Below are 115,343 nucleotides of genomic sequence, written 5' to 3' on the forward strand. Positions count from 1 at the left end.
ACGTGGTGAGGTTGACCGGGACCGGCGCCCTGGCCCTGACCCGAGCCCTGCGGTGCAGCGGCTGCGGCGGCGCGGCGTGCTTCACCGACGCGCGGGTCGAGCACGAACAAGACTTCGATCTGGGTTTCCCAGTATTCCGAGGCGATGGTGGTGATGCGGCTGGCGAACTGGGTCTTGACCCAGTCGAGCTTGAAACGGTTGGGCGCGGCGATGCGCAAGCGGCCATCTTCGTAATCAAGCGGGGCGAGGGGCTTGATCCATGCGCTGTATTGCTGCGGCGTCAACTCTTGCTCCAGCTTTGCGGAGCAAGCTTGCCAGAAATTTTCCATGAATCTTCTTATAAAAACGGGTGGGATGCGTATTGACCGGCTTGGGCTGAAGGAATCCTGGAGCGCCCGATATCAACACAATAAGTGCGCCATTTTACTCTGACCGGGAAAAGTTATCCACAGGCAGGGGCGGTTTTTGACAGAGTAAAAATGTATATCGATAGCTGGCAAAAGCTTCGCCGGAAATATCGAAGGAGTGCGACATAAAGAGGCAGGGGGTCCGGCGGCGAAAACTTGCCGCCCGGATAACTTAGCCGACCACGGCGCCGTCGACGAAGACTTTCAGTTCGCCCTGGGCGAACTGGGTCCAGGTCTCGTTGGTGGTGAGGGGCTGGGTGACGATGACCGCGACGCGGTCATTGGCAGTGGTGACCTCGGAGAAATCCACCGAGACGTCCTGATCGGACAAGTGTGCCGAGGCAAACGGGTGCTGGCGGATGATGTAATACAAATTGGTCGAGCAATGCGAAAACAGCGCCGAGCCGTCCGACAACAGCATGTTGAACGGGCCATGTCCGGCGATATTTGCGGTAAGTTCGCGCAACACCGGCGTTAATTCCGCCAACGTCGGCAATGTGTCGCCAAAGCGCGTGCGCAGTTCCTGCAGCAGGTAGCAAAACGCCATTTCGCTGTCGGTGGTGCCGACCGGGCGATAAGGGCCGTCGAGCGTGGGGGTGAAATTCTTCAGATCGCCGTTGTGGGCGAATACCCAATAACGCCCCCACAGCTCGCGCACGAAGGGATGGCAATTGGCCAGCGAGACGCGGCCTTGCGTGGCTTTGCGGATGTGGGCGATGACGTGCTGCGACTTGATCGGGCAGCTCTTGATCAGTTCGGCCACCGGCGAACTGACCGCCGACTGGTAGTCGACGAAGTGGCGCACGCCGGAACCTTCAAAAAACGCGATGCCCCAGCCGTCGCTGTGGTGATCCGTCAAACCGCCGCGGGTTGCAAAACCGGTGAAACTGAAAACGATGTCGGTGGGCGTGTTGCAATTCATCCCGAGTAACTGGCACATGATGTCGGCGAAGCGGTGAGGCTGGAGTAATAAAGAAGAGAGGAAAACCAGACCCTACGTTATCACGCGGGCATGGCGCGAGAAAGCCGTTGTCGGGTGAAATCGCTCAAAACCCGGTTGATTTCCACAAATGGCAGTCAAATAAGTGAACGCACATAAAAAAAGCCCCACGAATTGGGGCTCGTGGGGCTAATCCTTCCTGAAGAGGGAGGAGGAGACGCGGTACGTACTGCTAATCTTTAAATGAGCGTGACAAATATGCCTTACCAATAAGCTTGAGTCAGGCTTACTCCCTGGCGGCGATCAGTTGTCGCGCGCGGCCAGGTTGCGCAGCTCGGCTGCAAAATTCGGTTGGCTGCCGCTGTAGTCGTTGGCCATGCGGTTGAGCATGCGCACGCCGCTGAAACGGTGGGCGGCGACACGTTGCTCGAACGACTTGCGCGGCACGAAGAAGGCGACGACGGCGCGCATGATGCCGGCCAGCAAGGGCTTGAATACCATCAGCAGGGTCACGAGCGCACCCAGGCCCAGCAGCGGACGCGTCAGCGCGAGACTGGCTCCGATCAGCGATTGCGCGACCGGTACGGCGGCTTCAACTGGAAAGGCGATGGCGAGGACGGACATGATATTGATTTCCCTGATATGAAACTGCTTTTGAGCGTAATTGCTCTGTTGTTGCAATGCAGTATAGGTTTTTCAGCACGGGAGTGCCAATTTAGACTGGGGATATCAGATATAGGGATTGTGAATAAGGCACGGGATGCAGTATGCTCAAGGCTTGTGGAGGGGGCTCTCGAACAATCACCGGACTCCGTAGACAAAAAAATCCCCGCAAAGCCGAAGCTTGCGGGGAAATCCTTCCTAAAGAGGGAGGAGGAGACGCCGGACAGATTCCCATGTCGCGCGATCGCTGCGGGCTTGTTTGCCTGCATACGCGCCAGGACGCGGGCCTGAGAAGCTCAGGACTGAAACCGTTGTTGCCCTACAGAAGCGCTGAAATGCGTCGTTACCGGGTGGTTCCGCGCACTACATCGCCATACTGTAGTGTTGCTGCAAAAGCTTGTTGCCAGATTCTGTCGCCCGATGTTGCCGGCCTGTCGAATCTGAATAAGCTGCTGATTAGCCGCGCGACGCGATGAAGCGCAGTTCAGCTGCCAGGTTAGGCTGGCTGGATTCGAACTTGTTGGCCAGGCGGTTCAGTTGCGAAGCGCCTTCGACCTTGCTGTTGTAGTCAGCGGTCATCAGGGCGGCTTGCGATTCGTGGGCTTGGACGAAGCGGACGAAGATGCTGCGCAGTGCGGCGCCGAGCTTGCTGGAACCGGTTGCAGTGGTCTTCGACGAGTAATTGGCGGTCAATGTAGTCATGATGGACTCCTTGCGAAATGTGTTATGTTGCATTGCAGTGTAATGATGCCCGACTGCCTTTACCAATTTCGTTTTCAGATATCAGTTATACCGTTTGTGAATACTAATTTTTTTACCCGGGATTTTTCTCTTTCCCTTTCTCTGCCTTATGGGGCGCGGCTGACATGAGCTTCCTTACTCTCGACCTGAACCTGTTGCGCGTCTTTGACGCCGTGATGACGGAGCAAAACCTGACGCGCGCGGCCAATCTGCTGGCGATGACCCAGCCGGCCGTGTCCAACGCGCTGCGCCGCCTGCGTGACACACTCAACGATGAACTGGTGATCCGCACCGCTCACGGCGTCAAGCCGACGCCGCGCGCAGAAGAACTGTGGCCGACCGTGCGTCGCGCGCTGTCGGAACTGGAAGCGGTGATCACCCCCGAAACCTTCGACGTGACGCGCGCGCAGAATACCTTCCGCATGGCGATGGTCGATGCGACTGCGGCGCTGTGGCTGCCGTCGCTGGTGCGCACCATCATGCGCGACGCGCCGCGCCTGAAGATCCGCATGATGCCGCTGACTACACGCGATCCGCGCGCCATGCTGCTGCGCGGCGACGTCGATCTGGCGGTGGGATTTTTCCCGGGCGTGACGGCGCAACTGGCCGACGGCCAGGGCACGGTCAAGACCCAGATCAGCCATGAACGTCTTTACACCGGCCAGTACGTCTGCGTGATGCACAAGAACCATCCGCTGGCCGACAAGGAACTGACACTCGACACGTATTGCGCCGCCGACCACTTGCTGGTCAGTCTGTCAGGCAAACCCCACGCCGTGATCGATGATGTCCTCGCGGGAATGGGACGCGAACGTAAGATTTTGCTGACGGTGAACCAGTTCTTCACGGCCGGTCGCATCGTCGCCAGTTCGGAGCTGATCACGGTGCTGCCGCGCCATCTGATTGCCGCCACCGGCATGACGGAAGTCCTTGTGGTGAAAGAGCTCCCGTTCAAAACGCCGGAGGAGCATGTAGACATGTTGTGGCATGAACGGGATGCGCGAAATCCGGCCCATAAATGGCTGCGTGCGCATTTAGTTGCAACAACTCATGACGAATTCGGTCGTATCAACATGAAGCGCTGACGATACCCTGATTTTTTCTTGATTCCGTCGGCGTAAAACAATCACTTTGGGATGGTTTATGTCACGGACATCAAAAATAATCGGGTTCAGTCTCGCCGGCGTGATCGCATTGATCGCGTTGTTGATCATTCTGATCATCACTTTCGACTGGAATCGCGCGCGGCCCTGGATCAACCAGCGCGTCAGCGACGCCACCGGGCGCCACTTCGCCATCCAGGGCGACCTCATCGTCAAATGGCGCAAGCCTGATTCTCCGCAGACCAGCTGGGCCAGATGGATACCATGGCCGCATGTGAGCGCCAACGATATCGTGCTCGGCAATCCGGACTGGGCGCCGGCCAATTCCAACATGGCGACCGTCAGGCAACTCAACGTCACGCTCAATCCCTGGCCGCTGCTGCAGCACAAGATCGTGCTGCCCGATCTCGAAGCCCAGGATCCCTACCTGCAGTTGCTGCGCAAGAAAGACGCCGTCAACAACTGGACCTTCAAGTCCGACGACGGTCCGTCAACCTGGCAATTCCGTCCTGAAAAAATCGTGATCAGCAAAGGCGTGGTCGAGCTCGACGACGCCATTCAAAAAGCCAAGGCGCGTGCTGAAATCGACACGCTCGATCCCGCCAAGGAAAAAATCTACGGCCTTGGCTGGAACGTGAAGGGCACCTTCAACAAGGCCGACATCAATGGCGAAGGCAAGGCCGGCGGCGTGTTGTCGTTGCAGGATGAGAGCAAGCCGTATCCGCTCGAAGCTGACGTGCGCGTCGGCAAGACGCGCATCGCCGTCAAGGGCACGCTGACCAAACCGCAGGAACTGGCCGCGCTCGACCTGCAGCTGAACCTGTCCGGCGACAGCATGGCGCATCTGTTCCCGTTGACCGGTGTGCTGTTGCCGGAAACGCCACCGTTCTCCACCTCGGGCCATCTGATCGGCAAGCTCAATCCGGTCGGCGAAAAGAACGGCAGCACCTGGACCTATGAAAAATTCAAGGGTCAGGTCGGCTCCAGCGACATCGGTGGCACGCTCGAATATCAGTCGAAGGAACCACGTCCCTTGCTCAAGGGCGAAGTGGTGTCCAACCTGCTGCGCTTTGAAGACCTGGGCCCGCTGATCGGCGCTGACTCCAACGCCAGCAAGGAAAAACGCGGCGCCGAAGAACGCCAGCCGACCGATAAGGTGTTGCCGGTCAAGGAATTCCAGACCGAAGCCTGGGGCGCGATCGATGCCGACGTCAAGCTGACCGCGCATCGCGTAGTCAAGGAAAAGGATCTGCCGGTCAACAATATTCAGGCCGACCTGCATCTGAAGGACAAGGTCTTGTCGCTGACGCCGCTCAACTTCGGCATCGCCGGCGGCAACCTGACTTCCACCATGCATCTTGACGGTCGCACGCCGAAGATGAAGTCCGACGTCAAACTGTCGGCGCGCAAGATCAAGATTCAGCAGCTGTTCCCCAACCTCGATGCGGCCCAGACCAGCTTCGGTGAAATCAACGGCGACGCGGCGTTGACGGCCACCGGCAATTCGGTGGCGGCGATGCTGGGTTCATCCAACGGCGAACTGAAAACACTGATCAACCACGGCGCCATCAGCAAGCTGCTGCTGGAAGAGATGGGCCTCAACATCGGCAACGTGGTGGTGTCCAAGCTGTTCGGCGACAAGCAGGTCAAGCTCAATTGCATGGCCGGCGACTTCACCGTGACCAACGGCCTGGCGCAGGCACGCATGTTCACGCTGGATACCGAAGACGCGATCATCAACATCAGCGGCGACGTCAATATGGCGCAGGAAAAACTGAACCTGACCATCAATCCACGCAGCAAGGGCTTGCGCATTATCTCGCTGCGCTCGCCGCTGTACGTGACCGGCCCGTTCAAGGATCCGAATGTCGGCGTCGACAAGGGAGTGCTGGCGTTGAAGGCGGGCGGCGCAGTAGCGTTGGCAGTGCTGGCGCCGGTGGCGGCCATCCTTCCATTGATCAATATCAGCGGTGAACAACAAACCGATTGCGCTAATCTTTTGCAGGAAGTGCAGAAGCAACCGGTCGCACCACCACCCGGCAAAACCAGGCCAGAGGCGGCTAAGCGTTAGGTTGCCAGTTTGCAATAGAGATACTTATCAGAACGTCATCCTGTGGATAACTTTGTGAATAAGGTTTGTGCGGATTGGGGACAGATGGCGAGTTTTACACAGGCGCGATTTCTGTCCCCGAACTGTTCTTTTGTCATACAAGACTTGCCAAGCGGTTATGAATTTTGCAAGTCGATGATTTGATGAAGGTTTACCGAGTTATCCACAGAAAAAGGCCTGTGTTAACTACTACTACTATTTGTATATATAAACTTCTATATAAAAACCTAAAACCCTGAAAACCCGAGAACCTGAAACCCGGTTTCTTTCAAGCCGATTGAAAAACCAAAAATTTCAAAAAACCCGCTTCGCTCGGGATGCCCTCGATTTCATTTCAGGGAAGAGGCATCCGGTGCCTCGATGATCAGGTCCGATTCGGCGACCGCAACGCAGGGCAACAGGTAACCTTCGGCTTTTTCTTCCCTGGTCAAGCCGGGCCAGTCAATCTGGTAGCTGATCTCTCCCCTTTTCAATACACACAGGCAAGTACGGCATGTTCCATTTCGGCAAGAACTGGGCAAACGGATTTGTGCCCGCAAAGCGGCGTTGAGCAGAGAACTTCCCGCCCCAGCTTCAAATTCCAATCCTGAAGGCAGCAAAGAGACCTTGTAGGCATGTTTTGGTAGTGGTTCGTCCGTGGGCATTGGGAAAATTCGTATCGTGCTGGGGGTTGATTGAGGCCATCACCGTCGAAACGGCAAAATCGATGCGCTATCGGTTCATGGTTTTACGTTGATCACCCAAAATACCAAGAAAAACAGCGATTTTCAGACCATCTGTGGATAAGTCTCTGGATAACTTTTGTGCGGATTGGGGACAGCTCGAGAGTTCTTCACAACGCTGATTTCTATCCAACATCTGTTCTTTTCTCATACAAGACTTGCCAAGCGTTTATGAATTTCGCAAGTGGATGATTCAATTCAGGTTTACCGGGTTATCCACAGAAAAGTGCCTGTGTTAACTACTACTACTATTTATATATATAAACTATTAATTTAAAAACCAACTTCACGTCATTTCCGAAAAACTTTAAAAAATTCCTGACAGGAAACGTGACAAATTCAGTTCCAGACGTTCTGCAACAAGGCAAACACGGCACTGATGGCTGGTTCGTTCTTGCGTTTCTCCAGCGCAATGAAAGACAACTCGGTGGAGAGGTCAACCGCATCGGCGATCACCAGCCCGTGCGCATGCGCTTGGTTCAGCGCAATCGACTCGCGCGCCAGCGACAGACCGACGCCGGATTTCACCAGGTCCAGCATGGAGGATTCCTGATCGACCAGCGCGACGGTATTGGGCGTCAGCTTGTATTGCATGAAAACCCGGTTTAGCAGACGGTGATGTGCGGACTCCGGCGGCGTCCAGATCCAGGGAAGTTGCGCCAGCTCCTTCCAGCCCCTGCCGGCGACGCGGTTCTTCCAACCTGCGGGGGCGATGACGTTGTAGGTGAACGGCGTCAGGGTGAGGCTGTGGAAGCCCTTGCCGGGCGTTCCCAGGAAGAAGCCGACGTCGAGCTCGCCGGTTTTCAGCAATTGCAGCACCGAGCCGGACATATGGTGTTGAAGACGTGTGGACAATTGGGGATAACGTTCGACCAGCAGCTTGAGGAAGGCGCCCAGGCGGATGAATTCGGGATCGAGGATGGTGCCCAGCGACAAGGTGCCGCTCAGGGTGCCGGCGCTGGTGTGCAGGGCATCGGCGTGCTGGTGGAATTCCTGCAGGGTGTTGAGGACCCGTTCCGCTACTGGCAGCAACTTGCTGCCCTCGTTGGTCAGCCGCATGCCGGCGCTGGTGCGCACGAACAATTGCAGATTGAGCCGTTCTTGCAGCAACTTGATCTGCAGGCTGACGGCCGGTTGGGTGACATGGAGCCGGTCGGCGGCGCGGGTCAGGTTGCCTTCCTCGGCGACGGCGATAAAAGCGCGTAACTGCGTGAAATCCATGGCCAAATGCGGGGAAAAGAAAAATAGACGGTCGGCAGTCAATTGCGGACCGGATAGGTTTATCAGTTATTTTTATATTGCTGTTGATAATAACTGATTGGATTCCTTTGAATCCACGCGATATTCTCTCAAAACAAGATAAATACGCCATTTTCTACGATCTGACATCACTTCATACCAAAGGGACACTTATGACTGCCGCACCATCCACGATCCAGCATTACATCAACGGTCGCATTGCGCCGTCCGAAAGCGGACGCCAGCAGGACGTTTTCAACCCGGCTACCGGTGAAGTGTCGGGTCAGGTCGTATTGGCCTCGACGGCGGAAGTCAACGCCGCGGTCGCCTCCGCTAGCGCCGCTGCGCCGGGCTGGGCCGAGACCGCGCCGCTGAAGCGCGCCCGCGTGCTGTTTAAGTTCAAGGAGCTGATTGAGCAGCATCACGATGACCTGGCTGCGGCGATCACGCGTGAACACGGCAAGGTGTTTTCCGACGCCAAGGGTGAAGTCACGCGCGGGCTGGAAATTGTCGAGTTTGCCTGTGGCGTGCCGCAATTGCTGAAGACCCAGTTCACCGACAACATCGGCGGCGGCATCGACAACTGGAACCTGCGCCAGCCGCTGGGCGTCACCGCCGGCATCACGCCGTTCAACTTTCCGGTGATGGTGCCGCTGTGGATGGCGCCGATGGCGATCGCCACCGGCAACAGTTTCATCCTCAAGCCGTCCGAGCGCGACCCGACGCCGTCGCTGATGCTGGCCGACCTGTTCAAGCGCGCCGGTTTGCCGGACGGCGTGTTCAACGTGGTGCAGGGCGACAAGGTGGCGGTCGATGCGCTGCTGCAGCATCCGGACGTGCAGGCGATTTCCTTTGTTGGCTCGACGCCGATCGCCGAATACATCTACAGCGAAGCGACCAAGCGCGCCGGCACCTTCCCATTGCGTGCACAAGCGCTGGGCGGCGCCAAGAATCACCTGGTGGTGATGCCGGACGCCAATCTGGAACAGGCGGTCGATGCGCTGATCGGCGCGGCCTACGGTTCGGCCGGCGAGCGCTGCATGGCGATTTCGGTGGCGGTGGCGGTCGGCAGCGTGGCCGACAAGCTGGTGGAAGCGCTGATTCCGCGCGTGAAGGCATTGAAGATCAAGAACGGCATGGAAGCCGACGCTGAAATGGGCCCGCTGGTCACGGCGGCGCACAAGGCCAAGGTGGAAGGCTACATCGACGACGGCGTCAAGGCCGGCGCCAAGCTGCTGGTGGATGGTCGCGGCATCACCGTGCCTGGTCATGAAAACGGCTTCTACGTCGGCGGCACCTTGTTCGACAACGTCACGCCGGACATGAAGATCTACAAGGAGGAAATTTTCGGACCGGTGTTGTGCGTGGTGCGCGTGCCTGATTTCGCCGAAGCGGTGCGCCTGATCAATGCGCATGAATACGGCAACGGCGTCTCGCTGTTCACGGCCGACGGCAACACGGCGCACGAGTTTTCGCGCCGCATCCAGGTCGGCATGGTCGGCATCAACGTGCCGATTCCGGTGCCGATGGCCTGGCATTCCTTCGGCGGCTGGAAGCGTTCGCTGTTCGGCGATACGCATGCCTACGGCGAAGAGGGCATCAAGTTCTACACGCGATATAAGTCCATCATGCAGCGCTGGTCGGCTACTATCGGCAAGGGCGCGGAGTTCACGATGCCGGTGGCGAAGTAATTGCAGCATAAGTTTGCAGTAAGTTCGCCGCACCACAATCGATAAAAATAACGGAGACAGGTATATGGAGTCAGCAGGTAAATACGATTACATCATCGTCGGCGGCGGCACGGCTGGTTGCGTGCTGGCCAATCGCCTGAGCAGGGATCGCGACGTCAAGGTGTTGCTGATCGAGGCGGGCGCCAAGGATGATTACCTGTGGATCCATATTCCTGTCGGTTACCTGTATTGCATCAACAATCCGCGCACCGACTGGCTGTATCGCACGGAAGCCGACGTCGGCCTCAACGGCCGCAGCCTGATCTATCCGCGCGGCAAAGTGTTGGGCGGCTGTTCGTCGATCAACGGCATGATCTACATGCGCGGCCAGGAACGCGACTACAACGAGTGGGCGCAACTGAGCGGCGACGACAGTTGGCGCTGGGACCAGGTGCTGCCGCTGTTCAGGAAGAGCGAAGACCATTACAAGGGCGCCAATGAGTTCCACGGCGCCGGCGGCGAATGGCGCGTCGAGAAGCAGCGGCTGTCGTGGGAAATCCTCGACGCGTTTCGCGATGCGGCGGCGGAAACCGGCATTCCCAAGATCGACGACTTCAACCGCGGCGACAACGAAGGCAGTTCCTATTTCGACGTCAATCAGAAACGCGGCGTTCGCTGGAATGCGTCGAAAGCGTTTTTGAAGCCGGCCATGAAGACCGGCAACCTGCACATCATGACCGGCTCGCACGTCAAGCGGCTGCGCATCGAACAACGCGACACGGGTCCGGTTTGCGTCGGTGTTGAATTCACCGGCGGCGGCAGCGAGTGGTACGCCGAATCGACACATGAAACTATCCTCGCCGCCGGCGCGGTGGGTTCGCCGCATATCCTGCAATTGTCCGGCATCGGTTCGGCCGCGCTGTTGCAGCAGCACCAGATTCCGGTGGTGAAGGAGCTTGCCGGCGTCGGCGAAAACCTGCAGGACCATTTGCAGATCCGCATGGCGTTCAAGGTGAAAGGCGTGAAGACGCTCAACATGATGGCCGGCAACTGGTACGGCAAGATGATGATCGGCGTGCAATACGCCATGTTCCAGAGCGGCCCGATGTCGATGGCGCCGTCGCAGCTCGGCGTATTCGCCAAATCCGATGCGTCGCAGAGCAGCGCTAATCTCGAGTATCACGTACAACCCTTGTCGCTGGAAAAATTCGGCGATCCGCTGCATCCGTTCCCGGCATTCACGGCCAGCGTGTGCAACCTGCGTCCGACCTCGCGCGGGCATATACGGCTGGGTAGCAACGACGGCGCTTTAGCACCAAAAATCACGCTGAATTATCTGAGTACGGAAGCCGATCGCAAGGTCGCCGCCGACTCGCTCAAGCTGACGCGAAAAATTGTCTCGGCGCCGGCGTTGCGAAAGTACCAACCCGACGAATGCAAGCCCGGTGTGGAATACCAGTCTGAGGAAGAGTTATACAAGGCGGCCGGTGAAATCGGCACGACGATTTTCCATCCGGTCGGCACCTGCAAGATGGGTCGCGCCGATGACGCACAAGCCGTTGTGGACAGCCAGTTGCGCGTGCGCGGCGTGGCCGGACTGCGCGTGGTAGACGCTTCTGTGATGCCTACCATCACATCCGGTAATACCAACTCTCCCACCCTGATGATTGCCGAAAAGGCAGCAGAATTGATCCGCGCAGCACGTCGCGGAACGCCTTGAAAGTTGCGCCGAAAATAAAAATTTCGACCTTTCTCCAATACGGTACTTATACGTATTGTAGTAATGGTACGACTCGGCTACTATGCGCCAGATATTAAAAAAATAAGACTCTCGCACGAGAGCCTCACAGGCTCAGATTGCGGCGCCAGAAGCGTAGCGATTTACACAAGGCGGCCCTGCGGACACACGCAGGGTATTCATGGGAAGAATGAGAAGAGACACTATGACAGATGTCATTCTGGAGACAAAAAACCTGACGAAGGAATTCAAGGGTTTTACAGCGGTAAGCAAAGTCAACCTGCAAGTCGAGCGCGGCCACATCCATGCGCTGATCGGCCCGAACGGCGCCGGCAAGACGACGTGCTTCAACCTGCTGACCAAATTCCTGGTGCCGACCTCGGGCCAGATCCTTTTTAATGGTCGCGACATCACGATGGAAGCACCGGCGCAGATTGCGCGCCAGGGCATCATCCGTTCGTTCCAGATTTCGGCGGTGTTTCCACACCTGAGCGTGATGGAGAATGTGCGCATCGGTTTGCAGCGCACGCTCGGCACGTCCTTCCATTTCTGGAAGAGCAGCGACAGCCTGAAGCAACTCAATGACCGCGCCATGGCCTTGCTCGACGAAGTCGACCTGACCAGTTTCGCCGACACGCTGACGGTCGACTTGCCGTACGGCCGCAAGCGCGCGTTGGAAATCGCCACGACGCTGGCGATGGAACCCGAACTGATGCTGCTGGATGAACCGACCCAGGGCATGGGCCACGAAGACGTCGATCGCGTGACTGCGCTGATCAAGAAAGTCTCGGTCGGCCGGACCATCCTGATGGTGGAACACAACATGAACGTCATCGCCGGCATCTGCGACCGCATCAGCGTGCTGCAACGCGGCGCCGTGCTGGCCGAAGGCACGTATGACCAGGTATCGAAGAATCCGCAAGTGATGGAAGCCTACATGGGCACCACCGCCGGCGCGCTGGAAGGAGCACACTGATATGAGCACCGCGACATTGCAACAAGGCGGTACTGTATCCGCAACCGGCGGTACTCCGGCGCTTGAGATTTCCGATCTGCAATCCTGGTACGGCGAATCGCACATCCTGCACAACGTCAACCTGTCGGTGAACAAGGGTGAAGTGGTCACGCTGCTGGGCCGCAACGGCGCCGGCCGCACCACCACCTTGCGTTCCATCATGGGCCTGGTCGGTGCACGCAAGGGCTCGATCAAGATCAACGGCAATGAAACCATTGCGATGCCGACCTACAAGATCGCGCATCAAGGCGTCGGTTACTGTCCGGAAGAACGCGGCATCTTCTCGTCGCTGTCGGCGGAAGAGAACCTGATGCTGCCGCCGTTCGTGTCGAAGACCGACAAGGGCATGTCGATCGACGAGATCTACGACATGTTCCCGAACCTCAAGGAACGCCGCAACAGCCAGGGCACACGTTTGTCCGGCGGTGAACAGCAGATGCTGGCGGTGGCGCGCATCCTGCGCACGGGCGCACGCCTGTTGTTGCTCGACGAGATTTCCGAAGGCCTGGCGCCGGTGATCGTGCAGGCGCTCGCGCGCATGATCCTGATGCTCAAGGCCAAGGGTTACACGATTGTGATGGTGGAACAGAACTTCCGCTTTGCAGCGCCGTTGGCTGATCGTTTCTATGTGATGGAACACGGCCAGATCGTCGAGTCGTTCGCTTCTTCGGAACTCGAGTCGAAGACGCAGAAGCTCAATGAGCTGCTGGGCGTATAAGCGAACAAGCGCATAAGCCAGGTTTCGCTATTCAAGCGGTTCAAGCTGTCGCATCATTATTCTGAATTAATAAAGCAGTCATAAAAAGAATGCACCATGGTTTTCGGATCATGGTGCGACGAGCGGTCGCGTGATCATTCATGCGCGCGTTTGTAAAAATCAGTGTTGGGTATTTGTATTATTTACTACTGAGCGGGCATCACAACGTTACCAGCATCACTGGCGTTATAACAAAAGGAGATGGAAATGAAGTTAAAGGCAATGTCACTCGCCGTGTCGACTGCGGCAGCAGCGTTCGCATTCGCGGCACCGGCTTCGGCGCAGATTTCCGGAGACGTGATCAAGATCGGTTTCATCACCGACATCTCCGGCGTCTATTCGGACATCGACGGCCAGGGCGGTGCGGAAGCGATCAAGTTCGCGATCGCCGACATGGGCGGCTCGATCAACGGCAAGAAGATCGAACTGGTCGTCGCCGATCACCAAAACAAGGCTGACGTCGCCGCCAGCAAGTCGCGCGAATGGTTCGACCAACAGGGCGTTGACGTCCTGATCGGCGGCACCAATTCCGGCACCGCGCTGGCAATGGCCAAAGTCGCCAACGAAAAGAAAAAGGTCTTCATCGAAAACGGCGCCGGCTCGGCCCGCCTGACCAATGAAGAATGCTCGCCGTACACCGTCCACTACGCCTACGACACCGTCGCACTGGCCAAGGGCACCGGTTCGGCAGTCGTCAAGCAAGGCGGCAAGAGCTGGTTCTTCCTGACTGCCGACTACGCGTTCGGCCACTCGCTCGAAGCCGACACCAGCACCGTCGTCAAGGCATCCGGCGGCACGGTCGTGGGTTCGGTCAAGCATCCGCTGGGCGCATCCGACTTCTCGTCCTTCCTGCTGCAGGCACAGACTTCCAAGGCCCAGATCATCGGCCTGGCCAACGCCGGCGGCGACTTCATCAATTCGGTGAAGGCAGCCAACGAGTTCGGTATCACCAAGACCGCCAAGCTGGCCGGCCTGCTGGTGTTCATCAACGACGTGCATTCGCTCACGCCAAAGCTGACCCAGGGCATGTACCTGACCGACAGCTGGTACTGGGACACCAACGACGAGACCCGCAAGTTCGCCAAGCGCTACTTCGAAAAGCAAAAGAAGATGCCGTCGAGCCTGCAAGCCGCCGACTACTCTTCCGCGCTGCAGTACCTGCAAGCCGTGAAGGCCGCCGGTTCGGATGACGCCGACAAGGTCATGGCGCAACTGCGCAAGACCAAGTTCAACGACGTGTTCCAGAAGAACGGCTACCTGCGCGCCGACGGCCGCGTGGTCCACGACATGTATCTGTACCAGGTCAAGACACCGGCCGAGTCCAAGTATCCATGGGACTACTACAAGCTGGTCCAGACCATCCCTGCGGAACAAGCCTGGACTACCAAGGCTGAATCCAAGTGCTCGGCCTGGAAATAATCCGCCGGTAATCGACGGGCAATCAACGCACCAAAAGGATCTGTCATTTCTGATTTCTGTTGAAGAATCGGGGATGACAGATTTTTCTTGTTGTATTTGATCAGCCGGAAACGTGCGGTCCGCCGCACGACATCCGGTCAATCGGAATGAATGAGTTTCTATGGAATTATTCGGCATACCCCTGCAAGCCTTGTTGAGCCAGCTGCTGCTGGGCCTCGTGAACGGCTCGTTCTACGCGATGCTGTCGCTGGGACTGGCGGTCATCTTCGGCCTGCTCAACGTGATCAACTTTGCACACGGCACCCTCTACATGCTCGGCGCTTTTACGGCATGGATCGGGCTGACCTACTTCAATATCAATTACTGGGCGATGCTGATCCTGGCGCCGCTCATCGTCGGCGCGTTCGGCATCGTGATCGAAAAGACCATGCTGCGCTGGCTCTACAAGCTGGACCATCTGTACGGTCTGCTGCTGACCTTCGGCATCACGCTGATGGTGGAAGGCGTGTTCCGCTCGATCTACGGCGTCTCCGGCCAGCCTTATTCCGTGCCTGACGCGCTGCAGGGCGCGACCAACCTGGGCTTCATGGTGTTGCCGAACTACCGCGCGTGGGTTGTGCTGGCATCGGTGGTGGTGTGCTTCTCGACCTGGTTCGTGATCGAAAAGACCCGTCTGGGCGCTTACCTGCGCGCCGGTACCGAGAACCCGAAGCTGGTGGAAGCCTTCGGCATCAACGTGCCGCTGATGGTCACGCTGACCTACGGCTTCGGCGTGGCGCTGGCGGCATTCGCCGGCGTGCTGGCAGCGCCGGTGATCCAGGTGTCGCCGCTGATGGGTTCCAACCTGATCATCGTGGTGTTCGCGGTGGTGGTGATCGGCGGCATGGGTTCCATCCTCGGCTCCATCGTCACCGGCCTCGGCCTGGGTGTGGTCGAAGGCCTGACCCGCGTGTTTTATCCGGAACTGTCGGCAACCGTCGTCTTCATCATCATGGCCATCGTGCTGATGATTCGTCCGGCCGGTCTGTTCGGTAAAGAGAAATAAGGCGCACAAGATGAACAACCCATTGAACAAGAAACTCTTTTACGTTGTGCTGCTGATCCTGGCATTGCTGGCGCCGTTCGGCCTGTATCCGGTGTTCCTGATGAAGATGCTGTGCTTCGCGCTGTTCGCGTGCGCCTTCAATCTGCTGATCGGTTACACCGGCCTGCTGTCGTTCGGCCATGCGGCCTTCTTCGGCGGCGCCGGCTATGTGGCCGGCCAGGCGATCAAGGCCTGGGGTGTGCCGACGGAAATCGGCCTGATCCTGGGCACCCTGACGGGCGCGCTGATCGGCCTGGTCATGGGCCTGCTGGCGATTCGCCGCCAGGGCATCTACTTCACCATGATCACGCTGGCGCTGGCGCAGATGCTGTTCTTCGTTGCGCTGCAAGCACCGTTCACCGGCGGCGAAGACGGCCTGCAAGGCATCCCGCGCGGCAAGCTGCTCGGCTTCATCGATCTGTCCAGCGACATGACCCTGTACTACGTCGTGCTGGCGATCGCGATTGCCGGCTTCGCCCTGATCGTGCGCACCATCCACTCGCCGTTCGGCCAGGTGCTCAAGGCGATCAAGGAAAACGAACCGCGCGCGATCTCGCTGGGCTATGACGTCGACCGCTACAAACTGCTGGCGTTCGTGCTGTCGGCGGCGCTGACCGGCCTGGCCGGTTCGACCAAGGCGCTGGTGCTGGGCTTTGAAACCCTGACCGACGTGCACTGGAGCATGTCAGGCCTGGTGGTGCTGATGACGCTGGTCGGCGGCCTGGGCACGATCATCGGTCCTATCGTCGGCGCGGTGATCATCATCATGCTGGAGAACAAGCTGGGCGACATCGGCAACTGGCTGGCGTCCGTGACGCACATCGAGTGGTTCAATACGCTGGGTGATTCGGTGACGATCGTGACGGGCTTCATCTTCATCGTTTGCGTGCTGGCCTTCCGTCGCGGCATCGTGGGTGAGATCCTGAACCTGTTCAACAAACGTTCGGCAAGCACGTCGCATTGATGCACTGATGCACTGATGCGCTGATTACAGCGAACCTGGCAACTGCCGCCGCACAGCTCAGCTGTCCGGCGGCAGTTTTCATTTGACGCCGGCCGGTTTGCTTGTACAGTGTCGCCACGCGCAATGATGCAGACAAGCGTATCCCGGAGAATTGAATGGCAGTGCCCCAGACCGACGAGCAGATTGAGATTTTGAAGTGTCACGCCCAGATCGTCATGATCGAGGCGGTTGCCGGCTCGGGCAAGACCACGACGCTGGCGATGCTGGTGAAGCAGGCCCTGACGAGGGGAATGGGTGCACATCAGATTCAATGCCTGTGTTTCTCGGAAGGCGCAAACAAGCGCTTCCGTGAAAAGCTGTACGAGGAGGGCGTCGCCAGGCCGGTGCCTTTGAATACGGTAGAAGCGTACGCGCGTGAGTGCCTGGCGCAGCTGGGCGAAGCGCTGACGCTGGAGAAGACGCGCTACTATGCCTCGGATGAAGAGTTGCGCCCGCATCTGGTCGCCGCTGCCAATAGCGTGTTGGCGCGCAATGAGGGAAGAGCAGGGCGAAGCGACAACGGCTTCGATTTTTCCTTCGAGAAAAACAGCGCCAACGCCGAGGAAATGTTCTCGCTGCTGTACCGCTTCAAGGCGAGCTTGGCCTCGCACCGCTTCCATGACGAGGAGCTGGATTATGACGACCTCGATCAACTGTCGACGCAGTTCGGCACGCAGATCGAAGCGGTTGAAATCGGCATCGCCTATGAGAGGCAACGGCAAACTTATCCCGGCGAGTACAAATGGCGCAGCGCCGCGGATCTGGTGCCGGACCTGGTTGAGCTGCTGAGCAATCATCCGTCTGCACTGGACATCCTGCCGGCCAAGGCCTTGTATCTGATCGACGAATGGCACGACATCAATGCGGCGGAATTTCGCTTGTTGCAGTTATTGCTGCGGGGAAATAAATTGGTTGCAGTAGGCGATCGTTATCAAATTATCAACTCCGCACGCGGCGCCGATATTGTCTATTCCACCGCCGGTTTTGAAATGGCCTTCCCCAATGCGCAGTATCTGCCGCTGGGGAAATCCTATCGTTTCGGGTCTTCACTGTCCAAGCTCGCGCAGCGCCTGACGGCGCGCAAATGCGCCTCGCATGAAGATCTGTACACAGAAATCAAGCGCCTGACTTACGACCCGACCTTGCCCGGTGATTGCGCCGCGAAAGTGACGCAGCAGGTGCAAGCGCTGGTGAAGGCACGGGCCGACACGCGTTACTCCGACATCGCGATCATCGTGCGCGAGCCGGACCAGACCATCGAGATCGAAAACCTGCTGCTCGACCAGAACATTCCGTATTACTGCGACGACATCGAGTCTTACCTCCACCGTCCCGAAATCCTGATGCTGCGCGGTCTGCTGCATATGGCCGGCAACACGTTCGCGACACTGCAAGGCGACAAGGAAAGCATCAAGCGCATGGTCATGGGATTTTCCCTGTATTTGCCGGTGGGGGAGTCGTCCGAAGACTGGGAGCGTGGTTACTTTGCCGAAGGTACCTGGTTCGAGGAAGCGCAACGGATGATTGCGGAACAGCCGAACGCGCTCAAGGATTTTTTTGAAGCGGTGCTCTGCAAACCGCGTGATACGGACGACGACATGACGCTGCGCTGGAAGCAGCGCTTCACCGATGTCGTGAAAGAATTACAAAAGCTGAACGAGGAGAGCAGCGCGGCGGAGTTGCTCAACTTCGCCAATCGTCAGCTGTCATTGGTCGACGCCACCAGCCGGGCCTTCATCAATCGCAGCCGTGCGACGTCGGCGGCCAAGTCGATCCAGACCTTCATCGCCTTTGCGGCACGTCACCCCGACATGAATGCGGCGGACTTCCTCGCCGAGTTGCATCTGCGCCAGCAAAAGGTCAGCAAGAATCGGAACGCCATCCAGTCGCGCCGGCAATTGACACTGACAACCATCCAGGCAGCGAAAGGGCGGCAGTGGCCGCATGTGCTGGTGCCTTATCTGCAGCAGCATGAATTCCCTCGCTTGCGGGATATCGCCGAAGAGGTACGCCATTTTTATGTGGCGATGACGCGGGCCATCTCCAGCCTCTCCTTGTTTGAACCCGATGAAGAACATGCAGGGCAGCGCAGCGTCCTGATGGATCGCGTGCGCAAGTAACGTCGTTCGCTTCGCACGGTGTCGGATACCTGTATCTGATAGGAGTGGAGAAGGGCGGGTCGCAGGAGTAAAATGCTTGTCGCTCTGACGTTGCCTCCTGCTTGCTACACGCGCATTTGTCGGTGCCGCGTCGACAAGTTATTTCCCTTCTCCCGTTTTGCGAAAGCCTCCCATGTCGTTGTTTTTCCCGCGCTGTATGTCCACGCAGGCAGATGTCCATGCCTGATCTCTTTTCCAATTATGTGATTCTCTGCATCGGTGCATTCGTCGCCGGCCTGGTGGATGCGGTGGTCGGCGGTGGCGGCCTGGTGCTGATCCCGACCTTGTTCTCGGTCTTTCCCAACGTTGCACCGGCCACGCTGCTCGGCACCAACAAGGTGGCAGGCGTCATGGGTACCAGTGCGGCTGCGATCAATTTCGCCCGCAAGGTCCGCATCCACTGGGCTGCCGCGGCGCCGGCGGCATTGGCGGCATTTGCCTTGTCCTTTTGCGGCGCCTACCTGGTTACCCACGTGCCGACTGAATTGATGCGCAAGGCCTTGCCGTTTATCTTGCTGGCGGTGGCGATTTATACCTTGAAGAAGAAGGACTTCGGCCAGCACCATGCACCGCTATTGTCCGGAGGCAAGGAAAGACTCTACGCCATTTTGGTTGGTGCCGGGGTAGGGTTCTATGACGGGTTGTTCGGACCGGGTACCGGTAGCTTCTTCGTCTTCCTCTTCGTGCGTATCTTTGGCTACGATTTCCTGCGTGCGTCGGCGGTGTCCAAGGTCGTGAACATTGCGACCAATCTGGCGGCGCTGGTGTGGTTCTCGTACAGCGGCCACGTGATCTGGCAGTTGGGTCTGCTGATGGCGGTGTTCAATATCGGCGGTTCTTTGGTCGGTACCCGCCTGGCGATGAAGCATGGCAGCAGCTTTGTCCGCAAACTTTTCCTGTTAGTGGTGAGCGCGCTAATTCTGAAGACCGGCTACGACGCATTTTTAAAATGAAGGACGCATAGTTTTCAGCGATTGTTTCACGTGAAACAATCGCTGGAGGGTATCGGTGTAGTTGAAAAGGGAGTCGAAGTCCTCCCTTTTTGTTTGTCCGTCGCAAGTCGGCCCATACCCAGCGCATACTAATCCAACCTCAAATTGTTTCACGTGAAACAAAAAGCGTGAATAAAAAGCGAATAACAGGGGTAGGCCCTGATACCTGTCCAAAAAGACTTTATAATCTCGCCTCTGTTCACCGTCTCCACGAGGCGCATTATGCTATTCCCCACACACTTTGATGTCATTGTCGTCGGCGGCGGTCACGCCGGAACCGAAGCTGCTTTGGCATCCGCCCGCATGGGTCAAACGACTTTGCTGCTGACCCACAACATCGAGACCCTCGGTCAGATGTCGTGCAATCCTTCCATTGGCGGTATCGGCAAGGGTCACCTGGTCAAGGAGGTTGACGCCATGGGCGGCGCGATGGCGATTGCGACAGATGAGGCGGGCATCCAATTCCGTATCCTGAACTCTTCCAAAGGGCCGGCCGTACGCGCCACGCGCGCCCAGGCCGACCGCATCCTGTACAAGCAGGCGATCCGTTCACGCTTGGAAAACCAACCAAACCTGTGGCTATTCCAGCAGGCGGTGGATGACCTGATCGTCGAAGGCGACCGCGTGATCGGTGCCGTGACCCAGGCCGGGATCCGCTTTGCGGGCAGGGCGGTGGTGCTGACTGCGGGTACTTTCCTCGACGGGAAGATCCACGTCGGCCTCAATAATTACTCCGCCGGCCGTGCCGGGGACCCGCCGGCGATCTCCCTGTCGGCGCGCCTGAAAGAGCTCAAGCTGCCGCAAGGCCGTCTGAAAACCGGCACGCCGCCACGCATTGACGGCCGCAGCATCGATTTTTCGGTGCTGGAAGAGCAGCCCGGCGACCTCGATCCGATCCCGGTATTCTCGGTCATGGGCAATGTCGGCATGCATCCGGCACAGATGCCGTGCTGGATTACCCATACCAACACCCAGACCCACGACATCATTCGCGCCGGTCTCGACCGCAGCCCGATGTACACCGGTGTGATCGAAGGCGTCGGCCCGCGCTACTGTCCGTCGATCGAAGACAAGATTCACCGCTTCGCCGGCAAGGATTCGCACCAGATCTACCTGGAGCCGGAAGGCCTGACGACCAACGAGTTCTACCCCAACGGTATTTCCACCAGCCTGCCGTTCGACGTCCAGCTGGCACTGGTGCGCTCAATGCGCGGCATGGAAAACGCCCACATCCTGCGCCCCGGCTACGCCATCGAGTACGACTACTTCGACCCGCGCGGCCTCAAGTCTTCGCTGGAAACCCGCCAAATCCAGGGTCTCTTCTTCGCCGGCCAGATCAACGGCACTACCGGTTACGAAGAAGCGGCAGCCCAAGGCATGCTGGCCGGTCTCAACGCTGCACTGCAAACACAGGGCCGTGATTCCTGGACCCCGCGTCGCGACGAGGCTTACCTCGGGGTGCTGGTCGACGACCTGATTACCCAGGGCGTGCTGGAGCCTTACCGCATGTTCACCAGCCGCGCCGAGTATCGCCTGAGCCTGCGTGAAGACAATGCCGACCTGCGCCTGACCGAAATCGGCCGCCAGCTTGGTTGCGTCGGCGATGCCCAGTGGGAAATGTTCGAGAAAAAGCGCGAAGCCGTTGCACGTGAAATGGAGCGCCTGAAATCCACCTGGGTCAACCCGCGCATCCTCGCCGACGCCGAAGCCGAGCGCGTGCTGGGCAAAGCCATCGAGCGTGAATACAACCTGGTCGATCTGCTGCGCCGCCCGAACGTTACCTACGACAGCCTGATGACGCTGACCGGCACCGACGGCCAGGCGCTGGCGGGTCCGGGCGTGAGCGACGATCCGGTGCGCGAACAGATCGAGATCCAGATCAAGTACGCCGGCTACATCGACCGCCAGGCCAAGGAAATCGGCCGCCAGGAACACAATGAAAGCCTGAAATTGCCGGCCGACCTCGACTACATGGAAGTCCAGGCGCTGTCGATCGAAGTGCGCCAGAAGCTCAACAAGCACAAGCCCGAAACCCTGGGCCAGGCTTCGCGCATTTCCGGCGTGACGCCGGCGGCCTTGTCCCTGCTGCTGGTCCACCTGAAAAAAGGCGGCCTGAGGCACGCCGCCGTTTCCGATAATCATAACGAAGCGGCCTGAGCATCTTGAATACGACCACCACCACGCCTACCGACCTGCAACTGGGCAGCACCCTCAGCGCCGGCGCCGAAGCGCTCGGCCTGACGCTGAGCGCCGGCCAGCACAAGAAGCTGCTGGCTTACCTGGCCCTGATGGCCAAGTGGAATCGCACTTACAACCTGACCGCACTGCGCGATCCGGCGCAGATGATGACCCATCATTTGCTCGATTCGCTGGCTGCGGTATCGGCCTTCGCGCAAGCCGACAATGTGCTGGACGTCGGCGCCGGCGGCGGTTTGCCCGGTATCGTTCTGGCCATCTGGGCGGCCGAGGCGCGTCCCGGCATGAAGGTGTCGATGATCGACACCGTGCACAAGAAGACCGCGTTCCTCACGCAAGCCAAGGCGGAATTGCAATTAAGCAATATCTCAGTGTATACGGCGCGCGTCGAACAGTTGCAAGTTAAGCAACTATTCGACGTCATCACTTCACGCGCGTTTGCGGAACTCAACGACTTCATCAACTGGTCGAACCATCTGTTGCAACCCGGCGGTCGCTACATCGCCATGAAGGGCGTGATGCCGCAGGACGAAATCGCGCGCCTGCCGGATGGATGGAAGGTGGAAAAGACCCAGGCACTGGAGGTGCCCGGACTCGATGCAGAACGTCATCTGATCTTTATTGAAAGGTCCTGAATGAAGCACTTGCCAGTCACTCGCGCATTATCGGTTTTTGCCTTCGCGGCCGCAGTCTTGTCCACGGCCGCTCCGGTCCTGGCCCAGGAAGTCGTCACCGTACCCTCGGTCGACCTGAAGCGCTACGTCGGCAAATGGTATGAAATCGCCCGCTTCCCGAACAGCTTCCAGAAGAAATGCATTTCCAACGTGACCGCCGAATACCGCGCGCGCACCGACGGCGACATTGATGTCACCAATCGCTGCAAGGTCGAAGGCGGGGTGCTCGACCAGGCCGACGGCCTGGCGCGTGTGATCGAAGGCAGCCACAACGCCAAACTGCAGGTACGCTTCGCACCAGCCTGGCTGGCATGGTTTCCGCTGGTGTGGGGCGACTACTGGGTGATCGACCTGGACGCCGACTACTCGGTCGCGACCGTCGGCACGCCATCGCGCGACTACCTGTGGATCCTGGCGCGCAAGCCGGCGCTGTCGACCGCGGAATATGAAGCCGCCGTCAACAACGCCACCAAGCAGGGTTTCGACACGTCGAAGCTGGTCAAGACGCCGCAAGAATAATTCACGACCGATATTCCAATCAAGGAGACGCCATGCAAGCACTGTTTCACATGATCGGCATTACCGATGTCTGGCAACTGATTGCCGCGACGGTGGTGTTCCTGATGCTGCCCGGTCCCGGCACGTTCTGCGTGCTGACCTGCTCGGCCAAGCACGGCTTGCGCGGCGGCTTCGCAGCGATCGCAGGCCTGATGCTGGGCGACATCGTGCTGATGTTCCTCGCGGCGATCGGCGTGGCGGCGCTGCTGCACGCCAATCCTCTGCTGTTCAAGGGCATGCAGTATGTGGGCGCGGCCTATCTGGCTTATCTCGGCGCACGCTTGCTGTTTGCGAAGGAAGAGGGTGGATCTTCGGTGGTGCCGTTCTCGAACATGGCGGATTTCCGTCGCGGCTTTTTCGTCACGCTGATGAATCCGAAGGCCATCGTGTTCTACATGGCATTTTTCCCGCTGTTCATCGATCCTGCCACGCAAAAAGGTGCAGCGACTTTCCTGACCATGGGCGCCGTGATTTGTACATGCACGCTGATCTATGGCAGTCTGCTGGTCCTGGCCGGCAACGCCGCCGCAAAACGGCTCGCGCGCAATCGCAAAATTGCCACGCTGGCCTCGCGCGCAGCCGGCGTTTTCCTGATCGGCTTCGGCATCAAGCTGAGCACGCACTAAGCTGTATCGACGACAAACTCAACGACAAACGATTCACTGTAATCCCGACGGAACACTAACTAGAAAAACCTATGGCTAAAATCTTTTGCGTTGCGAATCAAAAAGGCGGTGTGGGCAAAACCACCACAGCAGTCAATCTCGCTGCCGGCCTGGCACAGCACAATCAGCGCGTGCTGCTCGTCGACCTCGATCCGCAGGGCAATGCCACCATGGGTTCCGGCATCAACAAGGCCGAGCTTAAGGGCTCGATCTATGAAGTGCTGCTCGGCATGGCCGACATCAAGAGCGTACGCAAGCGTTCCGAAAGCGGCAACTTCGACGTGCTGCCGGCCAACCGCGAACTGGCCGGCGCCGAAGTCGAAATGGTCGAACTCGAGAATCGCGAGAAGCGGCTGAAGGATGCCTTCGCCGCCGTCGCCGACGACTACGATTTCATTCTCATCGATTGTCCGCCGGCGCTGTCGCTGCTGACGCTCAACGGCTTGTGCTCGGCCCATGGCGTGGTGATCCCGATGCAGTGTGAATACTATGCGCTCGAAGGCCTGTCCGACCTCGTCAACACCATCAAGAAAGTGCACGCCAAGCTCAACCCCGATCTCAAGATCATCGGCTTGCTGCGGGTGATGTTCGATCCGCGCATGACGCTGTCGCAGCAAGTGTCCGACCAGTTGGAACAGCATTTCGGCGACAAGGTATTCAAGACCGTGATCCCGCGCAACGTGCGCCTGGCCGAAGCGCCGTCGTACGGCATGCCGGGTGTGAACTTCGACGCAGCGTCCAAGGGCGCGCAGGCGTACATCGCATTCGGCGCCGAGATGGTCGAACGCATCAAGACGCTGTAATCGTATAAACGATATAAACAATTTCAGTAATCAGTATTTCAGAAACAGGCAGGTAAAAGATGGCAACCAAAAAATCAAAAGGCCTCGGCCGCGGTCTCGACGCACTGCTCGGCGGATCTTCCGATATCACCGAAGACGTGCCGGTCGTTGCGGGTTCGCCATCGGTGATGCCGGTCACGGATCTGCAGGCCGGCAAGTACCAGCCGCGCAGCCGCATGGACGAAGGCGCGCTCAATGAACTCGCTGCCTCGATCAAGGAGCAGGGACTGCTGCAGCCGATCCTGATCCGCGCCATCGGCCAGAAGAACGGCAAGGACATCTACGAAATCATCGCCGGCGAACGCCGCTTCCGCGCGGCCAAGATCGCCGGCCTGACCGAAGTTCCGGTGCTGGTGAAGAACGTCGACGACCAGACCACCGCCGCGATGGCGCTGATCGAAAACATGCAGCGCGAGGATCTCAATCCGCTGGAAGAAGCGCAGGGCATCCATCGCCTGATCACCGATTTCAACTTCACGCATGAGCAGGCGGCAGTGGCAGTCGGCCGTTCGCGCAGCGCGGTGTCGAACCTGCTGCGCTTGCTGAACCTGGCCAAGCCGGTGCAAACCATGCTGATGGCCGGCGATATCGACATGGGTCACGCACGCGCCTTGCTGGCGGTGGATTCTGCGACGCAGATCACGCTGGCGAACCAGATCGTCGCCAAGCGCATGTCGGTGCGCGAGGCGGAAAAGCTGGTAGTGCGCACCACCGCCGAGCAAGCGGCATCGAACAAACCACGCGACGGCGGCAAGGAAAAATCACGCGACATCACACGCCTCGAAGAAGAACTGTCCGACATCCTGGCCACGCAAGTGTCGATCAAGACCGGCGCCAAGAATCGCGGCCAGCTGGTCATCAATTTCTCCGACCTCGATGCGCTCGACGGCGTGATCGCACGCCTGCGCGGCGAAGCGGTCGAGCAGTAACGCTGCAAGCTCCGGCGGCAGCACGTGTAGCAGCAGCTGCCGCCGCAATGAAAGGAAAGCGCCATGCCTTACCTGCAACTCGACGTCAACGACAGCTATCCGGCGGAGCAAAAGAAGCAGCTCGCCACGCGCATGGCGCAAACCTATGCCGACATGATGACAGTGGATATCCGCCGCATCAGCATCGTCATCCGCGAGTGCGGCGCAGGCAGTGTGTGGCGTACGGTTGACGGTGGCGAAGTGGAGCCGGTCTCGGTGCTGATGTGCGACATCCGCCGCGGCCGCACGCCGGAGCTGCGCATGGAAGTCGCCAAGGCCTTGTGCCGCGATTGCATCGACGTGCTGGGCTTGCGCGAAGACCGGCTCAACGTCGAGTTCACTCAGCACAGCGGCGATGAAATGTACCACCCGACGCTGGGTGGCTACAGTCCCGAATGGTCCGCCGGCGAAGCCGCGCCGGAGAGTTGATCACAGCGCTGATAACCGTACTGACTACCTTGTATCGGCACTCGTCGAAAAATTATCCCGATACTGCTGCGCACTGATGCCGAGCCGGCGCTGGAACACCACGCGCATGTGGCTGGCATCGCGGAAGCCGCAGCGCCAGGCGACCGTCTTCAACGGCGCCGCCGAACTCTCCAGCATCACGCGCGCCGCATCGACGCGCGCACTCTCGATGAACTCCGCCGGCGTCATGCGCGCATCGCGTGCAAACACGCGCGCAAAGTTGCGCGGACTGCTCGACACCACCTTGGCCAACACGTCGACGCTGAGCTTCTCCTGCAGATGCTCGCGCACGTAATGCTGCACCTGGCCGACCAATGAAGTTTCTTCCGCATACGGCGTAAGGTAAGGACTGAACTGCGATTGTCCGCCGCTGCGCTGCATGAACACCACCAGCCGTTTGGCGACGTTGAGTGCGACTTCCTGGCCGGCGTCTTCCGCCAGCAACGCCAGCGACAGGTCGATGCCGGCAGTCACGCCCGCCGACGTCACCAGCTTGCCATCGCGCAGATAGATGCGATCGGCATCGACTTCGACCTCGGGGAAATCACGCGCCAATACAGCGGCGTCATTCCAATGCGTAGTCACGCGTTTGCCGTTGAGCAGGCCGGCATGCGCCAGCAAAAATGCGCCGTTGCAGATCGAGCCGTGGCGACCGGCGCGTTGCCCGGCATCGGCCAGCCAGTCGCTCAACTCGGCATCGCGCTCCTGCTGAGGCAAGCCGGGACCGCCGGCGGCGAGCAGCAGGTCGTAGTTCTCACGCGCATCGCTGTAGTGCAGGTGCGGCACGATCTGCATGCGGTTGGAACAGACGATGGGCTCGTGCGTGCTGCCGATCACGCTGAGGTGGTAGTGCTGTTGCGGCGGCAAGAAACGGTTGGCCTCGGCGAATACGTCGAGCGGGCCCGAGACATCGAGCGCCTGGACTCCGGGGAACACCAGCAGGGCGACAGTAGGCATGGCAGCAATCGGCAGTGGAAACGATAGCCGCCATCATAGCGCCGTCCTGACAATGTGGTGATGCGGCCTCCCTGATCACAGGCTCGGTGCATTTTTCGAGCACCCGCCGCGCGATGACCGTGACTGCTCCTGATTGCTTTGCGACGCTCGCGTCAACATCTTGCGATATGAGAATTTCTCGCAAGCGATGTGATTATTTTCCGTTTTGTCTGTCGGTCCGCGGTCCGCATAATGGCGTCTTGCCGCAGCAGAGAAGATCGAAGAAAGGAAAAAATGTCGGCGCGCTGCGGCAGATGGGAGGGCCATCCATCATCAAAGGAAACGACATGCCGGTAGCAGAAATCCAGAGTTTTTTGAAAGAGTACTTCGACGTCCTGCAGAGCCAGGATATTGAGCAATTCGATCGCGTCTTCCATCGCGGTTGCGTGCTGTATTCGGCACAGGACGGCGTGGTCGTCGTGCGCCCGTTCGACGAGTATCGCAAGATGGTGCAGGGGCGTGAATCGCCGCAGTCGCGCGGCTTTGGGCGTGCCGATCAGATTCTGATGATTGATGTGCTGTCGCCCGATATGGCGCTGGCCAAAGTGCGCCTGCGCCTGTTCGACAACATCATGGAGGACTACCTGAACCTGCTCAGGGTGGACGGCAAATGGACCATTGCCGCCAAGTTTTTTCACCGCGCTGAAACACTGGCGGGTTGAACGAAAAAAGAAGATGTGCATCCCGGCGTCGCGAAAAATCTGCAGCGCCGGAATGCGATTTGCACGATCAGCCCGTCACGCTTCCTCACCCAGGAAACCACCACTCTGATGCGACCACAGGCGTGCATACAAACCGTTGTGTGCCAGCAGTTCCTGGTGACTGCCTTGTTCGACAATGCGACCCTGGTCGAGCACGATCAGGCGGTCCATCGCCGCGATGGTCGACAGGCGGTGGGCGATGGCGACCACGGTCTTGCCTTCCATGAGGCGATACAGGCTTTCCTGGATTGCTGCTTCCACTTCCGAATCGAGCGCGCTGGTGGCTTCGTCCAGCAGCAGGATCGGTGCATCCTTGAGCATCACGCGCGCAATCGCGATACGCTGGCGTTGACCGCCGGACAGTTTCACGCCGCGCTCGCCGACGTGCGCATCGTAACCACGGCGGCCGTGCGCATCGGCCAGGTTGCCGATGAAGTCGTGCGCTTCGGCGCGGCGTGCGGCGGCGATCATGTCGTCGTCACCGGCGTCGGGGCGGCCGTACAGGATGTTGTCGCGCACCGAGCGATGCAGCAGCGAAGTGTCTTGCGTGACCATGCCGACTTGCGCACGCAGGCTGTCCTGCGTGACGTGGGCGATGTCCTGGCCGTCGATCAGCACGCGGCCCTGCTCGACATCATAGAAACGCAGCAGCAGGTTGACGATGGTTGACTTACCGGCGCCGGAACGGCCGACCAGGCCAATCTTTTCGCCGGGGCGGATGTTCAGGTTGAGCTGGTCGATCACCTGGCGCGCATCCGGACCGGTGGCGCCGTAGGCGAAGCTGACGTTCTCGAAGACCAGTTCACCGCGTTTGACATCAAGCGGTTGCGCGTCCGGCAAATCCTTCACATCATGCGCGCGCGACAGCGTGTTGATGCCGTCTTGCACGGTGCCGACGTGTTCGAACAGCGCCGCCATTTCCCACATCACCCAATGCGCGATGCCGTTCAGGCGCAGCGCCATCGCGGTGGCTGCGGCGACCGCGCCGATGCCGAGCTGGCCCTGCGTCCACAGCCACAGCGCCACGCCCGCCGTCGACAGGATCAGCACCATGTTGAGCGAGTGATTGACGATTTCAAAACCGCTGACCAGGCGCATCTGACGATTCACCGTGAGCAGGAAATCCTGCATCGCGCTGCGCGCATAACCGGCCTCGCGACCCGCGTGCGAGAACAGCTTGACGGTGGCGATGTTGGTGTAGGCATCGGTGATGCGTCCGGTCATCAGCGAGCGCGCATCGGCCTGGTTGCGCGCCACCTTCGACAGGCGCGGCACGAAGTAGCGCAACGCCGCCATGTACAGCACCAGCCAGCCGAAGAAGGGCGCCAGCATCCACAGGTCGAAGCCGCCGACCACCGCCGCCATGGTGACGAAGTAGATCATCACGAACACCAGGATGTCGCCCATGATCATGCACACGTCGCGCACCGCCAGCGCGGTCTGCATCACCTTGGCGGCGACGCGGCCGGCGAATTCGTCCTGATAGAAACTCATGCTCTGGTTGAGCATCAGGCGATGGAATTTCCAGCGCAGCATCATCGGGAACGCGCCCGCCAGCGTCTGGTGCTTGAAGAAGGTCTGCAGTGCGATCAGCAGCGGACTGCCGGCCAGCACCACGGCCAGCCAGATCAGGCTGCCGCGTTCCTGCGTCCACAACTGCGCCGGCGCGATATGGCTGAGCCAGTCGACGATGCGGCCCATCATCGCGAACAGCAGCGCTTCGAAGGCGCCGATGATCGCGGTCAGTGTGGTCATCGCCACGATGTAGCGGCGCAGACCCTTGGTACAGGCCCAGATGAAGGCGGTGAAGCCGCGCGGCGGCGGCTTGATGACGTTGTCGGGGTAGGGGTGAACCAGTTTTTCAAACCATGCGAGCATGCAATCTCCAGAGTGTCGCCGGGTGGACCGGTGCACATTTCTTGTCGTGTGCGAGGATGGCGCAGAAGAAATCGGGCGGCGGTGCGGCGAAGAACAGAGATTCTAACCCGTTCACCAAAACAGGGCGGGTAGCTTGCTGCAGGCTGACGAATACCGCCGGCGCGCCTTGATTGCAGCCTTCGTTGCACTTGGTTGCATTTATTCCGCAGCCGAAAACCGCCGGATTGCTTATCATCGCGGATGATCCTGCACAGAACTCCTTCGGAAAATTCATGACAGCCAACAAGAAAAAAGCCATCGCACAGCCCTTCAACCGTCACGCCGTCTGGCGACTCATCAAACCGTACTGGATTTCGGAAGAACGCTCGAAAGCATGGGGTCTGATGGCGGTGATCATTGCGCTGGTGCTGGTCATGGTCTACATCAATGTGCTTCTCACCGACTGGAATCGCACCATGTACGATTCCCTGCAGAACAAGGATTACGCCGCCTTCAAGGGCCTGCTGTGGCAGTTCAGTTACCTGGCCTTTGCCTATATCGTGGTCGCCACGGCGCGCATTTACCTGACGCAATCGCTGCAGATCCGCTGGCGCACCTGGATGACCGACAAGTACATGGGGAAGTGGCTGGACCATCACGCCTACTACCGCATGGAGCAGGGCCGCATTGCCGACAATCCCGACCAGCGTATCGCGGAGGACTTGCGCTCGCTGACCTCGAACACCATCAGCCTGGTGCTCGGCTTCATCTCCAGCCTGGTGACGCTGGTGTCCTTCGTCGGCATCCTGTGGGCCATCAGCGGGCCGCTCTCGTTCGCCTTCATGCAGCACGACTGGGTCATCCCGGGCTACATGGTGTGGTTCGCCATCGCCTATGCCGGCGTCGGCTCGTGGATCATCTGGTGGATCGGCAAGCCTCTGGTGGTGCAGAGCTACAACCAGGAGCGCTTCGAGGCGAACTATCGTTTCGGCTTGATCCGGATTCGCGAACATGCCGAAGCTATCGCCCTGTATCGCGGCGAGCGACGCGAGCGTGACGAGCTCGACCTGCGTTTCGAAGATATCCGCCGCAACTGGTGGGACATCATGCGCACCACCAAGAGCCTCAACATCGCGAGCAATTTCTATGGCCAGTTCGCAATCATTTTCCCGATGCTGGTGGCGGCGCCGCGCTATTTTTCCGGCGCCATGTCGCTGGGCGTGCTGATGCAGCTCAGCAGCGCCTTCGGCCAGGTGCAGGATGCCTTGTCATGGTTCATCAACGCCTTCACCACGCTGGCCGACTGGAAGGCCAGCATCAATCGTCTGGCTGGTTTCAACCTCGCGGTGGAACAGGCCCAGAAGCAACCCGCCAGCATCTCGGTGGAACGCAACAACGTCGGCGCCATCCTGTTCGACAAGCTCGACCTTGCACTACCCGACGGACGCGCGCTGATTGGCGGCGTCAATGGCGCAATCCATCCCGGCGAGCGCATCCTGGTGAGCGGCCCATCGGGTTGCGGCAAGTCGACGCTGTTCCGCGCCATCGCCGGCATCTGGCCGTACGGCGGCGGCGACATCCAGATCCCGCACAAGGCGAAGCTGATGTTCGTGCCGCAAGCGAGTTACCTGCCGATCGGCACGTTGCGTTCGGCGCTGGCGTATCCGGCCGATGAGAGCGCTTATACCGACCTGGCGATCTGCCACTATCTCGACCTGTGCCGCCTGCCGCATCTCAAGGACCAACTCGATGTCTACAACAACTGGGGCAATCGCCTGTCGCCGGGCGAGCAACAGCGCCTGGCGTTTGCGCGCGTGTTCCTGACGCGACCGGAAGTCGTGTTCCTCGACGAAGCCAGCAGCGCCATGGACGGCGAGACCGAAGAAGCGCTGTACTCCCTGCTGCACGAAGAGCTGCCGCAGTCAGCCATCGTCAGCATCGCTCATCGCGAAACCGTGGCGCGCTACCATCAGCAGCGCTGGCATTTTTCCAACCGCAACAATGCTGCCGGCGACAGCATCAGCCGTCTCAACATCCAGCCGCTTTGATCGTGCTGAACCGGCCGCGCTGAATGCGCACTCTCAGGCGTTATAGCCGCCGTCAATGGTGAGCGCGGCGCCGGTCACGAAGCGGCCTTCGTCGCCGGCCAGGAACGCCACCAGGCCGGCGATATCCTTACCTTCGCCGTAATGCGGCAGTGCCATGAAGGCCAGCGAGCCGGCCGCCTTGGGACCGGCGGCAGGATTCATGTCGGTGTCGGTCGGGCCCGGCTGTACCAGGTTGGCGGTGATGCCGCGCGCGCCGAGGTCGCGCGCCATGCCCTTGGTCAGGCCGACCAGCGCCGACTTGTTCATCGCGTAGAGCGTGATGGAAGGCTTCGGCACGCGGTCGGCCAGGTTGCTGCCGATGGTGATGATGCGTCCGCCTTGCTGCATGTGACGGGCCGCCGCCTGCGAGGCGACGAACACCGCGCGCACGTTGATCGCGTTGCTCAGCTCGAAGTCGTCCAGCGAATAGTCCTCGAATGGTTTGGCGATGAAGATGCCGGCATTGTTGACCAGGATGTCGAGCCGGCCGAACTCGGCCGCCGTGCGTTCCACCGCGCCGGTCACCGCTGCAGGATCGCGGTTGTCGGCGACCAGCGCCAGCGCACGCCGGCCGCCGTTGCGGATGTCTTCGGCCACGGCCTGCGCCTTGTCCGCGGCGCTGGCGTAGGTGAAGGCGACGTCGGCGCCGTCGCGCGCCAGGCGGCGTGCGATTGCTGCGCCGATGCCGCGGCTGCCGCCGGTCACGAGGGCGACTTTTCCTGCAAGATGCGTCATGGGGATTCCTTTTATATAGTGATCGTTACATAATAGTGTGTCAGGCATAATATGCTTGTCAATCAATTTTGTAATGATCGCTATGGAAAGGAAGGGGCATGGCTGAGCGAGGACGTCCGCGCAGCTTCGATCGCACCGACGCCTTAAGGCGCGCGATGATGCTGTTTTGGAAATATGGATACGAAGGAACCTCGCTGGCCGACCTGACGGCGGTGATGGGCATCACCGCGCCCAGCCTGTACGCCGCCTTCGGCTGCAAGGAAGCCTTGTTCCGCGAAGTGGTGGAACACTACCAGGCCAACGAAGGGCGCTTCACCGGCGAAGCGCTGGAAGCCGATACCAGTGCGCGCGAAGCGATCGAGGCAATGCTCAACGGCGCCGCCGTCAACCTTGGCGCCACCGGCGGCTGCCTGGTCGTGACCGCGGCCACCAAATGCGGCGCGGCCAACGAAACCGTCGACCTCTACCTGCAGGAAAATCGTGTGAGCAGGAACGACGCCATCCGCCGCCGCCTCGAACGTGCGGTGCAGGAAGGCGAACTGCCGGCCGATACCGACACGCGCGGACTTGCCACCTTCTACGCCACGCTGCTGCAGGGCATGTCGATCCAGGCGCGCGACGGCACCTCGAAGAAATCGCTCAAGGCGGCGGTCGTCGCCGCAATGTCGGCATGGCCGGTGCAGCCCGTGACCGCTGCCGCAAAGGCGGTGGGCAAACGTACGGCAAAGGCGGCTGCGGCGTCATGAGGCGAGGGCATCGCCCGATGCTTACTTTGCATAGCGGCGCGCGCGCACGTATGCAAGAATGTTCCTGTCGCATTTCCCATAACATTTGAATTCCACCAGAAGACGCAGCCATGAACGACCCCATCGTGTACCTCAACGGCGAAATGACGCCGCTCTCCGAAGCCCGCATTCCCGTGCTGGACCGCGGCTTCATCTTCGGCGACGGCGTGTATGAAGTGATCCCGATGTACGCCCGCAAGCCGTTCCGCGGCACCCATCACATTGCGCGCCTGTTCCGCAGCCTTGCCACCATCGGTATTACCAATCCGCATAACGAAGCCGAATGGCTGGCGCTGATCGAGCGCGTGGTGCAGGCCAATGATCTCAACGATCAGATCGTCTACATCCAGGTTACGCGCGGCGTCGCCAAGCGCGGCCACGCATTCCCCAAGGATCCGGTCACGCCGACGGTGTTCATGATGACCAGCCCGCTGGCAGTGCCGTCGGCCGAGGTGCGCGCCAAGGGTGTGGCCTGCGTCACGCTGGAAGACAAGCGCTGGCTGAATTGCCAGATCAAGTCGACCTCGCTGCTGGGTAACGTGCTGGCGGCGCAATATGCGGCCGAGCACGAAGTCACTGAAGCGATCCAGTTCCGCGACGAGTTCCTCAGCGAAGCCTCGTCGTCCAACGTCTGGATCGTCAAGGACGGCAAGCTGTCGGCGCCGCCCAAGGACAACCTGATCCTCGAAGGCATCCGTTACGGCTTCATCGAAGAGCTGTGCAAGTCGCAGGGCATCGTGTTCGAAGCGCGCCGCATCACGCGCGAGGAAGTCTTCGGCGCCGATGAAGTGCTGCTGTCTTCCGCCACCAAGGAAGTGCTGCCGGTAGTGACCATCGATGACCAGCGCGTCGGCGACGGCAAGCCGGGCCCGGTGTTCGCCAAGTTGTACGCGGCCTACCAGGCGGCCAAGGCGGCGCTCTGAAGATCGTTGTATTTGAATAAACGCATGTCTTGTCACGCGGCAAGACATGCGCAGGCGGGCGGCGAGTGGCGTAAAATACGCAGATCGCCACAGAAGTTTTCAAAACACCGCCATGTCATCACCCAAAGATCCTGTTGATCCCGCCGCTCCTGCTATGCCCGTCATTCCTCCGGAAGAATCGCTGATTGAATATCCCAGCGATTTCCCGATCAAGGTGGTCGGCATCATGCACGACGAATTCACCGACCGCATCGTCAACATGGTGATCGAACACGATCCGTCCTTCCACGCCGGCAAGGTCGAAATGCGGCCTTCGACACAAGGCAAATACCTGTCGCTGACGGTCACCGTCCGCGCCACCAGCCGCGAGCAACTCGACAATCTGTACCGTGCGCTGTCGTCGCACGAGATGGTCAAGTTCGTGCTGTAAGCCAGGGATTGCGTCCGCCATGCGGGCATAAAAAAACCGGTTCGTCCTCGCAGGAGGCGAACCGGTTTTCATTTGCGGCGCAGCGTTTAGCGCAGGGCTGCGGTGTACGTCCGATCCAGCTTGAATACGCTGACCACCTGCGCCAGTCGCCCGGCCTGGTCCTGCAAGGATTGCGCTGCAGCTGCCGCCTGCTCGACCAGCGCGGCGTTCTGCTGAGTCGTTTCATCCATCTGCGTGATGGCCTGGCCGACCTGACTGATGCCGGCGCTCTGTTCCTGGCTGGCCGAACTGATTTCGCCGACGATGTCGGTCACGCGCTTGACGCTGGCGACCACCTCGTTCATGGTTTCGCCGGCCTGCTGCACCAGCTTGCTGCCGATGTCGACCTTGGACACCGAATCGTCGATCAGCGTCTTGATTTCCTTGGCCGCAGCGGAAGAGCGTTGCGCCAGGCTGCGCACTTCGCTCGCCACCACCGCAAAGCCCCGGCCTTGTTCGCCGGCGCGTGCAGCTTCCACCGCGGCGTTGAGCGCCAGGATATTGGTCTGGAAGGCGATGCCGTCGATCACGCTGATGATGTCGACGATCTTGCGCGAAGAGTCGTTGATCGAGCCCATCGTGTCGACCACCTGGCTCACCACCGCGCCGCCCTGTTGCGCGACCTCGGAAGCGGACACCGCGAGTTGATTCGCCTGGCGGGCATTGTCGGCATTCTGTTTCACGGTCGAGGTCAGTTCTTCCATTGCCGACGCGGTTTCTTCCAGCGAGCCGGCCTGCTGTTCGGTGCGGCCCGACAGATCCAGATTGCCGCTGGCGATTTCACTCGAGGCCGTGCTGATGGTGTCGGTGCCGACGCGCACCTGGCTGACGATATTGAGCAGGTTGTCGTTCATGGTCTTGAGCGCGGTGAGCAGCTGGCCGGTTTCGTCCTTGCCGCCGGCGACGATGTCCGAGCTCAGGTCGCCCGCCGCCACCGTTTCGGCGATGCCGACCGCCTGCGTGAGCGGGCGTGTGATGCTGATCGTCAGCAGCCATGCCAGCGCGCCGCCCAGCACCAGCTCGACGATGCCGAGGATGATCAGCATGTTGCGGCTGGACGAATAATAGTCGGCGACCGCTTCGGCCGAGGTGCTGATCTCCTGGCGCTGCATGTCGCGGAACTTGGCGACCGCGCCGGTGTAGGAGGCATACAAGGGCATGAATTTCTCCGCCGTCATCTTCTTGGCTTCGTCGAGATTGCCGGCCTTCTTGAGCTTGAATATGTCGTTGCGCACTGCCTGGTAGGTGTCGCGCACCTTGTTGATCTCGGCCAGTTGCGCGACCTCTTGCGGCGCAGTATTGATCTCTTCGATCTTCTTGCGCATCGGCGCAATGCGCGCCGACTCCGCAGCGATCTGCGCCGTGAAGTATTGCTGCGCATCCGGATCTTCAGTCTTGATCACCGCCAGCGTGCGAATGCCGCTCTCGCGGATCACCGCCAGCCATTCGACCGCGTTGCGTTCATTGGTGATCGAGTCGGTGGTGATCGACACCACGGCGGTATTGATCTGCTGCAGACGCCAGACGCTGATGCCCAGCATGACGACCATGAGCATGAGGATGACGACAAAGCCGATGCCGAGGCGTACGCCGATTTTAAGATTTTTCATAAGAGACTCCGAGCGGAAACAGACAATAGGCAAAGCGAATGCAGATACCGACCGGCAAGGCCGGCGGAAATTTTCAAGCGTGCAGGCAAGATCAGACGTCGCCTGCGCGGGGTGATGCGCACACGTTGCGGGTAGCAACTCCATGCAGCAATTTGGGGGAGGGGGTTTTCATCGGCAGCCGCGGTCGGCGGATACCTGTCGGCAATTGTTTTATATCGTTCGCCGCTCCATACCTGAACGATAGGGCATACAGAGTTTTCCAAGCAGTCGAACAGAGAGGTTTTCGGGCTGTATTTACGCGTTAGCGACCGGGCCAGCGGGGGCTCGATTTGAACAGCGCAATTTCTTCTTGCAGCCAGTTGCGGAAATGTTCCACCTGTGGCTTGCCCAGCGTTTCCGCATGGCACACGAAATAGTAGGCGCGCTCGCTTTTCCAGGCGATGTCGAACAGGCGCACCAGCTCGCCGGCGGCGATTTCCTGGGAAGCAATGGCGTGTCGCGTCAACGCTACGCCGGCGCCGTCGGCGGCCGCCCGCAAGGTCAGCGATGAGTCTTGCGTCACCAGTCCGCCGGCCGGGTCCGGCAGGTCCAGCCCGGCCAGCTTGAACCACGGCAACCAGGATTCCTGCAGGCCGTCCATGCGCAGCAACACGCAGTCGCGCAATTGCTGCGGCGACGAAGGCAGGCGACCTTGGCGATAGTTGGGGCTGGCCACCGGGTAGTAAAAATCTTCCATGATCAACTCGGTTTTCAGGCCTGGATAATTGCCCAGCCCGAAGCGCACGCCGACGTCGATGCCGTCACGCGCAAGGTCGTTGAGATGGCTGCTGGATTGCAGGATGACTTCGATGTCCGGATAGCGGTCGATGAACTTCCATAGCCGCGGCGCCAGCCAGCGCGAGGCGAACGAGGGCGGCGACGACACCACCAGACGTTGCTGACGGCCTTGCTCCTGCAGCGTTTCGGCGGCTGCGGCGATTTCGGTCAGGGCATGGCGGATGGCGGCGGCGAAACGCTGGCCGGCCTCGGTGATGGCGATACGCTTGCCGTTGCGCGTGAACAACGGCAGGCCGAGTTCTTCTTCCAGCGCGCGGATCTGATGACTGATCGCGCCTGGCGTGACGTGGATCTCTTCAGCCGCGCGCGAAAAGCTGTCATGGCGCGCCGCCGCCTCGAAGGCGCGCAAGGCGGCGAGATTGGGCAATTTACGGAAGTCGGCCATGGCATGTGAGTAAAACTAGCAAGAGACGTCAATATATATCGTTTTGGTTTGCCTGTGGCGCTGACTAGAATGTCTTCACGGATCACACAACAGTGCACGCAAGTCGGGATGGCAGAACATATCGGGCATATCGCCCGACCTTTCCCCGGCACAACCGAGAGAGGACATCATGCAAAATATATTCACTAAGAGGAACATCCGGCTGCAAGCCGGCGACGTCATGTCGCTGCAGGTCACGCGCCCGGTTTGCCTGCAAGTCGGCAGCGGCCGTGTGTGGATCACAGTCGAAGGCGGTCGCACCGATTACTGGCTGGCCGGGGGGCAAAGCCTGGATATTCCAGGCCACGGCCTGGTGGTGATCGAGTCGGTCAATACGGCCAGCAAGCTGCAGGTGGGGCTGTGCCGCCGCCATTGGCTGATGCGACTGGCCTCGGGCGTGCATATGCTGGCCCTGCGCCTGCGCGGTCGTCGCGCGGTATCGCCCGCTGCAGCCGGAACCGCAAACAATTGCGGGCAGTCTTGAAGTTTCCTTGAGGTAATTCGTTGGGTGCCGCGTTCGGCGCACCTCGACGCGATCCGGCGATTTTCGTTACACTTGCGGCTATGCATACCGCACCACAAGCAGCCTTGGCGGCATCAGCACCCTTGGCCCCCCCGGCGCCGCAGATCATCCGGCGCGGCGTTGAAGACTATCAGGTCAGTTTCGACGCCATGCGCGCGTACACCGACAGCCGTACCGCAGACTCCCCCGACCAGCTCTGGATCGTCGAACACCCGCCGGTGTTCACGCTCGGCCTCGGCGCCGACATCGCCCACGTGCTCAATCCCCACGCGATTCCCGTGGTCCAGACCGACCGCGGCGGCGAAGTCACCTACCACGGCCCCGGCCAGGTGGTGATTTACCTGCTCATGGACTTGCGCCGCAACCATCCCGGTGCACGACTGTTCGCGCGCGAATTCGTGCAAAAGATCGAACAGGCGGTGATCGACACGCTGGCGGCGTATAATCTCGCTGGCGAGCGCAAGCAGGGCGCGCCCGGCATCTACGTCAGCGCAGGGCCGTGGCAGGGCGCCAAGATTGCCGCGCTGGGCTTGAAAATCCGCGCCAGCGGTTGCACCTATCATGGCGTATCGCTCAACGTGGCGATGGACCTGACGCCGTTTTCCTGGATCAACCCGTGCGGCTACGAAGGACTCGCCACCGTCGACATGCAAACGTTGAACGTCGATGCGCCACTGAGCGACGTGCAGACGCTGCTTGCCGACCAACTCGTTGCGCACTTTGCCTTACCGCCATCGGCTTGATGGCCAAAGAAATCACTCTACTATGACTACCGAAATCACTCCAGCCGCGCCGACGCTGCGCAATGCCACCGACAAGCAAAAGGGCGCCGGCAAGACGGCCTGGATCCCGATCAAGATCATGCCGGCGGAAAAGCTCAAGAAGCCCGACTGGATTCGCGTCAAGGCCGGCTCGCCGACCACCCGCTTCTACGAAATCAAGGACATCCTGCGCGCCAACAACCTGGTGACGGTATGCGAAGAAGCGTCCTGCCCCAACATCGGCGAATGCTTCGGCAAGGGCACCGCGACCTTCATGATCATGGGCGACAAGTGCACCCGTCGCTGCCCGTTCTGCGACGTCGGCCACGGCCGTCCCGATCCGCTCGACCCCAATGAACCGGAAAACCTGGCCAAGACCATCGCCCAGCTCAAGCTGAGCTACGTGGTCATCACCAGCGTCGACCGCGACGACCTGCGCGACGGCGGTGCCGGCCACTTCGCCGCCTGCATCCAGCGCGTGCGCGAACTGTCGCCCGAGACCCGCATCGAAATCCTGACCCCGGACTTCCGCGGCCGCATGGACCGCGCCCTCGAGATCCTCAAGATGGCCCCGCCGGACGTCATGAACCACAACCTCGAAACTGCACCGCGCCTGTACAAGGAAGCGCGTCCCGGTTCCGACTACGAGTATTCGCTGAACCTGTTGAAGCGCTTCAAGGACCTGCATCCGAACACCCCGACCAAGTCCGGCATCATGGTCGGCCTCGGCGAGACCGACGAAGAAGTCCTGCAAGTCATGCGCGACATGCGCGCCCACAACGTCGATATGCTGACCATCGGCCAATACCTGATGCCAAGCGGCGACCACTTGCCGGTGCGCCGCTACGTACATCCCGACACCTTCAAGATGTACGAAGAAGAAGCCTACAAGATGGGCTTCGTGCACGCCGCCGTCGGCGCCATGGTGCGCTCGAGCTACCACGCGGATCAACAGGCGCACGGCCTGATTGGATAAGCAGTTTTCGCCGGTAGCATCGGCGTAAAAAAACGGCCTGGTTCTTCGATGAACCAGGCCGTTTTTTATTGCGCTTCACATCACCATATTCAGTGAGTGCACAGTGTGCTCAGTGAGAATTCCCATCCCACATCCAGGCCCACAATCCCGGCAAATGCAGCGGTTTGGACCGATCCGTGACCGTGCGCGCCATCACCGCGCGCTGCAACGCCGCGCTGTCGTCGTAGAACGGCTTGGCGGCCACTCTCAGGCCGGTTTCCTGTGCACTGTCGAGCAGGATTTGCATGTACTCCAGCATGTGGCGCGAGGTGTAGCGGTTCAGATCGTGGAACGTGACTTCCACCGGGATTACCCCATCCACCGTCGGCAGTTCGCCGTCGGCGATGCGTTCGCGCACTTCCGACAACTGGCGCACGATATTCGAGCGGCGGCGCAGGCTGAAGTTGTAGCCCCAGATCTTGCCGTCGTTCAGGCTGACATCGGTCATCAGCACGTGAAAGCCGTGCTGCTGATAAGCGGTGAAGGTGCGCCGGTCGAAGTTCCAGAACGGCGGACGCAAAAAGACCGGCGCGGCGCCGGTGATGGCGGCAATGTCGGCGCTGCCGTCAGTCAGCGATTTTTCCAGGGCCTGCGGGTTCAGGTCGCGGTGGTTGGTGTGTCCCGGGGTGCTGGTATGGAAGCCCAGGATATGCCCCTCCGCATGCTCGCGCCGCATGATCTCGCGACCGAGATCGCTGCCGCCTGCGCCGGTGGCGCGGGTCTGGACAAAGAACACCGCCTTGACGCCGGGCAGGTGCGGATTGTTGGCGAGATCGTCGAGGATAGCCGTTGTCGGGTTGGCAAATCCGGAAGCGCTCGGACCATCGTCGAAGGTCAGCAGAAAACGAATCGGCGCCTGCACGCTCAGGCGCTGCTCGGTCAGCGGCGTCAGCACGATGGGCGGCGCAATGCAGCCGCTCAGGGAAAGCGCCATGGCGACTGCTGACAAAATGGAAGAGATCGTTTTCAAGCGGCGGACCTGTCATGGTTTTCGGTGTCGACAAATCCAAGGACGAGCCGCACAGAGGCGGGCCGATTATACCTGAGCGTTGTTGCGAAAAATTCAATCAGCGACTGTCGCCGGAAAGCCTCTGCGCCTGGCCAGCCACGCCACCGCCAGCGTCGGCGCCAGCAGCACCAGCAAGGCCCACGGAAACGATTGGACCCCGACGGTATCGAGCAGCACCCCGCCGACTATCCCGCCGCCGGCGATCGCCAGATTCCACACCGTCACGATCATCGCCTGGGCGATGTCGGCGGCTTCCCCTGCATTCTTGGCCGACGCCGTCTGGAACAGGGTCGGCACGCCGCCATATGCCAGTCCCCACGCCGCCACGCCGGCATACACCATCGCCGGGTTGTGGCCCCACACGCCCAGTGTCGCGGCAGCGAAGGCAAACAGCACGATGCTGATCAGCACCAGCGTGCGCAGCCGGCGGTCAATCAGGGCGCCGGTGACCCAGATCGAGACCAGTGCGCTCACGCCGAAGATCAGCAGGATCGCGCCGACCTTGTCCGCCATGCCGGCCGGCGCCAGGAAGGGCGCGATGTAGGTGTACAGGATGTTGTGCGCCAGCACGAACGCCAGCGTCACGAACAACACCGAACGCACTCCGGGCAGCATGAACACGCCGACGATCGACAAGCGATTTTCACTTTTCTGGCCCGGAAAATCCGGCACCTTGGCAATCGCCCAGATGATTAGAATCAGCGTCATCGCGCTCATGATGCCGAAGCTCAGGCGCCAACCCACGCTCGCGCCGAGAAAGGTTGCTGCAGGGATGCCCAGCGACAGCGCAATCGGAATGCCGGCCATCGTGACGGCGATGGCGCGGCCCTGCAGGTGGGTCGGCGCCATGCGTGCCGCATAGCCCGCGATCAACGCCCACACCACGCCTGCGAACACACCGGCGAAGAAGCGCGCCGCCAGCGTCAGCGGATAGCTGGTCGATACCGCGGTGATCGTGTTGACGATCACGAAGCCGACAATGGCCGTCATCAGCAAGGGTTTGCGCCGCCAGCTTTGCGTCGTCGCCGTGAGCGGAATGGCGGTGATCATCGAACCGATCGCATACAGGGTCACGAGTTGGCCGATCAGGGATTCCGACACGCGCAGGTCGGCGCTCATCTGCGGCAGCAAACCGGCCGGCATGGCCTCGGTGAGGACGGTGATGAAGGCCGCCATGGCCAGCGCCAGCAAGCCTGCCAGCGGAAGTTTGTCGACGCCATTGTCGATCATCTTGTTTGTCGGATCAGGCCGCACAGATGCCGGTGCGGCGGTGTTGGAGCTGGTTGAAGAAGTCATATCGGTGGTCCAATTTTTTAAGCAGCGGCAAGCGCCATTGCATGAACGACCAAGATAAGGCTTTCAGCGACTGCGGACAATTGGGCTATAGTTCCAAACACATTGGACTGAAATGTCCGTAATTGAAATCAGCCAGCCTCGCGCGAAGGAGCATTATGGACAGCCTCAACTCGCTCAACGCCTTTGTCCACGTAGCCGAGGCGCGCAGCTTCACTGCCGCCGGCCAGAAGCTCGGCGTGTCGTCGTCGGCCATCGGCAAGTCTATCGCGCGATTGGAGGAGCGGCTCGGCGTGCGCCTGTTCCATCGTTCCACGCGCTCGGTGACGCTGACGCCGGAAGGCGCCGCCTTCCTCGAGCGTTGCCGCCGCATCTTCGGCGAGGTCGAAGCGGCCGAGCAGGAATTCGCGCACAGCCTGGGTGCGCCGCGCGGCAAGCTGCGCGTGAGCATGCCCATCGTCGGCATGCTGATGATGCCGGCGGTGAGCGCCTTCATGCGCGCGCATCCGGAGATCGAACTGGAACTCGACTTCACCGACCGGCTGGTCGACGTCATCGCCGAAGGTTTCGACGCCGTGGTGCGTTCAGGCGACGTGGCCGATTCGCGCCTGGTGGCGCGACCGCTCGGCAAGTTCAGGTTTCGGTTGGCGGCGTCTCCCGCCTACCTCAAGCGCGCAGGCGTACCGCGCACGCCCGACGATCTGTTGCAGCACGCCTGCCTGCATCACCGTTTCGCCACCAACGGCAAGCTGGAACGCTGGCCGTTACGTGCAGGCCGGGGCCGCAAAGACTTCACGCTCGACTTGCCCACCACCGCGGTGGTCAACACCATCGAGCCGCTGATCCACCTGGCCGAGGCCGGCCTGGGCATTGCCTGCCTGCCGGATTTCTCCATCCGCGAGCAGGAACGCAAGGGCACGCTGGTGAGCGTGCTCGACAGCTACATCCATCACTCCGGTACCTTCCGCATGCTGTGGCCATCCAGTCCCTATCTCTCGCCCAAGCTGCGTGCGTTTGTGGACTTCATGGCGGCGCATCTGTTCACGTAGTTTCAGATTTCATCAGCGCGCTCAGCGCTGATCCGCGCCGCAGCAGGAAGTCGCGCAGCGCCGCCTCGTAATCGGATGGCGCCGCAGCGCGCACCGATGGACGCATCCGCAATGCCTCGCGCCAGGCGCACACTTTGGGCGTCGCCGCCATGAAGCCGAAATCGGCAACGGCGTCGAACACGTCGAAGTAGCGGAACACCGGCCCGAACACCGCGTCGACCATGCAGAATTTGTCGCCCGCGAAATACGGACCGTCGCCCAGCACATCTTCCAATTGCAGAAACCTGCCGCGGATGTCTTCAGCACGACGCTGCAAGCCGATGTCATCCGGCGCCGAGTAAAAACCCCCGATGGCGTTCAGCAGCGAGGAGCCGAATTCCATCCAGCCGCGGTGGCGTGCACGCGTCAGCACGTGGGTCGGATGCAGCGGCGGCGCCATGCTGTCGTCGAGGTATTCGCAGATCACGGCTGATTCGAAAATCGCCTCGCCGTCCACCAGCAACACCGGCGTCTTGCCCAACGGCGACACCCGCAGAAACCAGTCAGGTTTGTCGGCCAGGTCGATGTCGATGCGCTCGAAGTGCAGGCCTTTTTCCTGCAGCACGATCGCAACGCGCTGTACGTAGGGACACAGATGATGGCTGATCAACGTGAGAGGTGAAGTCATGACGATCTCCTCATGCCGCCGGCACGAAGCGCCGGCTACGTACCAGGGCATAGGCGCCGTCGCCGGTCAGCCACAACACCACCGACATGGTGATCAGGAAGGCCGGATATTCCCAGCCGCCGCCCTGGCTGGTATGCACCCAGCCGTTGTTCCAATGCACTGCTGTTGCGAGCGCCAGGATCGGCGTCAACGCCAGCGCAACCTGGCGTGCATATACGCCAAGGAGGATAGCGACGCCGCCGATGATTTCCGTCGCGAACACCGGGTATGCCAGGAAGCCGGCAAAGCCGACGCTCTCGAAGTACTGCGCCGTGCCCGGCAGCGTGAACACCAGCAGCTTGAGCAGCGCATGCGAAATCCACATGGCCGCGAGGCTGACGCGCAACAGCAGCGCGCCCCAGGCAGGGGTGGGGGTGGGAATGGCAGCGCTGCGCTCCGCGGCATGGGCGCGCGGGGAAGAAACAGAAGACATGAAATACTCCTGAAGAATGAAAAGACAGGGGTAATATAGGGCGACAGAAATGCAATGAAAATAGGCAAGAGCGCAAACCATGAATGCAAAGCTGCAATACAAACCGGCGTACAGAATCAGCCAAACGGACCTCGAAATCATCCTCGCACTGGTGCGTGCACAGACGTTGGCGATAGCCGGCGAACGGCTGGGCGTGGATGCGTCAACGGTATTTCGCGCCGTGCAGCGTATGGAAAAGGGGCTGGGCATCCGCCTGTTCGAACGCTCGCGCAGCGGCTACCGGCCTTCAGAACTGGCGCAGGAACTGGCGGTGCATGCGGAGCAGATGGAGGCGCAACTGGAGGCCGCGCGTTCAGCGGTGCAGTTGCAGCCGGACCAGGTATCCGGCATCGTGCGCATCAGCACCACCGACACCGTGCTGCACGGCCTGCTCGCGCCGGCGCTGAAATTGCTGCGCGTCAGCCATCCGCTGCTGACCTACGACATCCATGCCGGCAATGAACTGGCAAGCCTGACGCGGCGCGACACCGACATCGCCGTGCGCGCCACGCGGCGGCCGCCGCAGCACCTGATCGGCAAGCACGTGGGGCCGATCCGCGTGGCATTGTATGCGGGCAAGAAAAGTGGAATCAAAGATGTCGACGCCGGCATCGCCGCAGGCAGCTGGATCGCGCCCGACGACGCGTTGCCCGAACACCCCTCGGTGATCTGGCGCAAGAAGCATTTCCCCAAGGCGGTGCCGGCTTTCCGCGTCAACAGCATCCTCACCGTGGCCGAACTGACGGCGCAAGGTCTTGGCATCGGCCTGTTGCCGGTGTTCCTGGCGGAGCGTCGCAACGACCTGGTTCAGCTGACCGAAACGATCAATGAATGCCAGACCGAGCTGTGGCTGCTCACGCATACCGAGTCGCGCCATCTGCGTCGCGTATCGGCGGTGTTCAATCACCTCGCGGAGCAGATCGCGCTGGCATAACAATTATTTGCGCCTGTCGCTCAGGTCACCCAAGGTCTGCGCCACCAGTGAACGGAACCAGCGGTGCGCAGCGTCATTGTGGAAGCGCGCATGCCAGAACTGCTTGACGGTGAGGTCGGGCAGTTTCACCGGCATCTCGAACATGCGGATGTCGGCCAGCTGGGCGAACAATTCAGCCAGTTCGCTCGGTACGCAGGCGATGTAATCGGAGGTTGCCACCAGGCCCGGCACGGTCAGCAGATAAGGCACGCTGACGCCGACTTTCAGGCGCTCGCCCTGGCGCCGCAATTCTTCATCGAGCAACTGGTTGGTCAGCGACAGCGTGCCCGCCAGCACATGTTCGCTGTCGACGAACTGCTCGAACGACATCTTCATCGGCTGGCCTTTCACGCCTTTTCCCTTGAGCTTGCCGGCGCGCACGATACCCACCAGCGAACGGCGGAACAGGGTTTGCTGGTAGAGGTTGTCGCCCATCTTGCCGAGGTAGCCGATGGCCAGATCGATGGCACCGTCCTGCAATGCCGAGGCCAGTTCCAACGACGGCACCTGGATCGGTTTGAGCGTGGCGTGCGGCGCATGCGCGCGCATTGCGCCGAGCAGTTTGGGCAGGAGCACGATCATGCCCATGTCGCTCAGGCAGACCGAAAATGTGCGTGCGGTGGTCCGGGCATCGAACGCCTTCACATCCCAGATCTCGCGCTGGATCAGCTCCAGTGTTGCAATCGCGCCCTGCGCAATGCGTTCTCCGGTGGGCGTGGGCGCCATCACAGAACCGGCCCGCACGAACAGGTCGTCCTGGAAACTCACACGCAGGCGGCTCAGCGCATGGCTCACCGCCGGCTGCGTCAGGCCGAGGCGCTCGGCGGCGCGCGAGACGGACTTCTCTTCGAACAGCGCCTGCACCACGTACAGGAAGTTCAGGTCGGGGGTATTCATATATGAGCCGGATGTATAGTAATTTTGAATTCTTTCCGCGCATTGTCAGCGGTCTCTTGCTTAGTATGCCCCCGATCTCTTCCGGAAAACAAGGCGCTGCAAGGACTTCCGGATGACATGCCGCATCTCCCCGGTGGTACACGGTTTCTGTTCCATGAATGCTGTGCATGCCGTCTATGAGTTTCATTGGATGGTGTTACACCGATCACATCCCTAGAATCAATCGCGTCGATAAGGCGAGGCTGTTCCCGTTTCCGGGACCCCGTCATGGAGATGCATAAAAACCAGAACGATTGCGGAGACAACCCGGGCCGGGACGCCCGGCCGTAGCCATTTCAGCGGGCGTATCACATGAAATCAAATACCGGATTTTTGGTCGTCTTTCTCTATGTCCTGCTGGCGTGGGGGACGATGTTCGGACTGGCCTGCACGACGTCGGGGGCGCAACATCAGCAATGGATGATGGGGATCGCCAGCGCCGCGCTGCTGGGTGTACTGATATGCAATTGGCGCTTGTCGCGCGAAGCCGGCCGGCACAACGCGCGCTTGCTGGCAGACATGCGCGCGCTCGGCACCGGCCGCCTCGCCCCGTCCGCCGGTCGCTACACCGACGGCGAGATCGACAGCGCAGTCTCCACCCTGCGCCAACACATGAGTGAAGTCGTCATCAAGGTGCGCAACGGCACCGTCGGTTTCGCCATGACCTCGGGCCTGCTGTCGACCGACAACAGGGCGCTGCTGGAACGCACCGACAAACAGGGCGCGCTGTTGCAGCAGACCGCGGCATCGACGGAGCAGATCACGTCCAATGTGCGGCAGAACGCCGACAATGCCCACAAGGCCAACGAGCTGATCGCCACTGCCGCGCAGGCAGCGGCACAGGGCGGGGAAGTGGTCGGCAATGTCGAGACCAACATGGCCGATATCCGCGACAGTTCGCACCGCATCGCCGACATCATCAACGTGGTCGACGGCATCGCGTTCCAGACCAACATCCTTGCGCTCAACGCCGCCGTCGAAGCGGCGCGCGCCGGCGAGACCGGACGCGGCTTTGCCGTCGTGGCGACTGAAGTGCGCGTGCTGGCGCAGCGCGTGGCCGCCGCGTCGAAAGAGATACAGGCGCTCATCAGCGACTCGGTCAGCATGGTGGAGAGCTGCGACAAGCAAGTGCTGCTGGCCGGCGCCACCATGCGCAAGATCGTCTCGTCGGTCAGCAGCGCGGCCGCCATCATGCAGGAAATCAGCAGCGCCAGCCGCGAGCAGAGCAGCGGCGTGGCGACCATCAACGACACGATCTCGCAGCTCGACCAGATGACGCAAGAGAACGCCAAACTGGTCGACGAGATCTCCGCTGCCGCCGCCAATCTACACCGGCAGGCCGTGACGCTGACCAACGTGGTCTCGCATTTCGATCTCGGATCGGATGAATTTGGCACGCGCGAGGATGCCGTGGCGCTGGTCGACACCGCCGTCGCCCATGCGCAAGAGGAAGGCTTGCCGAGTCTGATAGAGAAGGTCAACGATCTGGTCGCGCGGGACTTCGCGGATCGCGACCTGTATCTGGTGGTGGTCGCCATCGCCGACGGCCGCATCGTTGCGCACGGCGGCAATCCGCGCCTGGTCGGCGTCGACACGCGCAAGCATCGCGACCCCGGCGGCAAGCCGTTCGGGCAAGAGATCGTCGACATCGCCAGGAATCACGGCACCGGCTGGGTCGATTTCAAGTTCGCTCATCCGGTCACGCAGGAGATCAAGACCAAGTCGGCCTATGTGCGCCGGCTGGGCGACTGCCTGGTGTCCTGCGGGTTTTATACGCGCTGAATTGCGCGTTTGATGTGCACCGAATGCGTGATTGCAACAGTGACGGCAACACATGGTCTTGAGGTTCTTCCCTGGTGCGGCGTGCGACTCTCTCCTCCACGCTGCACCATTTTTTTGCCACCCGGCCAATCTCGGTTTTATGAATCAAATGCATGTGATGTATGAAATTCATTCTATGGATTAATAGTTTTACCGGCACTAACATGAGCCTCAACAAGACATTCAATAAAACAGAATTTTCAGGAGACACAGGTGTTTGATTGCGACGTCCTCATCGTCGGCGGCGGTCCCGCCGGTTTGTTCCTGGCGGCTGAACTCGGCCAGCGCGGCCTCAGCGTGCAGGTGTTCGACGCCAAGCCCGGCACGGCGCGCCATCCGGCCGCCAACGCCAACAGCGCGCGCACGATGGAACATTTCCGCCGCATCGGCATCGCCGACGAAGTGCGCGCCGCCGGCCTGCCGGCCGACTATTCTCCCGACATCGCCTACTTCACCTCGATCGGCCAATACGAACTGGCGCGCCTGTCGCAGCCGAGTTCCGCCGAGGCCGTCGAATGGGCGAAGCAACACGACTTCACCTGGCCCACCGCGGAACCGCCGCATCGCTGTTCGCAACTCTTCGTCGAGCCGATCCTGCTGAAGGCTGCGTTGCAGCATCGCGGTTGCAACGTGCATTTTTCCGCCGTGGTGGAATCCTTCGAGCAAGACGCACACGGCGTCACCGCCGTCGTCAATATGGAACAGACCGCCAGCCGCGAAGCACGCCAACGCAAAGTGCGCGCACGCTATCTGGTCGGCTGCGACGGTCCGCGCAGCGGCGTGCGCAAGGCGCTCGGCATCCGCTACAGCGGCGTGGCCGGCGAGAAGCGCGGCTTCATGGGCGGCCAGATGGAAGCGGTGTATTTCTATGCGCCGTCGCTGTACAGCGCCAGCCGCAAGCGTCCCGCATGGCAGTACTGGACCTTCAGTCCGACCCAGCGCGCGCTGCTGATTGCCGTCGACGGCCGCGGCGACTTCATCATGAACGTGCAACCGCCAGACGACCAGCCGCTCGATCCGGAACTGGTACGCAAGCGCATCGCCGCGGCCATCGGCGCCGACATCCCGTTCGAGATCAAGAGCACTTCGTCATGGACCGCCGGCTTTGCGCTGGTGGCGGAACGGCTGTCGCAGGGCCGCGTGTTCCTGGCCGGCGACTCCGCGCATCTGTTCACGCCGACCGGCGGCCTCGGCTACAACACCGGCATCGACGACGCCGCCAACCTGGCGTGGAAACTTGCGGCGCTGGTTGACGGCAGCGGCGGCCCGGCGCTGGCCGAGAGTTATCACGCCGAACGCCATCCGGCGGCCTTGCGCAACACCGCCTTTGCACGCGAGTTCGCCGATAGCATCGGCCACGTGCAGTTGCCGGCCGCCGCGTTTGAAGACGGCCCGCAAGGAGACGCCGCACGCGACGCCGCCGGGCGCTATCTCGACTTTCACGCGTATCGGGAATTCATGATCCCCGGCGTGCACCTGGGCACGCGCTACGAGCAATCGCCGCTGCTGGTTGCCGAAGCCGGCAGCCCCGGTCTGGACGCGGCCAACCTGTATCTGCCGTGCGCGCGGCCGGGACATCGTGCGCCGCATGCCTGGCTGCGTGACGGGCGTTCACTGTACGCGCTGTTCGGCGCCGGCTTCACGCTGCTCACGCTCAATGCCGACAACGCCACGCAAGCTGATCCGGCCAGGCTTGTCGCCGATTTGCCCGGACTGACCTGCGTGACGGTGGCCGACCGCGCCGTGCGTGAGTTGTATCAAGCCGACTTCGCGCTGATCCGTCCCGACCAGCACGTGGTGTGGCGCGGCAACGTACTGGATGCAAGCTTTGCCACTATCGCGGCGCGTGCGCTCGGGCACATCCGGGACACCGCGCCGGTGCACCTGACCGAACCGGAACGGCTCGCAACGACAGAATAGAAAAGACAACGGTAAAAGAATTGCCACATCGGTTTTCCAACATAACCAACTACAAGATCCGCTGAGCGGACTTCACCTGCAGGAGACAAGGAAAATGCACGCACAAGCAGTGACGTCGGACGCCGTCATGAACGGCAGCAAGACATCGGGATTGCAAATACTGACGCTGGTTCTGTGTTTCATGGTGGTGGCCTGCGACGGCTTCGACCTGGCGGCGGTCGGCTACGTCGCACCGTTGCTGAGGAAGGCGTGGACGCTGACGCCGGCGCAGCTCGGTCCGATCTTCGGCGCCGGCCTGTTCGGCCTGACGGTCGGCAGTTTCGTGTTCGGTCCGCTGGCGGACCGCATCGGCCGCAAGCGCGTGATCGTGATGTCGATGCTGCTGTTCGCACTCGGTACGCTGGCTTGCGCCTACGCCGATTCGGCCAGTTCGCTGGCCTTGCTGCGCTTCCTCACCGGCGTCGGCCTGGGCGGCGCGATGCCGACCGCGATCACGCTGTCGTCGGAGTTTAGCCCCGAGCGCAACCGCGCCTTGCTGGTGACGCTGATGTTCTGCGGCTTCACGCTGGGACTGGCCTGCGGCGGCGCGTTGGCCGCCTTGCTGATTCCGTCTTACGGCTGGCAGGGCGTTTTCATTTTCGGCGGCATCGTGCCGTTGGTGCTGACGCCGATCATCTGGATTTTCCTGCCGGAGTCCTTGCGCTTCATGGCCGGCAAAAAGAAATTCGAAGCCGAGTCACGCAAGGTGCTGGAACGCCTGACCGGCAATCCGAACGCCGCGCTGGCGGAAGCGATTCCCGATGAAGTCCGCAACGACGACAACAAGAAAGCCGGCATCCTGGCGACGCTGTTCAGCCGTCACTATCGCACCGGCACCATGCTGCTGTGGCTGGCTTTCTTCTGCACGCTGTGGGTCTACTACCAGATCAGCAGCTGGCTGCCGACCGTGATCACCGAAGGCGGCATCGCCGTCACGCAGGCCGCCACCATCGGCGCCATGATGCCGGTCGGCGGCACCATCGGTTCGCTGATCAATGCGCGCCTGATGGATCGTCACAACCCGTTCGCGGTGCTGAGCGTGTCTTACCTGATCGCGGCGATTTCCATCGTCTGCATCGGCCCGGCCGTGCATCACGCCGGCTGGCTCTACGTCACGGTGTTCTGCGCCGGCTTCGGCCTGTCCGGCGCGCAGACCGGCGCCAACGTGCTGGTGTCTGGATTCTATTCAACGGTAGCCCGCGCCACCGGCGTGAGCTGGGCGCTGGCAGTGGGCCGCATCGGTTCCATCATCGGCTCGATGACGGGCGGCCTGTTGCTGGCGGCGCTGCCGTCGACGCAGATGGCATTCATCGTGTTCGCGGTGCCGGCGGTGATCGCCGGACTGTCGATGTTCACCGCCGGCCGCCTGTATCACGGCAAGGCCAAAGCCATTTAAAAACAGCCGCCACAGGCTGACCGATTTCCATAAACAACACGAGGCAGGAGACATGAAACTCAACCACTTTTCGATCGCCATGCTGGCTGCGGCGGCCATGGCGGGCGGCGCTCCGGTGCTGGCGCAGCAAGTCACCAATACCACCAACGTCAGCGTCTACGGCATTCTGGACACCGGCGTGGAATACATCACCCACGCCAACGCCGCCGGCAACAGCGTGCTGCGCATGCCGGGCATCACCGGCAGCATGCCGTCGCGCATCGGCTTTCGTGGCACCGAAGATCTCGGCGGCGGCTGGGCCGCGCAGTTCACGCTGGAGAACGGCTTCAACGTCCGCGCCGGCGACATGAACCAGGGCGGCCGGCTGTTCGGTCGCCAGGCCTGGGTCGGCATCAACAGTCCTTACGGTCTGGTGTCGGTCGGCCGCCAATACAACATGATGTTCTGGGCGATTCTCGACGCCGACATCATCGGCCCGGACATCTATGGCGGCGTCGGCTCCTTCGACGCCTACATCCCGAATGCGCGCAGTGACAACACCGTGGCGTACAAGGGCAAGTTCGACAACGTCACCGTCGGCGCGACGTATTCCTTCGGCCGCGACAGCACCGGCACCGGCAATTCGCCGGGCCAGGGCACCTGCGCCGGTGAAGTCGCCGGCGACACGCAAGCCTGCCGCGACTGGTCGGCGATGCTGCGCTACGACGGCGCCAACTTCGGCATCGCCACCGCTTATGACCGCCAGCAAGGCGGCGCCGGTGCGGCTGCCAACTTCTACAACGGCGTCGCGCCGCTGGCGCTGACCTCGTCGGGCGACAAGGATGCGCGCACCCAGCTGAACGGCTATGTCAAGGCCGGTGATTTCAAGATCGGCGGCGGCTGGCTGGGCCGCAAGGTGGCCGCAGCCATCGGCAACCGCGAGGTCAAATCCGATCAGTACTACCTGACCGCGGCCTATCTGTTCACGCCGCAGTTCACGCTGGACGGCGGCTACTACCGCATCATCAACAAGCAGCAGGACGCACGCGGCACCATCAGCGTGGTGCGCGGCACCTATGCGCTGTCCAAGCGCACGTCGGTCTACCTGCAGACGGCCTATTTGTCCAACAGTGCGCAGGCCGCCTACACGCTGAGCCAGGGCGGCGCCGGCGCGAGTCCGGGCAAGGGCATGAATCAGTGGGGCACGATGATCGGCATGCGTCACGCGTTCTGAGTTTGGTAGTGAAATAGTTTTAATGCCGCCGGCATGGTGCCGGCGGTGTGTCTGGAGAGTGAAAATGAGATACGTAAGTTTTGAACAAAACGGCAAGGCCCTGCTCGGCGTGCGCGACGGCAAACAGATCCGCGTGCTCGGCGAAGAAACGCTGGAGCAATTGCTGGCGCGAGGCGTCGACCTGCAAGCCTATGGCCGCGATACGGAGAGCAAGGGAACGGTCGAAGAAGCCGGCCTGAAACTCCTGCCGCCGCTGCGCCGTCCACCGAAGATCATCTGCGTCGGCCTGAATTTTTCCGACCACACCAAGGAAAGCAATTTTGCCCAGCCGGATTATCCGACCATCTTCCTGCGCCTGCACACCAGTTTGATCGCGCACAACCAGCCGATGATCCGTCCGACCGTGTCCGACAGCCTCGACTTTGAGGGCGAGATCGCGGTGGTGCTCGGCAAGGGCGGCAAGAGCATCCGCAAGGAAGACGCGCTGAAACACGTCGCCGGCTATGCACTGTTCAACGACGGCTCGGTGCGCGAATACCAGTTCAAGTCGCCGCAATGGACGGTCGGCAAGAACTTCGACGGCACCGGCGCGTTCGGTCCCGACCTGATTACTGCCGACGAACTGCCGCCGGGCGCCAAGGGTCTGCTGCTGGAGACGCGCCTGAACGGCGAAGTGGTGCAATCCGCCAACACCGACACCATGGTGTTCGACGTCGAATCGCTGATCTCCATCCTGAGTGAAGCCTTCACGCTGGAAGCGGGCGACGTCATTGTTTCCGGCACACCGTCGGGCGTGGGCTGGGCGCGTACGCCGAAGCTGCTGATGAAGCACGGCGACGTCTGTGAAGTCACGGTTGAACGCATGGGCACGCTGACCAACAAGATCGTCGACGAAGCGCCGCGCTGATCGGTAAAACAATAACAAGCGGCGCAGCGACGCCGCTGTTTGCTAGCGTTTTTGTAACAGGCAAGGAGACAGGGATGAGCAGTCAGACACGCCCGGCAGGCGTACATTCGATCGATCACTTCGCACTCAACGTGCCGTCGCTGGCCGAGGCGGATCGCTTCTACCGCAGCTTCGGGCTGGAGGTGAACGGAAGCTCCGATGAACTGGAGTTGCGCGCGCAGGATGGTCATCGTTGGGCCCGCGTGCTGCCGGCGGCGGGCAAGTCGCTGGCTTATCTCTCCTTCAATTGCTATGCCGCCGACCTGGCGCAGATCGAGCGCCAGGCGCGCGCGGCGGGTGCTTCCTTCGACGTCAATCCGCGCGCGCTGCGCGGCGCGGTGAACGAGGGCATCTGGTTCCATGATCCCGACGGCAATCTGCTGCAGGTAAAGCCGGGTGTGAAGACCACGCCCGACAGCAAGCTGCCGCTGGTGCAGCAGCAGGCGCCGGCCAATGCGCGCGGTTCGGTCACGCGCGCCGAAGCGCCGTTCATTCGGCCGCGTCGCATGTCGCATGTGCTGATGTTCTCGCCGAACGTGTTGCGTATCCTCGACTTTTACCATCGCGCCCTGGGACTGCAGCTGTCGGACCGATCGCTCGATGTGATCGCCTTCACGCACGGTCCGCACGGCAGCGACCATCACCTGGTCGCCTTCGCCAAGAGCCACGCGAAAGGCTGGCACCATGTCGCCTGGGATGTGGCGCGCATCGATGACGTCGGCATCGGTGCGTCGCAAATGGCCAAGGCCGGCTACAAGGAAGGCTGGGGCACCGGCCGCCACGTGCTCGGCTCCAACTATTTCCACTATGTGCGCGATCCCTGGGGATCGTTTTCCGAGTACTCGGCCGACATCGACTACGTCCCGGCCGGCGCGCAATGGGATGCGGGCAATTACCAGCCGGAGGATTCATTGTATCTGTGGGGACCGGACGTGCCGGAGTATTTCATCCGCAACACCGACAGCTAAGCCAGTCAAGTCCAAGCCGGTACCGGCCGCCCAAGTGGCGGCTTTTTTTCGTCGGCGCTTGATCTATACTCATCGGGCAAGGTGGTTTCTCGTCCAATCACCGCATCAGAAAGCCTCTATGCCCGTCTCCTATCTGCGCAGCCTCGCCGGCAAGAACCGCACCGTCACCGCCAACCGGCACCTGGCTTTCGTCCTGTCCGCAATTGCGGGCGCGATCAACGCCGGCGGCTTCCTGGTGGTGGGGCAGTTCACCTCGCACATGTCCGGCATCCTGTCGATGATGGCCGAGGACCTGGCCATCGGCGCGATCGGGCTGCTGTTGGCAGGTGTGGCCAGCATGTCGTTCTTCATCGCCGGCGCGGCCTGTTCGGCGGTGATGATCAACTGGGCGCGCAAGCGTCGCCTTGAGGCCGAATACGCCATGCCGCTGATCGCCGAAGCGCTGTTGCTGTTGTGCTTCGGCCTGCTGGGCGGCAATATCGCCGGCATTGAATGGCTGTTCGTGCCGGTCACGGTGCTGCTGTTGTGCTTCATCATGGGCTTGCAGAACGCCGTGATCACCAAGCTCTCGCGCGCTGAAATCCGCACCACCCACGTCACCGGCATGGTCACCGACATCGGCATCGAACTGGGCAAGGCGCTCTACTGGAACAGCGGCCGCCATCCCGACATGCAGGTGCGCGCGGATCTCGTCAAGCTGCGCACGCTGGCGACGCTGGTGTCGCTGTTCTTCATCGGCGGCGCTGTCGGCGCGCTCGGATTCAGGCACATCGGCTTCGTCTTCACCCTGCCGCTCGCGGCGACGCTGGTCTTTGTCGCGCTGGTGCCGGTGCTGGACGACATGCGGCGGGTTCTGCGCGGGCAATAATCGCCGGGTGCAATGTAAAAAGCCCGCCACCGCGCAATGCAGGGACGGGCCTTGCGCCAACCACAGCGCCTCCTCAAGTCAATTACAGATACTGCACTTCAATCGTGGCCGAGCCGTCGAGGTCGATGTTCTGCGTCAGCGGCAGGTTGGCGCCCTTGTCCAGAACAGCGGTGACGCCCAGGTTGCCGGAGATGGTCTTGTACGAACCGGGCACGGTCGAACCGCTGGCGGAGAACGACTGGCGGCCGGTGCCGTCAGCGTTGAAGCGGCCGTAGGTCGACTTGGCCCAGGTGTTGTTGTTGGCGGCGTCGGCGACGACATCAGGGGTAGCGCCATCAGCGGTGAACGAACCGACGATGGAGCGCACGCTGTAGGCGCCGATGTTCTTGCCGCCTGCTGCGCCCAGACCGTAGGCATGCTTGTCGGCCAGATTGGAGTTGATCGCAGTCATCAGGCCGGGAACGACGGTGGAGGCCTTGTTGTCGATGGCGCGCACGGCAACCTTGGTTGCTGCATCGCAAGTGACGGTGAAGGCGATGGTCTTTTCCGCCAGCGCAGTCGGCGCGGTGGCGCTCAGGCTCTTGGCGGCGATGGTGCCGTAGTCGACCACGTTGGTGCCGGTGAAGCTAGGTGTACAGGCCGAAGGGCGGATCACGCCTTTGACCTTCAGTTCAGCCGTGTCGGCGGCTTGCGCAGCGAAGGACACCAGCAGGGACGCAGACAGTGAAGCAGCCAGGGCGGAGAAGAGGGCGATTTGCTTGTTCATGATCGTTTCCTTAAAGAGTCAACATGGGTTCAATTCGGTTTGCATTCGTTGTGCCTGAGCGCCTTGTGTTTGCTTAAGCAGTGAAGCCATTTTGACGATTTAAAGATCGGATTTATATGAGAAAACTCTCAAAAAACGAGTTGCTAAAATTGCAATGACTACGATTTGTTCGTGGGCATACGACGTCGCCGGCGCCGCACCAGCCCGGCGACGACGGCCGCCGCCGCAATCAGCGCCAGTGCCGCAGTGACGACGGCCGCATTGCGATGCGTCGCCACCCAGTGGCGCGTTTTCTTCCACGCCTGCACATACGGAAAGCGTCCCGCCGCCTTGAAATCCGGCTCCGCGCAGTTCTGGCCGAAGTCCGCCGAGAACGGCACGGCGGCGCCTTCCTTCACGTAGCGGCGGTAGGGTACCGGCGCCAGCGCCGCGTCGTAGTAGACGAAGCCGGTACCCTTGCATAGCACCGCAGCGAAAGCCTGAGAGCGCGCGGGCAGTTCGTCGGCCGACTTCATGATGTAGTCGACGGCGATGTTGCGGTAGTGATAGCGCTGGTTGGGTTTGCTCTCGCTGGCGGCGTAGCGCTTGCGCTCGTCGTCGGTGACGAAGGGACCGGGCAGGTCGGCGGCGGCGCGTTGTTCAGGCGTTTTGACGAAGGCTGCCTTGCTGGTGTCGCCGCGCGGATATTCCTGGACTTCCATGCGGCCGATGCCGAAGGCCAGCATGCCGCCGAGCCCGGTGTAGTCGGGCGCTTCTTCGTATCCCATGATGTCCATGCCGCGCCGGCGCGCCAGCGTGGCCGCCTTGTACCAGGCTTCGGCGCGCGTCACCGCGCGCCATGCATGTTTGGCGTCGTCGAGCGCGTCGCCGTATTCCTTCGCCGTGGCGCGATAGCGCCAGGAGGCCAGCGTCCGCTTGCCGTCGGTGTAGTAATTCTCGTCGACATCGACGTAGCGCCAATCCTGGTCGTCGGGGAAGTAGGACAGCGCATCGCTGACGCGTCCCTCGCGCACCAGGCGGCGCGCCAGCAGCCGGCGCAGATAGTCGGACTGTTGCGCCGGATGCGCACTCAGCCATTCGTAATACGGCTGGTCGGGTGTCGTCGGGATGATTGGCGGCGGTGCCGGCACCGGCGTCGCCGGGACTTTCGCGTCGATATAGGTCTTGAGTTCATCGACCGTCAGCACGCGCTCGGCCAGGTACCAGGTGTCGCCGCTGTAGTCGCTGTAGAGGGGATGGCTGAGGTTGCCGTCCTTGCCGCGCGTCTGGCTGGCTTTGGTGACGTTGTACAACTGGTCGAAGGCTTCAACATATTGTCCGCGCGACAGCGACAGCACGCTTTGCTCGGCCTTGATCAGGCCGAGCGAGGCGGGTTCGACGCTGGCGTCATTTTGCGGGAAGGCCTTGGACGCCTCGGCATAGGCTTGCGCCGCCGCCGCGACATCGCCCTTGCGCAAGGCCAGCTTGGCGCGCACCCAGCTGGCCAATGCGCTGCGTTGTTTATCCGCCAGCGTCTGCGCCAGCTCATACAAGCCACTGCGGTAAGCAAGAGCCGCCACACGGTCGGCGTCGGCAATGTTGGCGATGCCGCGTTTCTGCAACGCTGCAACCAGCGATGGCAGCACCGGATTGACCTTGACGTCCTTGCCGCCGCGGCCGGCGTCGGCGTAGCCGTAACCGCCGCCCCAGGTATCGTATTCGGCTGGCCGGCTGGCGTCGGCGCCGCTCATGTCACCCACGCGCGCGAGTGCGTAGCTGACCAGCAGGCGTTGCGCGACCGGATCGTCGATCAGCTTTTGCGCGCGCTCCGGATCGCTCAGCGCCCACCCCGCGAGAATGCGCAGCGACTGCACGCCGCTGTTGGAATTGCGCGCGGCCTGTTCGGCGTACAGGCGAACGGCTTGCTTCAGGTCGGCGGCGGAGACTTCGTCGGCGCAAGGCATGGCGTTGACGAAATCAAGATAGCCGCACATGGTCGTGCCGTTGCTCGCGCCGCTGACCAGAAATACGCGCGCCTGCTCGCCGTAGCTCGCCACCGCCAGTCCCTTGGGATCGGGGGCGCCGGCAATTGCGCGCGAACGCGTCAGTGCATAGGCCTGGATGGCTTTGGCGCGTTCATCGCGGGGCTTGTTGCCGGCGGCTGTCATGGCGCCGGCATGGCTTTGTCCGAGCATGTAGGCCGCCGGTACGGCGCGTTTGTCACCGTCGGCCTTGGGCAGGTCGAGCACGGCCTGGAAGCGTTTCAGCGCGCGCGTCGCGCTGTCGCTGCCGGCCAGATAATCCACCGCGCCGGCCGCATACAGGCGTACCGCCGGCGGCAAGTCCGTGCCTTGCGCGTAAGCGGCGTCGCCATCCTTGAGCGCGCGCACAGCGTTAAGCTGCGCCAGCTGTGCCGGCGTCATGAAGGCCGCATCGGCGGCGTCGGGTTTGCCGGACGGATCGGGCGCGCTGTCGCTTTCGTTGGCCAGCAATTTATCGGCGGGTTTGACCAGATGCGCAGCTTCGTAGGCGAAGGAATTGGCCGGCGTCGCCTTGAGCGTGCCGGCGCGATCGTCGAGCACCTGCAGCGGGAAGTCGGGGCCGCAGGCGATCACCACGGCAGCGCTGAAGGGGATCGCGAGCGCGACTGCGATACGCAGATGCTTGATATGCATGTCAGTGTTCCACATGGAGTTGGATGGGATGTTGTCCGCAATGCGCCCAGCCGATGTTGCGCTGGTAGCCGGCACGCAGCAGACCTTCGTGCGTGCGTCGTAAATATTTTCCTTGCGCGTCGGCTTCCAGCGCATAGCCGTTGATGCCGTCGGCGGCGTCGCAGGCCGATGCCGCATCGATGCGTACGATCAACGGCAGCGCGCTGTCGGCGTTGCCGTTGTTGCGCAGCGTGAGGTCGTGCAGGCCGGCTTGCGTATTTTGGCTACTGGCCTGCGCTTCCACCGTCACGGCGGCTTTGAGCGGCTGGCGCGCCAGCACCGCCTGCCAGGTCGGCAGGCTCCAGTTACGTACGTCGTCTTCGGTCGGCAGGCGGAACCAGACCACACCGATCAGGCCGGGTTCAGGATTCTTGTCCAGCTGCGCAAGGAAGGCGCTCACCACCGCCGGCGAGGCCGTCAGTTCCTGCGCAGTGTTGCCGGATGCCAGCAGCGGACGTTCGCTTTCGACGGTGCTGATGCGGCCATTGTCGTCCCAGCTCACGCGCGTGCCGTACGACGGCAGGGCGACGCGCCAGGGATGCGCGGTCTGTTTTGCATAGGCTTTCAGCCACGCCTGCGCGCGCTCGGCGTCGAACAGGCCCTGGCGCGGATTCATCACGGCATGCACCTGCAACACCGATTCATCGGCGACCGCCAGCAGCTTGCCCAGCTCAGGGCTGTTGAGCCAGGTCGGCAGGGCCGTGATCGACAGCGTGGTGTCGCGGTCCAGGCTTTGCCGAAGCCCGGCAAGAAAATTGCGGTACGCCGGCAACTGCGAGGTCGGACAGTCGTAGTCGATTTCCACGCCCGCTACCGGCACGCCCTGTTGCCGCCAGCGCGCCAGCAGATCGCTGATGCGCGCATGCGTGGCGGCATCGAGCGACTCGGTCTGGCCGTCCAGCCGCACCACCATCACGATGGCGTGCTGCGTGGTTTTCAGCGCCTGCCAGTCAGGGCTGGCGGTCTTCCAATGGCGCTGCGTCGTGAGCTCGGCCGCGAGTACACGCCAGCCGCCGACCAGTTGCTCGCTGGCCTGCATGGCGGCAGCAACGGCCGGACTCCATTGCCGCTGCCAGATGTACGCCTGCTGCGGCAAGACTTGCGGTGCGCGCTGGCAGGCGGCAAGCAGGCCGCAGATCGAGAGAAGCAGCAGAACAGAAATTGAACGCAGACGCCGGTGGCGGGATTGCAAGCCGAATGGGGGGCAGCGCAGCATGTGTGGTGTGGGGAAATACAGGTTGGGAATCGAATCTGACGGAGATCAGGCCGCAGACGCGGCACAGGCAATCATTCTAGTTTATCCGTCTGACGCTGCGCTGAGGCGCGGGGATTTATTCACGCGCATGGTGAGCCGTGAATGGAGGAGGGAACAAGAAGAAGCGCCGCCCGATCAGCCGATCAGGCGACGCAGCACAACCGACCATGGTTGTGGCCGAGCTTTACACCGCGCCGCGCGTATCCACGTAGACCGCATACAGCGAATGGCTGCTGGCCATGAACAGGCGGTTTTTCTTTGCCCCGCCGAACACCAGGTTCGGGCAGCGCTCCGGCAGGTGGATGTGGCCGATGGCCTTGCCTTGCGGCGTGAAGACACGCACGCCATCCAGCTCGGACGGCTTGGCGTCGAGCGCGCCGTTGCTGCCCCAGCCGCACCACAGGTTGCCGTCGACGTCGACCTTGAAGCCGTCGATCGCCCCCGGACCGGCAGCGTCGACCGCCAGCGTGCGCGAACCGAGTCTGGTGCCGTTGTCGGTCAGCTGATAGGCCCAGATCAGGCGGTTCGGCGTGGCGCGCGACTCGACGATGTAGATGACTTTTTCATCGGGCGAGAACGCCAGGCCGTTGGGGCCGGCCAGCGCATCCGTGATCAGGCTCAGCTTGCCGCTCTGGCCGTCGATGCGGTAGACCGCGTGCGGCAGTTCCGAGGTCTGCTTGTCGCCTTCCCATTCGCCGGCGATGCCGAACGGCGGATCGGTGAACCAGATCGAGCCGTCCGATTTGCAGATGATGTCGTTGGGCGAATTGAAACGCTTGCCGTTGTAGTTGTCGGCCAGCACCGTGATGCGACCGTCATATTCGGTGCGCGTGATGCGGCGGGTCAGGTGTTCGCAGGCGATCAGGCGGCCCTGGCGGTCGCGCGCCAGGCCGTTGGTAAAGTTGGCCGGATTGCGGAACACCGAGGTGGTCCCGGTGACTTCATCCCAGCGCATGATGCGGTTGTTGGGGATGTCGCTGAACAGCAGATAGCGGCCGTCGCCGAACCAGACCGGGCCTTCCACCCAGCGGAAACCGGTCGCCAGCTGTTCCACCGTCGAGCTGTACAGGCGGTATTTGAGGAAGCTGTTGTCCAGCACCTGCACGTTGGGATCGGGATAGCGCTGGCTGGCCTTGAAGTCGAAACTCTGCGCCTTGGCGGTCAGGGCGGTGGTGGCCATCGCCAGGCCGCCGAGCAATGTTGTACGACGAGTTGCGTCGAAACCAGGTGTTTTTTTCTTGTCTTCTTGATTCATCGTTGTCTCCATGTGGGAAAAATACCGATCTCGCCGGCTGCCGGAGCAGGTCCGCAGCATGCGAAGAAATCAGGTTTGTTCCATATAGGCGTGGGCTGCGACGGGGAAATGCCGGTACGGCATGTCGCAAAGAAGGGGTGATGCGGTCTCCTGGGTGGCAGGTCGCGGCGGGTAGCCGGCCTGCTCACACTTATATGTTGTCGTACATCATATAAGCGAGACCGGCACTTGGCAATATCAATTTTTCGAAGCGAGGGGCGATGTCATTCTTGGCGATTTTCGAATAGTGATAGCAAATTAAGACTGTTTATCCAATCCGGGCCAAGGTTCACAATAGCTTCAACGGCTGGATCGCATTCACAGCCAGCTCATCCCGACTTCAATCATTCATCAGGAGCACATCATGGAACAAACCAACATCGCTACAGCACGGCAAGTCGCCATCGTTACCGGCGCCTCGCGCGGCATCGGCGCGGAAATCGCCAAAGAACTGGGCAAGCAAGGCTACGCCGTGGTCGTCAACTACGCCGGCAACGCGGCCGAGGCACAAAAGGTGGTCGACGCCATCGCAAGCGGCGAAGGCAAAGCCATCGCCGTCCAGGCCGACGTCGCCGACCCCAAGGCCGTCAACGCCTTGTTTGAACAAGCCATCGCCGCCTTCGGCCGCGTCGACGTGCTGATCAACAACGCCGGCATCATGCCGCCAAACCTGCCGATGCTGGCCGACACCGACGACGCGACCTTCGACCGCCTGACTGCAGTCAACCTCAAGGGCAGCTTCAACACCATGCGCGCCGCCGCCGCCCACCTGCAACAGGGCGGCCGCATCGTCAACTTCTCGACCAGCGTGATCGGCCTGGCGTTGCCCGGCTACGCGGTGTACGCCGCCACCAAGGGCGCCATCGAAGTGATGACCAACATCTTCGCCAAGGAATTGCGCGGCAAGCGGATCACCGTCAACGCCGTCGCGCCGGGACCGACCGCCACCGCGTTGTTCCTGGACGGAAAATCACCGGAAGTCGTCGAGCGCATGTCCAAGGCGGCGCCGCTGGAACGCCTGGGTGCGCCGGAGGATATCGCGGCGACGGTGGCCTTCCTGGCGGCGCCGGGCAACTGGGTCAATGGACAAACGCTGCGCGCCAATGGCGGCCTGGTGTAGCGCCAGCGGCTCTGTTCATGGCAGGATCCTGAAGCCCGACATCAGAACCTGGCATTCAGCCCGAGCGTGATCGTGCGCTCGTCGCCGGGCGCAATCCAGACGCTGCTGTAGGAACTGGCGTAGTAGCGCTTGTTGAACAGGTTGCCGACATCCAGCGACAAGCGCACGACCGGTGTGACTTGCCAGTACGCAAGCGCCTTCGCCGTCACGTAAGCCGGCAGCATGAAAGTGCCTCCGGCGTCGCCGGTGCGCGCACCGACATAGCTGGCGCCGCCGCCCAGGCCATAGGCGCCGCCGCGCGCGTCGACGTCTTCATACACCGTCAGCAGGCTGCCCGAGGTGCGCGGCACGTTGATCAGGCGCGCGCCGACCGCGAGCGTGTTGTCTTTGGTCACGGCCGCGTCGGTATACGCCAGGTTGCCGGTAACGCGCCAGTGGCGCGCGAGCTTGCCGTTGAAGTCGAGCTCGACGCCGCGGCTGCGCACTTCGCCGGCGGCGATGCTGTAGGAGGCGTTGGCCGGATCGACGGTCAGCACGTTGCGCTTGGTGATGTTGAACACCGCCAGCGTGGCGCCGGCCAGCTTGTCGCTGCTCTCGTATTTGAGGCCGGCTTCTGCGGCGCGCGCGGTCTCCGGGCTGAAAGCGTTGCCGCTCGCATCGCTGCCGCTGTTGGGACGGAACGACTTGCCGACGCCGGCGTACAGCGATATCGACGGCGTCGCCAGGTAAGTCAGGCCGAGGCGCGGCGAGCTCGCGCTCTTGTCCTGGCGTGTGCTGGTGCCCGCACGGCGGTTGTCCAGCGTCGAACGGAAGCCATCGAATCGCACGCCGGCCAGCAGGCGCCAGCGTTGCGCCAGACTGATCTGGTCTTGCAGGAAGAGTCCAGTACTGATCTGGCGTTCGGCGGTGTCGGTGTTGGGCCGCGGCGTCGGCTGGAACTGGCCGTAGAGCGGATTGCTGACGTTGATCGCATACGGCGCGCCGGCGCTCGGATTGATGCGCAGCAAGCGCTGGTCCAGCGTCATGCGGTCGGCTTCGACGCCGGTCAGGATCTCGTGGCCGATGCCGCCGGTGTCGAACTTGCCGCCGATCTCTGCCTGCAGCGAGGTATCGTGCCAAGAGAAATCACGGTAACGGCGCTGGCGCCACAGCGTGGCGTTGTCGGCGCGCAGCGACGAGGCTTCGGTCGAGTAGCCGTCCAGCGTGCCTTGCTTGTGGAACACGCCGGTGCGCAGATGCCATTGCTCGTTGATCTGATGTTCCAGTGTCAGCAGATGGTTCTGGTTGTCCATCTTGAGCTTGCCGTCGTTCGGCTCGCCGAGGAAGCGCGACGCCGGCAATGCATCAAGGCGGCCGTTGACCGCCACGATACCGCGATCCATCTGCGCGATCTGGCGCAAGAATTCGGCCTCGTAGTTGAGCGTGGTGTGATTGTCGAGCAGCCAGGTGAATGCCGGTGCGACGAATTCACGCTTGCTGCGCACGTAGTCGCGGCTGCCGCCCTTGCTCTCGGCGGCAGCGTTGAGGCGGTAGGCGACGTTGCCGCTGAGCGTGCCGGTCGAGTCGATGGCGCTGCGGTAAAAGTCATTGCTGCCGATCGACAGGTCGAGGGCGTTGGATGCCTTGAACTGCGGCTTCTTGGTCACGACGTTGAGTGTGCCGCCGGGCTCGCTGCTGCCGTACAGTGCCGCCGAAGGACCCTTGAGGAAATCGATGCGCTCCACATTGGCGACGTCGCGCGGCGGCGAGTAGCCGCGATTGGAAGCGAAGCCGTTCCACAGGATATTCATGCCGCCGTTTTCATTGCCGGAAAAACCGCGCACAGAGTAGTTGTCCCACAGTCCGCCGAAATTGTTCTGGCGCGCCACGCCGCTGACGTACAGCAGCACGTCGTCCAGGCGGGTGGCGTGCAGGTCGTCCATCAGCTGGCGCGACACCACCTGCACCGACTGCGGCAGTTCCTGCAGGGGCGTGTCGGTGCGAGTGGCGCTGGCGCTGCGCGACTGCCGGTACTGTTCTTTTTCGTTGCTTCCGGTGACGGTGATGGCTTGCAGTTCCGTCGGCGCTGTACTGGTCTGTGCGCGCACGTGATTGGTCTGGACGCAGGCGAGCAGACCCAGGACCGCAAAGCGGATGGTGGTGAGATTCATGGAGCGAGGACTTCCCAAAGAAGATGATTGGCGGTTGCCGGCGTCATGCCCACGCGCCTGGCGGCTGCGGCTGGCGCGTTGATATTGCTGCGGGGGTGACGGACACGATGTGTGCGCCGGGATTGTAATGAAGCGCGCCCGCGAATGGCTGTGGCCCGTGCACTATTGTGCTAAAACTCTGATTCCTGCAATTCAACGGGCGAAGATCTTTGAGGGAAGGAGGCTGCATCGCCCGATATCGAATAGGTAACCGCCGTCACCGGGCGACGATGGCGCATTCTGTCCGTCGCTTGTCCGCCGCCAGTCTTGACGTCATCCCGCACCACTCTAAGATGGGCAGCCCGAGGCGTGACGAAACGATAAAATGTCTGCCTCTGAAGGACAGCAGCCGTCGTTTTTTTGCGATGCTCACAAGGTCATGCTCATAAGGTAAAAACATGTTCGCTCAACCCATGCGTCCCGCCCACGTGGCGCTCGTCCTGCTGGTCATCCTGGTCTGGGGCGTCAACTTCGCCATCATCAAGGTTGGCCTGAACGGCGTGCCGCCGCTGTTGCTGGGGGCGCTGCGCTTCTTGCTGGCGGCGTTTCCGGCACTGCTGTTCGTGCGTCCGCCCAAGCTGCCGCTGCGCCTTTACCTGGCGTTCGGACTGACCATGTCGGTCGGACAATTTGCCTTCCTGTTCAGCGCCATCCATGTCGGCATGCCGTCCGGACTGGCCTCACTGGTGCTGCAGTCGCAGTCCTTCTTCACCTTGCTGCTGACGGTGCTGTGGCTGCGCGAAAAATGGCAGGCCAACCAACTGGCCGGACTGGCGCTGGCCGCCGCCGGGCTGGTGCTGATCGGCAGCGCGCACGGCGCCACCATGCCGCTCAACGGTTTCCTGCTGACGATTGCGGCGGCGGCCATGTGGGCATGCGGCAATATCGTCAGCCGTGCGGTCGGCCGCCACGGTCCGATGAACCAGGTGGCGTTCGTGGTGTGGGCCAGCCTGGTGCCGCCGCTGCCGCTGTTGGCGCTGTCGTGGCTGATCGAAGGACCGGCCGCCATCGGCTCGGCGCTGCAGCATTTCAGCCTGCAATCTTTTGTCGCAGTGGCTTACATCGCGTGGGCTTCGACCTTGTTTGGTTATGCTGTGTGGAATTTCCTGATGTCGCGCTACGCCGTCAACCGCATCGCGCCGTTCACGCTGCTGGTGCCGCTGGTCGGTCTGACCACCGGCTGGCTGGCCTTCGGCGAAGAGCTGCAGGCGGTGCACCTGATCGGCGGCGCCTTGCTGATGGTGGGGCTGATCGTGAATTTGTTCGGGGCGCCGTTGCTGGCGAAGTTCAGATTGAAGACTTGAATTTCCGGCAAGAAGATCGCCGGCGAACACGAAAAATTTCGCCGCGATGTCACAATCGGCAGTAGCTGCCTCGTCTTATCAACGGGAATCTTCCCTGACGATAAAGGACTGACAATGCACACCCGAATGAACCCCTACGCTACCGAGATGAAACTGGTCCGACCGCTGATCAGTTTCGCCCAGACCGTTGAAAGCATGGGCCTGGAACCGGACCTGATGGAACTGGTGAAAATCCGCGCCTCGCAAATCAACGGCTGCGCCGTCTGCCTGCACATGCACACGGCCGCCGCCCGCAAGAACGGTGAAACCGAAGAGCGCATCTACATGCTCGACGCCTGGCGCGAATCCTCGCTCTACACCGAACGTGAACGCGCCGCGTTGGCCTGGACCGATGCGCTGACCTTGTTGAAGGAAAGCCGCGCGCCGGACGACGTCTATCAGCAGGTCGAGCGCCAGTTCACCCCGGCCGAACAGGTCATGCTCACGCTGATGATCAGCGTGATCAACACCTTCAACCGTTTCGGCGTGGGCTTCCGCCTCGGCGACGCTGAACTGAAGCAGGCCGCCTAGTGGACCGCATGGACGCCACGCCGGAACAGCAGGCAGTGGATTCCTTCGATCCGCTGCGCCCGCGCCTGATCCGGCTGGCGTATCGCATGCTCGGCTCGGTGGCCGACGCCGAAGACATCGTGCAGGACGCCTTCCTGCGCTGGCTGGCCACCGACCGCACGCAAGTGCAATCCGCGGAAGCGTATCTGCGGCGTGTCGTTACGCGGCTATGCCTCGACCAGATCAAATCGGCGCGCCACCAGCGCGAAACCTACATCGGGCCATGGTTGCCGGAGCCGGTGGTGCAAAGCGCCGAGGATGAGCTCGAAGACGTCACGCTGCCGCTGATGATGGCGCTGGAACGGCTGTCGCCGCTGGAGCGCGCAGCCTTCCTGTTGCACGACGTATTCGACGTCGGCTTCGACGACATCGCCGACATCATCGGCCGCGAACCGGCCGCCTGCCGCCAGCTCGCCAGCCGGGCCCGCACCAACGTCCGGGCGCAACGTCCGCGCTTCGACCTGCCGCCCGAGCGCGGCCTCGAAATCGCCACCGCCTTCTTTACCGCCTCACGCAGCGGCGACCTCACCGGACTGCGCAGTTTGCTGGCCGACGACGTCACCCTGCACGCGGACGGCGGCGGCAAACGCCCGGCCTCCGCCTTCCCGATCCACGGCATCGCCGACGTGCTGCAACTGCACGAGGACCTGGCGCACATTTTCGCGCTGAACCGCTCGCACGTGGTCATGTATGGGCTGATCAACGGCCTGCCGGGATTCATCACGCGCGAAGCGGATGACATCTTGCAGAGCACGGCGTTGCGGATTGAGGAGGGAAAGATCGCGGAGGTGTATGTGGTGCGGAATCCGGACAAGCTCAGGCATCTGCAGGCGGATGGGGCGATGCACTGAGCAGGCGATTCCTCAACCGGGATCGCGCTGAACGGCAGCCTCCCCTTGAGCCGCCTGCGCCACCACCTCCTGCGCACTGCGATTCTGCCGATGAAAGGCCATGAACGCCTCCGCCGGCATCGGCATCGCATACAGCCAGCCTTGCGCGTAGTCGACTTTTTGCCGGCGCAGGTACTCGGCCTGTTCTTCCGTCTCCACGCCTTCGGCGACGATCTTGAGGAACAGCGTGCGCGCCATGCCGATGATGTGGGGCGTCACGCTGCTGATGGCGGAGTCGGTGCCGATGGTGTCGATGAAGGATTTGTCGATCTTGAGTGCGTCCAGCGGCAGGCTTTGCAGGTGCGACAAGCTGGAGTAGCCGGTGCCAAAATCGTCGATCACCACGGCGTGGCCGAGGGCGCGCGCGTTGCCCAGCGTGAGGCGCGCCGGCAGCACGTTGATGAAGCCGCGCTCGGTGGCTTCCAGCCAGATCTGCTGAGCTTCGACGCCGCTGCGGGCGAGCGCGTGCTGCAACACATCGATGACGCGGCCGGTGCGGATGTCGTCGGCGCCGAGGTTGATGGCGATGTGCACGCTGCGGTCGTTGATCAGCAGTTCGCGCAGGTCTTCCATCACGTGGTCGATGACCTGGTCGGTGATGGCCATGATCAGGCCGCTGTCTTCGGCCAGCGGGATGAACAGGTCGGGTTGCACCAGGCTGCCGTCGGGACGCAGCCAGCGCACCAGCGCTTCGGCGCCGACGCAGCTTCCGCTGGCCAGTTCGATGATGGGCTGGTAGTGGACGATGAATTCGCGTTTCTTCACGGCGATCTCCAGTTCGCCCAGCGGCGACAGCCGGCGCCGCAGGCTCCACATCACCAGGCCGACCATCAGCACGCTGAGCACCACGCCGATGGGCACCAACCGCAGTTCTTCCTCGCGCATGCGTTCAAACAGGAAACTGCGCGGCTCCATCGCCACCGCGACCAGGCTGTCGCCGCGCGCCACTGCAATCAGGCGCTCGTCGTCGATGCCGTTGACCGGATTGGCGACCACGCGGCGCACCACCTCGGGGTCTGGCGCATTGAGGTCGCCCAGGATGAGGCCGCTGCCGGTGGCGACCGCCAGGCGCATGCCGGGGTCGACGATCACGTCGGAGAACCGCGACGGCACGGTCAGCACATTGTGCGAGCGGTACTGCAGCGCCATCATGGCGTTGCCCTGGGTGATCAGCGGCTGCATGCGCAGCGTGACTTCAAGGCCGTCTTCGGTAACGAAGTCGGCTGGCGTCTGCTGGACGCGCTCGTTCACCAGGCCCCAGGAAGTGCATTTGAGCAGGCCGTTTTCGAAGTAGCCGATTTCATCGACCGAGCGGGTGTTGATGGTCAGGCGGCGCATGCGGGCGATGTGGTCGGGCGAGCAGGGCAGCAGGTTGAGCGGCTCGACCGCGTAGAGCGCCGAGCGGATCTCGCGCAGGGAGATGGTGGCGCGCTGGATGGCGCGCCGGGCGAACAATTCGAGGCGGGCCTGCTCCTCGTTGACGGCGCGGGTCCAGGCCAGGTACATCACGCTGCCCAGCGGCGCGGCGATGGAAACGATGACCAGCACGGTGGCGATGACGATGGCGCGGGAACGGTCCAAGATGAGCTCCTTCCATGGACATGGCAGGGGCAAATGTCCCTGCTGTCTCCCAGTGTAGGCACAAATCCCGGGTGTTGTCTTGTTGGCAACATCGATGTGTTGCTAAACCACCGACGAACCGCGCATGCCAGGCCGGTCAGGGCCGCGCCAGGCCGTCGTCCTCGTCGTCCACGACTTCCGGCGCCTGGGCGCGGTTGAGCCGGTAATAGGCGATGAAATCCGCTGCCGGCATCGCCTTGGCGTACAGCCAGCCTTGCACGTATTCGACCCGGTGCTTGCGCAGGTAGTCGGCCTGTTCCCGTGTCTCGACGCCCTCGGCGACGATCTTCAGGCCGAGCGTCTTGGCCATGCCGATGATGTGCGGCGTGACGCTGCTGGTGGCGGAGTCGGTGCCGATGGTGTCGACGAAGGACTTGTCGATCTTGAGCGTGTCCAGCGGCAGGCTTTGCAGATACGACAGGCTGGAATAGCCGGTGCCGAAATCGTCGATGGCGACCGCGTAGCCGGTGTTGCGCGCATTGGTCAGCGTGACGCGCGCCGAATTGACGTCCATGAAGCCGCGTTCGGTGGCTTCCAGCCAGATCTGCCGTGGCTCGATGCCGGTGTGCTTGAGTACCGCCGCGACCGAGTTCAAGGCTCGTCCGCTCTTGATGTCGTCAGCGCTCAGGTTGACTGCGATGTGCAGGCCGCGATCCGCCACCAGCAGCGCATTGAGTTCGCTCACCACGCTGCGGATCACCTGGTCGGTGATCGGCAGGATCAGGCCGCTTTCTTCCGCCAGCGGGATGAACAGGTCGGGCCGCACCATGGTGCCGTCCGGACGGCGCCAGCGCACCAGCGCTTCGGCACCGACGCAGCGGCCGCTGGCGAGTTCGATGATGGGCTGGTAATGCACCACGAACTCGGCGCGCTTGACCGCGAGGCTCAGTTCGCCCAGTGGCGACAGGCGCCGGCGCACCCCCCAGATCAGCGCACCGACCAGCAGCGCCGCCACCAGGATGCCGACCGGCACCAGCAGCAATTGCTCCTGGCGCAGGCGCTTGAACAGGAAATTGCGCGGCTCGATGGCGATGGCGATCAGCCCGGCGGAATGGGCGGTCGCAACGAGATAGCTGTCGTCAACGCTGTTGACCGGGTTGGCGATGATGTCGCGCACCAGCATCGGATCGGGCGAATTCTGCTCGCCCAGCACGAAGCCCTGGTCGGTCGCGGTCGCCAGCTGGATGCCCGGATCGACGATGACGTCGGCGAAGCGCGACGGCACCGTCAGCACATTGTGCGAGCCGTACTGCACCGACATCATCGCGCTGCTCTGGGTGACCACGGGCAGCATGCGCAATGTCACCTGCAGGCCGTCCAGGGTGACGAAGTCGGGCGGCGTTACCGTCACGCGCACATTGGTGCGGCCCCATGAGGTGCATTGCAGCAAACCGTTGCGGAAGTAGCCGATCTCTTCCACCGAGCGCGTGTTGACGGTCAGCTGGCGCATGCGCGCGATGTGCGCGTCGGAGCAGGGCGGCAGGTTGAGCGGCTCGATCGCATGCAGCGCCGAGCGAATTTCAGTGAAGGAAATGTTGGCGCGCGCAATGGCGCGCTCGGCATATTGGGTCAGGCGGGTCTGTTCTTCGCTGACCGCGCGCGTCCACGACAGGTACAGCATGCAGGCCAGCGGCAGCACGGCGCACAGGATGGTCAGCACCATGGTGATAAGGATGACGCGCGATCGTTTCAAGGCCGCTCTCCCCGCTGTTGTTGTCTGGAGCTGCTCCGCTTTGAGATGAGTGTAGGGCAAATTCCCGCGCGCGTGGCGACGTCCGTGGCGGCCGGAACACGCGTTTGCCTATTCTTGCATTTAACTCATGGATGAAATGACATTGATGCTGTTTTAATGCGGGCACCGAAGCGCCACAATCCACTCCGTCAATCAATTCATCAACGGATCAACGGAGAACACCATGTACGCAATTACCGGAATCACAGGCCAGGTCGGCGGCGTCGTCGCGCGCCAATTGTTGGCGCAGCACAAGGGCGTGCGCGCGGTCGTGCGCGATGCCGCCAAGGGCGCGCAATGGGCGGCGCAGGGCTGCGGCCTGGCGCTGGCCGATATGAACGATGCAGCCGCGCTGGAACGCGCCTTCCACGGTGCGCAGGGCGTCTTCATCCTGCTCCCGCCGACCTTCGATCCGACGCCGGGCTTCCCGGAAGCGCGCGGCTGTATCGCCGCCATTCGCCAGGCCTTGCTGGCCGCGCAGCCGAAAAAGGTAGTCTGCCTCTCGACCGTCGGCGCCCAGGCCAGCCAGGAAAACCTGCTCAACCAGCTCGGCCTGCTGGAAGAAGCGCTGAGCGACTTGCCGATGCCGGTGGCCTTTCTGCGCGCCGGCTGGTTCATCGAGAATGCCTTGTGGGATGTGGCCGCCGCGCGCGCAGGCGCCATGCCGAGTTACCTGCAGCCGCTCGACAAGCCGGTGCCGATGGTCGCCACCGCCGATGTCGGTCGCGTCGCGGCGGAGTTGCTGCTGGAAGACTGGGCGGGCAAACGCGTGATCGAACTGGAAGGACCGAAGCGCATCACACCGCTGCAACTCGCAGCAGGCTTCGGCAAGTTGCTCGGCCGCGAGGTCGAAGCGCAGATCGTGCCGCGCTTCACCTGGGCCGACCTCTTCCGCGCGCAGGGCATGGGCAATCCCTTGCCGCGCATGCAGATGCTGGACGGTTTCAACGAAGGCTGGATCGAGTTCGAAGGCGGCCGCGCCGGTTCGCGCAAAGGTGAAGTCGAACTGGATACCGTGCTGCGTGAACTGATTGCCCGCGCAGCTTAAGAGCGGCTAACAAAACGCCGCTGGCGGCGTTGCTTCTCCCGGTTCAACTTAACTGAGGTACTTTCGTACTGTCTTCGTCGGCGCGCCTTGCCATCGAAGTTTGGTAGCCGCACCAGGTCGCCTCAGCGCGCGCTGCGCTGGCCCCAGATCACTCCGGCCAGCACCAGCGCACCGGCCAGCGCATGATAGGCGTGCAGCTGTTCGCCCAGCAGCGCCCATGCCGCCAGCGCCACCAGCAAGGGCAACAGGTTGGCGAACAAGGCGCTGCGCGGCGCGCCCAGGTGCTTGATGGCGTTCATCCACAGGAACGGCGCACCGATCGACGCCAGCAGGCCGGCGTACATCACCATCGGCAGGTTCTGCGCCGTCAGCGGCGAGGCCGGCGCCGCCAGCCAGAACGGCAACAGGATCAGGCTGCCGAAGATGGCCTGCACGTACAGCTGCGTCCACGTCGTCAACGGCAGCGACCAGCGCTTCAGCAATACGCCATACAAGGCATTGGACGCCACCGCGATCAGCATGAGCGCGTCGCCGGTATGCAGGCCGCCGCTGAACAGTTTGGCCGGCGCACCGTGCGTGCTCAGCACGACCAGGCCCAGCAGCGACACTAGGCCGCCCGCGATACGCGCCGTCGACAGCCGTTCGCCGGACAGCATGCTGCTCAGGCATGCAGAGATCAGCGGCATCAGCGCCACCGTCACGCCCATGTTGACGGCCGAGGTGCTGTGTGCCGCTTCATACGCCAGTCCCTGATACATCGCCATGCCCAGCGCGCCGAGCAGCATCAAGCGCGCCCAGTTCCAGTCGGCGGCAATAGCAGCGCGCTGCCGCCATGCGACGCGGCCGAGGAAGGGCGTCATCACCAGCACCGCCAGCACCCAGCGATAGAAGGCGATGGCGGCCGGCTCGATCGCCGTCGAGGCAGCTTTGGTGACGATGGTATTGCCGGACCAGATGCAGACGGCCAGCAGGGGCAGCAGGTAGAACTTGCCGCCGGCGTTCGCGGATGGAGCGGAAGCGGCGGAGGTGTTTTGCGCAGGCGCAGCCAGCGTGGAAGTGCGATTCGACATGATGGCTCCTTGGAAGTGTTGCACCATCGTGCGCGTTTTCCATGCATGCATAAAGTGATATTGTTGCAGTTCATCAGTGCAATTGATGCAGCATTTCATTCAGCATCATTACCGCGGCAGCATTCACTTTTTGCAGGAGCATCTCTCATGCGCGATCTCGACTTCAACATGGTGCTCGACCTCGAAGCATTGCTGCGCGAAGGCAGCGTGGTCGGCGCCGCGCGTCGCCTTCATCTGTCGGCGCCGGCCATGAGCCGGCGCCTGGCCAACCTGCGCACTGCGGTCGGCGATCCCCTGTTCGTCCCGGCCGGGCGCGGCCTGGTGCCGACCCAGCGTGCGCTGGAACTGCGCGAGAAAGTGGACGCCCTGGCGCAGGAAATGCGCAAGGTCTTCATGACCGATCAGGTCGACCTGTCGACGGTGGAACGCACCATGGTGTTGCGCACCAATGACGGCTTTGCCGGCGCCTGGGCGGCCAAGCTGGCGCAGCGCGTGGCGCAGGAGGCGCCGGGTATTTCATTGCGCTTTTCGCCGCGCACCGACAAGCACGTGGCCGGCCTGCGCGACGGTCTCATCGATCTGGAAGTGGGGGCCCTGCATGAGGGCGACGACACCTCGGAAGAGCTGCATCGCCAGGTGCTGTTCCGCACGCCCTTCGTCGGCGTGGTGCGCGCGGATCATCCGCTGGCAGGCAAGAAAATCAGCCTCGCCAACTTCATCGCCTGGCCGCACATTTCGGCCTCGCGCCACGGCCACGACAGCGGTCCGATCGACGATGCGCTGGAAGCGCGCGGCCTGCAACGCAAGGTCAGGCTGGTGGCGCCGGGATTCCAGTCGGCGATGATGATGGCAGCCTCGTCCGACATGGTCGCCGCCGCGCCCGAACTGTTCGCTCGCTGGGCCATGCAGCATTTGCGCCTGCATACGTTCCGCTTGCCGCTGGCGACGCCGGAAGTGGAGGTCTCGCAGAGCTGGCATCCGCGCCGCCACGCCGACCCGGTGCATAAATGGCTGCGCGGGCTGGTGCGGGAATTGTGCAGCGATGTTGAAGGTGCCGGCTAATCAGGCCCGCAGCAGCAGGAAAATCAGGCGGACGGTGTTTCCCACGCAGACGGGAGACTTGCGCCGGCCGCGTGGTCAATCATATACAGCCATGATCCGTCGGCTTGACGCCGCACCACTTCGACAGAGCTGGCTGCGAAGGTTATTTCGCCCTCATGCCGTCCAATGCAATCGCCGCGCACCACGGCGATGTCGCCGTTGACCGCGCAAAAATTGATCCTGGTTTCAATCTTGCCGGGCATCTCCACCAATGGGGTCAGCGCCTTGCGAATCGCCTCATGGCCGACCACCGGGTCCGGACCGCCGAAGTAAAGAATCGCATCAGGCTCGTACAGGGAAATCCAGGCGTCCAGGTCGCGGCCGTTGTTGAATATCTCCGCAAAAGCCATGCTCATCTGACTGGGATCGGTCACTTTTTTATATCGGGTATCGAACATCTGAACTCCTTGGGGGATGAGAAATTTTTCTTTTGCGCAGCTTTGCAAAGCCAAAGAAAAACATCGCTTTGCCAAGCGTTGCGGATTCTAATGTCGCATCTGAGATCAGGCTAGTACGCACATTTTTGTACGTGTGGCCATGGTCGGAAGAAACAGTCGCATCTGGATAAAATTCAGTCTGCATGCACGGCCAATGCGGCCAACGCGATGGAGTTTTATCCGGGATTCGGTGGATTTTTATCGAGGCGAGCCGCCGGCATCGGAATGCCAGCGGCTGTGGGATGGAGGTTCTTGCTTCAATACGACGGTCGCTACAGGAGCGGTATCAGGCCAGCGTGGTGGTGACTTCCGTCTTGACGCTGGTCATCAGTTTTTGCACCGGGCATTTCTCCGCCACGGCCAGCAATTCCTGGCGCTGCGCTTCGGTGAGGTCGCCGCCCAGGCTGATCGATGCCGCCAGGCGGTAGACGCCCTGGCGCTCTTCGCTATTGTCGCGGTCGATGCTGATCTGGATGTCTTCCACCGGGATGTTCTTGCGCTTGGCGTACCACACCATCGTCAGCGCCTTGCAGGCGCCAAGGGCGGCGTCGTACAGGTCATGCGGATTGGGACCGGCGTCGACGCCGCCTTCGTCCACCGCGCCGTCGACCGAAATCACGTGGTTGCGCACGTGGACGATGTGGCGCATGGCGAGCGACTGGTCGCGCTTGATCTGGATGGACATAAACGTTCCTTGCAATGAATTGGGGGAACGCCAAATGTAGCGCAGTTTTTAACGCTGCGGCATTCCTTCCTCAGGCGCGATAGCGGAACGGCGCCTTCAGCAGATCCTCGATCTTCACCGGCAAATCGCGCACGCGCACGCCGGTGGCGTGATACACCGCTGCCGTCACCGCCGGCGCCAACCCGGCGATGCCGATCTCGCCGATGCCGCGCGCGCCGAGTTCGTCCAGCGCCTTGTCCGGATAGTCGAGGAACACCACGTCCATGTCCGGCGAGTCGGCATTGGTCACCATCACGTAATCGGCGAGGTTGTTGTTGACCGGCTTGCCGTTGCGCTGGTCGTAGTGGGTCTCTTCAAACAGCGCCATGCCCAAGCCCATCACCACCGCGCCCTCGATCTGGTTGCGCCCGGTGCGCGGATTGATGATGCGGCCGGCGTCGATTACGGTCACCACGCGGCTCACGCGCAGGCGCGCGATGTCGGGTTGCCAGCGGACCTCGACGAAATGCGCGCCGTAGGAGTGGATGGAAATCTTGTCGGCGCCCGGATCGCTGCTGCTGGCGCCGGACTTGCCCTTGCCTTCGACGCCGCTCAGCTGCGCCGCGCGCAGCACGTCGGCGAACGCCACGCCGCTTTGCGGCGACTGGCCGCGCCGGTGGATGCGGCCGCCGGAGAAGGTCAGTTCTTCCGCACGGGTCCCGCGCAAGGGCGAAGACGGATCTTCCGCCGCCAGCGCCACTGCTTGCTGCATGGCGGCGCGTGCGGCTTGCGCCACGGCCGGCACCATCGACGCGGTGGCCATCGAGCCGCCCGACATCGGTCCCGGCGGCAGCCTGGTGTCGCCGATGGCGACGATGATGTTGGACATGGGGATGCCGGTGGTTTCCGCCACCATCTGCGACACCACGGTATAGGTGCCGGTGCCGATGTCCTGCACCGCCGACGACACGCGCGCGTTGCCGTCGCTGCCCAGCGTCACCGATACTTCCGCGCCAAGCCGTTTGGCCATCCACGAACACGCCGCCACGCCCCAGCCGATGATTTCGCCGTCCTGCTGCATGCTGCCCACGGCAGGATTGCGGCGCTCCCAGCCGAAGCGTTCGGCGCCGGTCTGCAAAGCTTCGCGCAGATGACGTGATGAAAACGGCGCGTTGATGCTCTGGTCGGTGGCCGGTTCATTGAGCAGGCGCAACTGCACCGGATCAATGTTGAGTGCAATGGCCAGCTCATCCATCGCCGATTCGGTGGCGAACAGACCCGGCACCGCGCCCGGGCCGCGCATCGAGGTGTTCGGCGCGATGTGGCGCTTGACCGGCGCACCGGTGACGCGCAGGTTGTCCGTGCCGTACAGATAGGCGGTGGCTTCGCCGCAGTGTTCGACGCTGGCTTCGACCTGCGCCACGTGGAACAGGTAATCCTGCTGCACCGAGGTCAGCTTGCCGCCCGCTGTGGCTGACAGGCGCACGCGTTGCTGGGTGTTGGTGCGATGGCCGACGTTGTGGAACATCATGTCGCGCGACACCACCAGCTTGACTGGCCGGCGCAGGTTGCGCGCCGCCTGCGCCGCCAGGAGGCTATGCCCCCACGGCCACAACTTGCCGCCGAAACCGGAGCCGAGGTATTCGGTGATGATGCGCATGTTTTCCGGCGGTACGCCCAGCATCTGGCTCATCACGCCGCGATGGTTGACGATGGCCTGCGAGGTCTCGTACAGCGTGAACGATTGCGACAGGCTGTCGTACAGCACCACCGAGGCGTGCAGCTCGATCGGATTGTGCGTCTCCACCGGCGTGGTGTAGACCTGGTCGATGCGCACCGCCGCATTGGCAAAGGCCGCATCGGGACTGCCGCGTTCGCTGTCGACCTTGGGTTTGCCGTCGGCCGTCAACTCCTTGCGCACATCGTGTGCTTCCTTGCGGTAGTCGACGCGCACCGCGGCGGCGGCGGCGGTCGCCTGCTCAAAGGTATCGGCCAGCACCAGCGCCACGTATTGCCCGTAATAGCGCACCGTCGCGTCTTCCAGCGGCGGGCGCTTTTCGTCGGTCTTGACGCCCGAGGACGGATTGGTGTGAAAAAAGCGGCCGATGTTGTCATGCGTGTAGATCATGCGCACGCCTGGCATCTTCGCGGCCGTCGCGGTATCGATGGCGCGGATGTCGCCGTGGGCGATGGTGGCGCACACCGGCACCGCGATCAGCATGTCGGGATAGCGATGGTCCGAGGTGTAGCGCGCTTGGCCGGTGACCTTGAGCGGGCCATCGATGCGCGGCAGCGCCGCGCCGACGCCGGTCTGGAGAGAAGGATTCTGGGACTGGACGGGTGAGGGCATCATGCGCTCCTTCGATTGGCGTCGGGGGTGGCGGCAGTGCAGGTACGGAGAGCCTGCACCAGGCAGCGTTGGATCAGGTCTACCTTGAACACGTTGTCGCGCAGCGGACGCGCATCGCGCACCGCGGCGGCGGCTGCGCGGGCGAACACGTCCACCGTCGGCGCCGCATCCTGCAGCACGGCTTCAGCTTCGAGAGAACGCCAGGGTTTGGTGCCCACGCCACCGAGCGCCACACGCGCCCGCGAAATGCGACCGCCATCGATGCTCAGCTGCACCGCCGCCGAAGACAGCGCAAATTCATACGAAGCGCGATCGCGCAGCTTGAGATAAGTCGATCCGGCGTTGGCCGGCGGCGGCCGCAGCGTGACATGCGTCACCAGTTCGCCCGGCGCCAGCACGGTCTCGCGCTGCGGCGTGCTGCCCGGCAGCAGATGGAATTCATTGATCGGCACGATGCGCGCGCCGTTCGCACCCTGCACGTGGACGATGGCTTCCAATGCGGCCAGCGCGACGTTCATGTCGGACGGATTGGAGGCGATGCACTGCGCGCTGGTGCCGAGGATCGCCAGGTTGCGGTGGAATCCTTCCTGCGCCGCGCAACCGCTGCCGGGCTGGCGCTTGTTGCAGGCCGTGGCGGTATCGCGGAAGTAAACGCAACGGGTGCGCTGCAACAGGTTGCCGCCGGTGGTAGCCATGTTGCGCAGCTGCGCCGACGCGCCCGAGAGCAGCGCCATGCTCAGCATCGGATAACGCTGCACGATCAGCGGATGATTGGCGAGGTCGCTGTTGCGTACCAGCGCGCCGACTTTGAGACCGCCGTCGGCGGTCTGCTCGATCTGGTTGAGCGGCAGGCGATTGATGTCGATGACTTGTTGCGGCTGCTCGACGTCGAGCTTCATGAGGTCGACCAGCGTGGTGCCGCCGGCAAGGAAACGCACCGGCTGCGGCGCTGTATCCATCGATGATGAAGCGAGGCGCACGGCCTCGTCGGGACTTTGTGCGCGCAGCATCTGGAAGGTGTGCATGGCGGCTCCTGAATGAGGTGGTGAGAAGGGTGTGGCGAGAATCAGCCGGCGTCGCGCACCTGGCGGATGGCGGCGACGATGTTGGAGTACGCGCCGCAGCGGCAGATGTTGCCGCTCATGGCTTCCTTGACGTCGGCATCGGCGCGCCCGCACGGTTCGGTCAATAGCGCCGCCGCCGACATGATCTGGCCCGAGGTGCAATAGCCGCATTGCAACCCGTCGTGGGCGACGAAGGCCGCTTGCAGCGGATGCAGGCGATCAGGCGTGCCGAGGCCTTCGATGGTGGTAACGCTGTCGCCCTCGTGCATCGCCACCAGGCTCAGGCAGGAGTTCACGCGACGGCCGTTGACGTGCACCGTACAGGCGCCGCACTGGCCGTGATCGCAGCCCTTCTTGGTGCCGGTGAGCTGGAGGTTTTCGCGCAGGTAGTCGAGCAGGCTGGTGCGCACGTCGACCTTGGCTTCCTGCGCGATGTCGTTGACGGTCAGGCGCACCGTGACCAGTGAGTCGTCCACTGCACCGACCGGCGCCGAGGCCGCGACCGGGGCCGCCAGCGCCGCCGCCGGCAAGGCTCCCAGCGCGCCGCTGGAGCCGACCCACATCAGGAAGGAGCGGCGCGTGAGTTGCGGTGCGCCGTTTTCATCCCGGTGCGCGCTTGTGGATTCGACAAGTACGGAAGGGGAATTGCCTTGAGGGGAGGAAGAGGGGGAAGGGCGGCGATCGGACTCGCCGCGGGCTTCTTCTTGCTGGTTTTCATTCATGATGGACTCATCGAAAATTGGCTGGAAGCAGACCAGTTTGGCCGCATGCTTACAACGAAAGTTCAACCAGGCCGTGTAAAAAACAATGCTGCGCGATAGGGCATTGCGCTGACGTCAAGATGCTGTTTTGTCTGACTGCGCACCGCTGCCGGAGGGCGCGTAATGGCACGTTAACGGCATCGCTATATTTTTATAAATATCACGCGATGCGAACGTAATCTCCTCCGCCGACAATCCCGTACGCTTACGCCGCCAGAGCCTGCTGGTGGAACGGATAGTCGGTGTAGCCGACTTCGGTGCCGCCAAAGAACGACGGACGGTCGTAGGCGTTGAGCGGCCAGCCGTTGCGCAGGCGTTCCGGCAGATCGGGATTGGCGATGAAGTCGCGGCCGAAGGCGACCAGGTCGGCGTCGCCGGCTTGCAGGATCGCTTCGGCGCTGTCCCGCTTGAAGCCGCCGGCGGCGATGATGAGGCCTGGATAGTGACGGCGCATCAGTTGCGCGGCCACCGGCGCCGGATCTTTGCTGTCGTCGTCGACGTTGCCCAGCACGCGCGGCTCGATCAGATGCAGGTAGGCGAGGTCGAGCGGCGCCAGTTGGCGGGCGACATAGGAAAACAGTTCCTGCGGATTGCTGTCGGACATGTCGCCCCAGGTGCCGCTCGGCCCGAGTCGCACCGCCACGCGCTTGTTGCCCCACACCCCGATCAGGGCACGCGTGACCTCAAGCAGGAAGCGGCTGCGATTTTCGTAGGAGCCGCCGTATTGGTCGGTGCGCCTGTTGCTGCCGTCCTGCAGGAACTGGTCGAACAGGTAGCCGTTGGCGGCGTGGATTTCAACGCCGTCGAAACCGGCGGCGACGCCGCGCACGGCTGCGTTGCGGAAGTCTTCCACCAGGCCGGCGATTTCTTCCGTGCGCAATGCGCGCGGCGGCGTGTTCGGCACCCATCCCGATTCGGTGTAGGCGACGCCGCCGTGTTCGATTGCAGATGGCGCGACCGGTTGTCCGCCGCCTGGCTGCAACTGGCTGTTGGACTGGCGTCCGGCATGGTAGAGCTGCAGGAAGATGCGGCCGCCCTTGGCGTGCACGGCGTCGGTGACCAGTTTCCAGCCGGCGATCTGATTGTCGTCATACAGGCCGGGTGCGCCGAGGTAGCCGTTGCCGTTGGCGGCGGCGATGGTGGCTTCGCCGATGATCAGGCCGCCGGCCGAGGCGCGTTGCGCATAGTAGTCGGCCATCAGCGGACCGGGTATGGCGCCGGCTTCGGCGCGCATGCGGGTCAGCGGCGCCATGACGACGCGATGGGACAGGTGGAGCGGACCGATGACGAGCGGGGTGTGCAGGGTGGACATGATGTTTTCCGTAAATGAGATTGAAGAGGCTACGAAGGCGAAGCAATCTGTTTCGCCGGTGTAGCCAATATAGGTCTTCGTCCTCACAAGAAAAATAGCCCGCAGTTCGCAACATATCGGACAAGCATTCCGCAATCGACAGGTGTTGATCGGAACATGCAGTGAAATTGTGGGCCGGCGATAAATCGGCTAAGGTGCGCTCAGGGCAGGTAAATCATTTAAAACAACAGGGAATCATGGATAGCCTCAGCGGCATCGCAATGTTCGTGCAGGTCGCGGAAACGCGCAGTTTCACCGAGGCGGCGCGCCTGCTTGGCGTGTCGTCGTCGGCGGTCGGCAAGAGTATTGCCCGTATGGAAGAGCGCCTGCACGTGCGGCTGTTTCATCGCAGCACGCGGAGCATCACGCTGACGTCGGAAGGCGCCCTGTTCCTCGAGCGTTGCCGCCGCATCCTCAGCGAAGTCGACGCCGCCGAGGCCGAACTGTCGGACGTCGCCGACAATCCGCGCGGCCGACTCAAAGTCGGCGCGCCGCAACTGACCGGTTTGCTGATGCCGGTGTTCGACAGCTTCATGCAGCGCTATCCCGACATCGATCTCGACATCGACATGTCGGACCGTATGGTGGACGTGATCGAAGAAGGTTTCGACATCGTCATCCGTACCGGCGAGCAACATGATTCACGCTTGGTCGCGCGTCGCATCGGCGCTTGTCCGCATGTGCTGGTGGCCACGCCCGGCTATCTGGCGCGCCACGGCGAACCGGCCCATCCGAGCGAACTCACGCATCACGCCTGCCTGCAGCATCGCTTTCCTGCTACCGGCAAACTGGAGCGCTGGCCCCTGCGGCGCGAAGAGTCGGAACCGGAACTGGCGCTGCCCGAGACCATCACGGTCAACACCATCGAGCCGCTGGCCTATTCGGCCCTGCAAGGACGCGGCATCGCCTTCCTGCCGACCTTCCTGGTGCGCGAGGCGCTCAGCACCGGGCAGCTGCGCACGGTGCTGGACGATTACCTTGAGCGCACGGTCACGTTCTGGATGCTGTGGCCGGCCAGCCGTTATGCGTCGCCCAAGTTGCGCGTCTTCATTGACCACCTGAGCCAGCACTTGCGCATCTGACCATCCGGGCGCCGGCCACTGGCACGCAAGTCAAATTGCCACGCCCAAAGTTCATGGGCATAATGGGCCGGATAAGGGGCAGAGCAGGGCCGGCGTCTTGGCGCAATATCCACAAAGCCTCAGGCTTCCGCCATGGCCATACCCGCAGCCGAACCCCGCCACAGGATTGCCGACAGGAGAATGCATGCGCAGGGCGAAGGGAAATCCGCATTACTTTTTGGCGCAATTCCTGCCCTTGGCAGCGCTGGTGCTGGTGGCCGCCGGTTTTCTCTATCACAACCGCATCGACGCCGAAATGCGCCGCCTGCAACTGGAGCAGCGCGAACGCGTATCGCTCGGCGCCGCCTCGCTCGCCAACGACCTCGACGCGCCGCTGCGCCATCTCAGCATCCTCACCAGCGAAGCGCCGATCGCGCGCGCCATCAACAATCCCACGCCCGAGAATCTGGCGCTGATGGCGGAGAATTTTTCCACATTGATGCTGCGCAACCCCTATTACGACCAGGTGCGCTGGATCGATCAGGACGGCATGGAAAAGGTACGCATCAACATGACCAGCATGGGGCCGGCGGCGTTGCCTGCGACGCTGCTCCAGAGCAAGAAGGACCGGCCGTATTTCAACGATACCGTAGCGCTCCAGCGCGGCCAGATGCTGGTGTCGCCGATGGACCTCAACGTCGAGAACAACCGCATCGAAGTGCCGCACAAGCCCACCGTGCGGATGTCGGTATCGGTCGCCGCCGCCGACGGCACGCCCCGCGGCATCGTGATCATCAACGTGCTGATGGCGCCGCTGCTGGATCGATTTTCCAACCAGGTGGAACGCGGCGCCAATCGCGCCATGTTGCTCAACGGTGACGGCTACTGGCTGTACAGCACCAATTCGGCCGATGAGTGGGCCTTCATGTTCAAGCGTGAAGAGACTCTTGCCAAACGCACTCCCAACGTCTGGAAAGCCATTTCCGCCCAAGCGACGGGCACCATGGTCGAAGACGGCATCTGGTCGTGGCAGCGTGTCGACCTCGACGCCAGCACCGGCCGCTACGGACTGCATCAGCAATCGCCCTGGACGGTGGTGCTGTACCTGCCCGAGAAGCGCGTCCAGGTCGACAACTCCAACATCCTGCTGCGCCTGTGCCTGTTTGTTGGACTGATCCTGCTGGCGTTGGCCATGCTGAGCTGGCAACTGGCGATCAACCGCCGCCGTCGAGAGGCAGCCGTGCACGACCGGCTCAAGACCGAGGCCGAGCTGAGCGCCAGCGAGGAGCGCGTGGCCGATTTACTGCGCCATCAGGAAACCCGCTCCATCCTGGCCTCGATCGTGGCGTCGTCGGAAGACGCCATCATCGGCAGCGGCCTCGACGACGTCATCAACAGCTGGAACCCGGCCGCCGAAAAACTGTTCGGCTACCTGTCGCGCGAGGTGCTCAACCAGTCGGCCTACATCCTGGTCCCGCCGGAGCGCAACGGCGAGGCGCGCCACATCACCGACCAGATCATGGAAGGCAAGACCGTCGCCAACTTCGAAACCGTGCGCTGGCACAAGGATGGCCGCCTGCTCGACATTTCGGTGACGGTTTCGCCCATCCTCGACGGCGACAAAAAGATCGCGGGCATCTCCTATATCGCGCGCGACATCACCAATCACAAGCGGCTCGAGAAAGAGCTCAGCCAGTACCGCCAGCATCTCGAAGGCCTGGTCGAGCAGCAGACCCGCACGCTGCGCGACACCAACCAGAACCTCGAACTGGCGCTGAGCAAATCGGAGTCGGCCACGCGCGCCAAGAGCAGCTTCCTGTCCAACATGAGCCACGAAATCCGCACACCGATGAACGCGGTGCTCGGGCTGACCTACCTCCTCGAGAAGACGTCGCTGCAATCCGACCAGCGCGACCTGGTGCGCAAGATCATCGTCGCCGGTCATTCACTGCTGGGCATCATCAACGATATCCTCGACGTTTCCAAGATCGAGGCCGGCCGGCTGGAAGTCGAACACGTGCCGTTCCGCCTCAGCGCGGTGCTGGAAAACGTCGTCAACGTCACCGCGCCGAACATCGGCGACAAGGACGTCGAGCTGGTGGTCGGCTTCAACGATGTCGGCGTTGAGCATTTGTACGGCGACGCGCTGCGGCTGGAACAGATCCTCACCAACCTGACCAGCAACGCCATCAAGTTCACCGCGCGCGGCGAGATCAGCATTCATGTCTCTGTTGTCAGCGAAATCGGCGACAAGGTGATGCTGCGCTTCGCCGTCACCGACAGCGGCATCGGAATCCCGCCGGAACGCCAGCAAGACATCTTCCAGGCCTTCACGCAGGAAGACACCTCGACCACGCGTCGCTACGGCGGCACCGGACTCGGCCTGACCATCTGCCGCCATCTGGTGCAACTGATGAACGGCGAGATCGGCCTCACCAGCGAGCCGGGCAAGGGCAGCCAGTTCTGGTTCATGCTGCCGTTCCAGGCGATGCCGCCCGCCGCCGTCCAGTTGCCGGCGGACGGCCCGCTTTGCGTGCTGGTGGCCGACGACAACGCCACCGCGCGCGCCATGCTGTCGGACACCATCAAGTCGATGGGCTGGCAGGTCGACGTGGTGGACTCGGGCCAGGACGCGGTGTCCAAGACCATGACCCGGCTGCGTCACAACCTGTATTACGACCTCTACCTGCTCGACTGGAAGATGCCCGGCATGGACGGGCTGGCGGCGGCCAGGGCGATCCGCGAAGCGTCCTCGCCGCAAGGCCAGCCGCCCATCGTGATCATGGTCACGGCGCATGCGCGCGACGAGGTGCTCAATGCGCCCGACGCCGAAATGGTCGACGCCGTCATCACCAAACCGGTGACGCCGTCGACCTTGTACAACACGATCATCCACGTGCGCCGGCACCGCAGCGAAGCCAAGGACCGTGGCAATAATGAAGCCGCGCCGCAAGCGTCCGCCGCGCGCGACAACCGCATCACCGGCGTGCGCGTGCTGGTGGTCGACGACAGCGAAATCAACCGCGAAGTCGCCAAGCGCATTCTCGAAGCCGACGGCGCCGAAGTGTTCGCCGCCGCCGACGGCCAGGAGGCGGTCGACTGGCTGCGCGAACGCCCGCAGGGCGTTGACCTGGTATTGATGGACATTCAGATGCCGGTCATGGACGGCTACACCGCCACCCATGAAATCCGCGATACGCTGCAACTGCGCGAGCTGCCCGTGATCGCACTGACCGCCGGCGCCTTCAAGGCGCAGCAGGAAGCGGCGATGGCGGCCGGCATGAACGGGTTCCTGTCCAAGCCTTACAACGTCGAACAGATCATCTCGGTGGTGCGCCAGCACATCGCGCACTTGTCTGCGGATGAACTGGAACGACGCCGGGCCGCGCCGGCCGCGTATCCGTCGGCGACGGTCTCCACCGTCTTCCCAAGCGCCACCGTCGGCATGGGAACTGCCGCAGTCTCCCCTGCATCGGCGCAGGACCTGTCCGGCATCGACGTCGCCGTCGGCCTGGAAGCCTGGGGCAGCGAAGACATCTACCGCAAGTTCCTCGGCAAGTTCGCCGAGCAATACGGCAAGACCGGCAGCGACATCCTGGCCCATCTCCAGGCCGAGGAATTGCCGCAAGCCAAAACCCTGGCGCACAAGCTGCGCGGCAGCGCCGGCACGCTGGCGCTGATCGACGTTCACCGGCTGGCCGGTGAACTGGAGGGCCTGCTGTCGGGCGCTGCTTCCGCCTCCGATTGCAGGGTCAAGGCGGCCGAACTGGACGCCGCCCTGACCATCGCCCGGCGCGCCATCGCCAGCTATGCCGGGACCGCCTGACGCCATTTTTTACCGTGGAGATGGTCCGGCACTGTCACGGATTTGCCGATTCGATTAAGCTGGCGCACGTGCGCAGAAGTTCGTCTGCGACGTTGAATCAGGGAAGAAAGGGATGCACGTTGTCCGCCATTGAAGACCATACATTGCTAGCCGACATTGCAGCTGTCGCCAGAATCGACGCCGTGCCGATGATTCTCGACGTCGTGTGTCGCACCACCGGCATGGGTTATGCCGCCGTCGCACGCGTGACCAAGGATCGCTGGATCGCCGCCGGCGTGCTCGACAAGGTCGCCTTCGGTTTGCCGGTGGGCGGCGAACTCAAGGTCGACACCACCATCTGCGACGAGATCCGCGACAGCGGCGAACTGGTCGCAATCGACCATGTGGCCGAGGATGCGCGCTTTTGCAATCACCACACGCCCCGCATGTACGGCCTGCAAAGCTACATCTCCGTGCCGATCTACTGGCGCGACGGCGAATTCTTCGGCACGCTGTGCGCCATCGATCCGAAACCGGCCAAAGTCAATACGCCCGAAGTGATCGACATGTTCAAGCTGTTCGCGCAACTGATCGGCACGCATCTCGACAATCATGAGCGTACGGTCGTCAGCGAAGCCGCCTTGCTCAGCTCGCAGGAAGCCGCCGACTTGCGCGAGCAGTTCATCGCCATCCTCGGTCACGACTTGCGCAATCCCTTGTCGGCGATCCTGTTGGCGACGCGCCTGCTGCGCGTCCAGGCGACCGAGCAGGGACTCAAGACCGTAAGCCAGATCGAGCGCAGCGCCACGCGCATTTCCGGCCTGGTCGACAACATGCTCGATTTTTCGCGTGCGCGGTTGGGCGGCGGGTTCGTGCTGGACCAGACCGTCGACAATACGTTGCAAGAGAGTCTTGAAGGAATTCTCACCGAAATGCGCCAGGTCTGGCCCGGCCGCGACATTCGCGCCGACATTGCGCTGGCCGAACCGGTCTGCTGTGACAGTGCGCGCATCTGCCAGCTGTTGTCCAATCTGATGTCCAACGCACTGACCCACGGTGCGCGTAATGGCGTGATCACGGTCACGGCGACCAGCCGCGACGGCGAGTTCGCGCTGAGCGTGCGCAACCAGGGCGTGCCGATCGCGCCGGACATCCAGCGCCGCCTGTTCCAGCCGTTCGTGCGCGGCAGCGACCGCACCGAAAAAAACAGCCTCGGTCTCGGCCTTGGCCTGTACATCGTCGCCGAAATCGCGCGCGCCCATGGCGGCACGCTGAACGTCGAATCGACGGCGGAACACACGACGTTTTCATTCAGGATAGCGTCGGGCGGAGCTGCTTGAATTGATGGGATCAAGGTAAGTACGATATGAGCACAACAAGGCAATCGCAGCCCGTTCCAAAGCAAACTTCCTCCGGCATTACCAGAACCACCCGCACCATCGGCGCCGCCCTGGTCCTGATTGCCTTGTCCTACGCCGCCACCGGCGTGGCGCGCCTGCCATCGCCGCCGGCATTGATCGGGCTGGCGCTGGACTGGCAGCCGCCTTCGCGCAGCTGGGAATATTTCGACGCTGCGCCGGTGGCGGCCGCCCCCGTGCCGGCCGTGTTTGACGAGCGCAAGATCGATCTTGCGCCCGAAGTGGCGTGGCGCGACGGCGGTCGCATCGACTTTGCCGGCTTCCTCCGCGACACCCACACCAATGCCTTGCTGGTGGTGCGGCACGGTCGCCTGGTCTACGAGCACTATCCGCTGGGCGCGCAGCGCGCCACGGTGTTCCCGTCGTATTCGGTGGCCAAGTCGATGCTGTCGGACCTGGTCGGCGTGGCGCTGGCCGAAGGCAAGATCACGGCGTTGTCGGATCCGGTGCGCAAGTATGTGCCGGACCTGCCGGAGAAATTCGCGACGCTCACCGTCGACGACCTGCTCAACATGCGTTCCGGCGTGCGCGTCGAAGAGAAGTACGACAGCGTGTTTTCGCAGATCGCCTTCATGTACATCACCACGGATCTGAAGCGTTTCGTGCGTGGGCTGGACAAGACTGCGTTCACGCCGGGACAGGGATTCACCTATCGCAGCGTCGATTACCTGCTGCTCGGCATGGTGCTATCGGCGGCCACCGGCGAGTCGGTCACGCGCTATCTTGAACGCAAACTATGGCAGCCGATGGGTGCGGCCTACGGCGCCAGCTGGAGCGTCGACAACAAGAAGCATGGCGTGGAAAAAAGCTTTTGCTGCGTGAATGCCCGCGCCGTCGATTTCGCCCGTTACGGCCTGCTGCATTTGCGCCAGGGACGCGCCGGTGGCGTCCAGGTATTGCCGGCGGCATGGATGCAACGGCCGCCGGAAGTCGGCGCGGCCGATGCCGATTTCGCTTACGGCCGCGGATGGTGGCTGCCGCGTCAACCCGCCGCGCGTGATGGCGGCAGCGCACCGCGCGACTACACCGCGATCGGCATTCACGGCCAATACGTCTACATCGATCCGGTCAGCGACACCATCATCGTCAAGCTCAGCGACCACGGCAACGAGCAGGACGAGGCACTGACGGTAGCGGCCTTCCGCAGCATCGTCGCGGCGCTGCCGGCCGGCGATTGAACGACTGAGCAGGGTCAGGCCGCCCAGGCCGAGCCGCGGATCACGCCGCAGAAATTGCCGGGTGCAAATGCCGGTTCCTTGTCGGCGATGACGTCGCCTTTGACGTTGCCGAAAGTGGTGGCGGGTTTGTGGCGGATGCCGTCGTAGAAGGTCTGGATGATGTCTTCCTTGAAATTGCCGCCGCGCGGGTGCGCCAGCACGACCGCCTCGCGTTCGGCGTCGCTGTATTCCTCGTACTTCATGCCCAGCACGTCCATTTCCACGCCGGCCGTCACCAGCGCCACCACCGGATGCATATGCTGCGGGATGCCCGGCGTGGTGTGCAGGGCGATGGCGTTCCACACGGTGTCGATGTCGCCTTGCCCGATGCCGCGGCTGTCGAGGAAGTCGCGCGCGGCGTTGGCGCCGTCGACTTCAAAGCGCTCGCAGGCGCTGCTGTGTTTGTGGCTCAGGCCCATGTCATGGAACATGCAGCCGCAATACAGCAGTTCCGGGTCGAACCTGAGGCCGCGCCGGCGTCCGGCCAGCGCCGCGAAATAGAACACGCGGCTGGAATGGTGGAATAGCAGTGGCGACACGGTGTCGCGCACGGCTTCAGTGATTTCGCGGGCCAGCTTGCTGTCGGGAATGGCGACGTCGCCGATGTTGAGGGTCATGATGTGCTCCGGTTGAAAAGTCAGGTTGAGTCGGACGGGCTTTGGAGATTTCATTCTCGGCGCTGGGCCGCGCCTGCTCAAGCAAGGCCTGGCGCGGATTGCTGCCATTCTGGCGCGCTATACGGACAGCGGCGGCGGCAAGTTTTTCTGAGTGGGCGCAAGGGCGGGAAATGGCGGTGGTTTGGCAGGATTTGGACGCCGATGACCGCTTCGTCGGGCAACCGGACGCCAAAGATGCAGTCCGGCAAGGCATTCTTCGAAGCCTTCAGGCCCGGTCTTCAACGGTTTTCGACGGTTTCGGGCTAAAATACCGGTTGTTTTTGTGTTGGTGCTCAGGCAGTGGCAGCAGGAAACGCCCTTGCTTCCTTACAGGTTCATGAAAGGAAGTGCCAATACAATATGAAGTTGTTGCAACATCAATCCGACGCATTGCGCCGTCGGGCAGGCAAGCCAGGTACTACCCGTATCGTCCGCTTCGCCTCGTCCGGCCCCCTTGATGGTGCGGCAGCCTCCCAGACGGCTCATCAAACACCAACCCCGCAAGGACATCACCGTGACTACTGATAATTCCACCATCATCTATACGCTGACTGATGAGGCGCCACTGCTGGCGACCTACTCTCTGCTGCCCATCATCAGAACGTTCACCGCGCCGGCCGGCGTCAACGTTGTTGAAAGCGATATCTCGGTGGCCACGCGGATTCTGGCCGAATTCCCGGACCGTCTGACACCTGAACAACGCGTTCCCGACAACCTCGCCGCACTGGGCAAGCTGACCCAGGATCCAAGCGCCAACATCATCAAGCTGCCGAACATCAGCGCCTCGGTGCCGCAGTTGCAAGCCGCCGTGCGCGAACTGCAATCGCGCGGTTACGCCATTCCTGATGTGCCGGAAGATCCGAAGACCGACGAAGAAAAAGAGATCCTGAAGAGCTACTCCAAAGTGCTCGGCAGCGCCGTCAACCCGGTCCTGCGCGAAGGCAATTCCGATCGCCGCGCACCAGCATCGATCAAGCGCTTCGCCCGCAAGCACCCGCACAGCATGGGCGAATGGAGCATGGCATCGCGTTCGCACGTGGCGCACATGACCCACGGCGACTTCTATCACGGTGAAAAGTCCATGACCATCGGCGCCGCACGCGACGTCAAGATGGAACTGATCGGCAAGAGCGGCAAGACCACGGTCCTGAAGGCCAAGGTTGCCCTGAAAGCCGGCGAAATCATCGACAGCATGTTCATGAGCAAGAAGGCGCTGTGCGACTTCTATGAAGAGCAGTTCGAAGATGCACGCAAGACCGGCGTGATGCTGTCGCTGCACGTCAAGGCGACCATGATGAAGGTCTCGCACCCGATCGTGTTCGGCCACGCCGTCAAGATTTTCTACAAGGAAGCGTTTGCCAAACACGGCAAGCTGTTCGACGAACTGGGCGTGAACGTCAACAACGGCCTGGTCAACCTGTACGAAAAGATCGAGTCCCTGCCGTCGTCGAAGAAGGAAGAAATCATCCGTGACCTGCACGCCTGTCACGAACACCGTCCGTCGCTGGCCATGGTCGACTCGGCCAAGGGCATTTCCAACCTGCACGCGCCGAACGACGTGATCGTCGACGCATCGATGCCGGCCATGATCCGTATCGGCGGCAAGATGTGGGATGCCAACGGCAAGCCGCAAGACACCAAGGCGGTGATCCCCGAAAGCACCTTCGCCCGCATCTACCAGGAAGTCATCAACTTCTGCAAAACCAACGGCAACTTCGATCCGACCACCATGGGCACCGTGCCTAACGTCGGCCTGATGGCGCAAAAGGCGGAAGAATACGGTTCGCACGACAAGACATTTGAAATCGCCGAAGACGGCGTGGCCAACATCGTCGACCTCGCCACCGGCGAAGTGCTGCTGACGCAAAACGTCGAGCAAGGCGACATCTGGCGCATGTGCCAGGTCAAGGACGACCCGATCCGCGACTGGGTCAAGCTGGCCGTCACCCGCGCCCGCAACTCCGGCATGCCTGCCGTGTTCTGGCTCGACCCGTACCGTCCGCACGAAGCTGAACTGATCAAGAAGGTCGAGACTTACCTGAAGGATCACGACACCAAGGGCCTGGACATCCAGATCATGTCGCAAGTGCGCGCCATGCGTTACACCCTGGAACGCGTCATCCGCGGTCTCGATACCATTTCGGTGACCGGCAACATCCTGCGCGACTACCTGACCGACCTGTTCCCGATCATGGAACTGGGCACCAGCGCCAAGATGCTGTCGATCGTGCCTCTGATGGCCGGCGGCGGCATGTACGAAACCGGCGCAGGCGGTTCGGCGCCGAAGCACGTCAAGCAACTGGTGGAAGAAAACCATCTGCGCTGGGATTCGCTGGGCGAGTTCCTGGCCCTGGCGGTGTCGCTGGAAGACATGGGCATCAAGACCGGCAACAAGAAGGCGCAAGTGCTGGGCAAGGCGCTCGACGACGCGACCGGCAAGCTGCTGGACAACAACAAGTCGCCTTCGCCGAAGACCGGCGAGCTGGACAACCGCGGCAGCCATTTCTACCTGGCGATGTACTGGGCGCAGGAACTGGCAGCGCAAAAGGAAGACGCCGAACTGGCGGCGAAGTTTGCGCCGCTGGCCAAGACACTGACCGAGAACGAAGCCAAGATCACCGGCGAACTCAAGGCAGTGCAAGGCAATCCGGTCGACATCGGCGGCTACTTCCTGGCCGATCCGAAGAAGGTCAGCGAAGTCATGCGTCCGAGCGCCACGCTCAACGCGGCACTGGCTTCGGTGAAGTAAACACGTTTGAAACAAGCCTGACATCAGCCCGAAGCCGGGCTGAAGCAAGGCGAAAAAAAGCGGATCTGCGCAGTACGGCAGATCCGCTTTTTTATTCTCTCCGCGTTATTCGCTGCGCCGGCTTGTTCACGCCGCGAGGGCGAACAATTCCTGCGGCGTTGCATTGGCCGGACGCGGACGACCGTACAAATAACCCTGCACTTCATCGCACGACCACTGGCGCAGCCATTCGCGCTGCTCGGGCGTCTCCACGCCTTCGGCGATCACTTCGACGCCGAGGTTGTGGCCGAGGCCGATGACGGCCTGCACGATGGCGGCGTCTTCCGACTGCGGGCGCAGTTCGCGGATGAAGGACTGGTCGATCTTGAGCTTGGTGATCGGGAAGCGCTTCAGGTAGGCCAGACTCGAATAGCCGGTGCCGAAATCGTCGATCGACAGTTTCAGGCCCAGTCCGCGCAACTTGCACAGCAGCTCGATGGAGCGCTGCACGTTGTCCATCATGACGCCTTCGGTGATTTCCAGTTCCAGGTTGTGCGGCGCGATGCCGGTGTCGGCCAACGCGCGCCGCACCATGTCGAAGAAGCCGGGATGATTGAACTGGCGCGGCGAGATGTTCACCGCCATGGTCAGGTCGTTGCCGGTGATGCGCTTCCACAGCTGCCCTTGCAGGCAGGCTTCGTAGAGGATCCATTCGCCGATGCCGATGATCAGGCCGGTCTCTTCGGCGAGCGGGATGAACTTGTCCGGCGCCACCAGCTCGCCGTTGCGGCGCCAGCGCACCAGCGCCTCGAAGCCGACCAGGCGGTTGCTGCTCAGCGATTGCTGCGGCTGGTAATGCAGTTCCAGTTCGCCGCGCTCGACCGCGTGCCGCAGTTGCGCTTCCAGGTCGAGGCGCAGGTCGGCCTGGGCGTTGAGGTCTTCCGAATAGCCCACCCGCGCATCGCCGCCCGACTGGCGCGCCGCCTGCAGAGCGGCATCGGCGTTCTTCAGCAGGCGCGCGGCCTCGGCGCCGTGGCGCGGATATTCGGCGTAGCCCAGGCTCAGGCTGGACACCACTTCATGGCGCTCGCTGATGAAGGGTGTGCGCATCTGTACCTGCAAGGCATGCAGCGCTTCCTCGAACGAGGGATGACTCTGCGACGTGCGGAACAGGATCGCGATATTCGCGCCATCGAGCCGATAGACTTCGGCGCCGAAGTTCTCGGCGCACACGCGTATGCGTTCGGCCACGTCCTGCATCATGCGGTCACCGAAGGCATGGCCGAAGCCGCCGACCACGCGTTCGAAACGGTCGATGGTGCCCAGCACCACGGTGTGCGCATGCGCCGGCAACTGGCGCAGGCGGCGTTCGAAGGAACGCCGGTGGGCGAGGCCGGTGAGCGGATCGTGATCGGCCTGGTGCGCCAGCTGCGACTCGGTGCGCAGGCGCGCGCGGATGTGATAAATCATGAAACCGGCAGTCAGCACCGCGAGCAGGTCGAACAGATGCACCAGGCGCGTGATGCGCATGACGTCATTGGCGGTGCCCATCATCTGGGCGCTGGCGCTGTTGTCTTCCAGGCTGGCGCCGTCCGGCGCATGGTCTGCGGCGATCTGTTCGGTGCGGTGGCGGATGTCGCCGACGGTGCGCTCCATCACCACCGACAAGGCGATGCTGGCGCCGATTACCAGCAGCAGCAGCGCGTAGATCGACCAGCGCGAATGACGCCGCAGGAACTGCCATGACAGTCCGGCGGCGGCCGCCTGAAAACGTCGGCCGGGCAGGCGTCGCGGCGCCAGAGTAGTGGACAGGAAACTGCGCGCCTGGACGTCGAAAGTCATGATGGATCCTTGTCATGTTGCCGGTCCGGCGCAACTGTATCTGCAACGGTAGCCGCGGCCAGTGCACGTTCTATGCAACTGACCAGTTCGCCGGCGTTGAAGGGTTTGCTGAAAAATCCGCTGGCGCCGGCCGCCATGGCGCGCCGGCGTATGCTCTCCTCGGGAAAGGCGGTGATGAAAATCAGCGGCAGCCGGCAGCCGTCGGCCAGCAGCTGGTCCTGCATCTCGAGGCCGCTCATGCCGCCCATCTGGACATCGGTGATGGCGCAGTCGACGATCTCGAAACCGCGCTGCTGCAGGAATTCCTCGGCCGAAGCGAACGCCTGCGCCTGCATGCCGAGCGAGCGCACCAGGCGGGAAACGGCAGTGCGCACAAAGGGATCGTCATCCACTATGCCGATGGTACGTAGGTTGGGTGTGGTCAATTGAAGCATCCGGTTGCATGGACGGAGCTGAAGAGCTCCATCGCTTGCAATCAGAATAGAGGGTTTGCTACGGCGGCGAAATCATACGATGGTATTAGGACCGAAAAGCCGCTTCCGGCGTGGCTTTGCGGTGGGCCGTGCTGGTCAGGAAGGCAGTCCCAGCGCCTGCGCCATCTTCACCAGATCGGCGAAGCTCCTGGCCTGCATCTTCTTCATCGCATTGCCGCGATGGATCTTGACCGTGATTTCGCTGGTGCCGAGTTCGCCGGCGATCTGCTTGTTCATCAGGCCGGAAGCGGCCAGGCCCATGATTTCGCGTTCGCGCGCGGTCAGCGTGGCGAAGCGCCCGCGCAGGTCGGCGCTGTTCTTGTCCTCGGCCAGGCTGGCGCGGTTGCGCTCAAGAGCGTGGTTCACGGCGTCGAGCAGATCCTGGTCGCGGAAGGGCTTGGACAGGAAGTCGACCGCGCCGGCCTTCATCGCTTTCACGCTCATCGGGATGTCGCCGTGGCCGGTCATGAAGATGATCGGCAGGGCGTTGCCGCTGCGCTGCAATTCCACCTGGAAGTCGAGGCCGCTGACGCCCTGCAGGCGCACGTCGAGCACCAGGCAGGCCGGGCCAGGGTAAGAGTGGGGCTGGCGTTGCAGGAACTCGGCGGCGGAAGAAAAGGTTTCGGCCTGCAGACCGCACGAGCGCAGCAGGTTGCTGACCGCCTTGCACATCGCGGCATCGTCGTCGACCACGAACACCATGGCGCTGTCGGCAAGCTTGTCGGAGGTAGTCACGGCGGTCATGGCGGTCAGGTTAACAATGAAATCAGATGGACGGCAGCGAAAACTGCAGCGCCGCGCCGTGGTCGACGCCGTCGATCACCTTGATGCGGCCGCCGTGCGATTCGATGATCGAGCGGCAGATCGGCAGGCCCATGCCCATACCTTCGGCCTTGGTCGAGAAGAACGGATCGAACAGCTTGTCGCGGTGCGCCGGCGCGATGCCGTGGCCGCAGTCGAGCACCGTGACGGCGACGCGGTCGTCGCCGATCAGCGAGGTTTCCAGCACCAGTTCGCGCTGAGGCGCGGGGATGTCTTCCATGGCCTGCATGCCGTTCATCATGAGATTGATGATGACCTGTTGCAGCTGCACGCGGTCGGCGTGCACCAGCGGCAGGCCGTTGGTCAGGCGCTGCGTCAGGCGCACGTCGTGGCGCGCCAGTTCGCGCTGCACCAGGGTCGCGCTTTCGGCGACGATGGCGTTGATCGCCAGCGGCGCGTAACTCGGCTCGCTCTTGCGCGACAGCACGCGCACGCGGCGGATCACTTCGCTGGCGCGGGTGGCGTCTTCCAGCATGCCGACCACCGAGGCGCGTACTTCCTGGAGTTCCGGCTGGGGCCGGTCGATCCAGCGCAGGCAGGCTTCGCCGTTGGCGTTGATGGCCGCCAGTGGTTGATTGACTTCATGCGCGATCGAGGCGGCCAGTTCGCCCAGCATGGTCACCCGCGTGACATGGGTCAATTGCGCTTGCGCGCGACTCAGCGCCTCCTCGCGCAACAGCAGGCGGCTGGTGGCGGCCTGGCCTTTGAGCGCCAGGAAAGTGGTGACGGCGATGGCGACGATGCTCACCAGCATGCGGGCGAAGGAGCCGCCGACAATCGCGAAGCCGTAGGAAATGACATAGGCCGCCACCGTCAGCAACATGCACCCGGCCATCACCACCAGCGTACCGCGGCGCGGCCAGGCGGTCACGGCGATCAGCATGACGGCGACGTACAGCACGGCAATGGCAATATCGAGCGGCGTCAGCGCGTCGACCAGGAAGATCGCCAGCGCGAGCACACCGGCCATCAGCTGCAGCAGCGACATACGTTCCGGTTCCGACATGGAGGAGACTCTCTGGGATTTATTGTTGTCTGCACGCTTGCGAAGCTGGCGCTGCTCTTGGGAAACACGAGTCAGGAGTCCGCCGGCGGTCAGTGTTGCGGGCCAGTATAAAGCAAGCAATTCGCCGGCGATAGACGACTTAAACCAAAGTATAGGTAGCCGGAATCCGGATTGGATCGGGAGGCATGTTTGTGATTCTGTGACGCCGTGACCGGCAGGCGACGGTCAGGATGGATGATGCGGCCGGCGCGCGCTGATGTCTACCCATCACGCGCGCCACAGCCGCTGGTGTTGCCTTTGCCGGTTTCGCATCACGTACCGCGAAGCCGGAGTCTTCCGTTACTGATCAGTCATCAGGCGCCGGCGTACGTGGCGTCGTCATGCATGTTCTGCGCGTGCTGCAAATCCTGGCGCACGTCCTGGCGGCTCAGATGCGATGACGCTTGCGTGGTGGCGGGATAGTTGTCGCCGTCCGCAATCTGGCCTTGCTGCTCGGCCTGGATCAGTTCCTGTTTGACCTGGGCGCGGCTGACGCTGGAAACGAAGGGCTGGTCGACCGGATAAGGGGCTTCGGCGTAGGCGCCGGCAGCGGTAGTGAGGGCCAGGGCGGCGAAGGCGAGGGATAATTTACGCATGGTGTGTTCTCCAAAAAGTCAGGCGACGACCGCAGTCAGCCATGCAGACTGCAGGGCTAGAGGGGGTAATGTGAAGGGGGGCCGCGGTCATCGTGGAACACATTCTGCGCCGCGCTGTCGGACAGAAGCATGACGAACATATGACAATCCGGTCATGCGGGCGTCAGGTTTTTCTCAGCATGTGTTCAGCTTGGGGATGCCGTCCGGAATCATGCGATCCGCCGCAGCCGCCCACGCGGCGCATGGTGTCCGCGACACGGCGGTGTACCATGGCCCGACGGTGTTGCAAGCAAAAAGTGTCAGCCTCGGAGGGCCGGCATCCAAAAAGGGGGAGTCAACGATGATGGAATTGTTTTATCAGATCAAGCGATCTCATAGGCGCGTTCAAACGGCCCTGCTGCCGTTCTTGTTGGTTGCCGCCGCGTTTGCGGCGCCTTCTGCACGCGCCGCCGAACCGAGTTGCGATTGCCAGCAGAGCGTGGGCACGTGCTCCGCTTCAATTGCGGTCAAGCCGGTGGAGGCGACCACCCTCGGTTCGTATGCGTCGGAGTTGCGCTTTACCTCGTCCGCACCGGCTTGTTCGAAGGTCAACTATTACGTCGACGGCACGCCGTATTTCAACGTGCTGGTCAACGGCAATACCGGCGTCGACACCATCTGGGGCCAGAAGCAGATCAGCCGCGCCAACATCACCGAGATCACTTGCCAGGTATGCAAGCAGGTCGCGATGACGCCCGTGCCGGTGGAAAAGAAGCCCGAGAACCCCGAACTCAAGCCGACGCAGTTTGACGGCCAGTGGGCCGGCGCCGGCAACAATTCATTCGGCTCGGCGCAGCGCTGGACGCTCAGCTTTGCCACTACCGCGGCGGGCAAGGCCGCCATCACCGGCACCATGGAAGGCAACTTCCCGACCGTGCCGATCAGCGCCAGCGGCACCGTCAGCGGCAGCACGCTGAGCTGGCTCGACCAGCAGACCACGTGTACTGCCAAGCTGCTGACCGACGTCTCGCTGGCGTTCGAATGCCACGGCCAGGGATCGGTGCAGATGGTGATGCGGCGGCAGTGAATCGCATGAACGAGCAGGGCGGTCGCGTCCGCACATTTTTCTTCATCGCGCTGTGTCTCCTGCTCAGCGTGCTGACCACGCTGGCCGGCGTGTGGGCCGGCTTCGCCTTGTGGTATCAGTTGCAGGCGCCGGCGCAGATCCGGACGGTCGCGGTCGTCGTTCTGGCGTTGGCGGTGCTGGCTGCGCTCAATGGTTTGTGGCGGCGACGCTGGTGGCCGCTGCTCGGCTTTGCCGTGCTGTTCGCGGGCATGCTGGGCTGGTGGAGCACGCTCAAGCCCTCGCATGAGCGCGTCTGGGCCGACGACGTTGCACGCCTTTTGCATATCGACATCGACGGCAACCACGCGCGCCTGACCAACGTGCGCAACTTCGACTGGCGCAGCGAGACCGATTACACCGTGCGCTGGGAAACCCGCGACTACGATCTCAACCGCCTGGTCACGGCCGATCTGGTGCTGTCGTACTGGATGGGACCGGCGATTGCGCACACGCTGGTGTCGTTCGGTTTCGACGACGGCCGCTACCTGACGTTTTCGGTGGAGATCCGCAAGGAAAAGGGCGAGAGTTTTTCGGCGCTCGGCGGCTTCTTCCGCAAGTTCGAGACGGTGCTGGTGGCCAGCGACGAGCGCGACATCGTGCGCGTGCGCAGCAATGTACGCGGCGAGGATGTGTATTTCTATCGCCTGCAGGTCGAGCCGGCCACCTTGCGCAAGCTGTTCGTCGGCTATGCCGGTGAAGCCGCCAAGCTCGAACGCGAGCCGGCCTTCTACAACACCCTGACCAGCAATTGCACGACCATCGTGTTCGATCTGGCGCGCGCCATCAATCCGCAATTGCCGTTCGACTATCGCCTGCTGGCTTCAGGCTACCTGGCGGAATACGCCCATGACGTCGGCGGTCTGGCGCCGGGATTCGACTACGCCACGCTGCATGCGCGCGGCCGCATTACCGAGCGTGCGCTGGCGGCAGGGAACGATGCGCGCTTTTCGGAATTGATCCGCGTCGGCATTCCAGGCGTCCCATCCGTAAAAAAATAACTCAGCGCGCCGGCCAGCGTGCCGCGCTGCCCACCGCCGCCGGCATCGCCTCGCGCATGGTGTCGATGAAGTAGCGCAGCCGCGCCGGATAGAAGCGCGCATACGGATAGATGATCGAGACCGGCAGCGGCGCCGCTTCCCACTCGGGCAAGAGCGGCACCAGCCGGCCGTGCTCCATGTGTTCCGCCAGCAGCCAGGCCGAGCCGAGCAGCAGTCCCACGCCTTCGACCGCCGCGTTGGTCAGCGCATACAGGCTGTCGGAACTGAGGCGCGGCTGGAACGCCACCTCGGCGACTTCGCCGGTGACGGTATTTTTCAGCGTGACGTCGCGCCGGTAGAACTGCGGGATCGCCAGCCACGGCATCGCCGCCAGGTCGCGCGGGTGAGCCGGCGCCGGATACTGCGCCAGCAGCGCCGGCGCAATCGCCATCATGCGCGGCACCTCGGCCAGCCGGATTGCCACCACCGAAGGATCGCTGACTTCGCCGACCTGAATCGCGCAGTCAATGCCGTGCGCGATGAAATCGGCGACGCGGTCGTACAGCAGCCATTCCACCGTGATGCCGGGATGGCGCCGCATGAATTCCGCCAGCGGCGCGATCAGTTGCCGTTGCCCGAAGGCATTGGGCACCACTACGCGCAGCGAACCCTCGGCCTCGACGCCGGCGCCGCGCACGTCGAACTGGAAGGATTCCCAACCGGCCAGCAGGTCGAGCGCGCGCTCATAGCAACGCTCGCCGTCCTCGGTCAGCTTCATGGCATGGGTGGAGCGTTGCAACAGACGCACCCCCAGCGAGCGCTCCAGCAGCTGCAGGCGGCGGCTGATGGTCGGCTGCGTGGTGCCGAGCTGGCTCGCAGCAGCCGACAGGCTGCCGGCCTGGACGATGCGCACGAAGGTCTGGATCAGCTCGATGCGGTCGGCGGTGCTGGAAGACGGCGGAAGGGCGGCCGGAGCCGAAAGGGTCGCTTTGCTCATACGTAGAGCGTATAACAATTCTGCATGCGATGCCACTACCGCAGCGCAGCAATGGCGCGCAAACTCCACTCCGTCAAACCAATAAAGGGGTAGCCATCATGTCTTCCATTCAGAACACGCATACAAGTCACAGCGCGGCGGCCGTGCCCGCCGCGCCTGTCAACCAGCTGCCGGCCTCGCTGATGCTGCTGTTGTCGTCCGGCGCCGGCCTGGCCGTGGCCTCGCTGTATTACTCGCAGCCCATGCTGGGCATCCTCGGCGCCGACATCGGCGCCTCCGACCGCGCCATCGGCATGGTGCCGATGCTGACCCAGCTCGGTTACGCGCTCGGCATCCTGCTGCTGGCCCCGCTGGGCGACCGCTACGATCGCCGCCGCATCATCCTGATCAAGGCCGCCGTGTTGACCGGCGCCTTGCTGCTGGCCGGCGCATCCTCGGGTATCGCGGTGCTGCTGGTCGCCAGCCTGGCGATCGGCTTGTCGGCCACGCTGGCGCAGGACATCGTCCCGGCCGCCGCCACGCTGGCTTCGGAGCAACATCGCGGCAAGGTGGTCGGCACCGTGATGACCGGTTTGCTGCTCGGCATCCTGCTGTCGCGCGTGCTGAGCGGCTTCGTCGCCGAGCATTTCGGCTGGCGCAGCATGTTCGTGGCCGCCTCGGTCAGCATCGCCCTGATCGGCGTCGCCGCATGGCGCGGCCTGCCGCGCTTCAAGGCCACCACGCACCTGTCGTACGGCGCCTTGCTGGGCTCGCTCGGCAAGCTGGTGCAAAAGCATCCGGCGCTGCGTCGTGCCGCACTGGCGCAGGGTTTGCTGTCGGTCGGCTTCAGCGCCTTCTGGTCGACGCTGGCGGTGATGCTGCATGCCGCGCCATTCCATCTGGGCAGCGCCGCCGCCGGCGCCTTCGGCCTGGCAGGCGCGGCCGGTGCGCTGGCTGCACCGCTGGCCGGCCGCATCTCGGACAAGAAAGGTCCTGAGCTGGTGACCCGCCTTGGCATCGGCCTGGCGATCCTGTCCTTCGTGGCGATGGCGTTCGGACCGGCCTTCTCGACCAGCGGTCAGTTGTGGTTGCTGGCGCTGGCGGCAATCGGCTTCGACCTCGGCGTGCAGGCCACCTTGGTGGCGCATCAGACCATCGTCTACAGCATCGAACCGGGCGCCCGCAGCCGTCTTAACGCCGTGTTGTTTGTCGGCATGTTCGTCGGCATGGCGGCCGGTGCGGCGCTGGGCAGCCTGCTGCTGGCGCAATGGGGCTGGATCGGCGTGGTCGGTCTGGCAACGGTGGCTTCGCTGGGCGCCTTGCTGGTGCGTTTGCTGCCGGGCAAGAATCGCGACCGTTGAGCGGTTCCATACAGTGGTGAAGCAAGCGCGGCCTTCGGGCCGCGCTTGCGTTTACAACAAAAAACGCCGCTCCGGGCTTGAAGAACCGCGGGCCAGCCTGAAATAAACGGAGCCCCGTTGTAAGATAGGCGGTTGCGCCAAATTACGGCGCCAGGCAATTACATAGGTTCATCATGTCGTCACCAGAAAACATCGAAACAGACGTCGTCATTCCGGAAGAAAACCTGGAATTCGTCAGCTCCTGCGCATTACCGATGCCGTGGGCCACTTTCCAACTGCACGCCTTCGTCGACCACGTTTCCGGCAAGGAACACCTGGCCCTGGTGCTGGGCGACGTCGGCAACGGCGAACCGGTGCTGGCGCGCGTGCATTCCGAATGCCTGACCGGCGACGCCTTGTTCAGCCAGCGCTGCGATTGCGGCGCGCAACTCGAAGCCGCCCTGCGCCGCATCGCCAGGGAAAAGCGCGGCGTGGTGTTTTACCTGCGCCAGGAAGGCCGCGGCATCGGCCTGCTCAACAAGGTGCGCGCCTACCATCTGCAGGACGGCGGCGCCGACACGGTCGAAGCCAACCTGCAGCTGGGCTTCCCGGCCGACATGCGGCGCTACACCATGGTGGTGCCGATGGCCGAACATCTCGGCATCAAGGGCCTGCGCCTGATGACCAACAACCCGCGCAAGGTCAACGCCCTGGTGGAAAACGGCATCGAGGTGCTGGAGCGCGTGCCGCTGGTGGAGAACCGCAATCCGTTCAACATCCGCTACCTGCGCACCAAGGCCACCAAGCTGGGCCATTTGCTGCCGTCGCACGACAATGACTGAAGCGGACCCGCGCATGACACAAACGACCCAAGACACGCCCGCACTGATCCCGATTTCGCTGCTGACCGGTTTTCTCGGCAGCGGCAAGACCACGCTGCTGAACTACCTCGTGGCCCAGCCCGAATTGAAGGACACGCTGGTCATCATCAACGAGTTCGGCGAGATCGGCCTCGACCATCTGCTGGTGGCGCACAGCCAGGATGAAGTCGTGGTCGAGATGAGCAGCGGCTGCCTGTGCTGCACCATCCGCGGCGACCTCAAGAAGACCCTCAAGGACATCACCTGGCGTTTCGCCGAAGGCGGCAAGCGCAAGTTCAACCGCGTCATCATCGAGACCACCGGACTGGCCTCGCCGATCCCGATCCTGCACACGCTGATGACCGACAATTTCATCGCGTCGAAATACCGGCTCGACGGCGTCATTACTACCGTCGACGCCGTCAACGGCAACCAGACGCTGGACAACCATATCGAAGCGGTGCAACAGGCCGCGGTCGCCGACCGCTTGCTGTTGACCAAGAGCGATTTGGCCGATGCATCCGCGTTGCAGGATCTGCAGGCGCGCCTGCAGCAGATCAATCCGGGTGCGCAGCAAATCCTGTCGCAGCAAGGCCAGGTGGCGCCGCAGCAACTGCTCGACGCCGGCCTGTTCCGCGCCGCCGACAAGACCCCCGACGTCGAACGCTGGCTCAGCGAAGAAGCGTACGAGCCGCCGCATGCGCACGACCACGATCATGCGCACGGCCATCATCACCACGGTCACGACCACGGTCACGACATCAACCGCCACGACGATCACATCCGCGCCTTCTGCTTCAGTTTCGACCAGCCGATCGCGCCGCATCTGTTCGACGAATGGCTGAGTCTGCTGGTCGGTTTCAAGGGCCAGAACATCCTGCGCATCAAGGGCATCATCAATCTCGAGGGCGAAGACAAGCCGACCGTGATCCATGGCGTGCAGCACATCTTCCACCCGACCGTGACGCTGCCTGCCTGGCCGTCGGAAGACCGCCGCACGCGCATCGTGTTCATCACCAAGGACATCGAGCGCGCCACCATCGAACGTTCCTTCAAGGCATTCATGCAGGCGCAGGCGATCGAGCAAGAACAACGGCAGACTAGGGCCTGATAACAACCCTTCGGGAACGGTTGCAGGCGTCGCCTGCCGAAGTTGCAACTCCAAGGTGTTGCAACTTCGGTAGCACCGCTACGACGCGTCGCTGCGCCCAGGCAGTCAACGCCTGCCGCGCGTTCGCATTCGTAAATTGATTGTTAACAGGCCCTAAGGCAAGCACGCTGCGTGGTAAAAATGCCGCAGTTGCAGCATTGCGCCTGTCAGTAAACTTTCCTGCAGGACACAACAGCGCGCCGCATTTTGTGGCGCGTTTTGCATTGCGGCGCGCCCCGTTCTGGTGAGGTGCTGCGCCGGCCCGGAGTTTTCTCTGTAGGACAGCCCTGCGCAGTTTTAGTGAAGCCTTCCGGCGCTCCCATCGCGGTAAACTTTCCTTCAATAAAGTTGGAAAAAAATTAATCAATAATGCGTCTGCGCAGAGGGTGGCGCGTTTATGATGGCTTCATACCGGTCACGAAAAATGTCATCCCCGCATGTACAAAGCGATCAAACGCGTAGGAGCCTCGATCTCGGTGTCGCTGACACTGGTCATCGGCTTTGGCGTGACCGCCTTGCTGTTCCTCGCGACATGCAAGCTGGAAGATGATGCCTTCAATCTCGACTTCGAGCGGCGCGCGCTGCTGCGCGTGACCACGCTGCAACGCGGACTGGAAGAAGCGGTACAGGTGCTGACCGTCATCAACCGCCTGTTCGCCACCGTCGACAATCCCACCCGCGAGCAATTCCACACCTTCACCGCGCCGTTGATCGAGAAGTACTCGCACGTGCAGGCGTTCAGCTTCCAGCGCTTCGTCACACGCGGCGAGCGCGCCGGTTTCGAGAACGCCATGCAGGCGCGCTACCCCGGGTTCGGCATCAGCGCGCTGGTGGAAGGCAAGACTGTGCCTTCGCCGATCCGCGAGCGCTACCTGGTGGTCGACTACCTCGAACCGCTGCAAGGCAACCGTCCCGCGCTCGGCCTCGACATGTCGGCCAACGCCACCGTCATGCAGGCGCTGCAGCAAGCCATCGACAGCGGCAAGCCGGTATCGACCGGCGCGTTCCGGCTTGCTCAGGCATCCACCAATGAACGCGGCCTGCTGGTGCTGATGCCGGTGTACCGCGCCGGCATGCCGCTCGACACCCTGGCGCAGCGCCAGGCGGCGGTGATCGGCGACACCACGGCGGTGTTCCATGCACGCGTGTTGCTGCAACGGATTTTCAGTGCGGTCGGCCCGCTGCGCCGCGAAGACGTCGACGTCAGCGTCTACATCGGCGAGCACGCCGATCCGGCCGACCTGGTCTACCGCAGCGACAGCACCGCCGCCAAAACATTGCTGCCGTCGTGGCTCGGTTACCGCAAGCCGGTGCGCATCCGCCGCACCTTCAACATCGCCGGCCAGCCCTGGCATCTGGAAGCCAAATCGGCGCCGATCCCGCTGACCGCCAATCATTCCAGCTCGCTGCTGATCCTCGGCGCCGGTACCTTGCTCACGCTGCTGGCGGCGGCCTATTTGTACACGCTGTCGATGCGCTCGCGGCGCATCCAGCGCACCGTCGACGAACGCACCGCCGAGCTGCGCCTGACCAATGTGCTGCTCAAGGAAGACATTCAGGCGCGCCAGCAGGCTGAGCACGCGCTGCAGCTGCGCCAGCGCGCCATCGAAGCGAGCGCCAACGCCATCATCATCATGCAGGCGACTGCGCCCGACTACCCGATCGAATACGTCAATCCGGCGTTCGAGCGCATCACCGGCTACAGCGCCGGCGAAGTGATCGGGCACAGCATCCGCCTGCTGGAAAGCGACAACGCCGATGGCCATGCCCACGGTTTCGAGGAAATCTGGAGCGCCATGCGCGAGCAGCGCGAAGGCAACGTCGTGCTGCGCAACCACAACAAGAGCGGCGCCGAGGTATGGAACGATCTGTACATCGCGCCGGTGAAGAGCGAACAAGGCACGGTCACGCATTTCGTCGCGGCGCTGTACGACATCACGTCGATGAAGCGCTACGAAGCGGAACTGGAATTCCAGGCCAACCGCGACGTCCTGACCGGCCTGGTCAACCGCAACATGCTGCGCAAGGTGCTGGAAGAAGCGATGGCCTACGCCGAGCGTTACCAGCGTTCGCTATGGGTGGTGTTCGTCGATCTCGACCGCTTCAAGTTTGTCAATGACACGCTCGGCCACAAGGCCGGCGACCTGCTGCTGAAAACCATCGCCGGCCGCCTGCGCGCCGCGGTGCGCGACACCGACACCATTGCACGGCTGGGCAGCGACGAGTTCGTCATCGTCATGTCCGAGTACACCGGCATCGGCCTCGACACGCGCCACTTGCATCGCATCCAGGAAGCCGTGGCGGCGCCGATGACGATCGAAGGCCATACCTTCTTCCCGACCTGCAGCATCGGCGTGGCGGCTTATCCCGATGACGGCCGCGAAGCCGAGGTGCTGGTCAAGCACGCCGACATCGCGATGTATCGCGCCAAGCAAAGCGGCCGCGACAACTATCAGTTCTACACGCCGGCCATGAACGCACAGGCGCTGGAGCGCTTGCGCATCGAAGGAGATTTGCGCATCGCGCTGGAGCGTAATGAATTCCTGCTGCATTACCAGCCCAAGATCAATCTGCGCAGCGGCCGCATCGTCGGCATGGAGGCGCTGATTCGCTGGAACCATCCGGAGCTGGGCATGGTGTCGCCCGCGCGCTTCATCAGCCTGGCCGAAGAGACCGGCCTGATCCTGCCGATCGGCTCATGGGTGATCCGCACCGCCTGCGCACAGGCGCGCGCATGGCAGGAAGCCGGGCTGGGAAATCTGCGCGTCTCGGTCAATCTGTCGGTGCGCCAGTTCGTGCAGAAGGACCTGGTCTCGTCGATCGCCAAGGTGTTGCAGGAGACCGGGCTGGACGCTGATTTCCTTGAACTGGAACTGACCGAGAGCCTGGTGATGACTGACGTCGAACACGCCATCGGCATCCTGCGCGAACTCAAGGACCTCGGCGTGCATCTGTCGATCGACGACTTCGGCACCGGCTATTCAAGCTTGTCTTACCTGAAGAAATTCCCGATCGACGTGCTCAAGATCGACAAGTCCTTCGTGCGCGACATCACGCTCGACGCCGACGATGCGGCGATCACGGTGTCCATCATTTCGCTGGCGCACAGCCTCAAGCTGCACGTGATCGCGGAAGGCGTGGAAACCGAGGAGCAGCTGTCCTACCTGCGCCAGCACGGCTGCGACGAGATGCAGGGTTATCTGTTCAGCCCGCCGGTGCCGGCCGAGCGCTTCGCCGAGCTGCTGCAGGAAAAGAACGACACGCTCGTCACCACGCTGGAGTTCAGCGCGCGCTGAATCCGGCCATCCGCTTCTTCTTCTTCTTCTTCTTCTTCTTCTCGCCTAGATCTCGACCACCAGTTGCGGATTGAAGGCCGGATTCTCCCACTCAACATCTTCCAATGTCGCCGCCTGCTTCAGGTTGAGCGCATAGCCGCGCGGGTTGGTCACGACGCGGCAGCCTGCCACCGTGTAATCGAAACTGTCATGTACATGGCCGTGCACCCACAGATCCGCCTGCGCCAGCAGCGGCGTCAGATCGCTGATGAAGCCGGGGTTCAGCGCCGAGCCGGCGAAGCGCTCATGGATGGATTGCGGATGCGGACCATGGTGCGTGATCACCACGGTCTTGCCGTCGAAAGGCTGCGCCAGTTGCTGCTCCAGCCAGGTGCGCGAACGCCGGTGCAATTGCAAGGCATCCTGCGGCGTGAACAACGCGCCGCCCGGCATGGTGATCACGCGATGGTCGAACAGGATCTTGCCGGCTTGTTCCATCGCCGCGTCCAGCGTCAGCGATGGCGTCCCTTCTTGTTGCAGGGCATAGTCGGTCCACAGGCAGCAGCCGAGGAAGCGTATGCCGTCTTCCATCACAACCGAATTTTCGAGATGCCGCACGCGCCCGTCCGAGGCTTGCGCGCTGCGGCCGATATCTTCGACCACTTGCGGGTACTGTGCGTCATAGGCCTCGTGGTTGCCGTGCACATACAGCACCGGCACCGGCCAGCCGGCGAAGGCGGCAATCGCTGCATCGCCATTGTGGATGTCGCCGGCGATGATCAGCAGGTCGGCGTCGGTCGGCTCTATGGCGCGATAGCCGGGGAACGACGGCGTCATGCGTTCGAGATGCAGGTCGGAGGCGATCTGGATTTTCATGCGAAAGAAATTCCTCAATGTGCGATCCACGCCAGGATCAGCGAGATCGTGAGCAGCGACGTGGTGGTGGAAATCAGGATGGCGCGCGACATCAATGCCGCTTCGCGCCGGTACAGCTCGGCCAGCATGAACGGGCCGGTGCCGATCGGCATGGCCGACAACAGCAGCGCGGTGTCGGCCCACATCTTCGGCAGCGGCAAAATCCAGTAGGCGAACAATGCCGTGATGGCCGGATGCAGCAGCAACTTGAAGCCGACCAGCAGGCTCACCGAACCGGTCTGCTTATTGTCGATCGGCTGCGCCAGGAACAGGCCCAGCGACACCAGCGCACAGGGACTGGCGGCGGCGCCCAGCAGCTTGAACAATTGCTGCACGCCGGTCGGCAAGACATAACCGCCGGCCGCCACCAGGCTGCCGAGGATCGGCGCGATCAGGATGGGATTGCGGATCAGCGAATTGCCGGTCTTGAGCAGGCTGCGGCCGATGTGCTTTTCGGCGTGCAGGCAGATTTCCAGCAGCACGATGGCGATGGCGAACAGCAGGCAGGCCGTCATCACCATGGCGATCACGGCCGGCGGCATGCCGTCGCGGCCGAAGGCCAGCAGGCACAGCGGAATGCCGATGAAGCCGACGTTGGCGTACGACGTGCCGAGGCTGTCGATGATGATGTCGCCGGCCGCCGCGCCCTGGCGATACTTGATCCAGGCGGTCAGCACGAACACTACCGCAATGCCGATGGCGAACACGGCGATAAAGCGCAGGTTGCTGAAGTCGGCCGGCGTCAGCCGCGCAATCGAGTCGAACAGCAGCGCCGGCAAGCCCAGGTAGATGACGAAGCGGTTCAGCTCGCTGGCGGCGTTGACGCTGAGGATATTGCGCTTGCGGCACAAATAGCCGAGGAAGATCAGCGCAAAGACCGGGAAGACGACATTGAAGATGGCGAGCATGAAGTGAACGCAGGGCGGCTGGCTGCATGGATGACGGGTGCGGACGATTTTAAAGGGTTTTGCCGCACCCGGTTTTTCCACCGCCGCGCAAGTACCTTGCGAGTACTGCGCGCACTGCGTTTCTACACGCCTGCTTTCAGCTGAGCGCCGCCGTCAGCATGCCCGGGCTGTTATCGGCCGGCTTGTCGTTGATGGCGAAGTGCAGCAGCGCCGCCAGCAAGCCGGCCGCCACCGTCGCGCTCCACACCATCGTGTACGAACCGGTCAGGTCGAACATGTAGCCGCCCAGCCAGGCGCCAAGGAAGGAGCCGATCTGGTGGCTCAGGAAGCACACGCCGAACAGCGTGCCGAGGTGGCGCGTGCCGAACACCTTCGCCACCAGTCCGCTGGTCAGCGGCACCGTGCCCAGCCAGGTCAGGCCCATCACGGCCGCGAACACCATCACCGAGGCGCTGGTCTTGGGCAGCGCCAGGAACGCGGCGATGGCGCCGCTGCGGATCAGGTACAGCCAGCCCAGCACATACTGCTGGCGGAAGTGTCCGCCCAGCCAGCCGCAACCCCAGCTGCCGGCCATGTTGAACAGGCCGATCAGCGCCAGCGCCGTCGCCCCCAGCCCGAGCGGCATGTGGCACAGGGTCAGGTAGCCGGGCAGGTGGGTGCCGATGAAGGCCAGCTGGAAACCGCAGGTGAAGAAGCCGATGGTCAGCAGGCGATAGCCGCGGTGGCGACCGGCCAGGGCCAGCACTTCTTTCAGCGACGACGTGGCCGGTTCGGCGACAGTGTGCACTGCAGATGCAGAGGATTTCTTGCGACCCCGATCCAGGATCAGCCCGGCCGGCGCAATCGCCAGCGCGATGGCGGCCAGCACGAACAGCGAGACCGACACGCTTGCGCTTTCACGCACCGTCTGTGCCAGCGGCACCAGCAACACCTGGCCGAGCGAACCGCCGGCGCTGGCGATGCCCATCGCCATGCTGCGCTGCTGCGGCGTGGCGACGCGGCCGACCGAGGCCAGCACCACGCCGAAGCTGGTGCAGCTGATGCCGATGCCGACCAGCAGGCCCAGCCCGATGATCAGCAGCAGGCCGGACGGCGCCACCGCCGCCAGCGCCAGGCCGGCGGCAAAAGTGACGGCGCCGAACGCCACCACCGGCGTGGCGCCGTAACGGTCGGCAGCGGCGCCGGCGAACGGCTGCGCGAAGCCCCACACCAGATTGTGCAAAGCGATGGCGAAGGCGATCACCGTCACCGGCAAGCCGCGATCGTAGGAAAACGGATTGATGTACAGACCGAAGGTCTGGCGCGTGCCCATGACGACGCTGAGCACCAGTGCGGCAGCGATGACGACCCACAGCGCGGGATTGCCGGCGCGGGAAAGGGGAGCCGGGGTTGGCTCGATTGGCCCGATGGATGCTGACATGATGGATGTCTCCGTTGCGATCACAGAACCGCACATTAGCAGCGGCGCAATCCGGCGACAAAGGAAAGGATTTTGACGATGAGTGAGCGGGGCTCACTCATGCCGCGCACCCTCGTTCAGTGAGGTGAATCCGCGTGCGCCGCCCCCTGCGCCTCGGCCAGCAGCCAGCGCCGGAATCCGACCACGTCGGCACGCTCAGGGGCGTCCTCGGCACTGACCAGCCAGTAGGCCGTTTCGGCGTCGACCAGTCCGGTGTGCAGCTCCTTGCTCAGCTCCACCAGAACGCCGCTGGCGAGATCGCGGTCGACCAGCGGACGCCGGCCGAGCGCCACGCCGAGGCCGCTGATGGCCGCTTCGAAAGCCAGCTGGATGGTGTCGAGATGCAAGCCGCGAAGGGCGTCGACGCCGCCGGCGCCGGTAGGTGTGCCGGTGCGGGCGAGCCAGGTTTGCCAGTCTTCGCTGGCCTGGGTGACGTGGATCAGCGTGGCGCGGCGCAGGTCGATTTTGCCGTCGTGTCCGCGCAGGCTGTCGCGACAAGCAGGACTGCAGACCGGCACCAACTGCTCGCCGAACAGTTTGCGCCATGCCGGATCGGCGACCGGCGCGCGGCTCATGCGGATGGCGAAATCGAAGCCGTCGGTCGGCAGATTGACCTGGCGCGGCGAGGTGTCTACGGTGACGTTGGTGTCCGGCCACAGCGTGCGGAAATCCTGCAGGCGCGGCAGCAGCCAGCGCGACGCCAGCGTCGGCGCGCAGCTCACCGAGATGCTGCGGCCGTGGCGGTCGGGCAGGCGTTGGGTGCCGGTGGCGATCAGCTCGAAGGCCTTGGAGATGTAGCGCAGGTAATCGGCGCCGGCCGGGGTCAGCGTCAGGCGGCGCGGCGCGCGGATGAATAATTCCACGCCCAGGGTTTGTTCGAGGCTGACGATGCCGTGGCTGACGGCGCTGGGAGTGACGTTGAGTTCGGCGGCGGCGAGCTTGAAACTCTGGTGGCGGCCGGCGGCTTCAAAGAAGCGCAGGGAAGAAAGCGGTGGCAGGCGAAGCGGCATGACAGGTGTCCCCAACGGCGGTCTGGCGGAGGCGAAGGTGATAGACCCGGCCGGCGCCTGCCGCAACGTGATGGAGGGACAGCGTATCATATTGCTGCTGCGGCCGATGGCCGCTCCCGAACCGTGAATGCCTGCATGACTTCAGTCGCTTTTCCCTCCGCCGGTTTTACCGATGACGCTTTGCGTGGGCATTGGTGCGGGCATGCGATTTATACAATTTTGCAGACCGGTTACAGCAATGCTTTCCTGCAAGCCTGGGCGGCGTTGCGCGAGCAGGCCGGCCGTGCCGATGGCGCTGATGCTCCGCAGCGGCTGCACTATGTGCTGATCGATGCTGCACCGCCGACGGCGCAGCAATTGCGTGTGATGGCGCCGACCAATGCACTGGCCGACCAACTGGCCAACGCCTGGCCGCCGTTGACGCCCGGCTATCACCGGTTGTTGCTGGAGCAGGGCCGCGTGGTGCTGACCCTGATTATTGGTGACATCGCTGCGAGCCTGGCGCAGCTCGATGCACGGGTTGATCTGTTCCTGTTGCATGACGATGCCATGTGGACCGCGCCGCAGTTGAAACGACTGGCGCGACTGGCTACGCCGCGCGCGCAATTGCGCGTGGGCGCGTGGCATGCGACATCCATCGAGTTGGTTGCCGCAGGTTTCACGGCCGATGAAGACGACAAGTCGGTCGCGCATTTCACCCCACGCTGGAAGGTAACCGAGCGCGCCGTTCCGCAAGACCGCCACGCGCTCGTGATCGGCGCCGGCCTGGCCGGCAGCGCCGTCTGCGAGGCGCTGTCCGCGCGCGGCTGGCAGGTGACGCTGCTCGAGCGGCATGCGCACGCCGCGCAGGAGGCCTCCGGCAATCTTGCCGGTGTCTACATGCCGGCGATTTCACGCGACGACAATCCGGCCGCGCGCCTGACGCGGGCGGCCTTCCTGTTTGCGCAGCAGGCGTGGGCCCGCGCCGGCGTGTTTGACGATGAGCAAAAGAACGGCAAAGCCTGCGGCGTGCTGCAGGTCGCGCGCGACACTGAACAGGCCGAGGCATTCGTGCAGGCGGCGCGACACTGGAATTATCCGCATGACTACGCGCAGTGGTTATCGGCAGAGGAAGCAAGCTCACGGCTCGGCATGCCGACCGGCAGCGGCTGGTTCTTTCCACGCGGCGGCTGGCTGCGTCCGGCGGCGGTGTGCGACGCCATGCTGCGTGCCTGCGGTGATCGCCTGCAACGTCGCTTCGCCAGCGAAGTCAGCACTTTGCACCGCGCCGACGGCCAATGGCAGGCGCTCGCCGCCGACGGCGCCGTCATCGCCGCAGCACCGGTGGTCATCCTAGCCACCGGCATACAGTCGGCCGCACTGGAGCAGGCGGCCGCGTTGCCGCTGCAGGCGATACGCGGACAGGTCAGTCATTTGCCGGCGGCGTCGTTGCCGGACTTGCCGTTCGTGCTGTGCGGCGACGGTTACCTGACCGGCGCAGTCAATGGGTTGATCAGCGTCGGTGCAAGTTATGATCGCGACGATCACGATACGGCCTTGCGCGCCGACAGCCACGCCGGCAATCTCGACAAGTTGCGGGAATTGCTGCCGGGTGTGTCGCCTGAGATCGACCCGGATACCTTGCCGGGACGCGTCGGTTTCCGCTGCGTCTCGGCCGACCGGTTGCCGCTCGTGGGCGCCTTGCCTGATCAGGAAAAACTCGCGGCGGGCGGCGAAGTCCAGCTGCGCGATGCCCCGCGCTGGCCGCAGCTGTACGGCTTGCTGGCTTACGCCTCGCGCGGACTGATCTGGGCGCCGCTGGCGGCCGAGATCGTGGCCTGCGCGCTGGAGGACGAACCGGCGCCGCTCGGCAAGGACTTGCTGGCCTTGCTGGATCCGGCGCGATTTGCGCTCAAGGCGCACAGGAAGAATTAAGCACAGGAAAATCCAAGTACAGGGAGAGCCGCATCATGTTGGCAGACGCGCAATTCGACATCACTTCCGTGGCCGCGCTGGAGGCGCTGTTCGGCCAGCCGGCCCAGGCTTCGCTGGCCAAGGAACTGGACCACATCAATGACCACTACCGCCGCTGGATCGCAGCCTCGCCGTTCCTGGCGCTGGCGACGGTGGGCGAGGGCGGCCTCGATTGTTCGCCGCGCGGCGATCCGCGCGGTTTCGTCGACGTGGTTGATGCGCATACGGTGGTGATTCCGGACCGGCGCGGCAACAACCGCATCGACAGCCTGCGCAACCTGGTGGCCGATCCGCGTGTGGCGCTGCTGTTCCTGATTCCGGGCCAGGGCGAGACGCTGCGCATCAACGGCCGCGCCCGCATCAGCAGCGATCCGGCCCTGCTGGCGCGCTATGCGGTGGACGGCAAAGCGCCGCGCGTGGCGCTGGTGGTGGCGGTGGAAACGGTGTTCTTCCAATGCTCGCGGGCGGTGGTGCGCGCGGGTTTGTGGGATGCCGCGCGCCACGTCGAAAAGGGCAGCCTGCCGACGCCGGGGCAGATCCTCGAACAGGCCAGCCGCGCCGCCATTGATGGCGCCGCTTATGACAGTGCGTTGCCGGAGCGGGTGCGCACGACCTTGTATTGATCTTCTGAAATACGTCCTGAAGAATAAAAAAAGGCCTGCAGTAAAAGCAGGCCTTTCTTCTTTCTTCATGGGTGATGCCGACTCAACGACCCCAGCCGCCGCGGTTGAAGCGCCAGCCGTCCGGTTCCTGGTGCCAGCCCGGCGGCGCGTAATGGCGACCGCGACGTACGCGTTCCCAATGACCGCCGACCCAGACGTGGCGATGGCCGTTCCAGGCCCAGTAGCCCGGCGCCCAGACGTAGCCGCGGCGCGGCGGCGGCATGCGTTCATAGCGCGGCGGTGGCGGCGGCGTGCCGATGCGAATGTCGACCGAGGTGCGTGCCTGCGCTTGCGCGACCGGCGCCACCAGGACCGATGAGGCTGCGCCGGCGGCGATGACGACGGCGAGGATGATGTTCTTGTAACGCATGATGTGCTCCCTTGTGAAGCGACGTGTGCAAGCATGTCGCGATGGCTTCAATGTAGATCAGGGTGCGCGCGGCAACTGTAATTTTGTGTTTCGCCGCAGGCGCGAAACCGCAAAACGGAAACGCCTCGAAACAAATTCGCCTTCAGCCGTCTGTCAGATATAAGCAACTGTCGCAGGTCGTTACGGCGTTTCGGAAGCCGTGCGCCTTGTCCATAGCCGAGTGCCTGTGCGACGATAGATGCATCTGATCCAGGGAGGGAACATGAACAAGTCATCGGCAAAAAAGCCGCTCACCGGCCTGCTGCGCGTACGCGACGGACATGAGGCGCGCGTCTCCTTCGTGGAATTGTTCTTCGACCTGATCTACGTCTTCGCGGTGACCCAGCTGTCGCACCGGCTGCTGGAAAACCTCACCCTCGCCGGCGCCGTCGAGACGCTGGTGCTGTGGTTCGCGGTGTGGCTGGCGTGGCAATACACTTCCTGGGTCACCAACTGGTTCGATCCCGAAACGCTGCAGATCCGCGTGCTGCTGTTCGCCATCATGCTGGTCGGCCTGCTGATGGCGGCGGCGATTCCCGAAGCCTTCGCCGGGCGCGGCCTGGTGTTCGCCATCGCTTATGCTGCAATCCAGGTCGGGCGCACGCTGTTCGTGCTGTGCTGCCTCGGCAAGGATCACGCGTTGACGCCGAATTTCCGCCGCATGTTCGGCTGGCTGTTCATCTCGGCGGTGTTCTGGATCGCCGGCGGCCTGTCGCAGGAACACCGGCTGGCGCTGTGGATCGTTGCCGTGGCCTGTGAATACTTCTCGCCGATGATCGGCTTCGCGCTGCCCGGACTGGGCCGTTCGGACACGCGTGAATGGACCATTGAAGGCGGCCACCTGGCCGAGCGTTGCCAGCTGTTCGTCATCGTCGCGCTGGGCGAAGCGCTGCTGGTCACCGGCGCCACCGTGGCGCATGCGGCGCAGTGGGAGGCGCCGGTGATGGTGGCGTTCGTGGTGACCTTCGCGAGTGCGCTGGCGATGTGGTGGCTGTACTTCGACACCAGCAGCAAGGATGGCAGCGACGCCATCGTGCATTCCAGTGATCCGGGCCGCATCGGCGCGTATTTCCACTACGTCCACGTGATCATCGTGGCCGGCGTGATCGTCTCGGCGGTCGGCGCCGAACTGGTGATTGCGCATCCCGACCAGCGCATCGCACCGACTTCGCTGCTGGTGCTGATCGCCGGACCGGCGCTGTACCTGCTGGGCAACGCGGTCTACAAGAAGGTGGTGTATCGCCGCCTGCCGCTGTCGCATCTGGCCGGGATGGTGCTGCTGGCCTTGCTGGCGGCATTCGGCTTCGTGACCGACCTGCTGATGGTGGGCGGCCTGGCGGCGGCGATCCTGATCCTGACCGCCGCCTGGGAAAGTTGCTCACGCCGCAAGACGGCGCTGGCGTATCAGGACGAGCACGCCTCTCAATGGTGATGTGGTGATGTGGTGATCTGCTGATGTACCGGCGTCAGACGCCGCTGAACCAGTTGTAGCCCTGGTCTTCCCAGTAGCCGCCCGGATTCTGATTGGTCACGTAGAGGGCGACGACGTGCTTCGGGTTCTTGAAGCCGAGCTTGGTCGGCACCCGCACCTTGAGTGGAAATCCGTAGGACGTGGGCAGCGCTTCGTTGCCGAAGTCGAGCGCCAGTATCGTCTGCGGATGCAGGGCGGTCGGCATGTCCAGGCTTGAGTAATAGCGGTCTGCGCATTTGAAGCCGACGTACTTCGCCGTCATGTCGGCGCCGATGGCCTGCAGGAAGGTCCGCAGCGGTATGCCCGACCACTGGCCGATGGCGCTCCAGCCCTCGATGCAGATGTGGCGGGTGATCTGGGCCGCCTGCGGCAGCGTGCGCAGACGTTCCATGGTCCATGGCTGCTTGTCGCTCACCATGCCCGAGAC

General features: G+C 62.6%; 98 protein-coding genes and 1 pseudogene (2 of these 99 cut by a window edge). 55 read left to right on the forward strand and 44 right to left on the reverse strand.

Annotation, left to right across the window (positions count from 1 at the left end):
• The 4 genes from dnaA to ACIROY_RS20585 form a co-directional block, all read right to left on the reverse strand.
• Window positions 1–329, reverse strand: partial view of a chromosomal replication initiator protein DnaA gene (gene dnaA, locus ACIROY_RS20570; protein ID WP_402343832.1) — the beginning only. Its footprint begins 1,108 nt before the window's first position; 329 of the gene's 1,437 nt are visible here — the first part of the coding sequence; the start codon lies at window positions 327–329; its stop codon lies beyond the left edge, outside the window.
• Between the two features lie 250 nt (window positions 330–579).
• On the reverse strand, window positions 580–1,347 hold the full coding sequence (locus ACIROY_RS20575) for a class II glutamine amidotransferase (RefSeq protein WP_402277940.1): 768 nt from the start codon (window positions 1,345–1,347) through the stop codon (window positions 580–582).
• 303 nt (window positions 1,348–1,650) lie between these two features.
• Entirely contained in the window at window positions 1,651–1,971 is a 321-nt protein-coding gene (locus tag ACIROY_RS20580) for a hypothetical protein (RefSeq protein ID WP_402277939.1), read from the reverse strand.
• A 495-nt stretch (window positions 1,972–2,466) separates the two neighbouring features.
• Window positions 2,467–2,712, reverse strand: a complete 246-nt coding sequence (locus ACIROY_RS20585; RefSeq protein WP_402277938.1) for a hypothetical protein — start codon at window positions 2,710–2,712, stop codon at window positions 2,467–2,469.
• A gap of 164 nt (window positions 2,713–2,876) precedes the next feature.
• On the opposite strand from ACIROY_RS20585, the gene ACIROY_RS20590 reads away from it, so the two are divergent.
• Complete coding sequence (locus ACIROY_RS20590) at window positions 2,877–3,836, forward strand: LysR family transcriptional regulator (protein WP_402277937.1); 960 nt, start codon at window positions 2,877–2,879, stop codon at window positions 3,834–3,836.
• 58 nt (window positions 3,837–3,894) lie between these two features.
• Window positions 3,895–5,925 carry an AsmA family protein gene (locus ACIROY_RS20595; protein ID WP_402277936.1) on the forward strand — a complete coding sequence of 677 codons (2,031 nt, stop codon included), beginning with the start codon at window positions 3,895–3,897 and terminating at the stop codon, window positions 5,923–5,925.
• Between the two features lie 368 nt (window positions 5,926–6,293).
• Here the strand turns inward: ACIROY_RS20595 and ACIROY_RS20600 are convergent, their stop codons facing one another.
• Both ACIROY_RS20600 and ACIROY_RS20605 read right to left on the reverse strand, forming a co-directional pair.
• Window positions 6,294–6,608, reverse strand: coding sequence for a 2Fe-2S iron-sulfur cluster-binding protein (locus ACIROY_RS20600; RefSeq protein WP_402343835.1), 315 nt, complete (start codon window positions 6,606–6,608; stop codon window positions 6,294–6,296).
• A 417-nt stretch (window positions 6,609–7,025) separates the two neighbouring features.
• Window positions 7,026–7,907, reverse strand: a complete 882-nt coding sequence (locus ACIROY_RS20605) for a LysR family transcriptional regulator (protein WP_402277934.1) — start codon at window positions 7,905–7,907, stop codon at window positions 7,026–7,028.
• A 191-nt stretch (window positions 7,908–8,098) separates the two neighbouring features.
• On the opposite strand from ACIROY_RS20605, the gene ACIROY_RS20610 reads away from it, so the two are divergent.
• The 16 genes from ACIROY_RS20610 (at window position 8,099) to ACIROY_RS20685 (ending at window position 26,094) form a co-directional block, all read left to right on the forward strand.
• A complete protein-coding gene (locus ACIROY_RS20610) occupies window positions 8,099–9,616 on the forward strand; it encodes a CoA-acylating methylmalonate-semialdehyde dehydrogenase (RefSeq protein ID WP_402277933.1) in 1,518 nt (505 codons plus the stop codon).
• A gap of 64 nt (window positions 9,617–9,680) precedes the next feature.
• Window positions 9,681–11,315 (forward strand): GMC family oxidoreductase, encoded by a 1,635-nt coding sequence (locus ACIROY_RS20615; RefSeq protein WP_402343838.1) that lies wholly within the window; start codon window positions 9,681–9,683, stop codon window positions 11,313–11,315.
• 223 nt (window positions 11,316–11,538) lie between these two features.
• Window positions 11,539–12,309, forward strand: a complete 771-nt coding sequence (locus tag ACIROY_RS20620) for an ABC transporter ATP-binding protein (RefSeq protein ID WP_116436165.1) — start codon at window positions 11,539–11,541, stop codon at window positions 12,307–12,309.
• 1 nt (window position 12,310) lies between these two features.
• Complete coding sequence (locus tag ACIROY_RS20625; RefSeq protein WP_402277931.1) at window positions 12,311–13,066, forward strand: ABC transporter ATP-binding protein; 756 nt, start codon at window positions 12,311–12,313, stop codon at window positions 13,064–13,066.
• 246 nt (window positions 13,067–13,312) lie between these two features.
• Window positions 13,313–14,524 (forward strand): ABC transporter substrate-binding protein, encoded by a 1,212-nt coding sequence (locus tag ACIROY_RS20630; protein ID WP_402277930.1) that lies wholly within the window; start codon window positions 13,313–13,315, stop codon window positions 14,522–14,524.
• A 160-nt stretch (window positions 14,525–14,684) separates the two neighbouring features.
• The gene (locus ACIROY_RS20635) at window positions 14,685–15,569 is read left to right on the forward strand and encodes a branched-chain amino acid ABC transporter permease (RefSeq protein ID WP_402277929.1); all 885 of its coding nucleotides are present in this window, start codon (window positions 14,685–14,687) and stop codon (window positions 15,567–15,569) included.
• A gap of 10 nt (window positions 15,570–15,579) precedes the next feature.
• Window positions 15,580–16,572, forward strand: coding sequence for a branched-chain amino acid ABC transporter permease (locus tag ACIROY_RS20640; protein ID WP_402277928.1), 993 nt, complete (start codon window positions 15,580–15,582; stop codon window positions 16,570–16,572).
• Between the two features lie 155 nt (window positions 16,573–16,727).
• Window positions 16,728–18,731: a UvrD-helicase domain-containing protein gene (locus ACIROY_RS20645; protein WP_402343841.1), complete on the forward strand. Its 2,004-nt coding sequence runs from the start codon at window positions 16,728–16,730 to the stop codon at window positions 18,729–18,731.
• 218 nt (window positions 18,732–18,949) lie between these two features.
• Window positions 18,950–19,723 (forward strand): sulfite exporter TauE/SafE family protein, encoded by a 774-nt coding sequence (locus ACIROY_RS20650; protein ID WP_402277926.1) that lies wholly within the window; start codon window positions 18,950–18,952, stop codon window positions 19,721–19,723.
• 261 nt (window positions 19,724–19,984) lie between these two features.
• Complete coding sequence (mnmG, locus tag ACIROY_RS20655) at window positions 19,985–21,919, forward strand: tRNA uridine-5-carboxymethylaminomethyl(34) synthesis enzyme MnmG (RefSeq protein WP_402343844.1); 1,935 nt, start codon at window positions 19,985–19,987, stop codon at window positions 21,917–21,919.
• Window positions 21,920–21,924: 5 nt separating this feature from the next.
• Entirely contained in the window at window positions 21,925–22,593 is a 669-nt protein-coding gene (gene rsmG, locus ACIROY_RS20660) for a 16S rRNA (guanine(527)-N(7))-methyltransferase RsmG (RefSeq protein WP_402277924.1), read from the forward strand.
• Complete coding sequence (locus ACIROY_RS20665) at window positions 22,594–23,151, forward strand: lipocalin family protein (protein ID WP_402277923.1); 558 nt, start codon at window positions 22,594–22,596, stop codon at window positions 23,149–23,151.
• 32 nt (window positions 23,152–23,183) lie between these two features.
• On the forward strand, window positions 23,184–23,816 hold the full coding sequence (gene leuE, locus ACIROY_RS20670) for a leucine efflux protein LeuE (protein ID WP_402277922.1): 633 nt from the start codon (window positions 23,184–23,186) through the stop codon (window positions 23,814–23,816).
• A gap of 71 nt (window positions 23,817–23,887) precedes the next feature.
• A complete protein-coding gene (locus tag ACIROY_RS20675; protein ID WP_116436175.1) occupies window positions 23,888–24,658 on the forward strand; it encodes a ParA family protein in 771 nt (256 codons plus the stop codon).
• Between the two features lie 59 nt (window positions 24,659–24,717).
• Window positions 24,718–25,626 carry a ParB/RepB/Spo0J family partition protein gene (locus ACIROY_RS20680; protein WP_402277921.1) on the forward strand — a complete coding sequence of 303 codons (909 nt, stop codon included), beginning with the start codon at window positions 24,718–24,720 and terminating at the stop codon, window positions 25,624–25,626.
• A 63-nt stretch (window positions 25,627–25,689) separates the two neighbouring features.
• Window positions 25,690–26,094, forward strand: a complete 405-nt coding sequence (locus tag ACIROY_RS20685) for a 4-oxalocrotonate tautomerase family protein (protein WP_402277920.1) — start codon at window positions 25,690–25,692, stop codon at window positions 26,092–26,094.
• Between the two features lie 24 nt (window positions 26,095–26,118).
• On the opposite strand, the gene ACIROY_RS20690 is transcribed toward ACIROY_RS20685, so the two are convergent.
• Window positions 26,119–27,090, reverse strand: coding sequence for a GlxA family transcriptional regulator (locus tag ACIROY_RS20690; RefSeq protein WP_402343847.1), 972 nt, complete (start codon window positions 27,088–27,090; stop codon window positions 26,119–26,121).
• Window positions 27,091–27,209: 119 nt separating this feature from the next.
• On the opposite strand from ACIROY_RS20690, the gene ACIROY_RS20695 reads away from it, so the two are divergent.
• Window positions 27,210–27,791, forward strand: a complete 582-nt coding sequence (locus ACIROY_RS20695; RefSeq protein ID WP_402343850.1) for a nuclear transport factor 2 family protein — start codon at window positions 27,210–27,212, stop codon at window positions 27,789–27,791.
• A gap of 75 nt (window positions 27,792–27,866) precedes the next feature.
• Here ACIROY_RS20695 and ACIROY_RS20700 read toward each other — a convergent pair whose 3' ends face one another.
• Window positions 27,867–29,708: an ABC transporter ATP-binding protein gene (locus ACIROY_RS20700; RefSeq protein ID WP_402277917.1), complete on the reverse strand. Its 1,842-nt coding sequence runs from the start codon at window positions 29,706–29,708 to the stop codon at window positions 27,867–27,869.
• On the reverse strand, window positions 29,692–30,006 hold the full coding sequence (locus tag ACIROY_RS20705) for a hypothetical protein (protein ID WP_402343853.1): 315 nt from the start codon (window positions 30,004–30,006) through the stop codon (window positions 29,692–29,694). The genes ACIROY_RS20700 and ACIROY_RS20705 overlap by 17 nt, the downstream gene beginning before the upstream one ends.
• Here ACIROY_RS20705 and ACIROY_RS20710 point away from each other — a divergent pair.
• Complete coding sequence (locus ACIROY_RS20710) at window positions 29,981–31,735, forward strand: ABC transporter ATP-binding protein/permease (RefSeq protein WP_402277915.1); 1,755 nt, start codon at window positions 29,981–29,983, stop codon at window positions 31,733–31,735. The genes ACIROY_RS20705 and ACIROY_RS20710 overlap by 26 nt on opposite strands.
• 33 nt (window positions 31,736–31,768) lie before the next feature.
• Here ACIROY_RS20710 and ACIROY_RS20715 read toward each other — a convergent pair whose 3' ends face one another.
• Entirely contained in the window at window positions 31,769–32,509 is a 741-nt protein-coding gene (locus tag ACIROY_RS20715; RefSeq protein ID WP_402277914.1) for a 3-oxoacyl-ACP reductase family protein, read from the reverse strand.
• 98 nt (window positions 32,510–32,607) lie between these two features.
• Between ACIROY_RS20715 and ACIROY_RS20720 the strand changes: the two genes are divergently transcribed.
• The 3 genes from ACIROY_RS20720 to ACIROY_RS20730 all read left to right on the forward strand — a co-directional run bounded on the left by ACIROY_RS20720 (window position 32,608) and on the right by ACIROY_RS20730 (window position 34,647).
• Window positions 32,608–33,255: a TetR/AcrR family transcriptional regulator gene (locus tag ACIROY_RS20720; protein ID WP_402277913.1), complete on the forward strand. Its 648-nt coding sequence runs from the start codon at window positions 32,608–32,610 to the stop codon at window positions 33,253–33,255.
• 110 nt (window positions 33,256–33,365) lie between these two features.
• A complete protein-coding gene (locus ACIROY_RS20725; protein ID WP_402343856.1) occupies window positions 33,366–34,217 on the forward strand; it encodes a D-amino acid aminotransferase in 852 nt (283 codons plus the stop codon).
• A gap of 154 nt (window positions 34,218–34,371) precedes the next feature.
• Window positions 34,372–34,647 (forward strand): DUF493 family protein, encoded by a 276-nt coding sequence (locus ACIROY_RS20730; protein ID WP_402277911.1) that lies wholly within the window; start codon window positions 34,372–34,374, stop codon window positions 34,645–34,647.
• A gap of 86 nt (window positions 34,648–34,733) precedes the next feature.
• Here the strand turns inward: ACIROY_RS20730 and ACIROY_RS20735 are convergent, their stop codons facing one another.
• Together ACIROY_RS20735 and gcvA are read right to left on the reverse strand one after the other, a co-directional pair.
• A complete protein-coding gene (locus tag ACIROY_RS20735; protein ID WP_402343859.1) occupies window positions 34,734–36,296 on the reverse strand; it encodes a methyl-accepting chemotaxis protein in 1,563 nt (520 codons plus the stop codon).
• Window positions 36,297–36,597: 301 nt separating this feature from the next.
• A complete protein-coding gene (gene gcvA / locus ACIROY_RS20740) occupies window positions 36,598–37,518 on the reverse strand; it encodes a transcriptional regulator GcvA (RefSeq protein WP_402343862.1) in 921 nt (306 codons plus the stop codon).
• Window positions 37,519–37,687: 169 nt separating this feature from the next.
• Here gcvA and ACIROY_RS20745 point away from each other — a divergent pair, with 169 nt between their 5' ends.
• The 3 genes from ACIROY_RS20745 (at window position 37,688) to lipA (ending at window position 39,817) form a co-directional block, all read left to right on the forward strand.
• The gene (locus ACIROY_RS20745) at window positions 37,688–38,041 is read left to right on the forward strand and encodes a DUF2917 domain-containing protein (RefSeq protein ID WP_402343865.1); all 354 of its coding nucleotides are present in this window, start codon (window positions 37,688–37,690) and stop codon (window positions 38,039–38,041) included.
• An 80-nt stretch (window positions 38,042–38,121) separates the two neighbouring features.
• A complete protein-coding gene (lipB, locus tag ACIROY_RS20750) occupies window positions 38,122–38,823 on the forward strand; it encodes a lipoyl(octanoyl) transferase LipB (protein WP_402277907.1) in 702 nt (233 codons plus the stop codon).
• 22 nt (window positions 38,824–38,845) lie between these two features.
• Window positions 38,846–39,817 (forward strand): lipoyl synthase, encoded by a 972-nt coding sequence (gene lipA / locus ACIROY_RS20755; protein ID WP_402343868.1) that lies wholly within the window; start codon window positions 38,846–38,848, stop codon window positions 39,815–39,817.
• 109 nt (window positions 39,818–39,926) lie between these two features.
• Here the strand turns inward: lipA and ACIROY_RS20760 are convergent, their stop codons facing one another.
• Window positions 39,927–40,790, reverse strand: a complete 864-nt coding sequence (locus ACIROY_RS20760) for a polysaccharide deacetylase family protein (protein WP_402343871.1) — start codon at window positions 40,788–40,790, stop codon at window positions 39,927–39,929.
• A 129-nt stretch (window positions 40,791–40,919) separates the two neighbouring features.
• Window positions 40,920–42,095, reverse strand: a complete 1,176-nt coding sequence (locus ACIROY_RS20765; protein WP_402344204.1) for an MFS transporter — start codon at window positions 42,093–42,095, stop codon at window positions 40,920–40,922.
• A 221-nt stretch (window positions 42,096–42,316) separates the two neighbouring features.
• On the opposite strand from ACIROY_RS20765, the gene ACIROY_RS20770 reads away from it, so the two are divergent.
• Window positions 42,317–43,207 carry a LysR family transcriptional regulator gene (locus ACIROY_RS20770; protein WP_402343874.1) on the forward strand — a complete coding sequence of 297 codons (891 nt, stop codon included), beginning with the start codon at window positions 42,317–42,319 and terminating at the stop codon, window positions 43,205–43,207.
• On the opposite strand, the gene ACIROY_RS20775 is transcribed toward ACIROY_RS20770, so the two are convergent.
• Both ACIROY_RS20775 and ACIROY_RS20780 read right to left on the reverse strand, forming a co-directional pair.
• Window positions 43,200–43,874: a glutathione S-transferase family protein gene (locus tag ACIROY_RS20775; RefSeq protein WP_402343877.1), complete on the reverse strand. Its 675-nt coding sequence runs from the start codon at window positions 43,872–43,874 to the stop codon at window positions 43,200–43,202. The genes ACIROY_RS20770 and ACIROY_RS20775 overlap by 8 nt on opposite strands.
• A gap of 10 nt (window positions 43,875–43,884) precedes the next feature.
• Window positions 43,885–44,346 (reverse strand): DoxX family protein, encoded by a 462-nt coding sequence (locus ACIROY_RS20780; protein WP_402277902.1) that lies wholly within the window; start codon window positions 44,344–44,346, stop codon window positions 43,885–43,887.
• Window positions 44,347–44,425: 79 nt separating this feature from the next.
• Between ACIROY_RS20780 and ACIROY_RS20785 the strand changes: the two genes are divergently transcribed.
• Entirely contained in the window at window positions 44,426–45,319 is an 894-nt protein-coding gene (locus ACIROY_RS20785; RefSeq protein WP_402343880.1) for a LysR family transcriptional regulator, read from the forward strand.
• A gap of 3 nt (window positions 45,320–45,322) precedes the next feature.
• Here ACIROY_RS20785 and ACIROY_RS20790 read toward each other — a convergent pair whose 3' ends face one another.
• Window positions 45,323–46,255: a LysR family transcriptional regulator gene (locus tag ACIROY_RS20790; RefSeq protein ID WP_402343883.1), complete on the reverse strand. Its 933-nt coding sequence runs from the start codon at window positions 46,253–46,255 to the stop codon at window positions 45,323–45,325.
• 351 nt (window positions 46,256–46,606) lie between these two features.
• On the opposite strand from ACIROY_RS20790, the gene ACIROY_RS20795 reads away from it, so the two are divergent.
• The 7 genes and pseudogenes from ACIROY_RS20795 to ACIROY_RS20825 form a co-directional block, all read left to right on the forward strand.
• Window positions 46,607–48,076 carry a methyl-accepting chemotaxis protein gene (locus ACIROY_RS20795; protein WP_402343886.1) on the forward strand — a complete coding sequence of 490 codons (1,470 nt, stop codon included), beginning with the start codon at window positions 46,607–46,609 and terminating at the stop codon, window positions 48,074–48,076.
• Between the two features lie 252 nt (window positions 48,077–48,328).
• Complete coding sequence (locus ACIROY_RS20800; protein ID WP_402343889.1) at window positions 48,329–50,035, forward strand: FAD-dependent oxidoreductase; 1,707 nt, start codon at window positions 48,329–48,331, stop codon at window positions 50,033–50,035.
• A 94-nt stretch (window positions 50,036–50,129) separates the two neighbouring features.
• The gene (locus ACIROY_RS20805) at window positions 50,130–51,470 is read left to right on the forward strand and encodes an MFS transporter (RefSeq protein ID WP_402343892.1); all 1,341 of its coding nucleotides are present in this window, start codon (window positions 50,130–50,132) and stop codon (window positions 51,468–51,470) included.
• Window positions 51,471–51,522: 52 nt separating this feature from the next.
• Complete coding sequence (locus tag ACIROY_RS20810; protein ID WP_402343895.1) at window positions 51,523–52,683, forward strand: porin; 1,161 nt, start codon at window positions 51,523–51,525, stop codon at window positions 52,681–52,683.
• A gap of 64 nt (window positions 52,684–52,747) precedes the next feature.
• Window positions 52,748–53,590, forward strand: a complete 843-nt coding sequence (locus ACIROY_RS20815; RefSeq protein WP_402277895.1) for a fumarylacetoacetate hydrolase family protein — start codon at window positions 52,748–52,750, stop codon at window positions 53,588–53,590.
• Window positions 53,591–53,664: 74 nt separating this feature from the next.
• Window positions 53,665–54,597 (forward strand): VOC family protein, encoded by a 933-nt coding sequence (locus ACIROY_RS20820; RefSeq protein ID WP_402343898.1) that lies wholly within the window; start codon window positions 53,665–53,667, stop codon window positions 54,595–54,597.
• A gap of 118 nt (window positions 54,598–54,715) precedes the next feature.
• A pseudogene (locus ACIROY_RS20825) lies at window positions 54,716–55,444 on the forward strand (YoaK family protein); the annotation flags it as partial.
• A gap of 103 nt (window positions 55,445–55,547) precedes the next feature.
• On the opposite strand, the gene ACIROY_RS20830 reads toward ACIROY_RS20825, so the two are convergent.
• From ACIROY_RS20830 to ACIROY_RS20845, 4 genes are all read right to left on the reverse strand, one after another.
• Window positions 55,548–56,231 (reverse strand): DUF1120 domain-containing protein, encoded by a 684-nt coding sequence (locus ACIROY_RS20830; RefSeq protein WP_402277893.1) that lies wholly within the window; start codon window positions 56,229–56,231, stop codon window positions 55,548–55,550.
• A 158-nt stretch (window positions 56,232–56,389) separates the two neighbouring features.
• Window positions 56,390–58,885, reverse strand: a complete 2,496-nt coding sequence (locus ACIROY_RS20835; RefSeq protein ID WP_402343901.1) for a hypothetical protein — start codon at window positions 58,883–58,885, stop codon at window positions 56,390–56,392.
• Window position 58,886: 1 nt separating this feature from the next.
• Entirely contained in the window at window positions 58,887–60,140 is a 1,254-nt protein-coding gene (locus tag ACIROY_RS20840) for a DUF3142 domain-containing protein (RefSeq protein ID WP_402343904.1), read from the reverse strand.
• Between the two features lie 223 nt (window positions 60,141–60,363).
• On the reverse strand, window positions 60,364–61,434 hold the full coding sequence (locus tag ACIROY_RS20845) for an SMP-30/gluconolactonase/LRE family protein (protein WP_402277890.1): 1,071 nt from the start codon (window positions 61,432–61,434) through the stop codon (window positions 60,364–60,366).
• 403 nt (window positions 61,435–61,837) lie between these two features.
• Between ACIROY_RS20845 and ACIROY_RS20850 the strand changes: the two genes are divergently transcribed.
• Window positions 61,838–62,593: an SDR family oxidoreductase gene (locus ACIROY_RS20850; protein WP_402343907.1), complete on the forward strand. Its 756-nt coding sequence runs from the start codon at window positions 61,838–61,840 to the stop codon at window positions 62,591–62,593.
• Between the two features lie 41 nt (window positions 62,594–62,634).
• Here the strand turns inward: ACIROY_RS20850 and ACIROY_RS20855 are convergent, their stop codons facing one another.
• A complete protein-coding gene (locus tag ACIROY_RS20855) occupies window positions 62,635–64,743 on the reverse strand; it encodes a TonB-dependent siderophore receptor (protein ID WP_402343910.1) in 2,109 nt (702 codons plus the stop codon).
• A 437-nt stretch (window positions 64,744–65,180) separates the two neighbouring features.
• On the opposite strand from ACIROY_RS20855, the gene ACIROY_RS20860 reads away from it, so the two are divergent.
• The 3 genes from ACIROY_RS20860 to ACIROY_RS20870 all read left to right on the forward strand — a co-directional run bounded on the left by ACIROY_RS20860 (window position 65,181) and on the right by ACIROY_RS20870 (window position 67,546).
• On the forward strand, window positions 65,181–66,086 hold the full coding sequence (locus ACIROY_RS20860; protein ID WP_402343913.1) for an EamA family transporter: 906 nt from the start codon (window positions 65,181–65,183) through the stop codon (window positions 66,084–66,086).
• 114 nt (window positions 66,087–66,200) lie between these two features.
• Window positions 66,201–66,656 carry a carboxymuconolactone decarboxylase family protein gene (locus tag ACIROY_RS20865; RefSeq protein WP_402277886.1) on the forward strand — a complete coding sequence of 152 codons (456 nt, stop codon included), beginning with the start codon at window positions 66,201–66,203 and terminating at the stop codon, window positions 66,654–66,656.
• Window positions 66,657–66,664: 8 nt separating this feature from the next.
• Window positions 66,665–67,546 carry a sigma-70 family RNA polymerase sigma factor gene (locus ACIROY_RS20870; RefSeq protein ID WP_402344206.1) on the forward strand — a complete coding sequence of 294 codons (882 nt, stop codon included), beginning with the start codon at window positions 66,665–66,667 and terminating at the stop codon, window positions 67,544–67,546.
• A gap of 12 nt (window positions 67,547–67,558) precedes the next feature.
• On the opposite strand, the gene ACIROY_RS20875 is transcribed toward ACIROY_RS20870, so the two are convergent.
• Window positions 67,559–69,166: an EAL domain-containing protein gene (locus tag ACIROY_RS20875; RefSeq protein ID WP_402277885.1), complete on the reverse strand. Its 1,608-nt coding sequence runs from the start codon at window positions 69,164–69,166 to the stop codon at window positions 67,559–67,561.
• 136 nt (window positions 69,167–69,302) lie between these two features.
• Complete coding sequence (locus tag ACIROY_RS20880; protein ID WP_402343916.1) at window positions 69,303–70,898, reverse strand: EAL domain-containing protein; 1,596 nt, start codon at window positions 70,896–70,898, stop codon at window positions 69,303–69,305.
• A 223-nt stretch (window positions 70,899–71,121) separates the two neighbouring features.
• Between ACIROY_RS20880 and ACIROY_RS20885 the strand changes: the two genes are divergently transcribed.
• Window positions 71,122–71,985: an NmrA family NAD(P)-binding protein gene (locus ACIROY_RS20885; RefSeq protein WP_402343918.1), complete on the forward strand. Its 864-nt coding sequence runs from the start codon at window positions 71,122–71,124 to the stop codon at window positions 71,983–71,985.
• A 122-nt stretch (window positions 71,986–72,107) separates the two neighbouring features.
• On the opposite strand, the gene ACIROY_RS20890 is transcribed toward ACIROY_RS20885, so the two are convergent.
• Window positions 72,108–73,055 (reverse strand): DMT family transporter, encoded by a 948-nt coding sequence (locus tag ACIROY_RS20890; protein ID WP_402343921.1) that lies wholly within the window; start codon window positions 73,053–73,055, stop codon window positions 72,108–72,110.
• A gap of 147 nt (window positions 73,056–73,202) precedes the next feature.
• Here ACIROY_RS20890 and ACIROY_RS20895 point away from each other — a divergent pair, with 147 nt between their 5' ends.
• A complete protein-coding gene (locus tag ACIROY_RS20895) occupies window positions 73,203–74,117 on the forward strand; it encodes a LysR family transcriptional regulator (protein WP_402277881.1) in 915 nt (304 codons plus the stop codon).
• A gap of 23 nt (window positions 74,118–74,140) precedes the next feature.
• Here the strand turns inward: ACIROY_RS20895 and ACIROY_RS20900 are convergent, their stop codons facing one another.
• The 6 genes from ACIROY_RS20900 to ACIROY_RS20925 all read right to left on the reverse strand — a co-directional run bounded on the left by ACIROY_RS20900 (window position 74,141) and on the right by ACIROY_RS20925 (window position 80,744).
• Entirely contained in the window at window positions 74,141–74,554 is a 414-nt protein-coding gene (locus ACIROY_RS20900; protein ID WP_402343924.1) for a YybH family protein, read from the reverse strand.
• A 325-nt stretch (window positions 74,555–74,879) separates the two neighbouring features.
• The gene (locus ACIROY_RS20905) at window positions 74,880–75,278 is read right to left on the reverse strand and encodes an OsmC family protein (protein ID WP_402277879.1); all 399 of its coding nucleotides are present in this window, start codon (window positions 75,276–75,278) and stop codon (window positions 74,880–74,882) included.
• Between the two features lie 70 nt (window positions 75,279–75,348).
• Entirely contained in the window at window positions 75,349–77,607 is a 2,259-nt protein-coding gene (locus tag ACIROY_RS20910) for a xanthine dehydrogenase family protein molybdopterin-binding subunit (RefSeq protein ID WP_402343927.1), read from the reverse strand.
• Window positions 77,607–78,632: an FAD binding domain-containing protein gene (locus ACIROY_RS20915; RefSeq protein WP_402343930.1), complete on the reverse strand. Its 1,026-nt coding sequence runs from the start codon at window positions 78,630–78,632 to the stop codon at window positions 77,607–77,609. The genes ACIROY_RS20910 and ACIROY_RS20915 overlap by 1 nt, the downstream gene beginning before the upstream one ends.
• A gap of 41 nt (window positions 78,633–78,673) precedes the next feature.
• Entirely contained in the window at window positions 78,674–79,234 is a 561-nt protein-coding gene (locus tag ACIROY_RS20920) for a (2Fe-2S)-binding protein (RefSeq protein WP_402278046.1), read from the reverse strand.
• 403 nt (window positions 79,235–79,637) lie between these two features.
• Window positions 79,638–80,744: an alkene reductase gene (locus ACIROY_RS20925; protein ID WP_402343933.1), complete on the reverse strand. Its 1,107-nt coding sequence runs from the start codon at window positions 80,742–80,744 to the stop codon at window positions 79,638–79,640.
• Window positions 80,745–80,980: 236 nt separating this feature from the next.
• On the opposite strand from ACIROY_RS20925, the gene ACIROY_RS20930 reads away from it, so the two are divergent.
• From ACIROY_RS20930 to ACIROY_RS20945, 4 genes are all read left to right on the forward strand, one after another.
• Window positions 80,981–81,865, forward strand: a complete 885-nt coding sequence (locus ACIROY_RS20930; protein WP_402343936.1) for a LysR substrate-binding domain-containing protein — start codon at window positions 80,981–80,983, stop codon at window positions 81,863–81,865.
• Window positions 81,866–82,049: 184 nt separating this feature from the next.
• Complete coding sequence (locus ACIROY_RS20935) at window positions 82,050–85,670, forward strand: response regulator (RefSeq protein WP_402343939.1); 3,621 nt, start codon at window positions 82,050–82,052, stop codon at window positions 85,668–85,670.
• A gap of 119 nt (window positions 85,671–85,789) precedes the next feature.
• Complete coding sequence (locus ACIROY_RS20940; protein ID WP_402343942.1) at window positions 85,790–86,989, forward strand: GAF domain-containing sensor histidine kinase; 1,200 nt, start codon at window positions 85,790–85,792, stop codon at window positions 86,987–86,989.
• Window positions 86,990–87,015: 26 nt separating this feature from the next.
• Complete coding sequence (locus ACIROY_RS20945; RefSeq protein WP_402343945.1) at window positions 87,016–88,245, forward strand: serine hydrolase domain-containing protein; 1,230 nt, start codon at window positions 87,016–87,018, stop codon at window positions 88,243–88,245.
• A gap of 14 nt (window positions 88,246–88,259) precedes the next feature.
• On the opposite strand, the gene ACIROY_RS20950 is transcribed toward ACIROY_RS20945, so the two are convergent.
• Window positions 88,260–88,901, reverse strand: a complete 642-nt coding sequence (locus tag ACIROY_RS20950; protein WP_402343948.1) for an HD domain-containing protein — start codon at window positions 88,899–88,901, stop codon at window positions 88,260–88,262.
• 553 nt (window positions 88,902–89,454) lie between these two features.
• Here ACIROY_RS20950 and ACIROY_RS20955 point away from each other — a divergent pair.
• Window positions 89,455–91,689, forward strand: coding sequence for an NADP-dependent isocitrate dehydrogenase (locus ACIROY_RS20955; RefSeq protein WP_402277870.1), 2,235 nt, complete (start codon window positions 89,455–89,457; stop codon window positions 91,687–91,689).
• A gap of 126 nt (window positions 91,690–91,815) precedes the next feature.
• Here ACIROY_RS20955 and ACIROY_RS20960 read toward each other — a convergent pair whose 3' ends face one another.
• From ACIROY_RS20960 to ACIROY_RS20980, 5 genes are all read right to left on the reverse strand, one after another.
• Complete coding sequence (locus tag ACIROY_RS20960; RefSeq protein ID WP_402343951.1) at window positions 91,816–93,510, reverse strand: putative bifunctional diguanylate cyclase/phosphodiesterase; 1,695 nt, start codon at window positions 93,508–93,510, stop codon at window positions 91,816–91,818.
• On the reverse strand, window positions 93,507–93,935 hold the full coding sequence (locus ACIROY_RS20965; RefSeq protein WP_402343954.1) for a response regulator transcription factor: 429 nt from the start codon (window positions 93,933–93,935) through the stop codon (window positions 93,507–93,509). Before ACIROY_RS20965 ends, ACIROY_RS20960 begins: the two co-directional genes overlap by 4 nt.
• 144 nt (window positions 93,936–94,079) lie before the next feature.
• Window positions 94,080–94,727 (reverse strand): response regulator transcription factor, encoded by a 648-nt coding sequence (locus ACIROY_RS20970; RefSeq protein ID WP_402343957.1) that lies wholly within the window; start codon window positions 94,725–94,727, stop codon window positions 94,080–94,082.
• 22 nt (window positions 94,728–94,749) lie between these two features.
• Window positions 94,750–95,793: a sensor histidine kinase gene (locus ACIROY_RS20975; protein ID WP_402343960.1), complete on the reverse strand. Its 1,044-nt coding sequence runs from the start codon at window positions 95,791–95,793 to the stop codon at window positions 94,750–94,752.
• A 371-nt stretch (window positions 95,794–96,164) separates the two neighbouring features.
• Window positions 96,165–96,446 carry a DUF4148 domain-containing protein gene (locus ACIROY_RS20980; RefSeq protein WP_402277865.1) on the reverse strand — a complete coding sequence of 94 codons (282 nt, stop codon included), beginning with the start codon at window positions 96,444–96,446 and terminating at the stop codon, window positions 96,165–96,167.
• Between the two features lie 340 nt (window positions 96,447–96,786).
• Here ACIROY_RS20980 and ACIROY_RS20985 point away from each other — a divergent pair, with 340 nt between their 5' ends.
• Window positions 96,787–97,512, forward strand: a complete 726-nt coding sequence (locus ACIROY_RS20985) for a hypothetical protein (protein ID WP_402277864.1) — start codon at window positions 96,787–96,789, stop codon at window positions 97,510–97,512.
• Between the two features lie 5 nt (window positions 97,513–97,517).
• Window positions 97,518–98,549, forward strand: a complete 1,032-nt coding sequence (locus ACIROY_RS20990) for a DUF4105 domain-containing protein (protein WP_402343963.1) — start codon at window positions 97,518–97,520, stop codon at window positions 98,547–98,549.
• 1 nt (window position 98,550) lies between these two features.
• Here the strand turns inward: ACIROY_RS20990 and ACIROY_RS20995 are convergent, their stop codons facing one another.
• A complete protein-coding gene (locus ACIROY_RS20995) occupies window positions 98,551–99,525 on the reverse strand; it encodes a LysR substrate-binding domain-containing protein (RefSeq protein WP_402343966.1) in 975 nt (324 codons plus the stop codon).
• Window positions 99,526–99,623: 98 nt separating this feature from the next.
• On the opposite strand from ACIROY_RS20995, the gene ACIROY_RS21000 reads away from it, so the two are divergent.
• The 4 genes from ACIROY_RS21000 (at window position 99,624) to ACIROY_RS21015 (ending at window position 106,150) form a co-directional block, all read left to right on the forward strand.
• Window positions 99,624–100,865 carry an MFS transporter gene (locus tag ACIROY_RS21000; RefSeq protein WP_402343969.1) on the forward strand — a complete coding sequence of 414 codons (1,242 nt, stop codon included), beginning with the start codon at window positions 99,624–99,626 and terminating at the stop codon, window positions 100,863–100,865.
• 173 nt (window positions 100,866–101,038) lie between these two features.
• Window positions 101,039–101,686: a GTP cyclohydrolase II gene (ribA, locus tag ACIROY_RS21005; RefSeq protein ID WP_402277861.1), complete on the forward strand. Its 648-nt coding sequence runs from the start codon at window positions 101,039–101,041 to the stop codon at window positions 101,684–101,686.
• Between the two features lie 13 nt (window positions 101,687–101,699).
• Window positions 101,700–102,815 (forward strand): CobW family GTP-binding protein, encoded by a 1,116-nt coding sequence (locus ACIROY_RS21010; RefSeq protein WP_402343972.1) that lies wholly within the window; start codon window positions 101,700–101,702, stop codon window positions 102,813–102,815.
• 476 nt (window positions 102,816–103,291) lie between these two features.
• Window positions 103,292–106,150 (forward strand): EAL domain-containing protein, encoded by a 2,859-nt coding sequence (locus ACIROY_RS21015; protein ID WP_402343975.1) that lies wholly within the window; start codon window positions 103,292–103,294, stop codon window positions 106,148–106,150.
• 45 nt (window positions 106,151–106,195) lie between these two features.
• Here ACIROY_RS21015 and ACIROY_RS21020 read toward each other — a convergent pair whose 3' ends face one another.
• The 4 genes from ACIROY_RS21020 to ACIROY_RS21035 form a co-directional block, all read right to left on the reverse strand.
• The gene (locus ACIROY_RS21020; protein ID WP_402343978.1) at window positions 106,196–107,005 is read right to left on the reverse strand and encodes a metallophosphoesterase; all 810 of its coding nucleotides are present in this window, start codon (window positions 107,003–107,005) and stop codon (window positions 106,196–106,198) included.
• Between the two features lie 14 nt (window positions 107,006–107,019).
• On the reverse strand, window positions 107,020–107,952 hold the full coding sequence (locus tag ACIROY_RS21025) for an AEC family transporter (protein WP_402343981.1): 933 nt from the start codon (window positions 107,950–107,952) through the stop codon (window positions 107,020–107,022).
• Window positions 107,953–108,088: 136 nt separating this feature from the next.
• The gene (locus tag ACIROY_RS21030) at window positions 108,089–109,372 is read right to left on the reverse strand and encodes an MFS transporter (RefSeq protein WP_402343984.1); all 1,284 of its coding nucleotides are present in this window, start codon (window positions 109,370–109,372) and stop codon (window positions 108,089–108,091) included.
• 116 nt (window positions 109,373–109,488) lie between these two features.
• Window positions 109,489–110,421 carry a LysR substrate-binding domain-containing protein gene (locus tag ACIROY_RS21035; RefSeq protein ID WP_402277855.1) on the reverse strand — a complete coding sequence of 311 codons (933 nt, stop codon included), beginning with the start codon at window positions 110,419–110,421 and terminating at the stop codon, window positions 109,489–109,491.
• A 135-nt stretch (window positions 110,422–110,556) separates the two neighbouring features.
• On the opposite strand from ACIROY_RS21035, the gene mnmC reads away from it, so the two are divergent.
• Entirely contained in the window at window positions 110,557–112,335 is a 1,779-nt protein-coding gene (gene mnmC / locus ACIROY_RS21040; protein ID WP_402343987.1) for an FAD-dependent 5-carboxymethylaminomethyl-2-thiouridine(34) oxidoreductase MnmC, read from the forward strand.
• A 35-nt stretch (window positions 112,336–112,370) separates the two neighbouring features.
• The gene (locus ACIROY_RS21045) at window positions 112,371–112,997 is read left to right on the forward strand and encodes a pyridoxamine 5'-phosphate oxidase family protein (RefSeq protein WP_402277853.1); all 627 of its coding nucleotides are present in this window, start codon (window positions 112,371–112,373) and stop codon (window positions 112,995–112,997) included.
• A gap of 82 nt (window positions 112,998–113,079) precedes the next feature.
• On the opposite strand, the gene ACIROY_RS21050 is transcribed toward ACIROY_RS21045, so the two are convergent.
• Window positions 113,080–113,406 (reverse strand): YXWGXW repeat-containing protein, encoded by a 327-nt coding sequence (locus ACIROY_RS21050; RefSeq protein WP_402277852.1) that lies wholly within the window; start codon window positions 113,404–113,406, stop codon window positions 113,080–113,082.
• 262 nt (window positions 113,407–113,668) lie between these two features.
• Here ACIROY_RS21050 and ACIROY_RS21055 point away from each other — a divergent pair, with 262 nt between their 5' ends.
• Window positions 113,669–114,877 (forward strand): low temperature requirement protein A, encoded by a 1,209-nt coding sequence (locus ACIROY_RS21055; RefSeq protein WP_402343989.1) that lies wholly within the window; start codon window positions 113,669–113,671, stop codon window positions 114,875–114,877.
• A gap of 34 nt (window positions 114,878–114,911) precedes the next feature.
• On the opposite strand, the gene ACIROY_RS21060 is transcribed toward ACIROY_RS21055, so the two are convergent.
• Window positions 114,912–115,343 carry the 3' portion of a molybdopterin-dependent oxidoreductase gene (locus tag ACIROY_RS21060; protein ID WP_402277850.1) on the reverse strand. 357 nt of this gene lie beyond the right edge of the window, so 432 of the gene's 789 nt are visible here — the last part of the coding sequence; the start codon falls outside the window, past its right edge; the stop codon is at window positions 114,912–114,914.

It is taken from the genome of Herbaspirillum sp. NPDC101396, assembly GCF_044767365.1.
In the GTDB taxonomy this organism is placed as follows: Bacteria; Pseudomonadota; Gammaproteobacteria; order Burkholderiales; family Burkholderiaceae_D; genus Herbaspirillum.

Bases quoted from the DNA above. Each gene is read 5' to 3' on its own strand.
- ACIROY_RS20575 (WP_402277940.1), bottom strand. From the start codon at position 1,347: ATGTGCCAGTTACTCGGGATGAATTGCAACACGCCCACCGACATCGTT.
- ACIROY_RS20580 (WP_402277939.1), bottom strand. From the start codon at position 1,971: ATGTCCGTCCTCGCCATCGCCTTTCCAGTTGAAGCCGCCGTACCGGTC.
- ACIROY_RS20585 (WP_402277938.1), bottom strand. From the start codon at position 2,712: ATGACTACATTGACCGCCAATTACTCGTCGAAGACCACTGCAACCGGT.
- ACIROY_RS20590 (WP_402277937.1), top strand. From the start codon at position 2,877: ATGAGCTTCCTTACTCTCGACCTGAACCTGTTGCGCGTCTTTGACGCC.
- ACIROY_RS20595 (WP_402277936.1), top strand. From the start codon at position 3,895: ATGTCACGGACATCAAAAATAATCGGGTTCAGTCTCGCCGGCGTGATC.
- ACIROY_RS20600 (WP_402343835.1), bottom strand. From the start codon at position 6,608: ATGCCCACGGACGAACCACTACCAAAACATGCCTACAAGGTCTCTTTG.
- ACIROY_RS20605 (WP_402277934.1), bottom strand. From the start codon at position 7,907: ATGGATTTCACGCAGTTACGCGCTTTTATCGCCGTCGCCGAGGAAGGC.
- ACIROY_RS20610 (WP_402277933.1), top strand. From the start codon at position 8,099: ATGACTGCCGCACCATCCACGATCCAGCATTACATCAACGGTCGCATT.
- ACIROY_RS20615 (WP_402343838.1), top strand. From the start codon at position 9,681: ATGGAGTCAGCAGGTAAATACGATTACATCATCGTCGGCGGCGGCACG.
- ACIROY_RS20620 (WP_116436165.1), top strand. From the start codon at position 11,539: ATGACAGATGTCATTCTGGAGACAAAAAACCTGACGAAGGAATTCAAG.
- ACIROY_RS20625 (WP_402277931.1), top strand. From the start codon at position 12,311: ATGAGCACCGCGACATTGCAACAAGGCGGTACTGTATCCGCAACCGGC.
- ACIROY_RS20630 (WP_402277930.1), top strand. From the start codon at position 13,313: ATGAAGTTAAAGGCAATGTCACTCGCCGTGTCGACTGCGGCAGCAGCG.
- ACIROY_RS20635 (WP_402277929.1), top strand. From the start codon at position 14,685: ATGGAATTATTCGGCATACCCCTGCAAGCCTTGTTGAGCCAGCTGCTG.
- ACIROY_RS20640 (WP_402277928.1), top strand. From the start codon at position 15,580: ATGAACAACCCATTGAACAAGAAACTCTTTTACGTTGTGCTGCTGATC.
- ACIROY_RS20645 (WP_402343841.1), top strand. From the start codon at position 16,728: ATGGCAGTGCCCCAGACCGACGAGCAGATTGAGATTTTGAAGTGTCAC.
- ACIROY_RS20650 (WP_402277926.1), top strand. From the start codon at position 18,950: ATGCCTGATCTCTTTTCCAATTATGTGATTCTCTGCATCGGTGCATTC.
- mnmG (WP_402343844.1), top strand. From the start codon at position 19,985: ATGCTATTCCCCACACACTTTGATGTCATTGTCGTCGGCGGCGGTCAC.
- ACIROY_RS20665 (WP_402277923.1), top strand. From the start codon at position 22,594: ATGAAGCACTTGCCAGTCACTCGCGCATTATCGGTTTTTGCCTTCGCG.
- leuE (WP_402277922.1), top strand. From the start codon at position 23,184: ATGCAAGCACTGTTTCACATGATCGGCATTACCGATGTCTGGCAACTG.
- ACIROY_RS20675 (WP_116436175.1), top strand. From the start codon at position 23,888: ATGGCTAAAATCTTTTGCGTTGCGAATCAAAAAGGCGGTGTGGGCAAA.
- ACIROY_RS20680 (WP_402277921.1), top strand. From the start codon at position 24,718: ATGGCAACCAAAAAATCAAAAGGCCTCGGCCGCGGTCTCGACGCACTG.
- ACIROY_RS20685 (WP_402277920.1), top strand. From the start codon at position 25,690: ATGCCTTACCTGCAACTCGACGTCAACGACAGCTATCCGGCGGAGCAA.
- ACIROY_RS20690 (WP_402343847.1), bottom strand. From the start codon at position 27,090: ATGCCTACTGTCGCCCTGCTGGTGTTCCCCGGAGTCCAGGCGCTCGAT.
- ACIROY_RS20700 (WP_402277917.1), bottom strand. From the start codon at position 29,708: ATGCTCGCATGGTTTGAAAAACTGGTTCACCCCTACCCCGACAACGTC.
- ACIROY_RS20710 (WP_402277915.1), top strand. From the start codon at position 29,981: ATGACAGCCAACAAGAAAAAAGCCATCGCACAGCCCTTCAACCGTCAC.
- ACIROY_RS20705 (WP_402343853.1), bottom strand. From the start codon at position 30,006: ATGGCTTTTTTCTTGTTGGCTGTCATGAATTTTCCGAAGGAGTTCTGT.
- ACIROY_RS20715 (WP_402277914.1), bottom strand. From the start codon at position 32,509: ATGACGCATCTTGCAGGAAAAGTCGCCCTCGTGACCGGCGGCAGCCGC.
- ACIROY_RS20720 (WP_402277913.1), top strand. From the start codon at position 32,608: ATGGCTGAGCGAGGACGTCCGCGCAGCTTCGATCGCACCGACGCCTTA.
- ACIROY_RS20725 (WP_402343856.1), top strand. From the start codon at position 33,366: ATGAACGACCCCATCGTGTACCTCAACGGCGAAATGACGCCGCTCTCC.
- ACIROY_RS20730 (WP_402277911.1), top strand. From the start codon at position 34,372: ATGCCCGTCATTCCTCCGGAAGAATCGCTGATTGAATATCCCAGCGAT.
- ACIROY_RS20735 (WP_402343859.1), bottom strand. From the start codon at position 36,296: ATGAAAAATCTTAAAATCGGCGTACGCCTCGGCATCGGCTTTGTCGTC.
- gcvA (WP_402343862.1), bottom strand. From the start codon at position 37,518: ATGGCCGACTTCCGTAAATTGCCCAATCTCGCCGCCTTGCGCGCCTTC.
- ACIROY_RS20745 (WP_402343865.1), top strand. From the start codon at position 37,688: ATGCAAAATATATTCACTAAGAGGAACATCCGGCTGCAAGCCGGCGAC.
- lipB (WP_402277907.1), top strand. From the start codon at position 38,122: ATGCATACCGCACCACAAGCAGCCTTGGCGGCATCAGCACCCTTGGCC.
- lipA (WP_402343868.1), top strand. From the start codon at position 38,846: ATGACTACCGAAATCACTCCAGCCGCGCCGACGCTGCGCAATGCCACC.
- ACIROY_RS20760 (WP_402343871.1), bottom strand. From the start codon at position 40,790: ATGGCGCTTTCCCTGAGCGGCTGCATTGCGCCGCCCATCGTGCTGACG.
- ACIROY_RS20765 (WP_402344204.1), bottom strand. From the start codon at position 42,095: ATGATCGACAATGGCGTCGACAAACTTCCGCTGGCAGGCTTGCTGGCG.
- ACIROY_RS20770 (WP_402343874.1), top strand. From the start codon at position 42,317: ATGGACAGCCTCAACTCGCTCAACGCCTTTGTCCACGTAGCCGAGGCG.
- ACIROY_RS20775 (WP_402343877.1), bottom strand. From the start codon at position 43,874: ATGACTTCACCTCTCACGTTGATCAGCCATCATCTGTGTCCCTACGTA.
- ACIROY_RS20780 (WP_402277902.1), bottom strand. From the start codon at position 44,346: ATGTCTTCTGTTTCTTCCCCGCGCGCCCATGCCGCGGAGCGCAGCGCT.
- ACIROY_RS20785 (WP_402343880.1), top strand. From the start codon at position 44,426: ATGAATGCAAAGCTGCAATACAAACCGGCGTACAGAATCAGCCAAACG.
- ACIROY_RS20790 (WP_402343883.1), bottom strand. From the start codon at position 46,255: ATGAATACCCCCGACCTGAACTTCCTGTACGTGGTGCAGGCGCTGTTC.
- ACIROY_RS20795 (WP_402343886.1), top strand. From the start codon at position 46,607: ATGAAATCAAATACCGGATTTTTGGTCGTCTTTCTCTATGTCCTGCTG.
- ACIROY_RS20805 (WP_402343892.1), top strand. From the start codon at position 50,130: ATGCACGCACAAGCAGTGACGTCGGACGCCGTCATGAACGGCAGCAAG.
- ACIROY_RS20810 (WP_402343895.1), top strand. From the start codon at position 51,523: ATGAAACTCAACCACTTTTCGATCGCCATGCTGGCTGCGGCGGCCATG.
- ACIROY_RS20815 (WP_402277895.1), top strand. From the start codon at position 52,748: ATGAGATACGTAAGTTTTGAACAAAACGGCAAGGCCCTGCTCGGCGTG.
- ACIROY_RS20820 (WP_402343898.1), top strand. From the start codon at position 53,665: ATGAGCAGTCAGACACGCCCGGCAGGCGTACATTCGATCGATCACTTC.
- ACIROY_RS20830 (WP_402277893.1), bottom strand. From the start codon at position 56,231: ATGAACAAGCAAATCGCCCTCTTCTCCGCCCTGGCTGCTTCACTGTCT.
- ACIROY_RS20835 (WP_402343901.1), bottom strand. From the start codon at position 58,885: ATGCATATCAAGCATCTGCGTATCGCAGTCGCGCTCGCGATCCCCTTC.
- ACIROY_RS20840 (WP_402343904.1), bottom strand. From the start codon at position 60,140: ATGCTGCGCTGCCCCCCATTCGGCTTGCAATCCCGCCACCGGCGTCTG.
- ACIROY_RS20845 (WP_402277890.1), bottom strand. From the start codon at position 61,434: ATGAATCAAGAAGACAAGAAAAAAACACCTGGTTTCGACGCAACTCGT.
- ACIROY_RS20850 (WP_402343907.1), top strand. From the start codon at position 61,838: ATGGAACAAACCAACATCGCTACAGCACGGCAAGTCGCCATCGTTACC.
- ACIROY_RS20855 (WP_402343910.1), bottom strand. From the start codon at position 64,743: ATGAATCTCACCACCATCCGCTTTGCGGTCCTGGGTCTGCTCGCCTGC.
- ACIROY_RS20860 (WP_402343913.1), top strand. From the start codon at position 65,181: ATGTTCGCTCAACCCATGCGTCCCGCCCACGTGGCGCTCGTCCTGCTG.
- ACIROY_RS20865 (WP_402277886.1), top strand. From the start codon at position 66,201: ATGCACACCCGAATGAACCCCTACGCTACCGAGATGAAACTGGTCCGA.
- ACIROY_RS20870 (WP_402344206.1), top strand. From the start codon at position 66,665: ATGGACGCCACGCCGGAACAGCAGGCAGTGGATTCCTTCGATCCGCTG.
- ACIROY_RS20885 (WP_402343918.1), top strand. From the start codon at position 71,122: ATGTACGCAATTACCGGAATCACAGGCCAGGTCGGCGGCGTCGTCGCG.
- ACIROY_RS20890 (WP_402343921.1), bottom strand. From the start codon at position 73,055: ATGTCGAATCGCACTTCCACGCTGGCTGCGCCTGCGCAAAACACCTCC.
- ACIROY_RS20895 (WP_402277881.1), top strand. From the start codon at position 73,203: ATGCGCGATCTCGACTTCAACATGGTGCTCGACCTCGAAGCATTGCTG.
- ACIROY_RS20900 (WP_402343924.1), bottom strand. From the start codon at position 74,554: ATGTTCGATACCCGATATAAAAAAGTGACCGATCCCAGTCAGATGAGC.
- ACIROY_RS20905 (WP_402277879.1), bottom strand. From the start codon at position 75,278: ATGTCCATCCAGATCAAGCGCGACCAGTCGCTCGCCATGCGCCACATC.
- ACIROY_RS20910 (WP_402343927.1), bottom strand. From the start codon at position 77,607: ATGCCCTCACCCGTCCAGTCCCAGAATCCTTCTCTCCAGACCGGCGTC.
- ACIROY_RS20915 (WP_402343930.1), bottom strand. From the start codon at position 78,632: ATGCACACCTTCCAGATGCTGCGCGCACAAAGTCCCGACGAGGCCGTG.
- ACIROY_RS20920 (WP_402278046.1), bottom strand. From the start codon at position 79,234: ATGTGGGTCGGCTCCAGCGGCGCGCTGGGAGCCTTGCCGGCGGCGGCG.
- ACIROY_RS20925 (WP_402343933.1), bottom strand. From the start codon at position 80,744: ATGTCCACCCTGCACACCCCGCTCGTCATCGGTCCGCTCCACCTGTCC.
- ACIROY_RS20930 (WP_402343936.1), top strand. From the start codon at position 80,981: ATGGATAGCCTCAGCGGCATCGCAATGTTCGTGCAGGTCGCGGAAACG.
- ACIROY_RS20935 (WP_402343939.1), top strand. From the start codon at position 82,050: ATGCGCAGGGCGAAGGGAAATCCGCATTACTTTTTGGCGCAATTCCTG.
- ACIROY_RS20945 (WP_402343945.1), top strand. From the start codon at position 87,016: ATGAGCACAACAAGGCAATCGCAGCCCGTTCCAAAGCAAACTTCCTCC.
- ACIROY_RS20950 (WP_402343948.1), bottom strand. From the start codon at position 88,901: ATGACCCTCAACATCGGCGACGTCGCCATTCCCGACAGCAAGCTGGCC.
- ACIROY_RS20960 (WP_402343951.1), bottom strand. From the start codon at position 93,510: ATGACTTTCGACGTCCAGGCGCGCAGTTTCCTGTCCACTACTCTGGCG.
- ACIROY_RS20970 (WP_402343957.1), bottom strand. From the start codon at position 94,727: ATGACCGCCGTGACTACCTCCGACAAGCTTGCCGACAGCGCCATGGTG.
- ACIROY_RS20975 (WP_402343960.1), bottom strand. From the start codon at position 95,793: ATGTCGCTGCTGCAGCTGATGGCCGGTGTGCTCGCGCTGGCGATCTTC.
- ACIROY_RS20980 (WP_402277865.1), bottom strand. From the start codon at position 96,446: ATGCGTAAATTATCCCTCGCCTTCGCCGCCCTGGCCCTCACTACCGCT.
- ACIROY_RS20985 (WP_402277864.1), top strand. From the start codon at position 96,787: ATGATGGAATTGTTTTATCAGATCAAGCGATCTCATAGGCGCGTTCAA.
- ACIROY_RS20990 (WP_402343963.1), top strand. From the start codon at position 97,518: ATGAACGAGCAGGGCGGTCGCGTCCGCACATTTTTCTTCATCGCGCTG.
- ACIROY_RS20995 (WP_402343966.1), bottom strand. From the start codon at position 99,525: ATGAGCAAAGCGACCCTTTCGGCTCCGGCCGCCCTTCCGCCGTCTTCC.
- ACIROY_RS21000 (WP_402343969.1), top strand. From the start codon at position 99,624: ATGTCTTCCATTCAGAACACGCATACAAGTCACAGCGCGGCGGCCGTG.
- ribA (WP_402277861.1), top strand. From the start codon at position 101,039: ATGTCGTCACCAGAAAACATCGAAACAGACGTCGTCATTCCGGAAGAA.
- ACIROY_RS21010 (WP_402343972.1), top strand. From the start codon at position 101,700: ATGACACAAACGACCCAAGACACGCCCGCACTGATCCCGATTTCGCTG.
- ACIROY_RS21015 (WP_402343975.1), top strand. From the start codon at position 103,292: ATGTACAAAGCGATCAAACGCGTAGGAGCCTCGATCTCGGTGTCGCTG.
- ACIROY_RS21020 (WP_402343978.1), bottom strand. From the start codon at position 107,005: ATGAAAATCCAGATCGCCTCCGACCTGCATCTCGAACGCATGACGCCG.
- ACIROY_RS21025 (WP_402343981.1), bottom strand. From the start codon at position 107,952: ATGCTCGCCATCTTCAATGTCGTCTTCCCGGTCTTTGCGCTGATCTTC.
- ACIROY_RS21030 (WP_402343984.1), bottom strand. From the start codon at position 109,372: ATGTCAGCATCCATCGGGCCAATCGAGCCAACCCCGGCTCCCCTTTCC.
- ACIROY_RS21035 (WP_402277855.1), bottom strand. From the start codon at position 110,421: ATGCCGCTTCGCCTGCCACCGCTTTCTTCCCTGCGCTTCTTTGAAGCC.
- mnmC (WP_402343987.1), top strand. From the start codon at position 110,557: ATGACTTCAGTCGCTTTTCCCTCCGCCGGTTTTACCGATGACGCTTTG.
- ACIROY_RS21045 (WP_402277853.1), top strand. From the start codon at position 112,371: ATGTTGGCAGACGCGCAATTCGACATCACTTCCGTGGCCGCGCTGGAG.
- ACIROY_RS21050 (WP_402277852.1), bottom strand. From the start codon at position 113,406: ATGCGTTACAAGAACATCATCCTCGCCGTCGTCATCGCCGCCGGCGCA.
- ACIROY_RS21055 (WP_402343989.1), top strand. From the start codon at position 113,669: ATGAACAAGTCATCGGCAAAAAAGCCGCTCACCGGCCTGCTGCGCGTA.